Origin of the sequence: Brevibacillus sp. Leaf182 (assembly GCF_001423865.2) — a bacterium.
Lineage (GTDB): Bacteria > Bacillota > Bacilli > Brevibacillales > Brevibacillaceae > Brevibacillus > Brevibacillus brevis_C.
The window spans coordinates 1-113,302 of the sequence record NZ_LMPN02000023.1; the positions used below are offsets into that span (position 1 = coordinate 1).

Here is a 113,302-nt window from a genome sequence, read left to right on the forward strand (position 1 = left end):
AAGCAGAGGGTCGGCGGTTCGATCCCGTCAGCCTCCACCATTTATATTAATGGACAAGGAAGGTCAGCTAAAAACGCCACGTTCTGTGGCAACACTGACACTCAGTCGTCCTGACTATCGCGGGATGGAGCAGCTCGGTAGCTCGTCGGGCTCATAACCCGAAGGTCGCAGGTTCAAATCCTGCTCCCGCAACCAAATTTTCTACTTGCTCTACGTCAAATTATCTTCTTGATCAAGTAGGATCGAAGTACCCAGTGGGTGCAACCAAATAATGGAGCTGTGGTGAAGTTGGAGTTCACGCCGGTCTGTCACACCGGAGGTCGCGGGTTCGAGTCCCGTCAGCTCCGCCATTTCTAATCAAATGAAATTGGCGCGTAAAGCATGGATATAAGGCTCGGTAGCTCAGTCGGTAGAGCAGAGGACTGAAAATCCTCGTGTCGGCGGTTCGATTCCGTCCCGAGCCACCTTTTATAGGGGCATAGTTTAACGGTAGAACGAAGGTCTCCAAAACCTTTGGTGTGGGTTCGATTCCTACTGCCCCTGCCATTTTTTAAGACAATAGTAGTAATCATGGCGGTCGTGGCGAAGGGGTTAACGCACCGGATTGTGGCTCCGGCACTCGTGGGTTCAAGTCCCATCGATCGCCCCATAAATTTATAGTTGGGGATTACTTATTGGGGTATAGCCAAGCGGTAAGGCAACGGACTTTGACTCCGTCATTCCTAGGTTCAAATCCTAGTACCCCAGCCATTAATATGCGGACGTAGCTCAATTGGTAGAGCGTCGCCTTGCCAAGGCGAAGGTCGAGGGTTCGAGACCCTTCGTCCGCTCCATTTCTCAAATAGTTTCACCTTTTATATCATGGAGGCATAGCCAAGGGGTAAGGCACGGGTCTGCAAAACCCTTATCCCCGGTTCAAATCCGGGTGCCTCCTCCATAGTACTTGCCGGTGTGGCGGAATGGCAGACGCGCGCGACTCAAAATCGTGAGGGAAACCGTGGGGGTTCAAGTCCCTTCACCGGCACCATACTTTTACAAGCTAACCCTGAATGTCAAGAAATCTTGATGATTAGGGTTTTTTTCTGCTTTAATAAGCACATAGTGTAGACAGGGAAATAGACAACTTGTGTACGCAAAAGGACGAGGTGGTTGAGGTGTTTTACAAACTGCAAGACAAGCCGCCAATGGGGATCACGACGCTGTCCGTATTGCAATGGATGATTGTAACTGTTTCCAGCAGTGTGGCGGTACCACTAATGATTGGAGATATGTATGGCTTGCAGGCAGATGAAATTGGAAAGCTGATGCAGCAGACCATGTTTTACATTGGACTCGCGTCACTACTGCAAGTATGGATTGGACACCGCTATCCGATGATAGAAGGACCGGCTGGATTATGGTGGGGGATCTTTATCATTTTGGCTCAACTCGGAACGAGCATGGGTCTTCATCCACAAGAAATTGGTCAATCCTTTCAAGTGGGGATGATATTAGCAGGTCTACTCTTTTTCATTTTTGGTTTATTAGGCTGGATTGGCAAATTACAGAAGTGGTTTACGCCGCTGGTTTCAGGGACGTATATGATTTTGCTTGCTGTTTCTTTGTGTAGTAACATTCTCACCGGTATGCTCGGTATTGGTTTTCAGCATTCAAAAGAGGTACAACCGGGTGTAGCACTTGTGTCCATAGGGATCGTAGCCCTTGTTGTGTTTATTATGCGGACGAAGCGATTCTCCAGTTTTGCCGTTTTGTTTGGCATGGTTGGTGGCTGGATCGTGTACGCGCTTCTTGGATGGACAGAACCTGTCCGACCTACTGAGCAATTATTTTCATGGCCTTCTATTTTCTTTTGGGGACCCCCACGCTGGGATTGGGGCGTTGTATTAACAAGTATGCTGACAGGATTCGTTCTGTTGACAAACCTCATGACGAGTTTGGCGGTCATGGGAAAAGCGACAGACACTGTGCCTACTGAAAAGCAGTACAACCGCGGTGGTATTTTTACAGGAGTATCCCATTTTCTGTCGGGCTTGAGCGGTGTGGTTGGTATGATTCCCCTTTCCTTGGCAGCAGCGGTTATTCAAACGACGAAAATGGCTTCACGCCTGCCATTTGTGATAGCGATGCTGGGGATGATGCTGATTGGGCTGATTCCCACTGTTGCTCATTTTTTGGCGGCTTTGCCTACTCCAGTGGCATATGCGGCAATGTTCATTTCCTATACGCAACTTCTTGGCTTCGGGTTGAAGGATTACGTGAATGTGAAGATGGATGAACGTACGATTATTGTTGGGGGCAGCTCGCTGCTGGTCGGGATCGGAGTCATGTTCGTACCTGCTGTAGCTTGGCAGCAACTTCCGGCATTAGCCAGCTTTTTGTTCGGCAATGGCTTATTGCTTGGAGTTATTGTGTGCCTGGTTCTGGAACATATTGTTTTTAGAAAAAAGGAAGACAGCGTAGAAAAAGACGGCCAGGCTGCATGACGGGCCGTCTTTTTCTTAGGCGGTAACAATAGAGGAGTGAGTCAGCTCGCCACCGTTGATTTCTGTAAACATGCGACCAACTGAACCTACGATTTCTTCTTTTTTAGATGGTTCCATTTTTTCGTGGAAAAAGATGACTTGGAGCAGTGTGCGGCTTTGCTCCGTTACACATGAGCGCTTGGAATCGACGATGGGACTCCCAAATGCGCCGTTACTATCAGCGAGTAGCAGTTTCCCTTCCATGTTGACTTCGCGTCCATTTAATCCTTCATAGACATCATCGGCATGGCCGAGGCGACAAGTGATATCACCCGCTAAGTGATCGACGTCATAAATCCCAAAAGGAAGAGCGTGCAAAACCGAGAAAAAATTATTAACATCAACAGCGCTGTTGATCCAGAAAAAAGGATTTCCCTGTAGCAGTCGGCGCAGTAATGCTTCAGAGGAAGGGCGGTATCTGGACGGATCAATGCCAACTTGCTTAAAGCAGGCCCTCCACTCGCGGACGCCTTCGATTTCTGTCAGGTTTGCAGTATCGTGCTCCAGCCGCAAGCTCTCCACATAATAATTAATGCGTCCTTGCAGCATTTTAGGGGAGTCACTGACGGAAGTATTGCTGTATTGTAAAATGCCGAGAGAAAATTGCGGCAGACGCTCGGATACGGAAGAATCTAGCTGAACCTGCATCTATAGACACTCCTTACTAAACCTATTTTTGGTAGTATAACAAAAAATTTTTGTGGAAGCGACTAAGCTTCGATACAATAGAAGAGAACAGAGGAGGGAACCCCTGACGATGACGATGCGTGAGGTTGATATTTATACAGACGGAGCTTGTTCCGGCAATCCAGGACCAGGTGGTTGGGGAGCTGTACTGATGTACGGCCAACACATCAAGGAAATGTCCGGTGCCGAACCACATACAACGAATAACAGAATGGAGCTGTTGGCAGCCATCAAGGCGCTCTCTACATTGAAGGAGCCTTGTAAGGTGACATTGTACAGCGATAGTGCATACTTGGTTAACTGCTTCAAACAAGGCTGGTATAAAGGTTGGCTGAAAAACGGTTGGAAAAACAGCAAAGGACAGCAGGTGGAGAATCAGGACTTATGGAAAGAACTGCTGCAATTGATGGACACCCACAAGGTAGAGTACGTAAAAGTCAAAGGACACGCCGACAACAAATGGAACAACCGCTGCGACGAATTGGCGACAGGAGCGATTAAACAGCTGTGAACGATTTGCAGTACTGGGAGCAGACAAAGCAGTCCATCATTGACTATGCCAAGGAAATCGGAATCGATAAGATCGGGTTTGCTAGTGCCGATCCATTCATGACCTTAAAAGAACGGCTTCTTGTACACCGGGAAAAGGGTTATGAATCTGGATTTGAAGAGCCTGATTTAGAAAAGAGGACGAACCCGGAAATGTTGTTGGACGGGGCACGTTCGCTGATTTCTATAGCACTGGCCTATCCATCCAAGCTCAAAAATCCACCAAAATCAGAGCCGGGTGCGTATCGGGGAATCTTGTGCCGTGCAGCATGGGGAACCGATTACCATCACGTTCTGCGGGACAAGCTGGACAAGCTGACTCGTTTCATTATGGAGCTGGAGCCAGGGGCTCGGATCGAATCCATGGTAGACACGGGAGCATTGTCTGATCGCGCTGTTGCCGAACGGGCTGGGATTGGGTTTGTAGGAAAAAACTGTGCCATCATAACGTCGGAGTTCGGATCATGGGTGTACTTGGGGGAGCTTGTGACGAATCTTCCGTTGCCAAGCGACCTACCGATCGAAGAAGGCTGTGGCGACTGTAATATATGTGTAGACGCTTGTCCGACCGGAGCCTTGATTCAGGGTGGGCAGCTTGATGCACAGCGATGTGTTGCGTATTTGACTCAGGTAAAAGACTTTATTCCAGATGAATTTCGCGCGAAAATCGGAAATCGGTTGTATGGTTGCGACACTTGTCAGACGGTATGCCCTAAGAATCGTCGCATCGACAACAACCATCATGCTGAATTTCAGCCTGATCCGGAGATTGCCAAGCCTTTGCTGATTCCGCTGCTTCAGATGAGCAATAAGGAGTTCAAGGAAAAGTTCGGCCAATCCTCTTCATCTTGGCGGGGCAAAAAGCCCATTCAGCGCAATGCGATACTAGCGCTTGCACATTTCAAGGATCGGACGGCTGTTCCTGACTTGGAGCGTCTTTTGTTCGAAGACCCTCGTCCAGTTATTCGTGGAACTGCTGCATGGGCACTTGGGAAAATCGGAGGAGAGCAGGCACACGAAGCGCTCATTTCCGCAAAAGCAAAAGAGGCGTCACCAGAAGTGGTGGAAGAGATAGAAAAAGGCATGAGCATGATTCGTGCGCAGGCTTAGCTTGAAAGAGAGAGGGAGGACGTAGAAAATGGCAAAGGAATTAGGCTATACCATGATGGATTCACCGATTGGACCATTGCTCTTGGCTTCTACAGAAGAAGGGCTGTGCTACATTCAGTTTGCCAATGAACAAGACGGATTGGTGCCACTTGTGCGCTGGTGCAAAAAAACGTTCTTAGGAATTACCCCGACGCGCAACGATTCGATCAATGAGTCTGCCAAAAAACAATTAGATGAGTATTTTGCAGGCAAGCGAAAGACGTTTGATGTTCCAACCGTATTGTACGGTACTCCCTTTCAAAAGTCTGTATGGAATGAGCTATCGAACATCCCCTATGGAGAAACTCGTTCTTACAAAGATATTGCCTTGGCTATTGGAGCGGCGAAAGCTGTTCGGGCCATTGGCGGTGCAAACAATCGCAATCCGATTCCTGTTATTATACCGTGCCATCGTGTCATTGGCTCGAATGGTGCCTTGGTCGGATACGGCGGTGGGTTATCCATTAAAGAATATTTGCTGTCCTTAGAAGAAGGTCCACTATTTGCTCACGCTTCTTCCTAATAAGCTGTCTGCTTGCTCGGGCAGCTTTTCTTTTTCTTCTGAATGCCCCACTAGCGACATATTCTTCAGTGAGACGAACGGTTCGTGAGTCTATGTTGCAGTCTAGAGGCGGAAAGGAGGAGAGGAAAGTGGAGTGGCGTGAATTTGTTCAGCAATACTTTCAAGCAGTTCACCAGTCATCTATGGACGGAAAGTATGAGCGGCTGCTGCCTTTTTATTGCACAGGAGAGTCTGGCGTACAGGAAGAATGGGATCGACTGAACCGGGAGAAGCGGAAAATCGAGGAGCGGGGAGTCAAGTTATTGGCTGTCCAGGGACAAGTAACGCCCATGTGCTGGGTAAATACCGATGCCACCATGGAAATAACAGTTCAATGGCAAGAAAATAAAACACTGGGGATCAAGCATACCAAGTATAAAGAGACAAACAAACGATTGTTCCAGCTCCAATTGCTAAAAACGAATGAGAAATGGTCGATAATCGGGGCAAGGGAGTCGAATGGGGATCAAAAATTGGTGATCGAAGAAGAGGAGGAGCCTATCATCGTTGTGTCAGGCGTCGAGGATGCCATTGACCAACCTATGCTGATAGTGCATGGAGTGGGAGGGTACAACGCTGCAAATGCAGTCGCGTATGCGGAACGCTACTGGAATACCGCCAATCCCGTGTACCCTCGTTTTACGGATGACTGTACGAATTTTATTTCGCAATGTTTACACGCTGGCGGAATCCCTATGTTGATGTCGAAAGAGATGGGCAAGGGCTGGTGGATTCGCACGGGAAAAAGTGCCTCTTGGAGCTATAGCTGGACGGTGGCGCATAGCTTGTATTTGCTTTTAAAATCGGGTGGACCACCTATGCGGGCGGTTACGAAAAGCTCTGCGGCCGAATTGGTCCCAGGTGATATCATTTGTTATGACTTTAACGGGGATGGGCGTTTTCAGCACAATACGATCGTGGTCGCAAAAGACGCGAATCAGATGCCGTTAGTGAATGCCCATACGACAGATAGCAGCATGCGTTATTGGGCATATGAGGATTCCACAGCCTATACGCCCAAAATGCGCTATGCCTTCTTTCATATAAGAGGGGTATAATTACCGCTAGCGAAAAAAAGCTCTTCGTATAAAAGAGATGCCGCGAATCATCCAAATCATTGCTGCGAAAACGAGCATGTCTGAAAAGGTATGCGGTTCTCCTTTAATGGATTGAATGTAAATCAAGCCATGGATCAAGACGATGATAAAAAGCCATGGATTGGCGAGATGAAGCCTTTTCCAACTGGAGCCACCCAGCCATTTCTCTGCCTGTGCAGAAGAAGTCAGCCACAGGGCTAGTAGAACGAAAAAAGCAAGCAGCCCAAGGTAGTTCGCAACGCCTGTAAGGGTCCAGTTGGGAGATGGCCACATGGTTGGATCAGAGGAAGCGAAAAAGAACAGACCCAGCCAGCCATCAGCCTTTTCAGAACGATTTTCATGTATGATCATCAAGCGGGGCTCACCTTCAAAAAGGACGAGTACAAGAATGACATGCAACAGTCCAGTTAGCCCAGCCCATATGCCGATATCTCGACGGATGGACAAGCTGACGGCCATCCAGCCAGCAGGGAGCCAGGACTGGAGTGGACCAATCAGCAAGGTGCAGCCAATCAAAATAAATGAGAGATAGCCGAGAAGCATGCTCCATGCTTCCAGTGCTGGGAACGAAGAAAACTTAGCCCACATCCAACTGGCACTTAACAGGATCAAACTCACGATGCTCACATGTGCGACAAGGCGTCGCCCAAATGAAATAGGTGTCCCCATCTAATCGTCACTCCTTCGATAGCCAAAGTTTTCTGATTAGATGCAGCAGGCACTCCATTTGTTACAGAAGCTGGGCACGGTGGTATAATAGGACGAGTACAGGTATCAAGTTCGCAATTTACAAGGAGATTTTCAGATATGCCGTTACATATTGTTTTGCATGAGCCGCTTATTCCGGCCAACACAGGAAACATCGCCCGTTCATGTGCAGCGACAGGAGCGCATCTGCATTTGATTCATCCGCTCGGATTTTCGACGGACGATCGTTACCTGAAGCGGGCTGGTCTCGATTATTGGCATGCGGTTAACGTTCACCATCATGAGAGCTTTGAGCACTTTGCTGCGGCACAAGGGGAAGGGGCTGGTACCTTTTACTTTGTGGAGACCTGGGGAGAAAAGTTGTATACGGACGTTTCTTTCCGGGATGGCGACTACATTATCTTGGGCAAGGAGACGACGGGCTTGCCGGAAGAGCTCACAGAAAAATATCGGGAACAAACTATTCGTATTCCGATGAGCGGTGCGACCCGTTCTGTGAACCTGTCCAATTGTGCAGCGATTGTCTTGTTTGAAGGACTTCGTCAGTTAGGTTTTCCATCGCTATCGTAAGGCATTTGGGAGGGAGAAATCCATTATGACTGTGAACACTATCCTGTTTGATTTGGACGGTACGTTATTAGAGATGCAGACAGAACCCTTTGTCAAAAGTTACTTGGTTGAAGTAGGCCGTCATGTCGGAGATAAGTACGATACCGAAAAGCTGTTGGCGCTGATTTGGGATGCGACCAAGGCAATGATCATGAACCAAGAGCCTGACAAGACGAACGAGCAAGTTTTTATCGAACATTTTACGGAACACAGTGAGTGGGATCGGGAGGAAATATGGCCTCTGTTCGATTCGTTTTATCGCGATGTATTTCCGACACTTTCTCACCTGACGTATCCTTCGCCATGGGCAAAGCAGATTATTGCTGCCGCCAAAGAGCAAGGATTCCGGGTTGCAGTAGCGACGAATCCTGTTTTCCCGCGTGATGCGATTCACCATCGCCTCGCTTGGATTGGGATGTCCCCGGATGATTTCGAGCTGGTCACCGTCTACGAGGAGTCGCATTTCACGAAGCCTAATCCTGGTTATTACAAGGAGATTTGTCAAAAGCTCGGGGTGGAACCGACAGACTGTGTCATGGTCGGGAATCACATGCAGGAGGACATGGTCGCATCCAAGCTGGGAATGAAAACGTTTTTGGTAACCAATTGGATGGAAGACCGCGGTGAGCCTCAGTATCTGGTAGATCAGCGGGGATCATTAGAAGAGCTGTTTACAGCGATTTCTGAAAAAAGCGGTGTGTTTGCAGGTTAAGGAATGACCATGAAAGAATAGGCGAGAAGCAGGCTGTCCGTTTGAAAAAATGGTCAAGCCTGCTTTTTCACATACTTTTCCCAAAATCATCAGGTAGGCTAGGTGTTGTACGGCCACGTTTTACATAATAAAAGGAGGAAATCTGTATGAAAAAAATTATTTCATCTCTGGTAATGGCTACTTTGCTGTTTAGCGGTATCTCTGTTGTGAGTGCGGCAGATACAGGAGCGGATGCTACAGTAACTCACTCGAAAGCGGAGAAAAAGGAAGAAAACAGAGCAAAACTGAACGCGAAGGCTACCAAGTGGGGCGTAGAAACCACAGATAAAACAAATAAGGAAGTAAAAGCAGCCATTCAAGAAGCAAAAGCGGTAAAGAAAGCAGAAATCGCTGAGAAAAAAGCGGCAAAAGAAGCGAAGAAGCAAGAACAACTCGTCAAGCTAAATGATAAAGCTGTGAAGCTGGGCGTTGACACGGCAGGTAAGACGGCGAAAGAAGTAAAAGCGGCTATTAAAGAAGCAAAAGTAGCAAAAAAAGTAGCAAACGCTGAGAAAAAGGCAGCAAAAGAAGCGAAGAAGCAAGAACAGCTCGAGAACCTGAAAGAAAAGGCTGCCAAGTGGGGCGTTGACACAGCAGGAAAGAGCGCAAAAGAAATCAAAGCTGAAATCGAAGCGAAGAAAGCAGAAAAGAAAGAGAATAAGAAATAACAAGAAAACAAAAAAAGCAGGTTGCCATAGGCGGCAGCCTGCTTTTTTCCCTGGATGATCCTTACATGTTCCAGGTTTTGTCCTCGTTGTAGCCAGCTGTCAGAATGAAAAACAGAAAAGCTCCGAAGACCAATGCTACGATAAATGTACCCACGGTTGACAGCTCCTTTCGTAAACAAACTACTCCCATTATAGCGTAGCCTGCCCACTTTGCAAACGAATTAAAGCTGTTGTGCCCTTACGTAAGTGATAATTTTCGATGGTCATTCACGAGTTTCAAGAAGGCACAAAGCGAAATGGGCACACTCAGTATTTCTCCTGTATCCAGTTCCATTCCTGTCACTGCTTGGTAAATAAATATCGAAAGAATCACCAAAGTTGCGATGCCGGTCAAATAAAGTCCTTTTTTCACTTGAATGCGTTCTGCTTGGATGTCCATGTTCGTTCCTCCCGTTATTTTACGCCAATCCGTATTGGCTGCCCGTGTATGCTGCTTATGATTGTATTTTACAAGGGAGAAGGGATTACAAACCATCGAATCAGCTTACAGCTACGCTCGTTAAACCTTACAATTCCGTAATCCTCCAAGCCGTCAAAAAGCAATGTGCCGTATTTTTATGGGAAGATTGCTGAAACTTGTGCAGATGTCGCGCATACACATATGTAAAGGCTGTAAGAGCCTGTTGGCAACCGGAGAAAACGGCTTGCACGTGAATGCGTGACCGCAGGCGGACATATACATGAGAGTACATTGTCGTTGGGAAGAGAGAGGGGCTTAAGAGGGAGGAGTGTCGAACATGGACATTTTAAAACGGATCGCTGAGCACCGGGCCCGCGAAGAAAACCTGATGTGGAGAGGAACATTCGCCGAATATTTGCAACTGGTACGTAAAAATCCGCAAATTGCCCAGACGGCGCACTCACGCGTCTACAACATGATTAAAAGCGCAGGGGTTGAAGAGAACGAGGACGGCTCACGTTCGTATCAATTTTTTAGTCGAGAAATCTTCGGATTGGATCGTTCTGTTGAGCGCCTAGTGGAGGAATATTTCCACTCGGCTGCACGTCGTCTGGATGTCCGCAAGCGCATCTTGCTCTTGATGGGACCTGTCAGTGGCGGTAAGTCTACGCTCGTAACGATGCTAAAGCGAGGACTAGAAGAGTATTCTCGGACGGAAGCCGGAGCGATCTTTGCACTTGATGGTTGCCCCATGCACGAGGAACCTCTTCATCTCATCCCGCACGAGCTGCGTCGAGAGGTAGAAGAAGAGCTGGGAATCAAGATTGAAGGAGAATTGACGCCCTATAACCGGATGAGGTTGGAGACCGAATACGGAGGGTGCATCGAGGATTTCCCTGTTCGCCGGATCTTGTTTTCCGAAGCCAATCGTGTCGGGATCGGTACATTTAGCCCTTCCGATCCGAAGTCTCAGGATATTGCCGATTTGACGGGGAGCATCGACTTTTCGACGATTACGAAGTACGGCTCTGAGTCCGACCCACGTGCGTATCGTTTTGATGGGGAGCTGAACAAAGCCAATCGCGGATTAATGGAATTCCAGGAAATGCTGAAATGCGATGAGAAATTTTTGTGGCATCTCCTGTCGCTGACACAGGAAGGAAACTTCAAGGCAGGTCGTTTTGCCCTCATTTCTGCGGATGAGCTGATTGTTGCGCATACGAACGAATCGGAGTACAAGGCTTTTATTGCGAATAAGAAAAATGAGGCACTGCAATCTCGGATTATCGTCATGCCGATGCCGTATAATCTGCGTGTCAGTGACGAAGAAAAAATATACGCGAAATTAATCAAGCAATCCGACTTGGGGCATGTGCATATTGCACCGCATGCGCTCCGGTCAGCAGCAGTCTTTTCCATTATGACCCGCCTGAAAGAATCGAAAAAACAGGGGGCCGATCTGCTGAAAAAGATGCGGCTGTATGACGGTGAATCGGTGGAAGGCTTCAAGGGAGCCGATCTGGAAGAACTGCGTAACGAGCATGCGGATGAAGGAATGTCCGGTATTGATCCGCGTTATGTCATCAACCGTATCTCCAGTGCACTGATCCGCCGCGACACGGAGTGCATCAATGCGCTAGATATTCTTCGGGCGCTAAAAGAAGGTTTTGACCAGCATCCATCTATCACCAAGGAGCAGCGGGAGAGGTATATGAACTTCATCTCTATCGCGCGCAAGGAATACGACGAGCTGGCGAAAAAAGAAGTGCAGAAGGCGTTTGTCTACAGCTACGAGGAGTCGGCAAAAACGCTCATGGATAACTATTTAGACAATGTGGAAGCTTATTGCAACATGAACAAAATCCGTGACCCCGTTACAGGTGAGGAGATGGATCCAGATGAGCGCCTGATGCGTTCCATCGAGGAGCAAATTGGCATCTCGGAAAATGCCAAGCGGGCCTTCCGTGAAGAAATTCTCATCCGTATCTCGGCCTATGCGCGTAAAGGGAAGCGGTTTGACTACAGCACGCATGATCGTCTGCGGGAAGCTATCGAGAAGAAGCTGTTTGCCGATCTGAAGGATGTCGTCAAGATTACGACCTCGAACAAAACACCGGATGAGCATCAGCTCAAGAAGATCAATGAGGTCACCAAGCGACTTATCGAAGAGCATCAATATTGCCCAGTTTGCGCAAATGAGCTGCTGCGCTATGTGGGTAGCCTGTTGAACAGATGACAGAACGTTGGCGACATGAGGAGCACGTCATATTCGGCGCAGATTGCGCCAGTTGCTAGGAGGAGACGGCATGAAAGATGAATCATCGTTCATTGTCTCCCGGGAAGACTGGTCGCTGCACCGCAAAGGGTACCAGGACCAAAATCGACACCAGGAAAAAGTGAAAGAAGCGATCAAAAAAAATCTGCCCGATCTCGTCAGCGAAGAAAACATCATCATGTCGAATGGTCGGGAAGTCATTAAGATCCCTATTCGCTCCCTGGATGAATACCGATTGCGTTTTAACTTCCAAAAGGGAAAACATGGCGGTCAAGGTAAAGGAAACAGTAAAGTAGGCGATGTCATAGCCCGTGACGGCGATCCGGCGCAAGGGCCAGGAAAGGGTCAGGGAGCAGGTGATCAGCCGGGTGTAGACTATTACGAGGCTGAAATCAGCGTAGAAGAATTGCAGGAGATGCTTTTCGCCGAGCTGGAGCTGCCGAACCTTCAACAAAAAGACGAGGAACAAATCGTCGTGGAAGAGACTCGGTTCAATGATGTCAGGAAAAAAGGCTTGATGGGCAACATTGATAAAAAACGTACGCTGATCGCGGCCATTCGCCGAAATGCGCTGGCAGGCTACAGTGATATGGAGCTGGGGATCACCGATGATGACCTGCGCTTCAAGACGTGGGAAGAGATCATCAAGCCTCATTCTAATGCTGTCATTATTGCGATGATGGATACGTCGGGTAGTATGGGCGTGTTTGAAAAGTATATCGCCCGCAGCTTTTTCTTCTGGATGGTACGTTTTCTGCGCACCAAGTACGAAAAGGTCGAGATCGTCTTCATTGCCCATCATACGGATGCGAAGGAAGTAACGGAGGACACCTTTTTCTCGAAAGGGGAAAGCGGGGGGACGATCTGCTCCTCTGCTTACAAAAAAGCGTTGGAGATCATCGATAGCCGCTACCCGACATCGCAGTACAACATTTACCCGTTCCATTTTTCCGATGGCGACAACCTCACGTCTGACAATGAGCGTTGCGTAAAGCTGGTGAAAGAGCTCATGGAGAGATGCAACATGTTCGGCTATGGCGAAGTGAATCAGTATAACAGGCACAGTACCCTCATGTCAGCATATCGCCACATCAAAGAGCCGAAATTCATGCATTGTGTCATTCGGGAAAAGGGCGAGGTATACAAGGCGTTGCGTACTTTCTTTGGCAAGAAAGAAGCTGTGAAGTAATCCATAGAGGCAACCGGGCGAGAAATCGTCCGGTTGACTTCTATTTATTTGCATGAGCCACATGAACAAAATGTGAGGGGTGTTACTATGTATCCACAAAAGCATCGGATGCGCAACACGGGAGCCTTCACTTTCTTGGCATACTTTACATTGGGCGCAGGTGTCCTGCTATTTTCCATCGGTTTATACAATGCAACAGGTCTTCAACTGCACGAAAAGGGGTATTATATCGCATGTATGCTTCTGGTAGCAGTTGGATCGATTTTGACACAAAAAGTAGTGAGAGATAACGCAGAGGATCGAGCGATTATTGAGGAGCAGGAAAGAGAATTTAACTTGAAGGTATCGAAAGCGGAGAAAGAAACGCCGAAATAGCCTGGTTACATATGGACGAATGGTAGATAAAGCAAACCCATGATTGATTCTTTGTCAAATGAATTCACAACGGTTCATTGAGCAAGGGATCAATCATGGGTTATTTGTAAGGAAGTGGTAGAACCTCGGGAATTGTAACGGTCAGACTACTACAACATAGGATGGAGTAAATTAATCATCATCGTCGTCACCATCATCGTCTCGATGTTTTTCCGCTTCTTCGCGAATAATCCGGGCCGCATTCAAACCGATCATCTGTGCCGCCGTGGAAGTGTTGCCGTCAGGTAAAATAGGGGAGATGGATAGATCAGCGACTTTGAGATTTTTCGTGCCAAATACATTCAGGTACCTATCCACAACACCTTCGGAAATGCTTTTCCCCATTTTACATTGCCCACCATAGTGAGCGAAAATGCTGCAAGATGCTCTCACATAAGCAGCGAGCAAGCTTCGTTTTTCTGCTTCATCCGGTACTTGGAATAGGGGCTCGGGAGGGTATACTATTTTGTAAATGCCCTCTGGATCGAGTTCACGAGCCTTCGTAATCACCTTGAACATTTCGATATATTGGTCTACCAAAAAGTTTAGGTCATCAGGATTTTCAAAGACATTGAATCTAATCGATGGATAGGCTTCCGGATCACTATGTGCAACCGTAATCGAACCTTTACTTTTGGGGTTCAAGTCTGCTAGGCCAATACTCATGATATTGCTTTCCTTTGTGGGAACAAATTGCCAACCATTGATAAGGACGTCTTGAACAGGGATAAAGAACGGTACGGGAAGACCTAATATTTGCAGGCGGCGACTCGGTCCGTTTTCTTTTTTAAATGCACCAAGTGCCACAGGCTGATCAGGGTCAGCAGCAAATACTGGAAGGAGTCGGTCTGTTTTTACCTCGATGCCCATGCCAATACTGTATTGCGACTGAAGATTGTGACCGACATTTGGACTCTCTACCAATGTTGCTATCCCTGCTTGAGCTAAATCCGTCGTTCTGCCAATCCCTGATCGTTGTAGGATAACCGAGGAGTAGGTACCGGCAGAGACAATAATTCCTTTTTTCGCATAAGCGATTTGTGTCACGCCGTTTCGAACGAATTCGACCCCAACGGCAGTCTGCACGTTCTTTTTTGATGCAAAGAGAATTTTATTTACGGTTGTTTTTCCGAAAATGACTAACTTTCTGCCTCCAATCCCGAACTCATCTGGCTGGAATTCATTGCCCTGTGTCACGATTTGGTTATTTAAATACCCGGCTCTCGTGGAGGAACGAATAAACTTCCCATCTACTTCTTGTTGAATATACTGTGATTGATAGAAGGTACAGTCTCGGATACCTGTATTGTAATCTTCCACGATGGGGATACCCAAAACCTGAGAGGTTGCTTCAGCCAAAGTTTGGATAAGCCCACTATTCGGAATCAGTTGCTGCCTGACAAAAATAGGGCCTTTTTTACCGCGTTCTTTTGGGCTTTGTGTATCTCCCGTATAGGTTTCGTTTTTTTTGAATAGGGAGCGGAGATGATCGTAGCCCCACTGATCTCCGACGAGTTTTGCCCACTGATCATATAGCTGGCGGCTTCCGCGGACAGCATACATAAAATTATGTTCGGAGCTTCCACCAATTACTCTCCCACTCCATAGCGGAAGCTGGCGTCCAATTGCTTGTTCGATTTTCGAGACAGCAATGAAGGATAGTTTGTTATCATCTGCCATATTCACTGCTGCCTCTAGAGAAGCGCTTGGGTTCGGCATATTTGTACCTGCTTCCAGAACAAGTACAGAAGTCTTCTTGTCATCTGTCAATTCCTTGGCGATTACTCCTCCGGCAGTTCCGGCGCCAATCACGATATAATCGTACTTTTCACTTGCTGGGCTTGAACTTTGTCCCAATTGTTGCACTTCCTTTTTTCATAATTTCCTAGCACTTTCAATCTATTCATGCCGGAATGCGGGGGTTCCAGCAGCAAATCAGGCAAAATCATTATTTGCAATCTTTTGTGTGAATGGCATAGGAAGATAGGAAGTAGAATGGGGTTAGCCGATTTGCATAATATTCACGTTTGCGGCGACAAACTTGATCTCTTTCAAAATTCTCCCGTTCACTCTGCTAAAATTTCGCCCCAGATGCGCCTAAAGGAGGCAAGGCTGGGGGAACCAATGTATCATAAAATAAAACCGTCACGGTCATGCCCTGACGGTTTTTCGAATGAGCTCGATAAACTCCTCTGCTTTCTCGATGTGTGGAGCGTGCCCCACATTTTCCATGACAATCTCCTGATAAGAACCACCAGCGCGCTGATATTGTTCGAGCACGTCACGAATTTGGGAGACCATCGGCTGCGGGGGATACTCGTCTTCCCCTGGCCATCCGGGGACATAGCCAAGCTTGCCCAGCGTACCGAAATCAGCAAGCGACTGATCCGAGATAATGGCATCATCCGCACCGCGAATCCATAAAATCGGGCACTTGGGCTCAATCTGGACAATACCGGACAAATTTACGTATTTGGGAGAAATCGCATTCGTAATCCCTGTCGTTCCAGGAGCAACACCGGGCCAATGATTTACGTATTCAAAAGCACCGGGGTAAAAGCTATCTCCTGTTCTCGTAGAGAGTATTGCGCTCACATAACGGTCTTCCTGCTCTGGACTAACTTGGAACGGTGGCTTGAAATAAAGCTGATTCATGACATTGCGAGGACTGGAGGGGGAGTCACTACTCATATCTTTAGCGGCTATCCTTTTGACCAGCTCCGAGTTGGCGGCTCCTCCACCCGAGCCCGAGAAACTGCTGTAGCACGGGGTGCCAGCTATATCCTTGGTTCCACCAAAGCCGTAAGGGGACATGGGGGCGATGAGAATCAGGGAGCGGACTTCCTGTGGGTGATCGATGGCAAACTGCATCACGATCCCTCCACCCAACGACCAGCCAGCAAGATGGACAGGCGTTGGCAAATCCAATGCCCGAATAAACGAATGAAGGTCATCCGACCAGTCTCGCAAACCTCGTGTCGCATCGATAGGCAATGCTTCACTTGCTCCATAGCCACGCATATCAGGTGCATACACACGGTACTGGTCACACAGAGCCGCAATGGTATCATCCCAGAACAAGTTGGCTGATGCATTGCCGTGAATGAGGAGAAGCGGTTCTCCTTCCGGTAGGCCTGCTGTCAGGTAGGAAACGAGCAATCGATCGGTCTGAATCGTTTTTGTTTCGATTTGTGCATCCATCAATGATGTGCCTCCTTTCATTGGATAAGATTATAACTATCAGAATATTTACATTATATATCTGTTCGGTTACAAAATGAGAAAAGAAAACAACCGCCCGTGAAAGGCGGTTGCAGGAAGGTTACATATGGAGACCACGCATCTGTTGTTCGATTTTCTCAAAGCCGCCAGAAACCTTAACGACTTCGTCTTTTTGCTCAGAAACGAGAACAAGCACTTCTTCCAGGCTCTCTTTGTTCTTGTCGGTAATATCTGCGTTGACTTCTACTTTTGCGCCGACTTCCTGAATCATGCTGTGAACATGGACGATGAACTCTTGCAGGTTTTTCGTTTTATCCGCAAAGTTTTGCATGTAGTTGTCTACATTCGTGAACATTTCTTGTACTTCGAGGATGCCCTCGCTATTTTTCTCAAAAGAAGTCTGTGACTCCGAAATCATATCCGATACGAGCTTCATTTTTTCGCGAATAGTCATCAGCAGGCTCGAGATCGACTCTGAGGATAGCTTGGAGGATTCAGCCAGCTTGCGTACTTCATCTGCTACGACAGCAAATCCTCGGCCGTGTTCGCCTGCGCGAGACGCTTCAATCGTGGCATTGAGTGCCAACAGATTGGTTTGTGCAGAAATCTCGGAAATGGTTTGAATAATTTTCCCAATCGATTCGGTTTCTTTATTGAGCTCTTGAATCAGCTGGTTCGTACCTTGGATGTCCGTGATGAATCGTTCAAAGTCATTGCCGATGTTGCCAATGCGTTTGCCGCTCTCGCTAGTGGCTTCTTTGGTCGATTCTACGTACTCATGCATCTCTGTAACAGAGCGGGTCATGTCCTCAACTTGCAGATTCGTCGAGCTCATTTCCCGACGCAGCTCGTCCGTATTGCTGGTTTGAATCGTAAAGGACTCCATAATGTCTTGTAGGGAAGCGACGGTTTCGACAGCGCGAACATTTACACCGTCCGTCACCTTGTTCAAATTCTCTTGATAGTCTTGCATAGAGGTGAGTGATTCGTTGATCTGATCCAGAACACGTTGCAACGATTCCTTCGAGGCAATCGCTTCTTGCTTTTGTTGCTCACTTTCCTCTTGCAGCTTGTTATTGAATACAGCATGCATCATGCTTGTGACAGAGACGAAGCAGAAGGTAAGCAGGAAGTACATCAGATCAAGATTGCTTGTCGAATGGAAAATCGTTTCTCTCTGTGTCAGGAAGTAGTAAGAGACAATACCCAATGTCGATACAATCGTCAAAATATTAATGAGTCGGTCTTGATAAATCCCCATGACTGCTACAAAGAACATAATGGTCATGATATTGATCATATGCGGGTCCAGTCCAACTACGATGAACATGAAGATCCCGATTACGGCGAAGTTGAAAAACTTCATGAAGGGCGCTGCTTTTTCACGGAAGCTCGGGCGATTGGAGATGTAAGTAAAAGGTGCCAGCACACCATACAAAATACCCAGCACCGTGAAAACGAATGTGTACGGTACGCCTAGAAAGAGGTTTAAGACTTGAACAACCGTAATAATACTGGCGAATACGATTACGACCCAATTATTTCTTCTTCTCAATAGATCAATGTTATCCATGTTTTACCCACCTACTTCGACTTTTACTTGGTTGGATGACGACGAATTGTACCAGGAATATTTCGGATCATGCTTATTGTCATAGACATCTTTTAGATGGAAAAGGGTCGGAATGGCATCGGCCCCTTTGTAAAAGACGATTTCTTTGGTCTGAGTCGCCTTTACTTGATACTTCTTGTTGATGAACGTAAAAAAAGTCGGATCTGCTACACCGATTGCGTGGGTATATCCATGCTTTTCAGCGTAATCTATCATCAAGCAAATTCCTTTTTGCCCTAGTTGTCCACGGTATTTCGGCAAAACAGCGAGACTGTCTACCTCCATTACTTTCATGTCTTCTGTAACAACATCCTGAAAAAGTGATTTCATATAAGCACTTGATTTGGAAAAGGGCGTCATTTCAAACGTTCCACCTGCTTCACCATCTTCGGCAATTAAGAGGAACAGAGCCGAGCCTTCTTTCGCGTACTCCATCTCGAAGCCCATGCTTGTCCATACTGTTTCTTTGATTTCATGAAATTTTGCTAACTCTTGTACGGTTTCTACTTGTTTGTACATAACTTGTCCACTCCATCATTTTCTCTGATTGAACCATGTTGTGTATGTTTGACGTCTCAAAAGTTATGTTTTTCCATCTGTTGCGAAAATGAAAGTGCTTTCATCCTCCTTTCAAAAATATAAACACCAAAAAAGGCCGTTCCATCGAAATGGAACAACCGAAGCTACCAACATCGAAAAAATGGTCTCAAGATGATGGCAACCCGGCTATCATGGTCAAAGACTGTAGACCCGTGGTTTTGCGTCGCCACCTTTCGATGACTTTGCCTTTTGCATTTATTAGCAAAATTTGTGAAAACGTGTCGAATTTTGCTAGACGTAATCATGCAAAATATAAGCCAAAAGATATATCTTTGTCAAGTTTTGGTAGGGAAAAGATACTAATTGTTCATAAAGCATAGACGTACAAAAAACCAGTTGTGGGATCAACTGGTTCTTCATTATAGGCGTTAGGTTAGGGTTCGCAGAATGTCGAAAACTTCAGTAGGCTCCATTCTCTTTTTGTAATCTGGATCTAAGCATGCTGACCGGATTACGCCCTGGTTGTCGAGGATATAAGTAGCAGGAATGGGGAGCGTCCAGGAATCGTCACTGTTAAAATGCTTGAGATCAATATCCAATGATCGGTAAGTATTCTGTAAATAATCAGGCAGTCTGAATCTGAGTTTATATTTTTCTGCCACCTGGTTATTGGTATCGCATAACAAGGGAAAGCTCAGTCCGTTTTTCTCTTGCATAGTAAGAGAGTGTGAAGGAGATTGTGGACTAATGGCAAGCAATTGAGCACCCAGAGAGGTTATCGTATCGATCTGTTTTTGGTATGCTTGCAGCTCCAAATTGCAGTAGGGGCACCATGATCCACGGAAAAATGTGAGGACGACGGGGCCTTTTACGACTTCTTCCGACAGGGTAAAGGTCTTGCCAGTGTGGTCGTTCAACGTAAAATCAGGCGCAATCGAACCAATCGGCAAGCCCTTTGCCTGTCCAGAGGTCCGCAACTCCTCGAGTGATCTTGTAAATGCATCCGTTACTTCACGAGTGAGGAAGTCTGCTATTTGAATGGTTGTATTATCTAGCTCTTCGCGCAGGCTCTGAAAATGTGGTTTATTCATATGTCGTTCCCCTCTTTTTCGAAAGAATAGTAGAAGCCATAGCTTTACGATATCTTTCTTTTGGAGGGAAAGATGTAATCTGAATTACATTTTCTTCAAAATTTTGTCCCGATGAATGGAAATGGATTTAAAGCCTGTTTGAATCAGTTCTTCTCTTGCTAAAGCACGTAATGCTACCGTCACAGCTTCCCTGGATGCCCCGACAAAGTGGGCGAGTTCTTGATGGGAAAGAGGTAAATCAATTTTTTGAAACGCCGAACTGTTGGGATTGCCAAATTGATCGGCAAGCTTTACTAACGTGGAAAGAATGCGATCTTGTAAAGGGAGAAGGGCAAGATTTTCGGCTGCCTGGCTGATCGAAGCCATTCTATCGCTAATGAGCTTCATGATCTTCATCATCAGTTGAGGATGTTCGATTATGTAGCTCTCAAATTTTGCTTTGCTCATTTTACAAATGAGGCAGTCTTCGATGGTTTCTATATACATCTCCCTCGTACCTAATGAGAGCAAATCCATTTCTCCAAACACATTGCCTTCCCCGAGGATATCAAATGTGAACTGCCGCCCATCCCGATTTACTTTATATAAACGTACTTTCCCCTGTTTGATGAAATGGAAGCCCTCTGAAAAAGTTTCCGGTGTTTGAATACACGTATTTTGGGGGAAAGGGGTTAAGGAGGTTAATTGATCGATTAAGCGCAAACTTTCCTCGGATAATGAATTCAACAAATAAAATTGGGATAAATATGTGATTCGGTTCATCATTTCTGTTCGGTTTGGGTCTTCAGGATCGTTCTTTTCGCTTTAGTGACAATTCTTTTCGTTTCCTTTGTATCAGAGATTCTTAGCCACTCGTCACAAAGCTGCGTCACCCAGTCTGGTTGTGATTTACTCGAATCGTTCAACCAATTCCCTACAGAATCTTGAACATATTTAGATGCATCTGACTTCACTGGAGTGAGTAAAGGCAGGCAGCGAGCAGGCTCACTTTTCAATGCGTCAATATGCTTACACCAGACCCCTCGTGGGCGTGTGGCTTCTACCGCAAAGCGGCGAATATTTTCGTCGGTATCAAGTACCCATTCGCTCAGGAGTTGAATGGAATGGTTGAGATCATGCACGAGAGAATCTCGAATCGCCATCCATGCGATCTCTTTTACTCCAAAATGATGATCAGCTGCTAGTTTTCTTATTTGCTTTAGCTTTTCTTCGAGCGATAAGGTGTTGTCCAGGCCGATGATATAGGCACTCCAGCAACGTACACTGTCTGACTTGTGGGTGGCCAACGATAGGAAAACGGGAGACGTAGCTGTGGGTTTACCAGATTCGTGTAAGATCGCAAGTAGTTCTTGTCCAATCAGACGGATAGCTTTCATTCCGCTTGTAGATCCCGTTTCTTCTAATTGATCAATAAGTTGAGAGACATGCGCACCTAATTGAACATGAGGCAGAACGCTTCGTAACAGATGAATATGATCAACAGCCTGCCACTCAGTCAAATTGACGCTTTCTAATTCTCCAGCATGAAGGAGTGCTAATACATTTTCAGGGATGAGCGAGGCTTTACTTGCTCCTTTTCTCGTGCGCACCGAATCAGGCATTTTGAATGAACTCCTTTTCGCAGTAATGGTAAAAGTATACATAAAAATCACCGGTAACAAAAATTTTCCAACTATCCGATAACTAGAAGGAATAGGAGGGGATTTTGATGAAGGAAGTAAAAGTGATTCAATTTTACTTTTCCGGAGGCGGTGAAATGATTAGCATCGAAACGACGGAACCGGAAGAGATCATTCAAATGGTCGCGAATCAAAACGACGGATGGCTCCAGTATGATGATGTTGTCATTAACGTGAGAAATGTTTTGTATATCAGAGTACGCAATCAGGCGTAAGAATAGGAAAAGAGTGTCAAGCTCTAACACGAAAAAGCTCTCCTTTGAATGTGGAGGGCTTTTTCGTGTTGGAGGTACCGCTACTGGTTATCCTATTTATATAGAAGAAAAAGGAGGGTGGCAAGATGACGCTGGAAGAAGTCATGCAGCAGCTCGAAGCGATGGGGACAGAGCAGACGAAAAAAACGTTATTGCGGCATGGTGCAAAAGAGCCTTTGTTTGGCGTGCGAGTCGGCGATATGAAAAAGCTGGTCAAAGAGGTAAAACGTGATCAGCAGCTCGTTCAGGCGCTGTACGATACGGGAAACTACGACGCCATGTACTTGGCCGGATTGACGGTTGACCCGAAGAGCATGACAAAAGAGCGGCTACAGGCTTGGGTCAAGAAAGCGTCATGGTATGCGCCCGCCGAATATACGGTTGCGAGTGTAGCTGCTGAGAGTCATTTTGCTATGGAGTTGGCACGGGAATGGATCGAGTCAACGGAAGAGATGGTAGCTACATGTGGGTGGAATACATATTCGAACTATTTATCGATTACTCCAGATAAACAGCTAGATAAAGAAGAAATTAAACGGCTCCTCGTGAGAGTGAAGGAGACGATTCATCAGGAACAAAATCGCGTCCGGTACACCATGAATCAATTCGTTATTTCAGTAGGTGCGTATGTCCCGGAACTTCATCAGGAAGCGTTGGAAGTGGCCGAAGCGATTGGCAAAGTACATGTAGACGTCGGACAGACAGCGTGCAAGGTTCCGTTGGCTACGGAGTATATCAAAAAGATAGAGGAACGGGGGAGTGTCGGAAAAAAGAAAAAGACATGCATCTGCTAGTCGGGCATTTTTCTCATTCATTTGGCGTATATTTCTAGGGTGCTTTTGTTTACTAAAGTATCGACTATTCCTTGCTAATGTGCTATCATGATACCTTGTTAACGTATTACCACTTTATCAGAGTAAAATGTAGAGTAGGGAAACGAGGGGGATCATCACGATGAAGAAAATAGCATGGATGTCATTGCTGTTGAGTGCAATAGTTTCATTGGTAGTGGGCTGTTCCAGCGCAAAAACTGGCGCTGACGCGAACAAGCTGATTATCGGAATTGACGATAAGTTTGCACCAATGGGATTCCGGGATGAAAAAAATGAGCTAGTCGGTTTTGATATTGATTATGCGCGTGCAGCCAGTGAAAAGATGGGAAAACAAGTCGAGTTTCAACCAATCGATTGGAGTGCAAAAGAGTCTGAACTAAACAGCGGTCGTATCGACTTGATCTGGAATGGATATACGATTACAGATGAGAGAAAAGAAAAGGTTCTCTTTACCAAGCCTTATCTGAAAAACGCGCAAGTAGTTGTTACGATGGCAAATAGCAACTTGACCAAGCTGTCAGACTTGGCCGGTAAAGGAATTGGATTGCAAAAGCTGTCTTCCGCAGCTGACGCTGTCAATGCAAGTGACATGAAAAATCAGGTCAAATCAATTACCGAGTACCCTGATAATGTACTGGCATTGAGCGATATGAAGATTGGCCGCGTGGAAGCAGTTGTCATCGACCAGATTGTAGCCGATTACTACATGGCAAAAGAACCTGGAACCTTTAAGCTGTTGGAAGAATCGCTTGCACCCGAGGAGTATGGAGTGGGCGTCAAAAAAGGGAACGAGGCGTTATTGAACGAACTGCAAAAAGCATTGGATACCATGAATCAGGATGGAACAGCAGCTAAAATATCGGAAAAATGGTTTGGCGAAAATCGCGTGTTGAAATAAACGGAAGATACGATGGCTTCGCCGAATGATTGGCGAAGCCACGCTTTATTATAAGGATTAGGAGCATACCAGATGAGCTTAGACTATATTATCTCCATTACCGTGCCCATGCTAGAAGGGGCGCAGATGACGGTGTTGCTGTTCTTCATCGCTATCCTGGCATCAATTCCATTGGGATTTCTCATTACCTTAATGGCGAATAGCAGCAACAGAGGTCTGTCTTGGTTCGCGCACACCTATGTGTATGTCATGCGTGGAACGCCTCTATTATTACAGCTATTGTTTTTTGTCTTTGGCCTCCCCCTCTTGCCAGTGATCGGAGAATACTTGGTTATGGATCGTTTCGTAGCGGCATGCCTCGGCTTTGTGCTGAACTACGCAGCGTATTTCGCGGAGATTTTCCGTGGAGGACTGCTGTCGATCGACAAAGGACAGTACGAGGCGGCGCAGGTCCTCGGCTTTAGCAAATGGCAGACGACCAACAAGATTATTTTGCCGCAAATGTTTCGCGTGGCTTTACCTGCCGTCGCAAATGAATCCATTACGCTCGTAAAAGACACCGCGTTGCTCTATGCGGTTGCCGTCCCAGAATTGCTTCACTTTGCACAAACGGCTGTGAATCGCGATTTTACCATCGTTCCGTTTTTTATTGCGGGAATCATTTATTTGTTGATGACGCTATTGTTAACGTTGTTCTTTAAGTGGCTGGAGAAAAGGTTCAAATTCGAATAAAGGGCTGGCGCAATATGGAAATCATTCAAGTATCAAATCTAAAGAAATCGTTTGGCAATCAGGAAGTTTTGCGAGATGTCTCGTTTTCGGTGAAAAAGAACGAAGTCGTGGCGGTCATTGGACCATCTGGCTCCGGCAAAAGCACAATGCTGCGCAGCTTGGTCAATCTGGAGCAGGTGAATGGTGGCAGCATTCGTGTACAGGATGATTATTTGGTGAAGGACGGCGTTTACACGAGTAACCAGGAAATCAAGCAGATCACATCGAGAATGGGCATGGTCTTTCAGCATTTTAATCTGTTTCCTCATCTCACAGTAAAAGAAAATCTGGAGATCGCACCACGCGTAGTCAAAGGTGAGGCGTCTCAGGACATCCGCAGAAAGAGTGCAGATCTCTTGGAAAAGGTCGGCCTGTCTGATAAGGCAGACGCGTATCCGGCGAGGCTCTCAGGCGGACAGAAGCAGCGTGTGGCGATCGCCAGAGCACTGATGATGAATCCGCAAATCTTGTTGTTTGACGAGCCTACGTCTGCGCTCGATCCCGAACTGACGGGTGAGGTCCTACAAGTCATCAAGCAGCTTGCCCAGGAGCATATGACGATGATGGTTGTGACGCATGAGATGGGATTCGCGCGCGAGGTAGCGAACCAAATTATGTTTATGGACAACGGGGAATTCGTAGAATCGGGGACACCTGAGCAATTGTTTACAAACGCTAAATTTGAGCGGACCAAATCTTTTTTGCATCGTGCATTAAAATAGAAAAGATCAACAACAAATGCCCTCAGAGTCGAGAAGACAGACTGAGGGCATTTTTGTATAGACAGGCTACATCACCTGATAGTTCAAGTAGCGTTGGCTGATGAACGAATGAAAATGATCGCTAAACGAGTCAGCATTTAAAAACGCATTGTAAGCGTAAGGAGTGACCCGACAGTAAACGACCTCGCGTCCATCGTGAAAACGGATATAGAGGTGGCTTGCAGACAGATCGTAGCGAGCAGCTTTGATCAATTTCGAATCCAGTTCCTTGTAGGTAATTTCTTGGGGTTGATTCTGTCGTGGCAGAAATTGGCGGAAAAATGATCTCAATGTACGTGCAAACTCCTTTATCTAAAAATCGGTTTATCTATTTCTACGAGTCTTCATTTTACGCAAAAATTTGGATTCGGAATACAAAAATAGCACACCGATTGCAAAATAGGCTAAGAGAACCGTATTCAGAACGATCATCGGAAAGTCGGCAAGCATGTAAGTGCCTCCTGTTAGAGAGAATGAAGTCACGAATGAAAAGCAACCTGCTCCAAAAAAGTGGAAATCTTCCTTTTTCTTCGTTCTATGGACCTATCATCTGGTTGTGTGTAGAAAGAAATGATCATCCAAAAGTATGTAGACTCATGAAAAACGTTGTCGAATATAGTCTATATTACCTATTTTATTATTGTCAATAATTGCATAGAACCAAAAAGCTGTCCGCGAAAATGAAGCGGCAGCCTTTTTTGCTAAAGAGTGGGTGGGTATTTCTTGCTTTTCAAATCGTATTGGAGCCGATTGATAAAGTTCATCGAAATCCGGGAATAATGCCGTTCCTCCGAACGCACCCAGCCGTAATAGATGGGTTGTTGATACGGAATATCCAAATCAAGCGTGATTGAATCGGAGTCTTGCAAATGAGGTTCATGAACAAAAGAGTAGTCCAGTCCGATGGTTACCGCGAGATTTTGCCGGATTGCATTGCGGAGTGCTTCTGTGTTGTTCGATGTAAACAAAATGTCGACAGGACCATAAGTAGCGGCAAAATCCTCTACGAACCATTTGACGTAGTCGTCGTTGTACAGGACGAAGGATTGCTTGCGAAGCTCTTCAGGTGTGACGGAATCCTGGTAGGCAAGCGGCGAGTTTTTGCCCACACCAACGACCATTTTTCCCTCTAGTAGCTGTTCGAACACCAAGCCGAGGCCCTCGCTCTTTTTAAGCAGGTTCTCGTGAATAATGACCAGACCAATGTCCAGCTTGTCCTGAAGAATATCCTCTAATATTTCCTGTGTGCCTTTTTCTGCAATTTCGGTACGGATGTAAGGATAATCTTTTTTAAAGCTCGCGACGGCATCGACCAGAAGATTCATGGGACCGGGAATCGTGGCGAGCCTCAACTCACCGCTCAACGTGTTCGTGTAGTTTTGTGCTTCCTCCAAGATCTCCTGGATCTTTCCCAAGGCTTCAAATGCTTTTTTGATGATAATGCGCCCTTCTGGGGTCGGTACCGCTCCAAGACGCGAACGTGTAAAAAGAGTAACGCCCAGCTCTGCTTCCAGACTGGAGAGCGATTGGCTGATGGCGGAGAGGGTCACATGCTTGTTCTGAGCGGCTTTGGTCAAGGAGCCTGCCTTCGCTATTTCTACGATATATTCCAGTTGTTCCAGATGCATTTGGTAACATCACATCCTTTAGTCGTACTTAAGGAAGGGTAAGTATGTTTACATATTTTTAAATATAAAAGAGTCCTATAATGAAAGCAAGGCAAGAGATCAGGTACAAAAGACATCATAAATGGAGGCGTTTACAATGGCGAGACTCGAAGGGAAAGTAGCGATCATTTCGGGTGGCGGAACAGGAATCGGAAAAACAACGGCGATTCGTTTTGCCAAGGAAGGTGCGAAAGTAGTCGTTACCGATATCAATCTGGAAAGTGCCTCTCAGACGGTAGCCGAAATCAAGGATGCGGGTGGAGAAGCCATCGCAATTGCACATGATGTAAGCCGTGAAGAGCAATGGCAGCAAGTAGTGGCAACCACTGTAGAACAATACGAGAAAGTAGATATCCTGTTCAACAATGCAGGCATTTATATCATTAAACCGTTGGCGGAGATTACCGTAGAGGAATGGAATCGTCTCATGGCGATTAACGTAACGGGCGTCTTTTTGGGAATGAAGCATGTGATGCCACTCATGGCAAAACAACAAGGTGGTTCTGTCATCAATGCCTCTTCCATTGCTGGGCTTTTTGGTGCACCGGGTCACGTCTTGTACGGAGCGAGCAAGGGAGCGGTTCGCATCATGACTAAAGATGCAGCGATGGAGTATGCGGCACAAGGTGTGCGCGTGAACTCGATTCATCCTGGCTATATCGATACAAACATGGTGTCCTATGCTTCGGAAACGACAAAGCATTCCAAAGCAGAGCTGGCACAAGCTACTCCAACAGGCCGACTTGGAACTGTCGAGGATGTAGCCAATATGGTGCTGTTCCTTGCTTCTGACGAGTCTTCCCATGTCACAGGAGCGGAATTCGTCATCGATGGTGGTGCAACAGCGAGATAAAACGGTACGAATACCCTTTTCGAAAATAGGAGGAATTATCCATGAGACTGGAAAATAAAGTAGCGATCGTAACAGGTGGAGCAAGTGGAATCGGTGAAACGACCGTCCGTCTCTTCGCAAAAGAAGGGGCGAAAGTAGTGATTGCTGACTTCTCCCCACGTGGAAATGAATTGGCAGAAGAGCTGAATCAAGCGGGCTTCGATGCGTTGTTCGTGAAAACGGACGTAACGAAAGAAGACGAAGTAAAAAACATGGTAAGTGCCACTGTAGAAAAGTACGGAAAGGTAGATATTCTGTTTGCCAATGCGGGTATCGCGAAAGACGCACCTGGTCATCTGTTGAGCATGGATGACTGGCAAAGAACGATTGATATTAATCTGACTGGTGTGTTCTTGTGTGATAAATACGTCATCGAGCAAATGCTGGCGCAAGGAACTGGTGGGGCGATTGTCAACTGCGGCTCGATCCATAGCCATGCCGGAAAAGCAGGTGTGACAGCATACTCTTCCGCCAAAGGTGGCGTGAAGCTCCTGACCCAGACACTGGGACTTACGTATGCGAAGGAAGGGATTCGCGTAAATGCGGTCTGCCCAGGCTACATTGATACACCACTGATTGCTGGGCGCAATGAAGCCTTGAATGAGCACCTGATCGGATTGCATCCGATGGGACGTTTGGGGAAACCAGAAGAAGTCGCCAAGGCTGTTCTGTTCCTTGCCAGCGACGATGCTTCCTTTGTCACCGGGACAAGCCTGCTGGTCGATGGCGGTTATACCGCGCAATAAATAGTTCTTTCTCCTCGCGTAGATTTGTCTGCTCGGGGAGATTTTTTTTTGGCAAGACCATATCGGACAAATGCCCTCAACCATCGTCCAAGCGGGCGCAAAACCGTTCGAATATGATGGCAATAAGCGATTACGCAACGGGGAGGGAGGAGTTTTGCCGACTTTTGTGGGGAAGGTGACTATTACCAATAATGTCGGGAATATCAACTTTGGCGATACGGCAAACAACTCTCCGAAAAGCGTAACCAAAGCGTTTTCCGGTTCGGGTGGAAACAATAGTGGCAACGTAGTAAAGGTCATTAATGAAAACAGCCAAACCAATACATGGGTAGGTTCAGGAGCGGCTGGAATGAAGACAGTGAAGAGAAAGAAACGGGTCCGTCGAGCAGCCAAGAAAGGCAAAAAGAAAAAGTAGCCTTGAAAAAGGCACGTGTGAAAGTGGACAAGCTCGATAATAGAATTCAGAGTAAGACTATTGCGAATTTATGTGAATTGAGATAAAAAAGATGAAAGACGATCGCAGAAAGGAAGCAAACCAGATGACGAAAACAAATGAGGAATCACTCTTATTTACCCGTGTGAACAAAGACACGCAGGCACTGCCGATTTCGATTGAGGATTGGGAGAAAAAGGCACGAGAGGTTTTACCGGATGGGCCATTTGATTATGTTGCCGGGGGATCAGGGGCAGAGGAAACGCTGGTAGAAAACCGGACAGCTTTTTCACGTTGGGCAATCATTCCGCGGATGATGCGGGATGTCACGAATCGCACCCTCAGTATCTCGATGTACAATCAAGCGTTGCGCACCCCGATCTTTTTGGCACCTGTAGGCATGCAGACGATTTCACATCCCGATGGAGAGCTGGCGTCTGCCAGGGCGGCTGCATCAGCCGGAGTGCCGTTCGTAGCCAGTACGGTTTCCGCTCACTCACTCGAGCATATTGCCGAAGTGATGGGCGACGCCTATCGTTGGTTCCAGCTCTATTGGTCGAATGATCGAGAGGTTTCTGCGAGCATGGTCAGACGAGCAGAAAAGTCTGGCTATTCTGCCATTGTCCTCACGGTAGATACCGTTATGCTTGGGTGGAAGCGCAGAGACTTCCGCAACGGGTATTCGCCACTGCGGGAAGGAAAAGGACTGGCGAATTACTTGACAGACCCTGTTTTTTGCTCGCGACTCCCTGAGGTTACGCCAGAAAATGCAGTAGAAGAAGTATTGAAAAACATTTATCATCCAGCACTCAATTGGAACGATATCGCCTTTTTGCGTGAGCATACTCGTCTACCGATTTTGGTAAAAGGCATTTTGCATCCGGATGATGCACGACTTGCTTTAGAGCATGGTGTCGATGGAATCATCGTTTCCAATCACGGCGGGCGGCAGATGGACGGCGCCATTTCTACGCTGGATGCGTTGCCAGCGATTGCCGAGGTGGTAGCTGGCAAAATACCTGTCTTGCTCGACAGTGGCGTGCGTACAGGAGCAGATGTCGTTAAAGCGATTGCTTTAGGTGCCAATGCCATCCTGATTGGTCGTCCATTCCTGTATGGACTGGCTGTTGCCGGAGAACAAGGCGTAGTGAGTGTCTTAGATACACTCATCCATGAATTTGACGTGGCGATGGCACTGTCTGGCAGCAATTCTGTCGCAGACCTCAATCGCAGCATTCTTGCCCGCTTGTAAGGGAAGCAGCTCAATCATACTCATTGTTGAAAAAAGTGAGCCAGTCTACATGCACTGGTTCATTTTTTTCGCAAAAATGTTATTTCTACCGAAGCTGTTCTCGTTGATCTTTCGGAAAAACATGGTAAAATGGAACGAACTTGTATTCAGAACGTTACGATCCTTCTGTAAGGATCATTTTTTTTGACTGTAACCAAAGCAGGTGATGGAAATGAAAAACCAAATGATGTCTTCACTGACACCCCAAGATTGGGTAGGGCTACTACGTGAAAAAGATGGTGAGCTGAACATGGTTGTGAATGAGCTGGCAGATGTCAAATACGCTTTGGACCAATCCACGATCTTGGCAATTACGGACCATAAGGGGATAATTTTGCGGGCAAATGAGCAATTTTGCCGCATATCGAAATACGAACGAAGCGAATTGATTGGAAATGACCATCGTATTCTTAATTCGGGTTTTCATCCGAAAGGCTTTTTTAAAGATATGTGGTCTTGTATTCGATCTGGCCAGGTCTGGCGGGGGGAAATTCGCAATCGCGCAAAAGATGGCAGCTATTATTGGGTCGATACCACCATTGTGCCATTTAAGGATCAAGCGGGAGAAATCTATCAATACCTTTCCATTCGCAGTGATATCACGGCTCGCAAGCAGATGGAAGACGAGCTCAAGCGGAGTGAAGAAAAGTATCGCATCATCGCGGAAAACACGTCAGATATCATCAGCATCATCAACCTGGATGGGGAGTTTCTCTATTTGTCCCCATCTCACAAGCGTGTATGGGAGCATACCGTTCCTGATGAGGAAATTCATAACCTGTTCGAGTGGATTGTAGAGGATGACCGGGATATTTTTGCTTATGCGATTCAGCATGCCTTCTCTACTCGAAAAGAGTACATGGTAGAATGCCGAATCAATACCCAAAGAAACGATGTTATCTGGACAGAAAGCAAAATCAATCCGATTATGGATGAAGAAGGAAATGTGACCAAGCTGCTCCTCGTTACTCGTGACGTCACAGACCGAAAACAGTCCGAAGAGACGATTCACCACTTGGCTTATCACGATGCGTTGACAGATCTGCCGAATCGACGAATGTATGTCCAACAGCTCAGCAAGGAAATGATGCAGGCCAAGCGTTTCCAATCGAATCTGGCTGTGCTGTTTTTGGATTTGGATCGGTTCAAGGATGTGAACGATTCGTTCGGTCATGACGTAGGGGATATGTTGCTGATCGAAGCATCAAAGCGTCTACAGGCATGCCTCAAGCCAGGAGATGTCGTGGCCAGGTTGGGTGGAGACGAATTTACGATTATGCAGAACCAGCTACAAGATCGAAACGAAGCGACTGCATTGGCAGAGCAGATCATGAATCAGTTGCAGCGGCCGTTTGAATTGGATGGTCATGTGTTCAACGTGTCGTGCAGCATCGGCATCGCCTTGTACCCGCAGGATGGGGACAACCCTGAAGATTTGTTGAAAAGGGCCGATACGGCGTTATATACAGTGAAATCGCGCGGGAAGAATGGATATGACTTTTTCGATCCGACGATGGAGGCGAAGTCGCTGGAGCGTATCTTGATGGAAAATGAGATGCGGAAAGCCATTGAACAAGAGCAGTTCCAAATTTACTACCAGCCCAAAATCGATATCGCGACAAGCGCGATGACAGGCATGGAGGCGCTCGTCAGATGGGTGCATCCAGAGCTTGGTATCATTCCGCCGAATCGTTTTATTCCTATCGCTGAGGAGACAGGGATGATTCTGGCACTCGGGGAATGGATATTGAAGCAGGCGTGCAAACAAAATAAAATTTGGCACGATCAAGGATATACGCTGAAGGTCTCTGTGAATTTGTCAGCGAGACAGATCTATCAAAAGGATCTGGTCGAGATGATCAAGGATATTCTTCGGGAAACAAATCTGTCTCCTGATTGGCTTGAGCTCGAGATTACGGAGAGCATTTTTGTCAAAATGGAAGAGGCGACGGCAGTCCTGCAACAGATTCGAGACGTCGGCATCCAAATTTCGATTGATGACTTTGGGACAGGCTATAGCTCGTTTAGTTATATTAAAAGCTTGCCAGTCGATACGATCAAAATTGACGCCTCGTTTATTCGCGACATTCATCACAACCAAGAGAGTCAAGCGATTGTAAAAGCGATTGTTACGATCGCGCAAAGTCTCAATATGAATGTCATCGCAGAGGGAATTGAGCTCGATGATCAAGTAGCGGCTTTGAAGGAAAATGGCTGCGACCACGGTCAAGGCTATTTGTTCAGCAAACCGCTTCCGACAGATGATTTTGACCAGTTCCTTCGTCAAGAGCAGCAATAATATGGCAGGAAGCAAAGCCGGGTGAGAACATCCGGCTTCTTCTTTTGTGTGGTACTATAAGAGGCGGACAAAAACATAAGAGCAAGTTTGCAGCTAGAAAGGGAGGCCCCTCGTGGGAAAGTTTTCAGGTAAGACTGTTGTCGCTATTGCAAGTTTGGTATTGATGTGGGGATTAAGCTGGTCGATCTACAAAATGTCACTTGCTTATACGCCACCGATTTTATTCGCAGGAATGCGTTCGCTGATTGGTGGACTTCTACTCGCTTTATTCATTTTACCGAAATGGAAAAAGATCAACTGGCGTGAAAACTGGTTGCGCTATTGTATATCTGCCTTTCTGAATACATTGTGCTTTTACGGCATTCAGACGGTTGGACTCGTGTATTTGCCAGGTGGATTATTCTCTGTGCTGGTGTACTTCCAGCCAATCTTGATTGGACTTTTTGCCTGGTTGTGGCTGGGTGAGAGCATGACGGTGCTCAAGATCATTGGGCTGATCATGGGATTCCTCGGGATACTTGCGGTCAGTGCAGATGGATTGACTGGACAGGTTTCCATCGTGGGTGTCATTTTAGGTTTATTGACGGCTCTGTCGTGGGCGCTGGGCGTGATCTATGTGAAAAAGGTCAGTGCCAAGGTAGATTCGCTGTGGATGGTTGCCATGCAATGCATCATTGGTGGCGCGGCCTTAACGCTTTTGGGGACAGGCGTAGAGAGCTGGTCCGACATTGTTTGGAATGTACCTTATTTGATCGGTCTTAGCTATGGCGCTACATTTGGTGTACCGATTGCCATTGTCATTTACTTTGGGCTCGTGAATGCAGGAGAAGCGAGCAAGGTAGCAGCCTTTACGTTTCTCGTGCCGCTCATCGCAGTCGTCACGGGCACCATTTTCATGGATGAGCCGGTTACGTATTCACTCATCGCTGGTCTGGTATTGATCGTGTGCAGTATTTGCTTGGTGAACTATCAGAAAAAGATACGACAGCCTGCAATTGCCAATACTCTCAATCGTTAATGGAGACGACACAAAAACAGCCGACACTTCACAGGTTCGGCTGTTTTTGTTATGGGAACTATACGTAAGGCTCTTTGTAGATTCCTTTTTCATAAATGTACTGTAAGCAGGTATCCGGCAACAGAAAGCTGGGGTCGCCGCCCTTGCGAATTTCGTCTCGGATGTAGGTAGAGCTGATTCCCATGTTGATGCCCTTGCTCATGATGAGAAAATGCTCGTCGTGATTGCGCAACAGCGCGTCCTCTGCGATCAGGTCAGCGGTCGGATAGCCTTCACGCGACATCACGATGAAATTGAAGCCTGCGACCAGCTTTTCAGCGTTGCCCCAGTTCGACAGTCCCTCTAACAAATCCGATCCCATGATGAAAAAGAGCTCGTCGTTAGGGTACTTCTTTTTCATGTGCATCATCGTATCATACGTATAGGTTTCACCTGGCAAGCCATCCATCTCTACTGTAGATATTTCGAAAAGTGGCTCTCCATACTTGTTTGTTTTGTGTGTACTGCTCGCCAAAGCCAGTTTGAGCATGTGCAAGCGATGGACGTCCTCTGTCTGCAATTTTTTATCATGACGCTTTGAAGAGCATGGTACGAAAATGACTTTGTCCAGTCGTCTCCGGTGAGCGACGGTCGCTGCCGTGAACAAATGGCTGTACGTGATGGGGTCAAAGCTGCTGCCATAAATGCCGATTCGCATGAAAATTGCCTCCTATCGTCATGAGCCTGTTATTTTTTGCGGACAGTCATGCCAAGCTGGTTCTGAAAGTGACCGAGAGCCCATTTGTGACCTTCAGGAAGAAAGCTCGCTACTGCATCCTCGTGGATGACGATAGAAAAGCCGTTATAGAAGCCTTCAATCGCTGTATGCAATACACAAATGTCCGTGCAGACACCTACCAGATGAACCTCAGTGATACCTCTCGTCCGCAACAATAACGCAAGGTCGGTACCTTGGAAAGCACTGTAGCGGGTCTTATCCATCCAGTGAATCGTATCTTCGAATTCCTCGTAAATCTCCTGAATGCTGCCATACAAATTCCGGCCAGCCGTACCGATAATGTTGTGCGGAGGGTAGAGTCCTGTCTCAGGGTGGTACGGGTCCTGCTCTCGATGAGCGTCGACTGCCATGACGACAAAATCTCCTTCTGCGAGGAAGTCGCGGATCAATTCTCCAATGCGTCCTTCAATAGCCTGACCAGGCTCTCCACAAGTCAATGCACCATCTGTCGCGACAAAATCATTCGTGTAGTCGATCACGATCAAAGCTTTCATGGAAAAAACCTCCTGAATGTGGATTTTTTCAGTAAATCATGGCAGTTGGCGTAAAGCCGGTAAAGCGATAGAGCTTGGCTGGCGAATTCGAAAACTCGGTCGAGTAGACAGGCTGTCCGTCAGCCGATAGAACTGGCTCGAGCAGTCCTTGCCGTCTGGTTGTGGCAAGCAGGCGCCGCTCAAAATTGCCGCGATCTTTTGCCGAAAAGGATGGAACGACGGACTCGATCACTTGTAGCAGTTCGCTCAAGGTAAACTCATCTGGCAAAAACGCTTTGGCGATAGTCGTTTGCAGCATCTGCTCACGAACGCGCTGTAAGGCGTCAGTCAAAATTTCCCGATGATCAAAAGCGAGGTTGAGGGCAAAAGCTTCCTCAATCGGAAAAAGCTGCGCGTCCGATGCATCGTCGTTTGCCTGTGCGTGCTTCAATAAATCTTCATGGACGAGGGAGACATAGGCAACACTCGGGATCCAACCACGAGGGTCTCTTCCGGGCCTGTAGTACGTTTTCAACTGCTCGATGTGTACATCGCGGTCGATATTCGTCTCTTCTTTCAACTCGCGATAGGCGCATTCGTCCAGGGTCTCCGATTCATGGGAAAAACCGCCAGGCAAGGCCCATTGCTCTCCAAATGTATCGCTTTTCCGCTTGATCAGAAGAACGGCCAATTGTTTGAGTGGCAGCGATTTGGTTTTTGTTTGGCGCGGGATGGAAAGGATCGTAAAGAGGCAAATATCTGTTGGAAGTCCATCCGGCGAGCGGTACTTTTTGGTCCGAAAGTGGATGCGTTTGGCTCGAAGGGGAGACGTACTCACAAGATCATCCTTTCCGTTTACTCGAATCTGTTATCATACTTTCATATTATGATATCGTTTTAACAATGTCAATATTACAATGTAAAAAACTGTGAAAAAAGACGTCTGTGAATGTCAGACGTCTCTCGAAGTAATACCTGCGAAAAGCGATTGATTAAACAGCATCCAACGCGAGTCGCAATGTAATGTTAATGTTTTCTTCCGTTTTGGCCACGATCGTATGAGGGCTGGTCAATCCGAAGTCACCAAACGTTACGACGGACGTTCCTTCCAACTGTAGTTTGCCTTGGGAATAAATCGCATCAGCATTCATTTTCACGTCTTTGGCAATTCCTCTTACAGTCAGGACGCCATTGATGGTGAACGAAGCCTTTTGTCCTTCGATCCATGTGGTTGGCCAGTTCTCAAAAGATTTCGCTTCAAAGGTAGCAGCAGGGTGCACGGAGGTATCAAAGTAATCAGGAGATTTGATATGGGTGTCGCGCTTTTCATTACCGGAGTTCAGCTTATTCAAGTCGGCAGAAGCTGTTGCTTTCATTTGATCTGGTGCAGAGAGGTTCACATCCCAGCTACCAGTAATGCCGTCCATTTCAAAGTTTACCGTTTCTTTCGACGTAGTGACGGAGAAATAGACTTTGGACTGGTCATTGATTGTCCATTTTTTATTCAGTTGATCTGCTGTCAGAGGTGTTGATGAAGCGGTAGATGAGGCTGTGGTTACCGCAGCTACAGGCTGAATCTCCACATGGTTTCCCACGAAATAGTCATAGAGCATGTAGCCCCCGATACCGACCACGAGCGTGGCAACTGATGCTGTCAGGATAACCGAATTCTTTTTCATTATTGGATAACCTCCATATTTTTGAAGTGTTCAGACTTGAGTCGTATGTATTTGACTACGCAGGGATCATTATGAGAGAGGAAGCTGAGTGGGTCATGAAAGCTGGCTGAAAGTTTGTTGAAAGGGCAAGGGTAAGAGAATTATCAACGTTTTATATATTGGATTTACATTTTTTGGTTTATTATTTTGCAAAAAGCTTTCAGCTCGTACTCAGGGCATATTCAGCAAACATTCAGCTACTCTCGGCCTGATCAGGTAAAATGAAGATGAGGTGAAAGAAATGAGCCTAAGCAAAGGCATTAAAATATTGCTTGTCGATGATGAACCGACCATTCTGCAATTTTTGGAGATGGGTCTTGAAAATGAAGGCTTCCAGGTATTGACGGCACAAGACGGGATGACTGCGGTGACCATGGTGAAGGAGCATCAGCCCCATGTCGTCATTCTCGATGTGATGATGCCAGGCATGGACGGCTTCGAGGTATGCCGGATGTTGAAAAAGATACAGAATGTAGCAACGATCATGTTGACAGCCAGAGAAGACGTAGAGGATCGGGTAAAAGGGCTGACGCTTGGTGCCGATGATTATATGATTAAGCCGTTTAGCTTTGAGGAGCTGCTTGCTCGTATCCATGCGCGCATTCGTAATCATTACCCACATTTGCTCTCCAAGGTACACCTCGGCCCCTTCCAAATCGATGACAGGCGAAAGGAAATTACCTACGAGGAAACGCTTCTGGAGCTATCGCCAACGGAATACTCTTTGCTGAAATATTTAGTAACCAATCACGGGTTGGTGCTGAGTAAACCAATGATTCTGGATAACGTGTGGGGCTATGATTTCGGTGGGGAGGAGAACATTGTCGAGGTGTATATTCGCTCTCTGCGTGACAAACTGAACGATCGTCAGCATCGGATCATTCGCACATTGCGCGGTGCGGGCTATCGGGTTGATTTTGTATGACGATGAATCGAAACAATCAATGGGCCGCCTTCCTAGAACCGAACTCTTTGCGTTATCAGTTGTTGTCTCGTTCGTTATTTATCTTATCCGGGTTGCTGCTTCTAATCGGTATGATTCAATACTTATTGATGGAGCAGTTCTTGTATCGGAGCAAAGCGGAAAGCTTGTTAAATCTGGCAGTCACTGTTCCGTATCAGGTCTTGGAAGATACGGAAACGCTCCCGAAATACGATCAGTATGTCAGCGCGTTGCTTTCCTTGCGTACTCCCGATATCAAGTATGCCTTTATTGACAACGACGCCAACGTGACGGAGCTGTTTGCGAATCCGAGCGAAGGGTATTCCCCACGCTTTCCAGATAGTTTGTACCGCGAGATCTTAGCTAGTGGCGTATGCACTTTTAAATACAAAATTTTGGAGGGTAGCACCGGGAAGGATTATTTGGTCGTGCTGGCACCTATCAAATCTCCTGAACAGCTTCAAGGAATCGTACAACTGAGTACACCTGTCGGCTCGATGCGGGAAGTGCTGTTTCCACAGTTGATCATTTTCTTCTCTGCATCTGCACTCGCCTTGCTTATCGGTTTGTTAACCTACGTGCCTGTGCTCCGCCGTACGCTGAACCCACTTTCGCGGATTGAAGTTACAGTTGAGCGGATTAATGCGGGTAATTTGGATGAACGACTGCCGATGGATCAAGGCCAGATGGAGATTGATCAATTATCGGCGGTCTTTAATGGAATGCTGGAGCGGCTGGAAACCTCCTTTAAAATCGAGCAAGAAGCAGGAGAGCGGATGCGACGCTTTGTGGCGGATGCCTCGCACGAATTGCGAACACCGTTGACTTCCATTCATGGTTTTTTGGAGGTGCTGTTGCGTGGAGCTGCGGCAAATCCCGAACATTTGCAAAAAGCATTGAAAAGCATGCACGGCGAGACAGAGAGACTGAATAAACTCGTCAACGATTTACTGTACCTGGCTCGGATGGATCGGGAACCAGCTTTCCTTTTGCAAGAAGGGCAGTTGGATGCCGTCGTGCACAGTATGGAATCGCAGCTCATGGTCCTGGCCGGTGACCGAAACGTTGATTTCCGCGTAGAACCGAATGTTACGGCTACTTTCGACTGTGACGGAATGAAGCAAGTTATTCTCAATCTGTTTCAAAATGCGGTGCAGCATACTGACCCTGTGAACGGTGAGATCGAGCTTACGTTGAGCAAGATTGCCAATGGGATTGAACTGACGTTTACAGATAATGGAACCGGGATCGCATCGGAGCATGTCCCGCATGTATTCGACCGTTTCTACCGGATTGAATCCTCACGCGCACGCAAAAGCGGAGGGGCTGGTTTGGGGCTGTCGATCACCCAATCGATCGTAGAAAATCATCGAGGAAAAATTGACGTACAAAGCAGCTTGGGAATAGGGACTGTGTTTCGGGTCTGGTTGCCAAACGGTTTGAAAGAGGTCCAAAAGACAGAAGTTGTTGGTTGACAATGAGAGAAAACGTCATTTATAATCTGAGACATTCAATAAAACAACCAACACAGCCGTGAAAAGGAAAGTAAAAAAGGGATTTTGACGTCCAGAGAGTTGCCTGTTAGCTGAGAGGGCAGCCGCGAACTCTTTTTGAAAGCCACCTTGGAGCTCTGCTTTTGAAAATGCCAAGTAGAAAGCAGCGGATGGCCCACGTTATGGGGCGCATGTCTTTGTAGACAGCACGAGTTTGCCTTTTGTGAGAGAGGCAAAAAAGCTGAGTGGTACCGCGATACCTTCGCCTCAGCAATCAGATTCATGGAAATCATGAGTCTGGTTGCTGGGGCTTTTTTGCATGATGCCGTTGTTCAAAAAGTCGACTACTTGAACACGCACTTATGTACAAAAATAAAGAGAAAACTGGAGTGGTGGGGCATGGATCGCTTGAAGCAAAGAGAGCTGTTGCACCTGTTGGAAGAAGACAGTCGCATGAGCGCTGAGCAAATCGGAAAAATGATCGGGGAACCGACGGAGGTCGTTGAACAGACGATTGCAGCATTAGAAGCCGAGAAGGTCATTGTCAAATATCCGGCGCTGGTGAACTGGGAGCGTGTGGACGATCATCCGTACGTGAACGCGATGATTGATGTGAAAGTGACGCCGAAGCGCGATGTCGGCTTTGATGAAGTGGCGGAGCGAATTTGCCGTTTCCCAGAAGTGAAGGCTGTGTACTTGATGTCTGGTGCAAGCTATGACTTGTCAATTATTTTGGAAGGCAAAACGATGAAAGAAGTAGCCACTTTTGTTTCGCAAAAGCTGTCCACTCTCGATTCGGTGGTCTCAACAGCTACACACTTTATTTTGAAACGTTACAAGCACGATGGCATTGAGCTGGAAGATCGTGACGAAGATCACAGGATGGTGGTTACGCCGTGAGTACACAAGTCAAAGTCAAAAACCGTTTATCCAGTACAGTTCAATCGTTGAAGCCATCAGGCATTCGCCGCTTTTTCGATTTGGCAGCATCGATGGAGGGAGTCATTTCTTTAGGTGTAGGGGAGCCTGATTTTGTCACTCCCTGGCGCATGAGAGAAGCTTCGATTTCTTCGCTGGAGCGTGGACATACAGCTTATACATCCAATGCCGGTATGCTGCCATTGCGCGTGGAAATTCAGAAATACCTGGAAGAACGTTTTTCTGTCAGCTATCATCCCGAGACAGAAATTCTCGTGACGGTCGGTGCCAGCGAAGCAATTGATATCGCACTGCGTGCCATTCTCGATCCGGGTGATGAAGTATTGGTAGTGGAGCCTTGCTATGTCTCCTATGAACCAGTCATTCGCTTGGCTGGCGGGGTGCCAGTTTTCCTGAAAACAACGATGGAAAACCAGTTCAAGCTGACACCACAAGAGCTGGAGTCGCACATCACCGCGCGTACAAAAGCAATCATTTTCTGCTATCCAAATAACCCGACCGGGGGGACTATGACGGCTGAAGAGTGGAAAACACTTTTGCCGATCATTGAAAAGCATGACCTCATGGTGATCTCCGATGAAATTTATGCGGAGCTTACCTACGGACGAATGCACGATAGTATCGCGGCTTTGCCAGGGATGAAAGATCGGACGATCCTCATCTCCGGTTTTTCCAAAGCGTTCGCGATGACCGGATGGCGTCTGGGATATGTCTGCGCATCGCCTGATTTACTTGCGGGCATGCTGAAAATCCATCAGTACACCATGCTGTGTGCACCGACGATGGCTCAGATGGCTGCATTGGAAGCCCTGCGTCATGGACGTTCTGATATGGAACGAATGATCGAGAGTTACCGTCAGCGCCGCAATTATGTGGTAGACGGATTCCGTCAAATCGGATTGACTTGCCACGAGCCAGACGGAGCATTCTACGCATTCCCGTCTGTAGCTTCTACAGGTCTCAGTTCTTCTGAGTTTGCGGAAAAGCTGCTTATGGAAGAAAAGGTAGCTGTTGTACCTGGAGATGTGTTCGGCGAAAGCGGACAGGGGCATATCCGTTGTTCTTATGCAACATCGATCGAGCAGTTGAAGAAGGCGCTGGAACGTATGGAGCGCTTGATGGGACGAATGTCATAACATTTTCCGGGAAATAAAGGGGGGCGGCTTTCAAGCTGCTCCTTTTTTTACGAGTGGTTGTGGTGGGGAAGAAGCGCATTTCCAGTCTGCACTTCGGCCTACGCCCCGCAAGGGGATTGACTGTCCGCTCAGGAAAAAATGGCGGGAGAGCTTCAAACCAGAAAACGCGAAAGCGTTTTTGTATGTAATAAAAGCTGAAAACCCCCGCCATTTTTTCCTGAGCTGAGTTGGGCTCCAGAGGCGCTTGACTGGAAATGCGCTTCTTCTTACGCGGCTGTGGGAAGGGAACAGCTTGAAAGCTAATGCAAGAGGATGTTTTGCAAGTAGTTCGAGGAGGGTTTTCCTAATGGTTTCACTGCCAACCCAATTTACCCAAACAATTATGGGCGTACATAAAGAAGACGGGCGTCTCTGGCTGGATTCCTTTCATGAGTTGATTGCCGATTGCGAAGCACGATGGTCATTAAAGGTGCTTGAGCATTTTCCACTCTCTTATAATTTTGTCGCACCTGTTGTGTTAGAGGATGGGAGAAACGCCGTGTTAAAGCTGGGCGTGCCTGGACTGGACTGGCAGAAAGAGCTGACGGCAATTCGGGCTTTTGCGGGGCGGGGAATGGTGCAGCTACTCGATGCTGACGAGGAAAAAGGCATCATGCTTTTGGAGCGAATCATGCCAGGAGAGACACTGGACAAGCTGAGTAGTGAAGACGAGCGAATTCAATGCTTGACGGACGTGATCAAAAGAATGCATACACCCGTTTCCAGAGTGGGTAAGCTTGCTTCTACGTTTCCGACAATAGCGGACTGGGCTGTGGGACTGGAAGGGATTCGCTCTCATTTCCGAGGAGGGACAGGACCGATTCCCGAGCAAATGGTGGAGCAGGCCATGCAATGGTACAAAAAGCTTCTCTCCACACAAAAAGAACAGTGCCTGCTGCATGGTGATCTTCATCATGAAAATATTTTGCGGGCACAAAGAGAGCCGTGGCTGGCAATTGATCCAAAAGGGCTGATCGGGGAGACAGAATACGAGGTGATTCCGTTTTTGCTGAACCATTTGCCAGAGGATGGGGTAGAAGAAGTAATGAAACAGCGGGTCGATGGACTGACGAAGGCGCTGTCTTTGCAAAAAGAGAGAGTGCTGGCGTGGGCGTATTGCCACAGTGTGCTATCGGCTTGGTGGTTCATAGAGGATTTTGGTGTAGACGGTGGTCGTCTGGTGATGCCAGGAGTTTTTGAGAGGCTAATAAATGAGTAAAGGCTTCACCCTATGGGATGAAGCCTTCTTTATTTTAAATGAATAAATGAGATCCTTCGTAATACGAAATATTAATAACCAGTCAACTGGTTCAAGGTGATAACAGCGAGATTGTATTGATAAACCGATTCGATTGTTTTTGTTTCGGAGTCAAACAGGTTTGCTTCGTCTTTCATCAGTTCTTTCATCGATGCTTTTCCTAATCTATATTGATCGATTGTTGCCTGATAGCGCTCCAATGCGGTTTCTTTCTTTGTTGTACTTTCCTCTAATGCCTTTTTCACTGCGAGTACCTTCGTATAGTTGTCACTTACTTCTTGACCGATTTTCTTTTGTGTTTTTTGTTTTTGCAGTTCCGCCTTTTTGTGCTCGTTTTTTGCAATTGTACCTTTATATGTGCTGAGTGCGGAATACTCGGCTGTGTAATCAATTCTTACTTGGGCAAAGTCTATTTCTGCTTGTGCCTTGATCATTTCAGGACGTTTTTCATAAGCTTTTGCTTGCAATTGCTCCAAGGAAAGCAGCTCGTGCTGGGTCAGATCAGTAGCGATCATCTTCCATTGTTTGTCCGCTTTTTCATTCAATAAATCGTTGAGCTTAGCCAATGCTTGTTTGTAGCTGGCTTCAAGGGCAGCAAGATTTTTGTGAGCTTCTGTTTCTTGGGAGTCCAACCAGTACTGTCTTTGCAAGCTTGTCTTTTGTGCTTTGATTTTGGCGTCTAATGATTGGACTTCGAAGAATGCTTTTTGCACTTGCAATTGTATGGTGTTTTTTTGCGTATTCAGGGCGACTTCATCGACAACTACTTCTTTGATCGCTTTGGCAGCGTCTTCGAATTTCTTTTTTGCATCAGCCAGCGTCATGATATCGGCTTTTTTTATTTCTGCTTTTTCTCTCAGTGTGATGGATGTTTCGTACTTCGTAATATCTAGGTCAAGCCGAAGCACCTCCAGATCAACGCTGTTCTTAATTGCCTGTTCGACTGCGAAATCTAGCGACAAAGGGGAAACATCCGTCTGTTCAGCAGTGGCCACGAGTGGTGCGGCCAGAGCTATATGGGCGCCACCTGTGAGGAGAGAAGTGACTAATGTTGTGCTGTAAATGTGTTTGAAGAGCCTGGATTTCATGGGGCAACCTCCTGATTATATATGCAAAGATTTGATAACGATTCTCATTATCAAGTCCATGAAAAGTATATATTTCCAATGGAATTTCGTCAATAAGAAAATGTTTTTCACCAAGTTCTTGGTTAGAAATCCAAAACAAATCCCCTTCAGGAAAAAAGGCAAGGAGCATCTGCCTGTTTCCCCAAAGGGGGATTTGTTCTTCGTAATGGGGGAAAAACTATTCTTTCTCCCTGTTTTCTTTTTTTGCCGCAGCCGTCTTGGCAGCTTGATCCAATGTCCCTTCCTTTGGTGTAAGGGAATAACCATGCATATTACTTCCGTTATAACCCATGTCCGGTTTTTCCTTTGAGATGTGATCAGTCATTTGCGTCCCCCTTATTTTGTCCAGTGGGTTTAGAGTCTTGCTGCACATACGGATTGTCGACGTCATTTGGTTTCTTGTCCAGATTGGTACGGATTGCGATTATTGGGCTAGTCGGAGGTTGAGCGATCAGTCTGTCATCCAGTTGTTTGAAATCAGGCAGGTCGTTTTCGCGATTGTCATCCATGTTCGTATCCTCCTTTACGGGTTAGTATGTCCACCACCTGCCTGTCCATTTTCCTTAACTGGAATAGGAAAGAGACTGGTACTTCACAAGAAAAAACAGCCCCAGTCCCAGGAAAGTTCGGGCGGAGGCTGTGACGATCATCTTTGTGAAGTTATCTCTAACTCGTTTTCTTGGCCAGGATCTTCATAAAAGAGGCAAGATTCGTTTGTAGCAATGGTGTGAAGGCAGAAACGGAAGCATTTTCAGCAAGCGTATTCATTTGACGAACAAATTCAGTGGCGTCCTTTGTATTTACATTCTCAAAACGGTTAGCGATTTTTGTATTTTTTAAATCAGAGAGAAGTGTAGCTTGTTCGTTCCGGTATTGTGCGATCCAGTCTGGACGATGTTGCAGCTTTTTGACGAATTGAATCAGCATGCTTACTTTCTCTGTTTGATTGGTTGTGGCCGCTTGCATTTTTTTGTAGGCTTCTGGGTCATAACGCTCCATCAGCTTGGACGGATTCACATAGTCGTTCGGCGCCCCCTGCGGTTTTTGCGGAAGCTCTACGTAGCTGACACTGCCAGTTGCAGGGTCAACCTTTCGGGTTTTGGCCACGCCAGCAAGCAGATGGAGGGTATCCAAAAATTCAGCGGCATTTTTTTCATCAGCCATGTATTGGTCTGCCAAATATTTGCCTTGTGTTAAACCCACTTCTATCAAAGCAGCTCTTTCTTCATCGGTGTAGGTGGATTGGGAGTTGAAAAAATTTCGCTCCAGGATGTGGTCAAAGGCCTTGCGAGCCTCGGGTGGTTTATCTGCGAAAATTTTATTCAAACGCTCATTAATCTCTGTGCTAAAGAAAAATTGGACGCTGTGATGTTCGATGGCATCAGCAGGTAGCTCGCGTGCCTTGTGTGAACGAAGGTCTACAGTATCGGGCTTGGGCAATGCCAAACTAGTTCCTGTCACCATTTTAGGTGCAGTTTGGTTAGTTGGAAGCTGGGGGGATAGGTAGCGGGAATACGATTGGATTTGCATGTTCTACTCTCCTCACATGGATTCATGTTCAGTCGTGATGGTAGGAGATCTGGTTTACCTTTTATCAGATGACTGGTATGAGTTGTGAGAACGGAAGGAAACGGATCTCAATTGCTTCTTTTCTATACTATCGGCTATTTTAGGGCAGTTTTTAATATGCTGGCAAACACGAAAAAGGACTCCCGTTTAGATAACGGAAGTCCGTAATTTTTCTTCGATTATTTCGTGTATTCATCCATGCTGAAGTCTACTTGTTCTAGAGGGACGAGCTTGGTCTTTTGGGTGATTTTATAAGCGAGCCAAATGATTAAGAAGAGTGGCAGGCCAATGTAAGAGACCAGGACGCCATACCAGTCGATCGTTCCACCCATGAATGCGGAATAGTTTTGCCCCAAAATAACGATACAGCAAATGATGAAGGCAAAAATCGGACCAAACGGGAACCACTTTGCCCGATAAGGCAATTCGCTTAAGTCACGGCCCTGGGCGATAAACGCTTTGCGGAAACGGTAGTGACTAATGGCAATTCCCAGCCAGGCGATGAAGCCTGACATACCAGAAGCATTCAAAAGCCAAACATACACTTCGCCTTCTCCAAACAGAGAGGACAGAAAAGCAAGGGCGCCGATGAGCGCAGTCAAGATCAGGGCATTGATTGGTACGCCGTTACTTGTTACTTTTGCGAACCATTTTGGTGCTTTTCCTTCTTTCGCCAGGTTCCACAGCATGCGTGTAGAGGCGTACATGCCAGAGTTACCAGCAGACAATACTGACGTGAGAATAACCGCATTCATGACGGATGCTGCAAAAGCAAAACCGGCATTTTCAAATACAATCGTAAACGGGCTGATCGCAATATCCGTAAGGTCGCCACTGATCAGATTTGGATTATCGTATGGAACCAGCAACCCGATGATCAAAATAGCGAGAATGTAGAAGAGCAGGATGCGCCAAAAAATTTGACGGATGGCCTTCGGAATGTTGCGAGCAGGGTCTTCGCTCTCTCCAGCTGCGACACCAACCAGCTCTGTCCCTTGAAAAGAGAATCCGGCAATCATAAAGACACCGAGCAGGGCCATGAAGCCGCCGTTGAATGGCGCGTCTCCTTTGGTGAAGTTTTGGAAGCCGACTGCTTGACCGCCCATAATGCCAAAAATCATCAACACACCCACAATAATAAAGATGATAACCGTTATTACTTTAATCAAGGCGAACCAATATTCAGATTCTCCATAGGCTTTCACAGACAGGAGATTCAAGGCAAACAGCAATCCGAGGAACAAAGCACTCCACAATATCGCTGGGGTATCCGGGAACCAATATTTCATAATGAGTGCGGAAGCTGACAGCTCGACGGCAATGGTAATGGCCCAGTTGTACCAGTAGTTCCAGCCGAGAGCAAAACCGAGAGATGGATCGACGAACCGTGTGGCATACGTCGAAAACGAACCGGAAACAGGCATGAAGGCCGCCATTTCCCCCAAGCTGGTCATTAAAAAGTAAACCATGATACTAATGGCAAGATAGGCGACTAAAGCTCCACCAGGTCCGGCGGAGTGGATCGAGCCTCCACTCGCAAGAAACAATCCCGTCCCAATCGAGCCGCCGATGGCAATCATCGTCAGGTGTCGGGCTTTTAAACCACGTTGCAATTGATTTTGTGACATAAGCTGCTTGCACGACCTTTCTTGATTTTTGAGAAGGAAGGTCGGAAACGAAAAAACCGCCATAGCCAAAAAAATGGCATAGGGCGGTATCATCCAATCCCCACCAAGCCTTCACTGAAGATAGCTCACCACGTTTGCTTGGCATGCAAACGTGACAGTTCTGCCCCTTTCGAGTACAGCCCCAACCCAATCGCACAGAGACGCGATATGAGCTTCGGCGGATTTTCCTTACCTGGAGTCATTGATTTTCTCTGAATCTCGTACAGGATGATATAAAAGCCGCGACCTCTATCCTCACCGTGAAAGATGAGGATAACATGTATGAAATTATGTGATTCATCAACTATAAAGGATTGTTTGTGATTAATCAATGTGAAATTTTGTTATTCAAATGATCGTCTGGCAGGCCAGGAGCCTTGCAGCTTGCGAATTTGGACGATTTGTCCCGTATGAAACGCATCATGCAGGACCAAACTCATCACATTTTGGTAAATGGGCGTATAGGTAGCCATCTGATTTAACTCTTCATCTGTCAGCAAGGAAAGCTTTTCGTGAATGTGGCGGTGGACGCTTTCCATGCGAGCGAGAGTAGCTTGCCAAGCGTCTTCGTCATCGGGACCGCCGGACGGGATGAAGGTATCATCGTTCGTCTCAGCCGATCCAGGAAATTCAGTGCCCATTAGACGATGCAACAGGCGTTCTTTGTAATAAAGAAGGTGGCTGACGTTTTCCCAGATCGTGTTGGCTGCTTCTCCCACAGGGCGCCAGCTCGCCTCGGCTGCTGATACGCCGGAAAGCGCTTCTTTTAAGGGTGGATACCAGTCTTCCTTGTCATACGTACATTCCCATCCGTGCAAAAGCAATTCCTTCCGATTCATAGGCTTCCTCCTCGTCTGTGAAACAGATTGATGAAACGCTATAATAGCAATAAGAAATGAGGTTGTAACCAGTTAAGTTTATTACGGTGGTTACAAATAGAGATTACCATATCCTGTATGATCATACAAGAGAGAAAATGAAGGGTTTCGTCAGGAGAGATGATGATATGGACTGGCTTTGTATCGATTTTTTAAATAGTGATTGGCGGGATTGGCGTGGTTCTGGTCGTGGGGAAAATCGCCTGGAGAACCAGGAATGGCTGTCATCCTTTTTGCAAACATACAAGCTAACCGCACCGCTGCCGATGAATGAGGAGTGTGCCGCTTCACTTTTGCAGTTGCGCGAGCGTTTGCGACGTATGCTGGAAGCAGTTGTCCGTGGAGAGCGATTCCAAGAGGAGGACCTTGCGGAATTGAACAGAGCTTTGGCTCTCGCTCCTTTTCATGTGCAGGTGTTGTATGTAGAAGAGGAGGGTAGCTACAGGCAAGAGCAATCTAGCTCAACAGAGGGCTGGCCCCTCGTCATGGCACAAATTGCAGCCTCTTTCGCGGAGTTGCTTGCCCCGCAGCATCTGGAGCGAGTCAAAATATGTGACAACGAGGATTGCCGCTGGGTGTTTTATGATGAAAGCCGCAACCGGGTGCGCCGCTGGTGCGATGACAAAATGTGCGGAAACCTGATGAAGGTGCGCCGTTTTCGCGAACGGAAAAAGGAGAAAGGGTGATGCTAATAGGCTCACCCTTTTTATCTGTTCTTCATGAAGCGGGGGTCAATTGGATCAGCTTAGGGTAGATGGTCGAGCTTGCTGCTACGATGCCTGTGTTTTTCCAGCAAAAATCATTCCCTTGCGTATCCGTAATTTTGCCTCCGGCTTCCTCTACCAAAAGAGCACCAGCCAGCCAATCATACACCCCTTCACCGTATTCCCAGTAACCGTCGAGTCGTCCGCACGCCACATAGGCAAGATGGAGTGAAACCGCGCCTTGCATGCGGATGGCAAAAGCTTCTGGCATCACTCTCGTCAAGGAATTCGCTGTATACTTTCCGACCAAGAGGTTCATCGGCTCGGAGGAAGCAAAGAGCGTCCCTAGAATGCACTCACTTAGCTGCGATTTGGATAAGGTACTGATTTTTTGTCCGTTTAAAAAAGCTCCACGCCCGTTAATTCCGGTAAACAGTTCATCACGGCATGGATCATAGACAAAAGAAACAACCGTGCGTCCTCCGTCAATCAGGCAGAGGGAAGTAGCCCACATCGGCATATTTTGCAGAAAGTGAACCGCTCCATCGATTGCATCCATCACCCAATAAGGACTTGTGAATTCAGGCTTTTCCTGTGCAGCCAGATTGAATTCCGCGTCAGAGAATTCATAGGTGGGGAACCGCTCGGATAATGAGCGCTTCAATCGAGCTTCAACTACGGGATTCACCTCTTCAAAGCGTTTAGCCATTGCTTCCTTGCTGTGGCAGGGCACGCCTTTTTCAAATTCCACTAGCAACTCATTTCCCGCACTTCTTACCAGTTCCTCGCAAAATTGCACATCCTGTAGATTCATAACAATTCCCATCCCTTCTCTTTTTGGTAAAAATCGAGTAGTTTTTCGTAATGGTCTCCGTACTTTTGTTTTGAACGCCACTTTACTGATCAGCCAAAACATATAAGTAGTATGTTTGAATACTACTATTAAAAAATCAGTTCGTCAACACTGGTAAGATGTCGAGATTCACAATTTATGCACATGAGCAGCGCGTTTGAGACATAATAAGTAGCATCATACATGGGGGCGGAAACGAGGTGGGTAGGATGAGTCAAGCACGCAAAAAATGGTTTCAGGCACTCGTATTGGTGACACTCGGAGCGATTTGTCTGGCTATATGGTATTTGCAGCCATATCAACCTGATCAGGCAGCGTTAACGGCCATGCAGGGCGGTGAAGGGATTACGGTCATGGATACAAATGACTGGATTATTTTCCAAGGCGGGGAGTCACGCGAACCGGGACTCATCTTGTATCCGGGAGCACTGGTCAAACCGGAGAGCTATGCACCGATTGCCCGTGCCTTGGCAGGCTCTGGCTATCATGTTTTTCTCGCACGAATGCCGCTGAATTTGGCTGTAAGTGATATGACGCGAGCTACACAAGTATTAAAGGCGTACCCGAATAAAACGTTTGTCATCGGAGGACATTCGCTTGGAGGAACGATGGCAGCTCAATTCGCAGCAAACCACTCGGACCGAATCAGTGGTGTATTTTTACTGGGAGCGTATCCGAACAGTCAGGGGAACTTGAAGAAGGTGAATTTGCCTGTGCTGTCTTTGCTCGGTTCTCGCGATGGAGTGATCACTATGCAAAAGTTTATGGAGGGCAAGCAATATTTACCGGATCGTACTGTTTACATGTCCATAGAAGGGGGGAACCACGCCCAGTTCGGCAGCTATGGATCGCAGGAGGGTGACCAGCCCGCTGCCATTACCCCGCAGGAGCAGTGGCAGCAAACGGTAGCAGCAATCAAGGATTGGCTGCTTAATGAGGTTACGATGATGAACGTGGAATAATACCGGATACAACACCTGTAATGCGAATGTTTTCCGAGGGGAGTAACATGGGGGTGTCTTGCTCGCGTGTGGTTGTAAACAGACACTCCAATGGATTGACGTCTGCTGCGATGCGCACAAGGAACTGCCCCTCCTGGCGGATCAATACAGGTCTGTCTTTTACAGGTTCCATCGAAAAGTCTGAGATCAGGAGAGCGTCTCCGGGAAAAATACCGAGTCCACGAAGGCCGTCATCTCGCATGATGAGAGCAAAGCGGGCCACGTGATAGCTGGCTACCTGCAAAGAGGGTAACAGGGACAGCTCCTCGTCTTGGTCTAAGGCGAGATCAAAAAAATGAGTCGTGTATGCATCTCCGGCAATAAAGACTCGTTTCATCAGGTATCGCCTCCTAGATAATAGCGTTGTCAATTACCCATAGACGGGAAAGCCTTTGGCATACAGACGGCTCAGTATGCGCTCAAAACGGGCACGAGCAAGAGGCATCGGCACCTGAAAGCGCTGAGCTATGATAGCCGGAGCGTTGTATCGCGAGCAATCGGCAAGTAGGGGACTCATCATGTAGATGGGAAGCAGCAAATGCTCGGCAAAATGATTCGCTTGCGATTCTTGCCAGTCAATCATCCATTCGCTGCTCTGGGGCTGAATGCCTTCATGAAGGAGTAAATGTCCGAGTTCATGCGCGATTTTAACCCGCTGGGTAGCGAGATCGAGTCGTTCGTCCACCGCAATGACATAACGTCCCGGCAAAAAGGGATGCGCGTGTGCACGACTTCTGCCGCAAATACGATGGATCTCGATGCCGTACGTCTCGCACAGCAAATACAGATCGATTTGTTCGGGCTGGTCGATGCCGTGATGCTGAAGCAACAAGTACACGCGACTCTCGAGCCATGTTTGCGGTTCGCAGATTTCTTTCAAAAGGGAGTGAAGCATCAAGGACCTCCTAAATGAATGGTAAGGAACGTACGTTCTGTTTCTCGCTGAAAAGAAAACCCCGCTCTGGGGTTATTTTTTTTTGATGTCTTCCGTGATATCAAACAAAGACGGAGGTCGTTCCTCGCGTACTTTACGGACTTTCCACTGTTTCTTCAAGTCGTACCAGTAGCGGCGAATTTCTTTTTTCTCCTCTTCTGAAGCGTCCAGATATCCGTCTAGGAAATAGTAGTCGTCTGGGTCATCGATCTTTTCCTGCAAGAGCTCGTCCAACGAACGTTGATTTGTCTGCTCAGTTGCGGGGAGAATATAGGCCGTGACTTCATCTGTGCGGCCCAACAACCAATCGGTCGTGACGTCCAGCACATCAGCCAATTGCCGCAGCATGTCATTCGGTGGTGTGCTGTGGTTGTTCTCGTAGTTACTGATCGTCCCCTTGGTCGTGCAGACATGCTCTGCCAACTCTTCCTGGGTCAGACCTTTTGTCTTACGAGCTGTGCGTAAGCGCTGAGATAGCATGAGCGTGCCAGTCCTTCCTGTGAGGATGTACAAAATTATTGTACTAAATGAAAGAGAAAAAGAAAAGTATGGATATTAATTTTGATTTCAACGAATTATGTACAAGCCTTTTGTACAAAATACAGATAAGGACGATGTAGGAACGCACGTTCTGTACAGTGACAAAAGGGGAGATCAAACATGGAAGATCAAGTAACAACCGTATTACTTCAGCAAGGGCCATTTGCTGCTTTGTTTGTCTGGTTGTTGTTTTATATTATGAAGGCAAATCGAGAACGCGAGGGGCGTTTACAGGACTTGCTGGACAAATACAGCGACAAATACGATCTGATCCTCGAGGAATTGCGCGAGATCAAGGGAAAAGTGAGGAAATAACTCTTCTTTTTGACATCAAAACTTTTGATGAGTGTGACGAATACAAATCCATTACTTATGTTGCCCGATTCCTTGAAGAGCTTATTCAGCAAGGGGGACAAATCGTTGCAGCCTGTACCAGACCTTGATCGGCCTTTAGCCCTTCAAGGTTTCTTTTTTCTTGCTGTGTCCTTTTCCCCATTCACACGTCATCCATAATAACTTACCAATACTTAGCAAAAAGGAGCAGCAAGACTATGCATTTACCCGTCGTCTACTCAACCATCTGTGAAAAAGCATTACAGAAAGTGCTTCAGGAAGCATATCCAACCGAACACATACAATCGGTTTCCTACATGCTTCGAGGCATGAACGATACGTACTTCGTGAAGACGATCGATCAAAAACGAATTTTCAGGCTGTATCGCAGTGATTGGCGAACAGAGGAAGCAGCAGTCGCTTTCGAGATGGAACTGTTGCTCCATTTGAGCAGACAAGGCGTATCTGTATCTGTGCCAATTGCAGACGGCTCAGGAAAGCATGTCTTGAGACTGCAAGCAGCAGAGGGCAATCGCTTTGGGGTGCTGTTCACTTTTGCGGAGGGCAAGGAGCAGGAGATTGATACCGAGGAACTGAGCGAACGATTCGGCAGAGCCGTTGCCGAACTGCATGTAAAATCAGAAGGCTTTTCCACACAGCAAGCTCGCGAAGTGTGGGACTCCGAGACGCTGATTCATCACCCGTTAGCCAACATTGAGCCACGTCTACAGCATCGGAAGGAAGATTTTCAATTTCTCCAAAAGCTGGCGATTGAGCTGGAAGCCAAGCTGAACGAGCATATCCGTGCCGGACTCGACTGGGGGATTTGTCACGGAGACCTTCAAGGGAATTTTAATACGAACTTTTGTGAGGACAACACCTATACCCACTTTGATTTCGACCTGAGTGGATATGGTTGGCGGGCGTATGATCTGGCTGCTTTCAAGCTGAGCCGAATATTGATCGAAGAAGATGACGAACTGGTGGAGTCGCTATGGAATGCTTTCCTAAAAGGATATACCGAGGTTCGTCCCTTATCTGAAAACGATCAGGCTGCGGTGTCGCTTATGACAGGTATTCGCCAATTGTGGCTAATGGGGCTGTGCATGCATGATCCTCATATCATGGGTAGCAGCGAATCAGATGAAGCTTTCGTGAATGAGAAGATGGAGTTTTTTAAAAAATATTTCGCGTGATCGAGAAGTGTTTTGCAAAACGTTGTCAGAAAAGCATGCGACCCGAAGTCAATGATAGGTAAGCCATACATTGACGAGAAAGAGGGAGAAAAGCATGTTACCGTACATCGGAAGTGGCCACTACTGCTACGCAAATTCATCATCAATGCTTTTGGAGACAATTGGGGAGAAGGTAGCTCCTGCCGTACTCGAAGTGCTCTCCGGGGTAGGAGTCGGAGCTACCTGGTATGAGGAGCAGAAAGTGATTTATTTCGGACAAGTGATCCCTGACCGTGGTGTCAGTCATGCACTAGAGCTGCTGGGTTTTCGTTGGACGGAAAGATCAGGAGATGCGGAGGGCGAGCCACCGTTGGCGGAATTACGGCGCGATTTGGAAAAGGGGCCCGTGTTGCTCGGACCGCTTGATATGGGCTACCTGACGTATAACCCAAATGCTCAGTATTTGGGTGGCGCTGATCACTTTGTTCTTGCGTACGAGATGGACGATCAAGCGATCTATGTGCATGATCCAGCAGGTTTTCCTTTTGTCAGCCTGCCGTTGTCTCAGTTTGTCTTGGCGTGGAAGGCTGAGAAAATTTTTGATGGCCTCTTTTCCTATCATTATTGGACTGCACCAAAGCGTGTAGGCAGTCCGACAGAGGAGGAGCTGGTTGCAAATGCCCTTCGTTTATACAAAGGAATCTATCAGGAAAGCGCAGCGGCGGAACAAAACTCTTCGATCCTATACGGACAGGAAGCGATCTTGCGTGTAGTGAAGCGGATGGAAGAGGAAGGTGGACTTACGCCAGAGGAAATGGGCCACTTAGCCTATTTTGCTTTCCAGCTAGGGGCGAGGCGAGCGATGGATTTCGCAGGATTTTTCCTGAAGCATGAGCCAGAACTGGCGGCGATCAAAGAGAAGCAGGCAAAGCAATTCGGACGGTGTCACACATTGACCGTAGAAAAGAATGAGAAAGAGCTCGCGGATGCCATGCGCGTGCTGGCAGATATCGAAGAAGAATTTCGCCAAGTGGTTTGCGCCAAATAATATCGTTCCCCCAAGTGAGTAAGCAACGCTCATTGGGGGTTTTTCTTTAATTTAAAATATTATTACTTTTTTATGATTCATGACAATCTCATCCCGGATGTGTTACCTTGTTATTCATTAGTCCATGTAAAAGAGACATAGTCCATTCCATGTGGACATAATTTACAACACGTAACGGGGGTTCAAGTCATGAAACAGCTAGGTTTACTACCCAAAATTCTGATCGCCATTATCCTTGGGATCGGGATCGGCTCCATCTCGCCGATTTGGGTTGTGCAAGGATTGGCTACATTTAGTGGCCTATTTGGAAATTTCCTCGGATTTGCGATTCCGTTGATTATCATTGGATTTATCGCGCCAGGCATTGGTGAGCTGGGCAAAGGGGCAGGGCGTTTACTTGGGGTAACCACAGGGGTTGCTTACTTGTCTACGATTCTTGCAGGAGCACTCGCTTATTTGGTCAGTACGAATATTTTTCCACACATTCTTGAGGTAGGTGGACTGGTGAATCAGTATGCCAATCCGGAGGAAGCACTGGTAAAGCCGTTCTTTACTGTGGACATGCCGCCGATTGTAGGTGTGATGACAGCATTGTTGCTCGCCTTCACCCTTGGTCTTGGAGCGACTGTCATCAAGGGGAACGCCCTGCAAAAGGTGATGGTAGACTTGAGAGATATCGTAGAGAAGCTAATCGCTTCCGTCATTATCCCGTTGCTTCCATTACATATCCTGTCTGTATTTTCCAACCTGACCTATGGTGGACAGGTCACGATGATTTTGTCCGTGTTTGTTAAAGTTTTCGTTATGATTATTGCCTTGCATCTATTCTATCTGTTCGTGCAGTACTTGATAGCGGGCCAGATGGGACGCAAAAACCCATTCACGCTGCTGAAAAATATGCTTCCCGCTTACTTCACAGCGATTGGAACACAATCATCGGCAGCCACCATTCCTGTGACACTGAGCCAGACCAAGAAAAACGGTGTGAGCGAAAAGATCGCGGATTTCGTCGTTCCACTCTGTGCGACGATTCATCTTTCCGGAAGCACGATTACGCTTGTCAGCTGTTCCATGGCAGTCATGATGCTAAATGACATGACGACATCCTTTGGCGTGATGTTTCCGTTCATCTTGATGCTGGGCGTAACGATGATCGCCGCACCAGGTGTGCCGGGCGGAGCAGTCATGGCGGCACTCGGATTGATGGAGTCCATGCTCGGATTTACTACCACGTTGACTTCGTTGATGATTGCGCTGTACATCGCTCAAGATAGCTTCGGTACCGCTTGTAATGTAACCGGTGATGGTGCGATTGCGGTGATTACGGATCGATTGAGTGAAGAGAAAGCAGCTTGATGATGTAATAGAAATACGTAGGGGAACGAGACCTGTCCATTTTTGGATGGGTCTTTTTTGTTGGATTCTGTTGGTTATGCTATACCTCGACAAATTTTTATGAGAGTCCACACGAAACAACAAATATAGGCAAAAAACATTATGTTTTGACAAAAATTGAATAAAATGGTACATTCCAATTATTCCATAATATAGGAGGCGCTCATTGTGAAAAAAATCTTACTCGCATTGACACTAGTATTTGCACTATCCTCATCTGCACTTGCTGCGAATACAGAAACAGAGCCTAACGATACCTTTGAAACGGCGGATACTTTGGAGATTAACTCTTCTATCTTAGGTCAAGGGGAGAGCGGTGATTGGGATACTTTTGTTTTTGTAGCAAATCAAACCGGAAAAATGAGAACGAGCCTTAAAAATAAGACCCAAGGAGTAGTTCCATACGTTGTGTGGGCTTCAGATAAAACTACCAGCCTTGCAGAGACTTCTGGTGAAGCAGAATTCGATGTAGTCGCTGGTGAAACATACTATATAAGACTTTGGTCTGTTGGAAAGTCTGATTACACTCTCTCATTGAACAATCTGTAATATCTTTGAAAAAATGCAAATAGCTTTTTACAAAAGCAGATTACGGCTTTGTAAAAAGCTATTTTTAGTTGCTAAATTGGGCACTTCAATTTCCCATTTCCAACTAGTGAGAATTATATTATCATTGGGTATAATTTCATCATTCTACTTTTTGCGAAAAGGGGAATACATAACGCAATGTTTAACGAACGGAAAGCGTTACAAATGACATTGCAGGCCATGCTAGAGCAGCGTATGGCACTGCGTCGACAGTATGTCGATCAGGACAAGCAGTTGGGAGCTGACATCAAGCAGCTTTTGAGCCGCATTCGCGAGTTGGATAACGAAGCCGGGATCGGAGACGATGAAAGCTCAGAAGATACAGCTATGTCGACAGAGGAATTTTCCGATGATCTGATGAAGCGTATGAAGGTGAGAAAGGCGCACATCCGTCACGATTATTTGGAAGTTGCAAAGCACATCGAAAACCTGTTGAGGGAAGCGATGTCTCCGATGTCATTGGCTGATCTCTGTTCCGTGTTGAAAGCACGGCACCAGGTAGAGTTTGCGAGTCCCTACATAGGTGTACAGAAGTCATTAAAGTATCTACCCCAAGTAAAAGTAGAAAAGGACGGGCGGAAACTGATTTTTTCACTCTAGGCAACCAGGGTGAGATAGGCAGTTTCACGGGAGACAAGACCCCAAAAAGGCGATGTGTCTATGCACAATCGCCTTTTGGTGTCTATTGATTTACTTGCTTATTGCAAGAAGGATTTGAGCATCCAAATGTGTTTTTCCAGGCTACTGCGGATTCCCAACAGCATATCGGCTGTCGCTTCATCGTCGGCTTGGTCCGCCGTTTCCATAGCCAGCTTCAGCTCGTCTACGAGAATGGCGAAGTCTCTCGCGATCGTTTCTACCATTTGCTCGGCTGTTTCGCTTCCTTCTGCTTCGGTGATGCTCGCTGTGTTCAGACATGCAGCCAAAGTCGCTACAGGCTTTCCACCGATGGAGAGGACACGTTCAGCAAGGGAATCAAGATTCGCTGCTGCTTCGTTGTACAATTCCTCAAATTTTGCGTGGAGCGTAAAGAAATGAGGTCCTTTTACATTCCAGTGAAAATTGTGTAGTTTCGTATAGAGGACTGTCCAGTTCGCCACTTGTTTATTTAATGCGCTATAGAGTGTGTTTTCCATCGAGAATCTCTCCTTATTTATAATAATTCTTTTGTTAAATTTATTATAAACTAATAAGAAGTATTGTCAACACCCAGGAGGAAATTTATGCAGCAGTTGCGTATCGGTGCGGTTATTTTAGCGGGCGGAAAAAGCAGTAGAATGGGCTCGCCAAAGCAAAACTTACCGTGGAGGGACGGAACCTTTTTAACAGAGCTGGTAAAAGAAATACAGGCGGCTGCCTTGTCTTGTTTCATTGTAGCGAACGATTTTTCGGACACTCAAGTGACACAAAAGGAACAAATTGATGAACAGCCCGTCACAATTACACCTGACCTGGTACCATCCTGCGGTCCTGTAAGTGGACTGGTTACTGCCTTTCGCGTAAGTTCCGAGGATGCTTTGCTGGTGCTATCCTGTGACCTTCCTTTTATGGATCGTGAGCAAATCGCCAGACTCATTGAATTTGCGAGAGAGAGAAACGATTGGGACGTGATTGTCGCCCAATCAGAGGGACGAATCCATCCATTATGTGCTGTGTACCATCGGAGAACGCAGACTAATTGGGAGCAGGCGTTGTTGCATGGACAGCGAAAACTGATGCGGACATTAGATGAACTGCGCGTGGTGCCCTTGCCTGATGAATGGTTGGACCCTTGGGCTGCTTTTAATGTCAACACGCCTGAAGAGTACGAACAGGCTAAACTTGAAGAAAAACGCAGAAAGACAGGACATGCTTAAGGTATGTCCTGTTTTTTTGTTTGGAAAAAAGGGGCTTTTCATAGAGGGCTATCATACAAGCGTTTCTCTGGACAAACCGTATGAATAGTAGTGATGGCTAACGAAAGGAGGGAGCGCAATGACAAGAAAGTGCAAAAAACAGGGCAAACACCACGGTCACCACTGTTGTTGCAAAAAAGTCGACAAAAACGACCACCACTGTTGCAGCAAAAAACACGACAAGTATTACGACCACCACTGCTGCGGCAAAAAACACGACAAGTATTACGACCACCACTGCTGTGGCAAAAAGCACGACACGTATTACGACCACTACTGCTGCTGCAAGAAACACGACGATTACTACGAGCCTCAATGCTGCTGCAAAAAACAGAGTCATTACGATGAGCCGCATTGCTGCTGCAAAAAGCATGAACATTGCCACGATCACTGCTGTTGTTGCAAGCAACATGATTGCAAATGCTTTAAAAAACATGACCACCACTGGTGCAAGAAACATGAGATAGATGATGAAGACGAAGAAGAGGACGACGACGAAGACAAAGACAAAGATGAAGAAGATGACGAGGACGAAGATGATGACGATCACTGCAAGCATCACAAAAAGAAACACTGCTGCTGCAAATAAAAAATTCCCACGCACAAAGAACAAAAACCCGAGAGGCTATCTCAGGCTTTACCAGATGAGACAAACAATCAAAAGCGGGAAGGCTCTGAGCTTGTCCCGCTTTTGACTGAATCCGAATCCTCCTTTAAGGTAGGAGGATTCTCTTTGCTTGTGTATACACGTTCATTTTGTCATTGCGGATAAATCCGACTGCGGTGAGCTTCAGTTCATCTGCCAATTGCAGGGCGAGATCAGTTGGAGCGGACTTGGACAAAATGATGCCAGCGCCAATTTTGGCAGCCTTGAGTAGCACCTCAGATGAGATGCGTCCACTGAAGACAAGAATTTTGTCCGTGGTGGAAATGTTATCTCGCAAGCATTTCCCATAGATCTTGTCGAGAGCATTGTGACGTCCGATGTCGGAGTACTGAAGCAAAATTTCATCCGGTGTACAGAGGGCTGCATTGTGGACGCCACCTGTTTGGCGGTGGATCTCAGACGATGCTTGCAATTCTTTCATCAGGCGCATGCATTGAGCGGGAGTGACAATTGTTGTGCTTTCAACGGGCTTTGCTGTGCGCGCATCGCTAAAAAAGTAAAAGGATTGTCTGCTTTTTCCGCAACAGGAAGTAATTCTGCGTTTGGAGTAAAAGCTCTGCGACAAAATCGTTTCTTTATGTAAATCAACGTAAGCAAACCCTTGGGCCTCATTTAGCGTAAGCTGTTTGATTTCCGAGTAGCTCTTGATGACACCCTCGGCTGCGAGAAAACCAATGACCATTTCTTCCAGGTCGGCTGGGGTACATACGATTGTAGCGAATTCCTCATCATTAAGGAAAATCGTGAGGGGGTACTCGGTAACGATTTCGTCGTCTTCCCAGCCATGCTGGTCAGCCGAAATTTTCAACACGGGCAATCGGGTGGTGATGGTTAGTTCGGACATACGGGCCTCCTTTTTGTCGAATTTATGAAGGTTTCATGGCTATTTTGTGAGGAAAATATTGTCGAGTGAACGCTTACATGGTAGTATACTATGTGAGATGAAAAGTGTCATAAAATTTTCGTCTTTTCATGTATTCATAGCGTAAGGACAGATTGACACGGAGCAGCGACCCTGCCACCGATTATTTTGTAGCCTTGCAGCGAATTACATAGTGAACACAATGCTTGTTGATGCTGATGTAGCGTTCCTGCTGATGATTAACTGCTGTGTTTCATCGTAGCCCTCGTTTCCATTTGTGGAGACCTGGGTGAGTCGGTGAAATCAGCAGTTTTTCTTTTTTTCGAGAAGGCTGCTGATGGATCCACAGCATGCTAAAGACCATTGCGAAGGAGATGAATGATTTGGAACAAAAAGTGAAAAACCGCTGGCTCATTGCGTTGGCTGCGGTAGGCATCCACATCTCGATTGGATCGGTATACGCATGGAGTGTATTCACCAAGCCAATTACCGAGCAGTTCGGCTGGGACTTGCCAGACGTTCAATTTACGTTTAGTATTGCGATCTTGTTCTTGGGGCTGTCTGCTGCCTTCCTCGGTCATTATGTTGAAAAGCATGGCCCACGCAAAGCTGGCATTCTCGCATCTATCTTTTTTGGAGTAGGAACTGTCGGGGCTGGCTTGGCGATTCAATTGAGCAGTTTGCCTCTGTTGTACTTGTGTTATGGCGTACTTGGCGGTATTGGTCTTGGTGTAGGTTATATTACGCCAGTTTCGACGTTGGTCAAATGGTTTCCGGATCGCCGAGGTCTAGCAACAGGTCTTGCGATTATGGGCTTCGGCTTTGCTTCCATGATTGCCAGTCCAATTATGAACGCTTTGATTGCAAATGTAGGAATTGCGAACACCTTTTATATTTTAGGTATTATTTATTTCGTTGTGATGTTGGCTTCGGCTCAATATTTGGCTCCACCTCCAAAAGGTTGGGTACCGGCTGGATTTTCCGCTGAGGGAACAGCTGGCAGCAAGCAAATCAAAAAGGATTTGTGCCAATTAACTGCCAACGAAGCGATCAAGACACGCCGTTTTTACTGGCTGTGGCTGATGCTTTTTATCAACGTGACATGTGGAATCGCCGTTATTTCGGTAGCATCGCCGATGGCGCAAGAAATGGTGGGCATGTCTGTCGGAACAGCAGCTCTCATGGTAGGGCTAAACGGTTTGTTCAACGGTGGTGGACGAATCGGATGGGCGTCTCTGTCTGATTTCATTGGACGACCAAATACGTATACAGCTTTCTTTGCCATCCAAATGGTATTGTTCTTCCTGTTACCGAATATGTCCAATCCAATCCTGTTCATGGTCGCGATGTTTATCATTATGACCTGTTACGGTGGTGGCTTTGCATCCATTCCGGCTTACATTGGTGACTTGTTTGGAACGAAGCAATTGGGCGCGATTCACGGCTACATTTTGACGGCATGGGCTGCTGCCGGCTTGGCAGGACCGATCTTTGCAGCATGGGTTCGCAAGACGACAGATAGCTATACCGGAACCATGAGTGTTTTCGCAGGGATGTTCGTTGTCGCTCTCGTGATCTCGCTATTAGTTCGTCTGGATATCAAAAAACTAAAGGAAGAAGCCAAACAAAGAGAAAAGTCTGTTGAATTGGCTAGTTAATCAATGGTAAAGTTTAAGTAGAGAATGATTTGAAGTAAAGGTGATTTTCCTCGATGAATAAGTTCGAAGCAGAATTCAGTAATTTGGTCAGGGCTTTCCGAAAGCGCCATATGGGAAAGGGACCTAGCAAGATCAGCACCACGTTCTGCAAGAACTGGGCGATTTGCGAGATGGAAGGCAACCTTTCTCCGGTGGAAAAGTTCATCGCCACTTCGGAAGACGGAAAGCAGACATTACGAGCTGCCCGAACCGAAATGGTCAAAGAGATCTATCGGAAACACCAGCCAGTTGACATGGAAGCGTTTCTTGGAGCAAAACTCGTTGATCTATTCGTCGATATTGACATTGAACGGGATTTTGGAATGTCGATCTTTGTTTTTGATCAAGACATCGAAAAAAGAATGAAAAACGAACCGTAAGTCTAAACGAAGCAGCGTTCCTGTTCACCGGCTTAGACGTAACGGAATTCGCAAAAGCAAACACGAAGTTGAGACTAGGTAGCGAACCTGCCGTAGACAACCACCGTGAACACGCTCTTTTCCTATAGGACAAGGGACGGTTTCATGGTGGTTTTTTCGTCTCAATGGAGTTTATTAGAGGGGAGACAAAAGAAATGGGCAAGACCAAGCATGGCGGACCAATTAAGCTGGATACTTCGTGGAAGCCTTCCTTATGGGCTTCACTAATGCCGATGGGACTCGGAAAAATCAAACCGCATCACATTCGCGATACGATGAAGGTGGCCTATGACAATCGCGATAATTTGGGGTATGCCTATCGCATTTTGACGCAAGGGGTATGTGATGGCTGCGCTCTCGGCGTATCCGGTCTCTACGATCAGACGTTGACTGGTCCGCATTTGTGCACTACACGACTGAACGTACTGCGCCTCAATACCATGCCTGCCATGGATGCCAAATGGTTTGAAGACGTGAATGCGCTGCGCAAGCTGTCTAGCGAAGAATTACGCAAGCTGGGAAGAATTCCGTATCCGCTTTCAAGAAAGCCAGGCGAAAACAAGTTCACCCGCATTAGCTGGGATGAAGCGTTAAACCGCATCGCGAGAAAAATCAAAAACATCAGCCCGAAACAGTTAGCCTTTTTCTTGACCGCTCGTGGGATTACCAACGAGGTATATTACACGGCAGCTAAAATGGCTCGTTTCCTCGGAACCAACAACATCGACAACGCATCGCGAATATGTCACTCGCCGAGTAAGACAGCATTGAAGCGTTCGGTTGGTATTGGTGCATCGAGCTGTAACTATCAGGATTGGATCGGTACCGACGTGCTCGTATTCTGGGGCTCTGTACCAGGTAACAACCAGCCTGTATCGACGAAATACATGTATGCTGCGAAAAAAGCAGGAACGAAAATCATCCTGATCAACCCGTACAAAGAGCCAGCGATGGAGAAGTACTGGATTCCATCTGTACCGGATAGTGCTTTGTTCGGAACGAAGATTGCGGACGATTTCTACCAAGTGAACATTGGCGGCGACATCGCATTCATGAACGGCGTGATGAAGATTTGGTTCGAGATGGAGGAAGCCAAGCCAGGCTCTGCGATCAACCATGAATTCATCAAGGAGCACGCGAACGGAATCGAAGAGCTGCGCAAGCATGTGATGAATGAATCGTGGGAGAAGATCGTAGAATCCTCCGGTCTCAGCCGCGAGCGTATCAAAGAATTCGCGCAACTGCTCGCCAACTCCAAAAATGGTGTATTCGTATGGAGTATGGGTCTGACCCAGCACAAATTCGGTACGGACAATATTTCTCAAGTAGCCAATCTGGCCATCCTTCGTGGGTTTTTGGGTCGCAAGCACACTGGTCTCATGCCGATTCGCGGACACTCCGGCGTACAGGGCTCTGGAGAAATGGGTGCCGATCCGTTCAGCTTGCCAGGTGGAGATTTTGAAGAAAAAACCTGGAACCGCATTGAAAAAATTTGGAATTTCCCAATACCGAAATGGCAAGGAGATATCGTCGGTATTTCTTTGGAGAATGCCGTGTTGCCAGATGGGCACGAGCGCAAGACCAGATTGTTCTATACGAGTGGCGGCAACTTCCTGGAGACGATGCCAGACCCGGACTTCATGCAAAAATGCTTGGAGAGCATAGAAGTGCGTGTACACCAGGACATCATTTTCAATACATCTACATTGGTGGACGCGAAGGAAGAAGTAATCGTACTGCCAGCAATGACTCGATACGAGCAGCCGGGTGGCGGTACTTCCACAAGTACAGAGCGTATGGTCTACTTCAGTGCCGAAGTGGAAGGGCCACGTATTGAAGAAGCGCGTTCGGAATGGGAGATTTACGTAGATCTGGCGGCACGGGTAAATCCAGAGAAAAAGCATCTGATGCACTTCTCAAGCGCATCTGAAATTCGTGCAGAGATTGCCCAGGCGAATCCGAACTACGATGGTATCCAGCATCTGAAAAACCGCGGAGATGTTTTCCAATGGGGCGGGGCATGGTTGTGTGAAGGCGGCGTATGCCCGACACAAGATGGCCGAGCGAATCTGATTCCGATTGAGATTCCAGATTTGAACAAGCCAGAGGGACACTTCTATGTAACGACTCGTCGCGGTAAGCAGTTCAATTCGATGATTTACAGCCAGAAAGACCCGTTCAACAATGCGGACCGTTATGATATCCTGATCAATGCAGAGGATGCAAAAGAACTGCGCATTGCAGAAGGCGAAAATATCGTCGTTTACAATAAATATGGAACGTTCCAAGGACGTGCCAAATTCGAGGACACCAGACGCGGCAACATTCAAGTACACTGGCCGGAAGGAAACGTACTCATTCCAAAGGGTGTATACGAGACATACGCAGGTATTCCCGAATACAATACAGCCGTGAAGGTTGAAAAAGCGGACACTTTCCACGCCAACAAAGATTTGAAATACGTGGAGAGAGAAGTAGAAGATTTGGAAGTAAACGTCGGCTGACGAGCTGCAGCAATGGGTGGTCAAGATTAGGAGGAACAAGCCATGCGTTTTTCGCGACAAACACTCTCGGTTGAAGAAGCGATGAGCAAGCTGTTGGCAAAATTGCTGACAGGGAGAACGGAACAAGTGCAGATCGGAGAGGCATACGGGCGGATACTGGCCTCTGATCTACGTGCAACATACGATTTGCCGCACTTTGACCGCTCGCCGCTGGATGGGTTTGCCGTGAGAGCTGCGGATACGGTTGGGGCCTCCGTTGACCACCCGATTACGCTAACAGTGCTAGAGACGGTTGCGGCCGGGCAAGTACCTGCTAGAGAATTGGAAAAAGGCTACGCTACGCGGATCATGACGGGTGCGATGATGCCTGCGGGTGCGGATGCGGTCATCATGTTTGAGCAAACGTACAACCCAGCCGAAGAGGCGGATACCGTACGGATCAAGCGGGAGATGAAGCCTGGGGAAAATGTATCGCGTCGCGGTGAAGAGATGGCCACAGGAACGATCATTGCAAAGGCGGGAGAGCGGATTAACGCAGGTACTCTCGCCAGTTTGGCTACGTTTGGCTATTCGCAGGTTGAGGTGTACTGCAAGCCGCGTGTCGGTCTGATTTCGACTGGAAGCGAGCTGTTGGAGATTGATCAGCCGCTTGCTCCAGGCAAAATTCGCAACAGTAATACAGTGATGCTGACTGCCTTGATTGCTGAGGCAGGGGGCATCCCTGTTTCGTTTTCAAGATTGCCGGATGATCTGTCGGTGGCAAAGGCGAAAATCAGTGAATCTTTACGGGGCGTGGATTTGGTCATTTCAAGCGGCGGTGTGTCCGTTGGGGATTTTGATGTGATCGCGGCTTTAGTGGATGAGCCTGAGGTGGAGCTTTTGTTCAACCGGATCGCAATACGTCCGGGAAGCCCGACGACAGCCATGATCATGGAAGGCAAGCCTTTAATTGCTCTATCAGGTAATCCTGGTGCCTGTTTTCTCGGGTTTGAGCTATTTGCGCGAGCAGCCATTCGTCGCATCTCGGGGGAAGCCCATGTGGTGCAACAGGTGATAAAGGCGAGACTTGGCGTCGATTATACGAAGCCTTGTCCATACCCGCGTTACCTACGAGGGAAGCTCCTCGAAAAAGATGGGGTTTTGCACGCGATCCCTGATTTCAATGAAAAGGCAGGGAATCTGGGGACGTTGAAGGACAGCGAATGCTTTATGATCATACCAGCCGGGGGAAGCGGGAAAAAAGCAGGAGAGTTGGTTGATGTTCTCGCGCATGCTGCCCCAACCTGGAGAAGAGAGGGATAGCAAATGGTCAAGCCACCTTGTGTTTTGCAGATTGTCGGTTATTCGAACAGTGGCAAGACGACGTTGCTCACCAAGCTCATTCCGATCCTCGAAAAAGCAGGGATAAGAGTCGGGGTCATCAAGCATGATGGCGGACACGATTTTGAGTGGGATCAGCCAGGGAAGGACACGTGGCGTTATCGTGAAGCCGGAGCCTCGCTAGTCGCGATCACATCCAAAACGAAGACAGCCATCGTGGAGCAAAAACCGCAGGAGCTGTCCGTCCTCGTCCAGCGCTTGGTAGATGCCGGGGCCCAGCTCGTTTTGGTAGAAGGCTTCAAGCGTGAAGGCTATCCCAAGCTCGCTTTGCTTCGCAGGCCAGAAGATGAGGAGCTTTTATCAATTGTTACAAATTTGGTAGGGATCGTAGGATGGTCAGACAATCGTCAGCCAGGGTTGCCATTTTTCGATATTAATGACATAGACAACATAGCTAATTTTGTAAGGGAAACATTGAGATCATTCCAGCTTGATTGGGGATGATCTTTTTTTTGTAGCATGGCAGATAATCCATGTAATGAAATATGTGGTAATGTAAATAAAAAATCGGCGAGAAATGATAAGGAGCAAAAAACATGAAATGCCCTCACTGTAACAATGAATTAAATGAACTTCCTTTCTGTTACGGAATAGAAGCGCCACATTATTTTTACATGGTACCAGAAGAGAAACGAACAGAATTAATCAGGGACTTTTGTGTAATTGATGAACAGCATTTCTTTATTAGAGGGCATATTGAAATACCAATCATTGATACAAATGAGAAATTGATATGGAGTGTTTGGGTTTCTCTTAGTGAAGAAAACTTTTTGAGATCGAATGAATTGCTGCACGTAGAAGGAAGAGAAAATGAAGAACCTTATTTTGGTTGGTTATCGACTGAACTTTCCATCTATCCAGAAACTACCCTATCCTTAAAGACATGGGTACATACACAAGAAGTTGGTGCGGTTCCCTTAATAGAATTAGAACATACGAATCATCCACTTGCAGTTGAACAAAGAGAAGGAATTACAATGGAGAGAGTGAAAGAAATTGCTCATTTAATCAATCATACCGACTAATAAGAAATGCCTGCTGCCGGGATGTTCCGGCAGCTTTTTCGTTTTTCATGCTTTAGACGATAAGTTATGGATTGCTCCAATCTTGTGGTTTTGGACGTATATCTTCACTCCAATGGTTGATAAACTTGCAGCATCTAAATAATAGGAGTGATAACGATGGATGGAGTACGTTACAAAATGAGAGAAGTATTGGAAAAGAACAAGATTGAGACATTTTTGCAGCAAGCTAGAATCGGACATCTTGGAATGGTCGATGGTCATTTGCCGTATGTAGTTCCGCTCAATTTTGTTTGGACAAATGGAAAGCTTTATTTCCATGGCGCCACCGGCGGGAGAAGAAATCAGGTTATGGATGCTAATCCAGAGGTCTGTTTTACGGTTTGTGAAGAATATGGAACGATTACTGATCCGGTGCCAGCTAAGACGGACACAGCGTATATGAGTGTAATGATTTTTGGCAGGGCCCAGCAGATAGACGATCTGGATGAAGCTACATACATGCTGCAAGAAATGATGAATAAGTATGTGCCTGGCTACTATAATCGGCCTTTACCCAAGCAGCACGTAGACAAATACCGTTCAGCAGTATTCGGTGGTCCGGTTCAGGTGTACCGAATAGATCCACATCATATCACTGCGAAGGAAAATCCAATGGAAGATGAAAAAATGTTCAAACCTGGTAAAACCGTGTAATCTCCGCAAGACGAAAAATGCCTTCTTCAATGGTTGATTCATCTACTTTAGCAAAGCCTAGTACCCATCCTTTTCGATCGCTTTTCAAACAATACTTGCTAAGTGGATAAACGCGGATTCCTTTTTCGATTGCTAGGTTCGTCGCGGCGTCTTCATCAAACGATTTATCAGCTTCAAGAAGGATATACAACCCCGTTTCTACGCCGCTTAGCGTGAAGTGTTCGTTCAGACCTGTCGTGATGATAGCCTTCGTCATGGCTTCATGTCTGCGCCGATATACATTTCGAACCCGTCTCATATGGCGCATGAAATGCCCATGCTCAATAAAATGAGTAAGCGTTAATTGCTCCATAATCGGAAGATGACGATAGGTTAATTCATGGACGTGGGCGAGCTGACGAATGGCCTCTTTGGGACCAACGATTGCCGATATTCGAATACCAGGAGCAATCATTTTGGAAAAACTCATCATATACAACGTGTTCTGAGGTCGCTGACTGAACAAGGTGGGAAGTGGGTCGCCACGATAGCGAAATTCGCTGTCGTAATCATCCTCAACAATCCAAAACCGCTGCTCGGCAGCCATGTGTAACAATTGTTGCCTGCGAGGTTCTGACATAATGACTCCAACCGCACACTGGTGCGATGGCGTAACATAGACAAGCTTGGACCCCGGATGAATCTGGTCTACGCATAACCCGTACTCGTCAACTGGAGCGGAGACAACTTGCATACGCCGATACTTCATGGCCATCCAGGCAGCAGGGAAGCCAGGATCTTCAACAGAAACGGTATCTCCTTCCTGTAAAAGGGCTTGGGCGATCAAATCGATGCTATGTTGTGCCCCTGAGGTTAATAGGATTTGATCGATATTCACATGAACGCCCCGTTCAAGTGACAAATAACGTTGAATCTGTTCTCGTAGCGGTTGGTATCCATAGGGATTGCCATAAGCCCAACTATCCAGGTTCGTTTCTGTGGAAGCCTGTAAAAACGAACGTCTCCAAATCTTTTGAAAATGTTCGTCCAAATATGGCTCATGGGGACTGAAATCGACCTCAACCTTTTGACTAGCTTTGTCCCCGAACCAACCGTGCAAATGACCGATTGTAGCGTTTAATAAAGGCAATTCGGGAGGAACAGGTCCTTCGGGCGCAGCATCTTCTGAAGGACGAGTTGCATAAGTCCATTCGCTAACTCTAGTCCCACCGCGACGAGAGGTTATCGTGTATCCGCGGCTGAATAACTCCTCATAAACAATCTGTATGGTTGAACGGGAAACGCCAATTAAGGAAGCGAGTTCGCGGGAGGGTAGTAGCAATTCACCTGGCTGCCATTTTCCAGAGGTAATATTATGGATCGCTTGGTCCAGCAGTTGCTGCCAGATTGGACGCTCGTCATCGCGGTTTACGGTTAGCATTCATTCACCTTCAGTGTATTTGTTGGAATTTAGTAACAATCCATTGGCTGATATGCTATCATGGCAATCATTTCTTTTGCAACAAGACAGTTGGCGGATGACTGTTTTGCAATTGTCACAAATTGTTTCTATTTCCTGTGACCAGAATCACATGTGTATCTGAGAACCTCCCGTACACTTGAAATATAGAAAGAACGAAGCACTTCAAGGAGGTTCTACGATGTTAAGCCCAAAAACCATTGAAATCATAAAATCAACCGTTCCTGTGCTAGAGGTTCACGGAACTGCCATTACAAAACGTTTTTATCAAATGATGTTTGCTAAGCACCCTGAGCTTCTTAATATTTTCAACCACGCCAATCAAAAGCAGGGAAGACAGCAAACAGCTCTGGCAAATGCGGTGTATGCTGCGGCTTTGTATATTGATAAGCTGGAAACGATTTTGCCTGTTGTGAAGCAGATTGGACACAAGCACCGCAGCTTGGGAGTGAAGGCCGAACATTACCCAATCGTCGGAGAAAACCTGTTAGCCGCGATCAAAGACGTACTTGGAGATGCCGCTACGGACGAGATTTTGCAGGCGTGGGCCGAAGCGTATGGTGTCATTGCGGATGCCTTCATCGGTGTAGAACACGAAATGTATGAAGAGGCGAGTGGGCAGCCTGGAGGATGGGTAGATTTCAGAGAGTTTATCGTCCAACGCAAGGTGAAGGAAAGTGACGTAATCACTTCTTTTTATCTGGTTCCGGCGGATGGTCAACCGATTTCCAGCTATGAACCAGGGCAGTATGTCAGCATCAAGGTAGAATTACCGGGCGAGCAATATACACACATTCGCCAGTACAGCCTCTCTGATGCGCCAGGGAATGCATACTACCGCATTTCTGTCAAACGCGAGGACGCGATGCAAGATAAGCCAGCAGGTAAAGTATCCGTTTATTTGTCAGAGGAAGTGAAGGAAGGAGATAGCCTGCATTTGTCTGCTCCGGCTGGAGATTTCACCTTACAGCAAGAGGACAGTCGTCCGGTTGTGCTGCTCAGTGGTGGTGTAGGATTGACCCCCATGATCAGCATGCTGAACACACTGATCAAATCGGGAACAGATCGTCCAATCACTTTCATTCACGCAGCCAAAAACGGACATGTGCATGCCATGAAGCAGGCAGTAGAAGAACTGGCCACAAAACATCCGCAGCTTTCTGTTCACTGGTGCTATACACAGCCGACCGAACAAGATCGAGTGAACGGTGCTTTCCAGAAAGAAGGGTATATCGACTTGCCGTGGCTGCAAAAGGTCATCGATACAAAAGAGGCGAGCTACTATTTCTGTGGTCCAATTCCATTCATGAAGACGATTAACGGTGCTTTGTTGGAATGGGGAGTACCAGCAGACGATATTCATTTTGAGTTTTTTGGTCCGGCAGCGACTTTGGCATAAAGAGGCTCTCACGAAAAAAGCTCAAGCTTACTCGCGATTCGCAGTTTGAGCGCGCAGCAATCGATTTACCGTCTCTCGGCGAAGCCCGATGAGTTGACCGATTTCATCCTGAGTCAGCAACTCCGAAAGCGAGGCGACAGGAATGAAAGTCTGAAACCAAAGCTGGAGCTTGCGAAGCTTTTCAGCAGGAGAGACTTCGGTCAGTTGGTCGATACGCTGCTGCATCATCCGCAGCTTCCCTTGTAGCTGTAGCGCGATATCACGACACTTTTCCGGATTGTCATCCAGATGGCGATACCAATCCGGGGCAGACAGCACTTCGACCTCACAGGTCACAAGAGCGATTGCTGTCCCGTAGTAGGGATTCGGGCTCATCAACGAATGATGCGGAATGATCTCATCCGGAACGATGATATTGACCAGCGTCACTGCTCCGTCTGCATGTACCCGAACGATTTTTAACAGACCGCTCTTCAGATGATAGAGCGGTCCAGATTCTCCTTGTCGAAACAGGATTTCTCCCTTGTGCAGGATCATGGGTTTCTCCTCGATTCTCTACGTTTTTCTCTAGCAATTATAGCAAGCCCGGCATGAGGAAGTAAGCAAGCGTAAAAAGCAGTTTGCCGCTTTTTTAGGCTTGCTACAGCAAGGCTGCCTTTTGCTATAATGGGGAAACCAAAGCTAGATAAAGGGAGTTGTCTGATGGTCAACTTTTTTACATGGGTAGGCTCTATAGTGGGGGTACTCACACTCGGATTGATTGGCTATGTGGCTTACCGCTACTGGTACCATATGGGGCAGCTTCCGAAGCCGGAGTTTCGTCATCTGGACACGAAAAAGCCAGTGCCTGCCGACTGGAGTCATGATGAGGTTACATTTACATGGATCGGTCACTCGACCATTCTGTTGAATATGTTTGGTACGAAAATACTGACGGACCCGGTTTTGGGCGAGAAGCTCGGGATTAAGCTTGCAGGTGTCCATTTTGGTCCCAAGCGCTTTACGCCTCCTGCCCTCGACTTTACTGAAATTGGCGAGGTCGATATCATCTTGCTATCGCATGCCCATTTGGATCATGTCGATCTGCCTACTTTGCAGAAAATAGCGAATCGCTCCACACATGTCATTACGGCGCACCAGACGAGCAAGCTGTTCAAGCATATGCCATTTGGTTCGTATGAGGAAATGCAGCCGGGAGAAGCCGTTACAACCAAAGAAGGAATTACAGTTACTGCGATTCCTGTTCGCCATTGGGGCAACCGCTTTCCATGGAACCACGAGTATGGCTACAATGGCTATATGATTGAGAAAAATGGCGTGCGCATACTCTATCCAGGCGATACTGCTTATATCTCCATGGAAAACTTGCCGAAGCAATTCGGGCCGATCGATCTGGTGTTCATGCCGATTGGCGCCTACAAGCCAGATTCGTATCAAGCAGCGCATTGTACGCCAGAGCAAGCATGGCAAATGTTCAAGGAGACTAAAGCCAAATGGCTAGTGCCCATTCATTGGAATACGTTTGTGCTCTCGCGTGAGCCAGTTGATGAGCCGTTCGAGCGTCTGTTGGCAGCAGCGGGGGACGAGAGGGACAGGATTGTGGTTGAAAAGCAAGGGGAGACGTTTTCGATCCCTGTTCAATAGGTATGAAAAGTTGGCGACTGCTTACATGGCAGTCGCTTTTCTAACGATATGAATAAATGGGAAGGGAATAGCTACCTTATTATAGAAATATTTTTATCGAAGAAGTTTTTTGAGGAGGGGTACCTATGACAAAAGCATTGCCACAACGCTGGGATATGGATGTGATTTTTCCTGGTGGTAGTGAATCGGAGGATTTTCGTGCGTTTTTAGGGACGTTGGAAGGGGATATTGCGAACCTGAAAGCTCGGTTGGAGCAATCGGGCGTTAGTTTGCATGAAACAGCGGCTTTCAAGGAAGTTGTCACTCATGTCCAAAGCATTGCTGTGCGTGTGAGACAAGCAGGTGCATTCATTTCCTGCCTGACTGCTCAAAATGTAAAGGATGAGCCAGCCAAGCTGATGGGTGGGCGTGTAAAGAGCATCTCGGCTGCGTTTGGTGCAGTGTTGACGCGTTGGGAAGAAAAGCTGCTGGCTATCGACGAGGCTGCATGGGAGAATTTGTTGGCAGACGCGGAATTGCAACCGCTTGCTTTCGTGCTGAATGAGCGCCGCCGCCGTGCACAGGAAAAGCTGTCGCCTGAACAAGAAGTGCTGGCAAACGATTTAGCTGTAGACGGCTATCACGCTTGGCAAGATTTGTACAATGCGGTCGTGGGACGTATGAGCATTGAGGTTGAGGTCAATGGAGAGACGAAGCAGATGTCTGTCGGGCAAGCTTCTAACCTGATGAGCAGTCCTGATCGTGCTGTTCGTGCCCATGTTTTTGAAAAGTGGACAGAAGCTTGGGGCAAGGAAACGGAGCTGTGCGCGCAGGCGCTGAATCACTTGGGTGGCTTCCGTCTCTCTCTGTACCGTCATCGCGGCTGGGACTCCGTCCTGCGTGAGCCGCTAGATATTGGACGGATGCAGGAAAAAACTCTCGACGCAATGTGGCAGGCCATCGATAATCGCAAGGATCGTCTGGTTGCCTACCTGGAGCGCAAGGCAAAGCTGCTCGGTGTAGACAAGCTGAGCTGGTACGATGTAGGGGCTCCGGTTGGTAAGGTACATAAAGAAGTGTCTTACGATGAAGCAGCTACCCTGATCGTTGAGCATTTCAACCGTTTCAATCCGAGCATGGCTGAGTTTGCGCAAAAGGCATTCGATGAGGGCTGGATCGAGGCAGAGGATCGTCCTGGCAAGCGCCCAGGCGGATTCTGCACGAGCTTCCCGGTCAGCAAGCAGTCCCGCGTGTTCATGACGTATGCAGGAAGCGCAAGCAATGTGTCCACACTGGCACATGAGCTGGGGCATGCGTATCATCAGCAAGTCATGTGGGATCTGCCAGCCCTTAACCAAAACTATGCGATGAACGTAGCGGAAACAGCATCGACCTTCGCAGAGATGATCCTCGCTGACGCTGCTGTGAAAAACGCAGCCAATGACGATGAAAAACTGGTGCTCTTGGAAGATAAGCTGCAATCCATTGTCGCGTTTTTCATGAACATCCACGCTCGCTTTCTTTTCGAGAAAAACTTCTACGAGAAGCGCAAAGAAGGTCTCGTTAGCGCGGCTGATCTCGACCGAATCATGGAAGAGGCGCAAAAGCAAGCGTACAATGGAGCTTTGGCAGATTACGAGCCGCACTTCTGGGCATCCAAGCTGCATTTCTACATCACCTCGTATCCGTTCTACAACTTCCCGTACACTTTCGGGTACTTGTTCAGCATGAGTGTTTATGCGCGTGCGCTTGAAGAAGGCGAGAGCTTCGCGCCGAAATACGATGCCCTGCTCAAGGATACGGGTCGCCTGATGGTTGAGGACTTGGCGAAGAAGCATCTCGGTGAGGATATGACGACAGTTGAGTTCTGGCAAAAAGCTGTTGATCTGGCTGTCGCAGACATCGACGAATTCCTGCGCCTGACAGAAGAAGCATAAATTCACGAATAAATAAGCTCGAAGCAGTCTGTCTCTTTTCCGACAGGCTGCTTTTTCGTTGAGAGATTGTTAATATCGCAGACGAAATCTTCGGAGAACCTTTACCTGTGGTTTATAGAATCCACGCTATTTTTTCGTACAGTAAAAGGGAAGGGAATACTTGCAAAGGGAGGCATCGTAATGGACACTGGCAGTCATCTTTTGTTGGGTGTCACACTGGCGGGCTTAGCCCATATCACGCCAGCAGTGGCACATGATCCGGCGCTTGCTCAGGCGCTGATGGTCGCAACGGTAGTGGGTTCTCATGCCCCGGATTTCGACACTGTGGCCAGACTTCGCGGTATTTCTTTTTACATTCGCTTTCATCGGGGAATTACTCATTCGATTCCCGCCTTGTTTCTGTGGCCCCTCATCATCAGTCTTCCTCTTGCCTGGGGGTTTGGTCTCATGGGGCAGTTCGGGATTTTGTACGGATGGACACTGTTGGCTGTTGTGCTGCATGTTTTTCTCGATATGCTAAACGCCTATGGAGTTCAATGTATTCGACCTATTACCAAGCGCTGGGTGCATTTGGATGTGCTCGCGATTTTTGAGCCACTGGTGTTCGGTGTTCACCTGGTAGCGGCGATATGGTGGATAGCTTTTAACGAAGATCCCACCGTGCTATTTCCGGTAGCATATGGGATGACGCTTGTGTATATTGGCGTGCGGGCTTGGCAGCATCACCGTAATGTCAAGCGGGTAACAAGGGCATTGGAAACAAGCGGTATATCCCATGTTTTCCCGAGCATACATCCTTTTCACTGGCGATTCGTCATAGAGACGGAGAAACTGTTTTACACAGGGAGAATCGAGTATGCACGTGTGATATTGGAGGATGTGTATCCGAAGCAGCAGCGTGATGCAATCATTCAGGCTACTGTCGGTGTGGACGGGGTTCGTGCTTTTCTCGGATTTGCTCAACGAATTCACGTCACGTGGAAGGAGATTGCTGATGGTTATGAAGTCACATGGAGCGATGTGCGCTTTTGGTACAACCGCAAGCTGCCATTTGGCGTAGATGTTGTCTTGGATCGTGATTTGAACGTCGTTAATCATCGGTTGGGCTGGCGAAAAAAAGCGTGGGACCCGCCGTTTGTATAAGGGAAGCTAGTATAGGTAAGCCTCGTCAGTTTGGTGAAGCTGGGGGCTTACTTTTTTTGCGTGAACAAGGCACCTCAGCGTCTGCTTCTTGCATGGTTTCAGTAAAGCTTTTGCCAAAGGTTTAAGTGGTATCGATAAACCAAAAGCTGGTAAGAAGAAAAAGCATAGGGCTCGTAGACCTTGACAACGCCTCCCCAGTTGGAAGTGGAGACGGACAGTGAATCACCCCTGCTGGCGTGTCAGAGTCGAAGAGCACTGTGCTTTTTCTTCTCCTCCCTATGTTGACCCCATTCATAAGGGCCTTTACAGGTTATTCTAACGAAATGCCGCTATGCAAAATCCATCAAGAATGATACACTGAAAAAAACTAAACGTTCGATGGTGATAGAATGAATGGGTTGTATTCGATCAAAGTAGAATGGTCTCCTGCGTATGAATGTATCATTAGCCTCTACACTTACATTTACGAAAAGGAGCGCAAGCATTATTTGCTTGGTACGGCTTGGAAAGAGGAGACAAAACAAATGCTGCCGGCGTCTTTTGCAGATGAACTCGCAGATGAACGCTGGGAAGTACTCCACCGTTTGGTGCTGCTTGTAGCGCAATCGCCGCAGACTCAATCTGTTGAAGAATTTCTTGGGTGGCTGGAAAGCATCCCGCCCGGTGAAATTTATGAGCGCCTCGCGCCATGGGTGGAGACAATCCCGCTGAACTTGGGGGAAATCCGTGATCGCAGCCTATCGTTGCTTACCCGATGGAATGAGCATTATTTTTCGAAAGTGGACCCACGCATTTTGGAGAATCTGCAACGAAGCGCCGATGAGCTGACAGTCCGCGCCAAAGAAACGCCTCCAATCGATTTGGTCGATCATGTCACGAACGGTATCTGGATTGAGCCGATGGCAGATTTGCGAGAGGTTGTACTCATCCCGCAATATCATTGTGCCCATTCTTCTGTTCTCGACTTTTATCGGGGGCTTGCCACTTGCATGTACCCTGTCAAAGATGCGGCAACGACCAAACCACAGCCGCTCCTGGAGCTGTTGCCTATCACACAGTGTCTAGCGGATGAGAAGCGCCTGCAAATCTTGCGCTGCCTGGCAAAAAAGACGTGCACCCTCGGTGAATTACAGAAGCAAGTATCCTTGGCCAAAAGCACCGTCCATCATCATGTGACGGCGTTGCGCAGAGCGGGGCTGATTCGTGCTCACTACACAGGAAGTACGACGATTTCCTACTACAGTCTGCGAGAAGCCTTCGTCGAGCGTCTCCCGGTCTTACTGCGTTCCTTCTTCCATGGACCAGAGTAATTTTGCTTATGGAAATGGCATGATTTTGTTGAGAGGGTAGGTTAATCAGTATGAGCAAAATGAAGCAAGTGTGGGAGGCGTATCACCCGATTGTTCATCTGTTGATGGCAGGGACGGTGGTCGTTCAGCTCACGCAATCGATGAGTATTCCTTTTCTGGCGATCTATCTCGGTGAAACGACGAAGCTCTCTCACGCCTATATTGGACTGATAATCGGTGCAGGTCCTTTGGCTGGAACAGTAGGGGGATTTGTCGGTGGGATTCTCTCGGATTTGTTTGGCAGACAAAAGCTGATGTTTTTTTCCTTGCTTGCTATGGCGTGCTCGATTATCGGATTCATTACGGTGGCTCATCCGATCGGATTGCTGTTAATCAGCATGGTTATGGGCTTGGCGGCTTCGATTTTTGCGACGGTTTCAAAAGCGCTGATGGGCGACTTGACTCCCGAGCACAAACGTTTTCGTGTGTTCTCGAATCGCTATCTTGCGAACAATCTAGGTTTCGCGATTGGTCCTATGCTCGGTGCTTTTTTTGGGATTTCCGGCAGCAATCTGGCGTTTTTTCTGACGGCGGTATCCTTGGTGAGCTTTGCCATCATTTTAGTAGTGGCATGTCGGAGATGTGGCGTCACTGATGAGGGTGGGGGGAACGGAGAGGTAGAGCGAGCCAGTTTGAGTGAGATCTGGCAAGTGCTCAGAAGGGATGTCGTTCTTCTTACCTTTGTCACAGGCGGAGTCTTGTTAGTGACGGTGTATGGTCAGATGTCTGTTACGCTCTCCCAATACTTGCGGGAAAACTTTTCGGAGGGAGTCGCCTTGTTTGGAACCTTGATGAGCGTCAACGGATTTACCGTCTTGCTTTTGCAAATTCCAGTGACGAGACTGGTTGAGCGTTATTCCTTGTTTGCACGGATAGCAGGTGGCGCTGTATTGATGGCCATAGGAGAAGTGGGCTTTGCTTTTTCGCCAGATTGGGCTTGGTTTATTACGGCGATGGTCGTATTTACGCTAGGGGAAATCTTGATTGTACCGGCGGAGTATGCGCAAATCGACGAGATCAGTCCCGCGAATATGAGAGGGACTTACTATGGAGCACAAAGCGCAACGATGCTAGGTAGCTTCCTCGGACCATGGGCAGGTGGTATGGTGCTCACTGCATATGGCGGCCCTGTGATGTTTATGGTCATGGCTGTATTGGCGCTGGTCAGCTTGATCTTTTATTGGCTGGGACGCAGGCTACATGAAAAGCGGGAGCAGCCTAGAAATGCAATTGTAGAAACTGCCATGTAGCTTCTTGCCGATTGATTGCGAGTACCGTATAATGGAAAGTAACTTTTTCAAAAGGGGACGTTTTGATGTCGGTGTGTGTTCTTAACTAAGCAACTGGATAGGGTACTCCCAGAATTACTTTAGCAAAAACCACATTTCATGTCGGCTTATTTGCTATGGAAAAAGGGAGGCCTTGATTAGTTAAGAACTTACGGTCATCCATCTACCCATTTGCTCGACTACGGGAACCGTGCTCTTACGCACGGTTTTTTTGCGTGACTATCCACGCGCACGTAGCGAACGTATGCCCTCAAGGCGGAGATGAACGAATGTTCATGCTCTGCCTTTTTGCATGGCATCGATGGGTCTATCCCTTTTGAAAAGAGGTATTCTACATGAAAAATTATATCGAAGACACCTATAAACAAGTGCGTTTACAAGAAGGACAACGAGTGATCGAACAATTTCTGCTCGCGTGTTATTTTCATCCGGGTTTGCCTACGAAAGAGCTGGCGAGAAAGGTACTCTTGCCTGTACCTGTGGCGACTGCGATCAAAAAAGAGCTGATCAAGGCAGGTGCCATACAGCAGGGGAGCGGGGTGAGATGTACCGCAGAAGGGGAGGCGTTCATTGAGCAAAAGCTAGGGTATAGTGGGCTGGATCGTGAGCTGTACGAGAAGCTGATGAGAGACGACGAAGCCTGGAAAACCGAGCTGGCTGACTTGCAAGCGGAGATGGAGACGATTTTTGCTGAGCGTCCACAAGTCGATGTACAGATCGATCAGTCCAAATGCACAGTCGAGACGAGCTTGCGCAGGGCAATCTTATGTTTACGGTATCAGAGCTTGGTGGGCAAAAAAATATTATGTGTCGGGGATGATGATTTGGTCAGCATCTCGCTCGGGCTTTTGCTCAAGCGCTTGTTTCCAGGGAAGCAACAACGTCCAGAGCAAATTGACGTAGTCGATATCGATGAACGCTTTCTCCAGTACATTACGGATGTGTCCAGGCAAAAAGCACTGTCCGTAGCCTGCCATCAGGCTGATTTGCGGCAGCCGCTGCCGAAGAAGTTGCAGGGTGGGTACGATTGCTTTTTCACCGATCCACCTTACACGCTGCAAGGAATGGCTCTGTTTTTATCCCGCGGAATCAGTGGGCTGCAAAAGCAAAAAGGACTGTCCATCTTCTTGTCCTTTGCGCATAAATCGCCTGATTTCACGCTGAATATGCAACGGGAGTTCGTGATGGCAGGCTTGACTGTACGAGAGGTGCTCAGTCATTTCAATGAATATGAAGCGGCGCAAATGATTGGAAACAAGGGACAGATGATCGTGCTCACCACCACAGAGCTAACAGCTCCGACGATCAAGCATCCATTTCTGGAGTCGCTGTACACAGGCGAAGAGACTCCTTCCAAGCGTGAGTATCAATGCAAGCGTTGCAAAAGATCGATCCAGGTAGGGGCGCAGGCAAAAATAGTGACGATTGAGCAATTGAAAAAGCGCGGATGCCCTCGTTGCAAGCACCAGAGCTTTGAGCTGGTGTCCCGCCGAAGAGCACAAGACTGATTGTCTGCAAGAGGGCATATGGTAGTGGTGGAGGGGAGGGAGAATAAGAGAAGATGGCTTACGAAAGAGCGTTTGCTTTATTACGGATCGGGACAGGAATCTTGTTTTTCATCCATGGCATAGCCAAGCTGCAAAAAGGGATGGCTAATGTTGTGATGACGTTTGGTGATCTCGGCTTGCCGGGGTGGCTGGCGTATCTGGTGATGATCGTAGAAGTGATCGGCGGTCTCGCGTTGGTCATTGGAATCGGGGCGAGATACGCTGCCTGGGGATTAGCTGCGATCATGGCCGGAGCGATTGTGACAGTGAAATGGGCGAAAGGGTTTGTGGGCGGTTATGAGCTGAATTTGATCCTGATGCTTGTCACGATTTGTGTGGGTCTAAAAAGGTAAAAAAGAGATCCGGCTGAAGCGGTAAGCGGTCAGCTGGATCTCTTTTTTTAAACAAACAGCTCGTAATACTCAGGAGAAACGTTATCTAAAAATGGGCTTTTTTCACCCGAATAGTAAAGGTGCAGCTCGTGCATGGCACGTGTACATGCCGTGTAAAAAAGCTTGCGTTCACTTTCTTCGCCATAGCATGTGGCAGAAGCATCATAAAGGATGACTGCATCGAACTCGACCCCTTTTGCCAAGTAAGAGGGAATGATCAAGATTCCTTTCTCAAAGGAAAGAGTTGCGGGCTTGATTAAGCGAATCGGCAATCTCTCTTGCAAAGCGTCATGAACGACGTGGGCTTCCTTTAGCGTTTTGGTGATAACAGCGATCGTCTGATGACCACGATCGGCGAGCTCACGTATGCGTGCTTCGATTTGATCGGCATGAGCTTGAGGTGATGCCACTTTGGTTAGAGTTGGCAAGCGACCGTCGCGCATAAAAGGCTCAATCATATCCCCGTTTCGCAAAAGTTGTCGTGTAAACAAGACGATGGGATAGGTGGAGCGGTAGCTTTTGGTCAGGACGAAGGTCTCCGTCTCTTCAGGCTCAAACAGGGATGTGACAGCCTCAAAGCTATTCTGGTGATACGCATGGGCGTAAATCGCCTGATTCCAATCTCCCAGCACCGTCATTTTGGCACGGGGAAACAAGCTCTTGATGAGAGCGAACTGAAAGGCGGAGTAGTCCTGGGCTTCATCGAGAAAGACATGACGGACGAGGTTGTTCGTCTGCTTGCCCTCCAAACGTTCCTGCAAATACAAATAAGGAGGGATGTCTTCACATGCCAAATGCTGTTGTTCTAAACGCTCTGCTGTCTGTTCGCACACTGCGGGCCAATTGTCGAATACTTCGTGTTGGAGAGTGGTTGGCGCAAGCGTCCCGAGCAAGTCAGGTGACAAGAAGAGCTGGCGGTAAATCGCGCGCGTATCAATAAATTGAAGTTCCCGGATAAAATCGCGCAGTGGCTGAAACTGCTTTTTGACGATCCAGTTGGCTAAGAGCTCCTGCTCGCGTTCGAAGTCATCGAAGGTATCCTCTCGAAACTGCTTTTTGCGGCGCAGTGATTGATAGGCAGCTACGTAAGCGTCTCGGTCAAGCAGCTCCATTTCATCTTCTACCCATGGTTTTGATCGTTCGCGCTTTTCCAGTTTTTTCAGATCTGTCAGCAGTGATTTCGCAACGAGTACCATTCGGTTGGGGATCGGCAGACTCGTATCGAGAGAATAAAACAGCTCATGGATGTGAGCCGCATTGATTAGCGTCTGATTTCTAAATGTAACGGGGAGAAACATGATACCAGATTGTTTCAGGTTATTCGCGTATTCATCCATGGCCTGCAAAAACAAGGCGCTTGATTTGAAACGGATTCCTTGCAGTCGCGCCTCGTATCCAGGCTGATCATTTGCTGTCAGTACATACTCCATCTGGTCAAGCGGGTTTTCCAGGCGGAAGTCGTCACCGAGACGATGCTCCGCGTATTCCTGAAAAGTCGTTTGCTGCATATTTTCCTCGCCGAGCTCAGGGAGAACGGTAGAGACGTAGCTGTTAAACAAAGAGTTTGGCGAGAACAAGACGATTTGCTCCGCGGTCAATGTCTTGCGATAACGGTATAACAAATAAGCGATTCGTTGCAGTGCCGCAGACGTTTTTCCGCTACCGGCAGCTCCGGAGACGATGACGAGTCGGCTTCGTTCATTGCGGATGATGCGGTTTTGATCGCGTTGGATCGTGGCCACGATGCTTTTCATCTGGGAGTCAGCCTGTTTGCCGAGTACCTCCTGAAGCAGCTCGTCGCCAATCGTTACGCCCGTGTCGAACAGGTGCAGCAATTTGCCGTCGCGAATGATGTATTGTCTTTTGCACGTAATCTCTCCATTTACGCTTCCACTTGGGGTATTGTACTCTGCTGGTCCCGGCGAGTAGTCGTAATATAGACTGGAGATCGGCGCGCGCCAGTCGTAGACGAGAAACTCCTCGTCGTTTTTATCCAGCAAGGAAGCAATGCCGAGATAGATGGCTTCTGGCCTCGATTCATGCTTTTCCTGAAAATCAATCCTGCCAAAATAGGGAGAGTGCAACAATCGCTGTAGTGTACGCAACTGATTTTGGGCATGGCGATGGATGCGTTCACGCTCGGACAGGACTTCCGCTTGCTGCTTGATACTGGCGTAAGTCTCTACAGCTTCGATGGCATCTTCGAAGTTGACTGTCACGTCGTCCCAAAAATGCTTGCGAATTCCGATGATATCCTCGCTCACGACATTCACATGCTCTTTGAGGTCATCTATTCGGTTCTTTATCTCTGAGATGACTAGTTCAACACGTTGTTGCTCGTTTTGCCGATCTTGATCAGTCACGCTCATGGTACCGCTCCTTTTTCGTTCCCCATTTTTGGCCTGAAGGTTTGACAATCGAAAGTGAATGTGATACTATTATATTGGAGATAAAATAGTTACATATTGATGATTAACCGACAGACCAATTCTCATTGTATCATGTGAAAATTGGCTTTTCAACATGGTGTAGGAAAAATACAAAGTGAAATGACAGGGAACTCCTTTGGGGGTTCCCTTTTTTGTTGCGGCTATACTTGTCCGTCAAGCATTCCAGTGAGAGCTACCCATAGACGGGTTGTTCCCACCAGTCTATTGAAAAGGAAAAGGATGTCTTCTCACCTGCGTTTGGAACGCGAACGACGAGCGCCATTCCTGGTCCGAGAATCCACTGTCCGCCAGGGGTCGCCTCAACGGTGGAGGACGCCGGAATGATTCGCGTGGCAGTGTGGATGTGATCAGAAAAGGTATCCGCCATACCAGTGCCATGCAAAAGTTGCCCGTGGGCGACGGGACAAGCGGGAAGTTGAACATAACCAGAAGTCACTTGTCGTGAGAGAGTTGTACCTGTGAGAGAGGCGGCTTTACCAAACAAGAAATGTGCTTCTATCGGGTGCGGGGATGGATTGGTGATCATCCAGTGATGGACAAATAAATGAACACCGGAGCGTAAGGGATTCGACAAGCTAGCAATCCCGATAGCCCCGTCACCTACAATCATTTTTTCCGATTGCCCCATGAAGTATTTACATTGATCCGCCATCGACATCGCATACGGAATGTGGACACTCCGACTCAACTGTTCCGTAGCAGAAGGAGTGGGAAACGGATAGTACCCCATCTGCATGTAGACATCAGGTATTCCTCCATAAAAGTAAGAGGGGCGTGTATAGGAGGGCTTCGTCATGATTTCCTCTCCTTGTGAGTGGGGTAACTGCTAACTCTACAGCATATGGCAATCGTCCATGGAGGGTGTCAGAAAGCCATCAGGACTTGTCAGCGAACACATCGATACCAGCATCAGCGAGGATAGTAACGGCTTCGCGGACTGGAAGTCGAGGCAATCCGAATTCGCGTGTGACAACAACTTCTAACTCGTCGATAGAGTGGAGACGCAGTTTTTGGTCTTCACCGTTTTCGTACAGGATGAACAGGGAATTGTTTTTCAGTGATAAACATCGTTTTTGCGAGAGTTGATACATATGGACACGCAGGCAGGTTAAGAAAGTAGCATCAGGCTGAAAGGAACGGGCGATGGCTGGTGCTAGATCGGAAAGCTCACGTTTTTGTGTCGGATCGAAGTGCCAGCTATCGTTTACCAACAGTTGATGTCGCATGCGACGAAAACGATAACGGTGTGGATCGGCAGGATCAGGCGCAATCAGGACTGATTCGTAGCCAAAGGAAGATTGGTAGAGAGGATCAGTTGTAAAAGGGACAGGATGAAATAAGGGGGCCACTGCCGCAATGTCCACATACAGTGGATAAGAAGATTCCAAAAGATCTGTAATTATTATTGCCACGTGTTCGTCAGCCAGCGAGACGAGATAGCCATTAAAACCAAGCAGGTGTAGCAAAGCCAAAAAGCTTGCATTATTGGCATAGCAGGTTCCGCCGAAATTGTGGCGCACAGCATTTTCTATGAAGGCAGAAGGAGTAGGAACGCAACTGTTTTTGTGAAAGTAGTAAGAGAGGAGTTTGCTCACGTTTTCGTAGGGAAACGTTTGTAAATGAGCACGGCACAATGCGGATAGGTAAGGAAGACTTGCTTCTTCTTGTTTTAATCCGAGCCTGTGCAAATATGTCTTTGCCCAATACGGAAGAATTTTCATATCTTTTAGCTCCCTAACATTAGTAGTATTTATAGAAAAATTTAGACACCTCATTTTAGCAGGAAAGTGAACGATGTAGAGAAAGGTTGGCGAGTAAAGTAAAAAGGCTGGGAATGAATTCCCAACCTTTTGCTAGCTTTTATCTACGATACGGTTTTCCAAGCATGAATCGCAAGCAGCGCCCATCCAGCGAGGAACAAAACTCCGCCAATTGGCGTAATCGCTCCGAGAACCTTAATCCCAGTCATCGCCAGCGTATAGAGACTGCCAGAGAAGATCAAGGTTCCGGCTGCAAAGCACCAGCCTGCCCAGACGAGGCCAGATGAATCCGGGTACCATTTGAGCAACAGGGCAACCAGCACGAGAGCCAGCGCATGTGTTGTCTGATAGGTCACGCCCGTATGGAAAATGCCCAGCGAATAGGCGTCCAGTTTTTCCTTCAGTGCATGTGCTCCGAATGCTCCTAACGCAACCGAAAGAAATCCACTGATACTGCCAAGCATCAAAAATAGCTTCATGAGTGCGTCACTCCTTTTTTCGCATAACCTGTACAATTTGTCTGTTCTCTATTTTAACGTAAAAATCCAAGTTCAAAAAGTCGACTTTTCAGCATCGAGAAAGTGGCGAGAACCTGAAGAAGGAGGAGCGGAGTGTAGGCATCCTACATGAGCACCGGACTTTGAAGGTGAACGTCACTTTCGATGTCGAATATGCATGCAGAATTACTTCGTGATCAAAAGTCGATTTTTTGAACAACCGCCAAAGCCCAATTGTAATTTGGTGAACGCGCCTTGGACTACCATACAAGCCGCTTGTCAACCTCCGACATAAAGTAAAGTATCGCAGTGGCAACGCTTACAGGCTGCTGCGAGGGGAGGTGACGTAATATGAACAAATGGATTTCCAACGTTGGAGGTCTCCTCGGTGGTTACGCATTGCTGAAAGCGCCGTTGGAAGGTTCCTTCCTAAGTGGATTGGACCCGCTGGTAGATGGAGTTGGTCTGATCGCTGTGGTCGTATTCGCAGGAGCTCTTATTTATTCTGGTGTACGAGACTGGTTCAAGGGTTAAGTAGCACGATGAAAAACAAATCAAGGGTGTCTCCAGCCGGGGATGCCTTTTTTCTTCGGAACGATGGCGTCTTTTAGCGCGGTCCCCCATATACATAAAGTAGACCGACGGCAAAAGGGGGAGGCGAAACGATTTGACCAACGACGAGCGAAAAGAACTGGAGCGATCCATTGACGAAATTACCGAGATCGCCAAAGGGTTCAATCTCGATTTTTACCCGATGCGATACGAGATATGCCCGTCTGACATCATTTATACATTTGGCGCGTATGGAATGCCGACACGATTTTCTCATTGGAGTTTTGGAAAGTCCTTCTACCGAATGAAACTGCAATATGACCTGAATCTGAGCAAAATCTACGAGCTCGTCATCAATTCCAATCCTTGTTACGCTTTTCTTTTGGACGGCAATTCCTTGATCCAAAACAAACTCATTGTGGCTCACGTCCTTGCTCACTGCGACTTTTTCAAAAACAACGTGCGCTTCTCCAACACGAATCGGGATATGGTCGAGAGCATGGCGGCCAGCGGAGAGCGAATTCGCCAGTATGAGATCGAGTACGGCAAGGATGCTGTCGAGAATTTACTCGATGCGAGCTTGGCAATTCAAGAGCATATCGATCCGAGCTTGCTGCGTCCAAAGCTGCGTTGGAAACGAGAGCCAGAGGATGCTAACAAAAAGACGAAGAACGAACGACAATCCCCATATGACGATCTCTGGGGATTGGACCGCAAAGCTAAAGAGGAAGCCGAGCCGGTAAAAGCACCGCGCAAATTCCCGCCGGAGCCGGAAAAAGACCTGTTGCTCTTCATTATGGAATACAGCAATATCTTGGACGATTGGCAACGGGATGTGCTGACGATCATTCGGGATGAGATGCTGTATTTCTGGCCGCAGATGGAAACGAAGATCATGAACGAAGGGTGGGCCACCTACTGGCACATGCGCATCCTGCGGGAAATGGAGCTGACAGAATCGGAGACAATCGAGTTTGCCAAGCTGCATTCCTCTGTCATCCAGCCTTCGACGACGAGCATTAATCCGTATCATTTGGGTCTGAAAATTTTGGAGGACATTGAAAAACGTTGGGATAATCCGACCAAGGAAGAGCAGGAGCGCTTCGGACGCAAGCCAGGAGAGGGACGCGCGAAAATTTTCGAGGTGCGCGAGCTGGAGTCCGACATCAGCTTCATACGCAACTTCCTGACCAAGGACCTCGTCAGTGATCTGGATTTGTATATGTTCGGCAAGCAGGGCAACGACTGGGTTGTTGCGGAAAAGCAGTGGGAACAGGTACGCGATGGTCTTGCGGGCACACGGGTTAACGGGGGATTCCCTTATGTACTCGTGCACGATGGGGATTACTTACGCTCCGGCGAGATGTACTTGAAGCATCATTTTGAAGGGCTGGAGCTGGACGTCAAATACGTAGAAAAAACATTGCCTTACATCTATACCTTGTGGGGGAAATCCGTTCACCTGGAATCGATGGTGGAGGATCGACAAGTGTTGTTTACGTACGACGGTAAGAAAGTGCACCGCCGCTTTTTATAGGGGAAAAAAGGCCGCATGCCCGGTGGAAGCTGACCGAGCGTGCGGCTTTTTCTACGTGACCGAACTAGGACAACTGATCCGTAATCCCGATGTGGCTGCTGATCCCGCCATCCATGGTGATGCTCGCTCCGTTGATGTACCCGCTATGTGGTCCGACGAGATGATAAATCATCTGGGCGATTTCTATCGGCTGAGCAACGCGTTTCACCGGGCTTTTGGCGATGACCCGATTCATGTAATCCGAAATATCCTCCGGCCGTACGCCCATCGCCGTATCCACATATCCCGGACAGATTGCATTGCAAGTAATCCCGTGCTCTCCCCATTCGGCAGCGATTGTTTTCGTATAGCCGATCATGCCGTGTTTGGAAGCGACGTAGGTGGATGAATGTGCAGAGCCTAGCAAGCCCTGAATGGAAGCGATGTTTACGATCCGCCCGTAGTTCCTTTCTTTCATCTTGGGCAACAGGTTTCTGCAAAATAGGAACACACTCTTCAAGTTGGTATTCATGATCCAATCCCATTCCTCATCGGAGACTTCGTCGACTCGGTGGAATGGACCGCCCACTCCTGCATTATTCACCAAGATGGTGACATCCCCAAAATGAGATTCCACAAGCTGGATGGCTTCTTCAACTTGCCCTCGTTGGCCGACATCACAGCGAATGGGCAAGGCTTGACCGCCTGTCTGTTTGATTTCTTTGGCGACTAACTGTGCCTTTTCTTCTTGTACATCAAGAACGGCGACATGGACCCCATGCTGAGCCAAAAGCTTTGCTGCTGCGGCCCCGATCCCATTGCCTGCTCCTGTGATCATTGCTACTTGCTGCATTTGTAAACGCTCCTTATTCATCTGTTATTTAGAGAATGCCTGTAGGAGGAAGGATTTTGACTTCATCGATTCGAACGTGGAGGGGACGGGAGGCGATATCTAACACGGTATCTGCCACATCTTTTGGTACGAGCATCGCACTCGGATCAAAAAAATGCCGGTCCTCCGTCATGTTTGTATGAACGGCGCCGGGAAAAATGGTAGAGACCCTCACATTGTCGTTTTTCCACTCTTCATTGCAAATTTGGGAAAAGCCTTGGACGGCAAATTTCGAAGCACCATAAACGCCGTTTTCCGCAATCGGAATATATCCTGAGACACTAGAGATATTGATGATTCGACCTCCGTGAGCTTTCATTACCTTGTATCCTTCACGGCTGCAAAGAAAGAGTCCGGTTACATTGGTCCGGAAAACATTCTCCCATTCTTCCAAGCTAGTTTGTTCAACAGGCTTAAACACGCCGACTCCTGCATTGTTGACGAGGACATCTAGACGCCCGTATAACCTTTGTACATGGGCAAACAGGGCAAGGACACTTTGCTCGTCTGTCACGTCTAGCTGTATTTTCGTCACACTTCCCGGTTCAGCGTGTGCGATTTCGTTGGGAGGAGGCGCGGATCGAGAGGTTGCCCAAACAATTGCTCCTTCTTTTGCCAAAACATTTGCCATTTCAAGACCTAATCCCCGACTGGCTCCTGTGATGACTACGACTTTATTCAGTAGTTTCATGTGTACCTCCAGATGTGAAACGTGCATTCCAAGAATTGGGTTCATGCATGAGATTTTCATGGTACAAAAATTTGTTTTCCCCAACAAGCGCCATAGGAATGAATTTCAGTAAAAGTAGTAGGAATTTGCTGGGCAGGAACTAGGTATTTGATCGTGGAAAGCTTTGTTAGTAAACCTATTTCACCCCTGGGAGGCTCATTCTATGGAAAAGCATGCGGCTGTTATCGGATCAGGTGTTATGGGACATGGAATCGCGCAGCTATACGCATTGGCTGGATTTCGTGTTTCTCTTTACGATTTGCAGGAAGCGTTTTTGATGAAAGCGAGAGCTAGCATCGAGCACAGCCTTTCCCTTCTGGTTGCAGAGGGAGTGATTGCAGAACAATCTAGAGTAGCAGCGCTAGAGCATATCGTCCTGACCACGGATTTGCGAGCGGCAGTATCTGATGCAGAAGTCATCACAGAAGCGGTACCAGAAGTCATCGAGCTAAAGTGGGAGCTGTTTGAAAAGCTGGAGCAATACGCGAGGCCAGATGCGATTATTGCTTCCAATACATCTACGTTTTCGATTGCGCGACTGATCGAAAAAGCTACTACGCCACAACGCTTTATCATTACACATTTTTTCAATCCAGCCCAATTGGTTCCGTTGGTCGAGGTAGTCAGGCACGAGAAGACCGCACAGGAAGTGGTTCACAAGACGATGCAGTTGATGGAAGAGATCGGGAAGTCCCCCGTTTTGCTGAAAAAGGATGTACCGGGCTTTATCGCCAATCGTCTGCAAACGGCCTTGATGAGAGAAGCTTTTCATTTGCTCGCAGAAGGTGTGGCAGATGCAGCTCAGATCGATACGGTGATGAAGGATGGCATTGGCTATCGTTGGGCTTTTGTCGGACCTATTGAGACGGCGGATTTTGGTGGACTCGATACGTGGAAGCGTGTGATGGATAACCTGGCGCCAGAGCTGGATTCCTCGACAAAAGCCCCCGCCATCATTGAGGAACGAGTAGCAGAAGGCAAGCTTGGCACCAAAACCGGAGCAGGTATTTACTCGTATAAGGATACGTCTGTCTCAGAAAAGCTTCGTGTACGTGACGAACAGTTCATTCGCTTGGGGAAAATGAATGCATTGATCAATAAATTTCGCTACTAAATAGTCAGCTAATACCGACCGTCCTGTCTATCATACATAAGCAGGGCGGTTTTTCTATGGCCGCAGGGTCCGCTTTTTCTATACCTATGACAGTTCTGTATATTTTTTTACTTAATGAACCTTCCTTCGTTACCGATATAAAAAATTAGGACTTCATCAACATGAAACGTTTATCCAAATACAACTTAGAAAGAAGATGAAATGAAGTGAAAGTTAACTTGCGAAATTGGTTTCGAAGCTATCGAACCAAACTCATCATCACATTTCTCTTGATTCTGTTAGTCCCTTCCCTTGTCGTTGGAAGCCTGGCTTACAATCAAGCGAAACAAGAAATTGACAAACAGATCATGGACAGTGCCAACGAAAACGTCGATTTGGTCAACTCTATCGTCAGCAGTACGTTTGAGGGCAAAAAGAAGGATGCAGACTATTTGGCAAAAGATATCACACCTGGTGTGAAAACTGCTGAGATTCAAGAAGAAATCATGCATCATCTGGATATGTATATGGGTATGCATGCGGAAGCGTCCAGTATCAGTGTGGGAACGGTTGACGGACAGTACTTCCGCGCACCTAGGCAAGAAGTACAGGCAGGGTTTGATCCGCGGACGAGAGACTGGTACAAAAGAGCAATGGAAAACAAGGGGACTGTCGTCGTTACGGAGCCATATATTTCGGCGGTATCCGGAGAGGTTTTAGTAGCGGTAGCGAGAACGACGGAGGATGGCGCGGGGGTTATCTGCATTACCGTCGGGATTGAACAGATCAAACAACTGGCAAACTCAGTCAGCATCGGTTCCGATGGAGATGTCATCGTAGTGGACAGCAATAAGAAGTATGTCGTCCATCCGGAAAATCAGGCAGGAACGCTGGCACAAGAGAGTTTTTACGACAATATGTACCAAGGGGAAACAGGTCAATTCAATTACGAGGAGCAAAGCATCCCGAAACAGATTTACTATGTGACGAATCCGGCTACAGGCTGGAAAATTGCCGGGTCGATGTACCTGTCAGAGATTGAGGATGCTGCACAGCCGATTTTCGCACAAACGTTTTGGACGATCACGATCTGCTTGCTGCTGGGAGGACTCATTGTAGCGGCTGTACTGCGTTCCCTTCTCCAGTCCATTCAGGAAGTGAAGGTACATGCGGTCAGAGTGAGCCAAGGTATTTTGACTGACCCGATTAAAGTGCGGTCAACTGATGAAATCGGTGAGCTTGGTCATGCGTTTAACACGATGCAGGATAACCTGCGCGCGCTCATTTCCGATGTCGAGACCAGGGCAGAGCAAGTAGCGGCGTCTTCGGAGCAGTTGACTGCGAGTGCGCAGCAGACGAGCATTGCAACTGAGCATGTAACGACTTCTGTTCAGGACGTAGCTGGCAGCGCGGAACAACAAACGAGCGGAATCGACCAAAATGTTCGTTCATTGCAGGACATTTCGGAAGGGGTCACACGGATTGTAGAGAGCGTCAATGTGTTGTCAGATACTGCTCAGCAAACAACGGTTCAGGCAGAAGAAGGAGGCAAATTTGTCGCTCAAGTCATGGGTCAAATGAAGTCGATTCATGAATCGGTAGAACAGTCGGACCGCATGACCAAATCGCTCTATGATCGTTCGAAAGAAATTGGCACGATCTCGGATGTCATCAGTGGAATTGCCCAGCAGACGAATTTGTTGGCATTGAATGCAGCGATTGAGGCGGCGCGGGCTGGTGAGCATGGTAAAGGCTTTGCAGTTGTTGCTACAGAGGTGCGCCTGTTGGCTGAGCAATCACAATTGTCTGCCAAGCAAATTTCTGAATTGATCACAGAGATTCAACGGGAAACCAAGCAATCCGTCGACAATATGGAAAAAGTCAGACTGGATGTTGCAGCAGGTTTGAACGTTTCCGAGGAGACGATTCACAAGTTTGAAGGCATCATGGAAAGCACCAGACTGACCAATCCACATATCGCAGAGGTTTCCATGATCGCACAGCAAATCTTGGCTGCTGTTCAGGAAGTAACCGCGACAGCCAATGTGCTCGTCACCATTGCGAAAAGCAATGCAGAAACAGCCGAGGAAGTAGCAGCCTCTACCGAAGAGCAGCTCGCCTCCATGCAAGAGATCTCAACCTCCGCTCAATCCTTGTCGTCATTGGCGGAAGAGCTGAAAGTTTTGATCAATAAGTTTACTTATTAATATCTGATCCTATACGAAGCGCCCTGCTCTATTTGTCGAGCAGGGCGCTTTGCAGCAAGAAAAGCCATCTTCACTTGGTTGCCATTTAACTTGAAGTTCGAATCGATTTCATGACTTGCTCCACTAACATGTCCACAAATGTATGGTCCAGTTCCTTTTTGTGAATGAGGACACGGAAATACACAGGTCCGTAAAACATGTCCAAGAGTACATCCAAATCTACCTGAGGATTGATTTCTCCTCGATCGATTCCACGCATCAGAAGCTTTTTGGCCAATTCACGATTAGGCTTGAGGTAAGTAGAGGAAAATGCTTTTGCTTCTTCTGATTCTCCACCACTGTCGGCTACCATCGCGATTGTCGTTCGACCGATAGCGCTGTTGAAGACTTTGGCTAGGTTCTGCAATTGATTGCGAAAATTTTCTTCAACCGATACCTCTTCGTTCAAGCGTATGTTGGGTTCGGTTGTCATGAGAAAGGCATCCAATAAAAGGGCGGACTTGTTGGGCCACCAGCGATAGATAGTGGCCTTGCCGACACCTGCTTGGGCAGCAATGGCTTCAATGGTTAAAGCAGCAAATCCCGATTCCTCCAGCAGCGTGATTAAAGCCTCAATGATCGCGTTTTTCGATAATTCACTGCGGGGTCTCCCTACTGGTCGGCGCTTGGTGCTATCGTTATCAGACATTTTCGTTCCTCGCTTACCTTCCTGTTTCTTCATGGAACTATCATACCAATATTTTGGTTACGATGCAGCCAGCGTGTTTTCTTCTTTTTTAGGAGGGCGCCAGCTATGTTCTAGCAATAGGGAGAGTAGCATTCCCACCATGAGACCATTACCCAATACGTATTGTAAGACCGTAGGCAATGCAGAGAAGATCGCTTGAGGCAAAAACATGACACCGATTCCAAATGACAAGGATACCCCCAGGATCGTCAGTCGACGCTCGTCAAGCGGAACCTTGAGTACAGCGCTTAAACCGATACCCACCATCTGGGTAAAAGAAGCTAGCATAGCCGCATAAGCCACGGGTCCGGGAAGCAGAGAGAGAAAAGAGTATATGCTCGGTACTAACGCAACAGCGGTCAGGGCCAAGCAGGCAATGAAAAAGGGGAGCAGACGACTCTGACCTGTCATCCGTACAAAACCCGCAGCAATCGACAAGGGCACAACACCTACGGAGGAGAATACCGAAGACAGCACATTGGCTACTCCCCCCATAAGACCACCGCGGTTCAAAGCTTGCTTTTCCGGTTTTCCCCCAAGCACCTGCTGCATTGCTGCCATACTTGCAATGATATTGGTGACGAGGACAAAAGCAACGATGACAGCGGAAACCGCCATGCCCCCATCCAATCGAGGAAGCCCCCAGGCGAATATCTCAGGTAGTAGCACAATGGACGAAGCCGTTGGAACACTTCCTGACCCATTTACCAGAGCAAAAGCCAGCCACCCCATGATGATTCCGATTAAAACAGCATAGCTTTTTAGCCAGCCCTTTCCCCAGATCGACAGGGAGAGCACCAAAGCAAAAACAGCAAAAGCAATGACGACATTCACGGGGTTAATCTCAGAAGACGTCGTGCTGACTCCAATCATGCCTTTCAAAAATACTCCGCTTAACTGAAAAGCTAGTAGCATCAGATACGCTCCGGTAACAAGCGGTGTGAATAGTGTAAGCATCCGATCCATCAAACCTGTTGCCCCAATGATGATCAATATGGTACCCGTTACGAGCATTCCTCCCTCGAGTAATTGCAAGGTCACAGATTGATCGGTTCCCTGAGATGCTGCCAATTCTCCCATGAGTACAAAAACCCCGAGCCATATCCCTGCTGGACCATCAGGAATAGGTAATCGATGTCCAAGCCATGCGGTCAAAAAAGAACTCAAACCAACCACCATAAACGTTCGTTGCATGAGGCCCGCTATCTCATCCGCAGGAAGTTGATAGGCCTGCCCAATCACAATAGGCAGTGTCAAGGAATTGGCAAGTAAAAAGACAAACCATTGCAGAGAACCGATTCCTGTTTCCAATTGTAGACTTCTCATCAGATACTCCTTTCAAAAAGTAAGCAAGATAATTACAATACTATACGTATCGTATTATAAAATCAATAGGCTTTTGATGATGAAACGCCCTGCTCGTATGTATAGAGCAGGGCGTTTGTTGTCCTCGGGCGTTGTTGAATACTCCAGTGCTTTTTTTGAATAAGGGAATGGGCGATGGATAAAGCAGTTGTTTTTCATTTGTCCATACAGGTTCCTAATTATGGTAATATGAGTTGTACCAATTTGAGTAAGAACGGAATCGTATGTCGGAGGGGAAAAGGAAGAAATGGAACTCAAGCGAAACGAATCGATCGTGCAAGAGAATATAGCGGCAAACCTATTCAGAGGAATGGAAGGAGTAGGTGGGAAGTTAACGATTACGAGTGAAAGACTCTATTTTCAACCACACAATTTCAATATTCAAACACAACCTCTCGAATTAAGCTTGAATGATATTGCGGCAGTTGAAAAGCGGAATACGCTATTCGTGATCCCAAACGGAATGAAAATCAAGCTGCATAATGGGCAAGAGCATAAATTTGTTGTATGGAAACGAGCGGAGATCATCGGAATGATTCAGGATACAAAGATGAAGCAAAAAATGACGGTGATTATTAAGACGAGGTAAGCGATCCGCTCCATGAAAAACGCCCTGTCACACGCTATTCTGAGCAGGGCGATTCCCACATCTTACAAGTCCTTTGCAATGTGTGGTTTGCTATAATGACTGGTACCCCCACCGCCAACCAATACTCTTCCACCTTGTCTGAAGATGAGCAATTTCCTAGATCCATTTGAAAGCAGTACAGTGATTTTTGCTCGATTTGCAGTTGCAATATAAATAACGTAACCACTTCTGGAGATTACTGTACGCCAGTTGCGATCGAATTCAGAGCGCAGTACCCGATTGGAATACACTTGGTTTTCCACGCGTCTCGCCGTGATTCTTTTCTTTTGCATCGAGTCTCAACACCTCCTGTCAAACTATCCTATTCAGGGGGTAGAAAAAGGAATGGACAAGAGTTGTAGGCGATTTTACTATTTTCGTTGCAACCAGGCAGGAAGCGTTCTATGATAACACCAAGGACGGTATTCATCGTAGTAAGCCGTCAAAGAGGAGTGAGTGACTTATGGCAAAAAGCGCGGCACGCAAGCAACGTGAAAAACTGGCCCGTGAAGGCAAAAGAAACCCAGAGCTCAACAGAAGCATTTTCGCTTTTGCTGACATGAGACAACGGACGACGAAGACTCGAGCAGAAAAACTGAATCAACAGAAACACAAAAGGTCGTTATCCTACCAAAGTGATGATGGCCTTTTTTATTTGCGTGCGAAGCTTGCTGTGATCATTTAACATGGGGGAAGAGAGTGTATCTTGTGCTTGGTGGTGAGCGATTGATGAATCGAAAATGGTTGTTTGTCATCTTTATCTTGAGTGTTCTTGGTATTGGCAGTGCCGGCATGGGCATCTCGCAAATCGAAGACTCGATCAAAGCGCAACAAGTAACTTCTATTCTTACCACTATGGAGAATACAGCATTAGATTCGAAAGATGCGAGTTGGCTCGAAAAATCGGAAGACAGATTTTTTGAATACCTCGTTCATGATGGATATTATTACGTTCCGATTGCAGAGGAGCTAAATGAAACCAATCTAGATAGCAGGCTTGGGGTAGTCAACAGAATAGGCGAATGGGAGGAGTTCAAAGAGGGCGATACTTCCTTCTACGTCCCGGGCAGTACATACTACTTAATAAAAGGCGTACCGGATAAGAATAAAATCGCAATTGAAATCGTTAGGAAAGAAATAAAAAAATATCAGGTGCTGGAAAAAGGTCACCCAATACCAAAGTGAGGCATGACATCATGAATAATACCATTCATCCCGAATGTGCGAGAGCCATTCAACATCTCATCCAACTGAAGGACCCAAAACGCGAAGACTTTTTGGCGCTGAAAACGTACGGAAATGATCGCTATTCGGCAATGGGCTGGGAGGAGCTACAGACATACATCAATGAAAAGACCGTCATCATTGTCGAGCAGTTTGAAAATGAACAAAACATTATGTCTGCCCTGCGCTGGGTAGCGAGAGGATTGCCGGTTTGGCTAGCGATTCGAAAAGTACGGGCGGATTTTTCTGTATATGGATACAAGAAGTAGCCGGTCTTTCAAAAAAAATATATGCAAATAATAGAAATAATACTGCGCTAACGAAAAGATAGGTCTATTATTGTCAATATCAGCAATATTGGAGGGAGACATCATGACAGATTACTTACTTAGCTTACTACAAATCATTATGATCAACCTGGTCCTGAGCGGAGACAATGCAGTCGTTATTGCTCTTGCCTGTCGGAACCTGAGTCCAGAGCTACAGAAAAAAGCCACTTTTTGGGGGAGCTTCGGTGCAATCGGACTGCGGATCATCCTTACCTTCATTGCCATCTGGCTGTTGAAAATCCCGTTTGTCCAAGTCGTTGGAGGACTTTTGCTCATCTGGATTGCGGTCAAGCTGTTAAAAGGGGAAGATGAGGACAGTCACATTGGTGGGGGAGCGAGTTTTGTTGAGGCACTCAAAACCATTATTTTTGCCGATCTGATTATGAGTCTGGACAATGTCATTGCCGTAGCTGGAGCAGCAAACGGGAACCTGGTTTTGGTCATCATCGGTCTTGCCATCAGCATTCCGCTCATCATTTGGGGAAGTCAGTTGCTGATGAAGCTAATGAACCGTTTTCCCATCATCGTATTGTTGGGGGCGGCTTTACTCGGATATACAGCAGGAGAAATGATTGTAGGAGACAAAGCAGTTGGCAGCTTCCTGGAGGGGGTAATGCCTTCGTTGCATATGATTTTGCCGGTAGCATTGGCACTTCTGGTGATTGTGATTGGAAACTATTTGAAAAGGAAGGAGAAAAATGTGATAAATAAAGAAGTGACAAATAATCATGCGGAGACACTATAGCTATGGAATATCGCGATTGGTACATTCTCCAAACCTTGTACCAGGAACAAAACATCACGAAAACAGCCGAAAGCTTGTATTTGTCCCAGCCTGCTCTGACCAAACGGCTGCGGCAGATTGAAAAAGAGTTTGGCGTACAGATCGTGCAACGGGGGAGTAGAGGCGTTCATTTCACTCCTCAAGGCGAGTATTTGGCCAAATGCGCGGATGAAATGCTCCTCAGACTGCGCAATATCAAGGAGCATGTCTTGAACATGGGAGAAGAGGTCAATGGTACGCTCAGATTGGGGGTTTCCAACTATTTTGCACGGTACAAGCTCCCGATGATCTTGAAAAAGTTCAAGGAAGCCTATCCAAACGTCGAGTACAAGGTGATGACCGGATGGAGCAAAGACGTCTACAAGTCCGTGTATAATCAGGATGTGCACGTAGGCTTCGTCCGGGGAAGCTACAACTGGTCCGACCAAAAGCACTTGCTGTTCGAGGAATCTGTCTATGTCGTTTCCACGGAACCTATTCATATCGACGACCTGCCCACCCTGCCCCGAATCGACTACGAGACCGATCCGATGCTGCAGGCGTTAGTGGACAACTGGTGGACCGAACGATTTTCCCAACCCCCGCTGATTGGCATGGAGGTCGACAAGGCGGATACATGCAGTGAAATGGTAGCAAACGGTTTGGGGTACGCCATCCTCCCACGAGGCGTGCTGAATGGCAAAGACGATCTGCACATGATTGAGCTGACCACAGCAGAAGGGGAGCCGATCAGGCGAAGCACCTGGATGTTTTATCATGCCGACTCAATGGACCTGCAAATGGTCAAGGCATTTGTACGCTTCATGGAGCAGGGTGAGATAACATTTCTCGATTAAGCAAGGAAAAAGGAACTGCTGGGAACTCTCTGATCTTGGAGCCAGCAGTTTTTTTATTATTCATTCCAGGAATCGCTAACGATAACCATTTTGTATTTTTGCTGCGAGGACAATTGTTTTACACTAGGTGTACCCCCACCCTAGAAGCTTCATACAACGTCGGAGAGTAGGAGAGGGAACGCTTATGCTGTTACGCATTCTGTTTACATTGCTGCTCGGATCACTGGGAGGCTGGCTGTTTGCTACCATCCACAGTCCACTTCCTTGGCTGCTCGGAGCACTAGTCACCACGGTTATTTGTAATATGCTTGGGGTCAAAAATCTTTGGATTCCCCGATGGTTTCGTCAAGCAGGCTTGACAGTGATTGGGATCACCCTTGGTCTGCGAATGACACCAGAAATCGTCGATACGATGACAGGGCACATTGGTTTGATGCTCATCACCACGATTTTGACCATCTTAATCAGTTTGGTAAACGCTTGGATATTTTATAAGGTCTGCCGAGTAGACGGAATAACGGCGATCTTCAGTAACATTCCCGGCGGATTATCGGAAATGGTGTCGGTGGGGCAAACGGCTGGAGGAAATCAACAAGTCATCACAATTTTTCACTCGATTCGTGCGATCAGCGTCGTGCTTTGCACTCCTTATCTTGTGACATTTCTACCTACCCATGCTGCCATACAGACATCTACTACAGAACACATGCTTGGGATTGGGCAGACAGTCATGATTCTTGTGGCTGGTGTCATTGGAGCTTTGATTGCGTCACGCTGTTATATACCCGCTCCGTTCTTGCTAGGTGCCTTGCTCGTGACCGCTTTGATTTCGATGAATACATCGCTTGTGGGAGAGAGTCCTGCGTTGCCAAGCATCTTGGTCCAAGGGGCGCAAATATTCATCGGGGTCAGCATCGGTCTTGGCTTCAAACGAGAGGACATCGTCAAAAACCGTCGATTCTTTCTGTTCGGTCTCATGCATTCCTTGTTCTTGTTCGTCATGGTGATTGCGCTTGCCATCGGCATTTCTTACGTGACGGCTACCGATATCGTGACCGCGATTCTGGCTACGGTGCCAGGTGGACTCGCCGAGATGAGCTTGACTGCCTTGGCGACAGGTGCCGATCCGCTCTTAGTGACAGCGTTTCATCTGTTTCGTTTGGTTCTTGTCCTGACGTTGTTTTCCTTCGGCGCTCGTGTATGGACGAACCGCCACAGCAGGATCAAACAGCCAAAGGAGACCAGCGCCTGACGAAGTTTTACAGTCGAATCAATGGCAAGGCCTGTACGTTCCCTGATCGGAACGGCAGGTCTTTTTGGCGTGAAAAAAATGAAAATAATCGTAAATATGGTGTTTATCCAAATTATCTGAACAAACTAGGAAGCGTTTTCATCGGATGCTATGATCTCCTTAACTTATTTGAAAACGCTATCAATCGAGGGGGTTATAAAAATGAAAAAATCAAACAAATGGACAAAGTGGACCGGAGTACTCCTCACTACGGCAATGGCACTTAGCCTCGCAGCCTGTGGAGGCGGCGGTGGGCAGACAGCATCCTCTGGAGGAGCTTCTACCTATCCGGAAAAACCGATCTCGGTTATCGCTCCGTCTGGGGCAGGCGGCGGTTTGGATAAAACTGCGCGTTCCCTCGCAAAGGTGATGTCAGCAACGAAGCTGGTAGATAAGACGATCTCCGTCGAAAACAAACCAGGTGGCGGACAGGCAGTAGGTTTGGCTGATTTCGTGACGCAGGACAAGAAAAACAACTATAAGCTCCTGCTTCCCTCTACACCAATCGTCATCAACAATGTGAAAAAAGAGGGAAACAGCCCGCATTCCTACAATGATATGACTCCGTTGGCACAATTGACGAAAGATTACGGCGCGATCGTAGTAGCAGCCGATTCTCCATACAAGGATCTGAAATCGTTAATGGATGCAATCAAAGCTGATCCAACCAAAGTAACGGTTGCAGGCGGTTCTGCTCCTGGCTCGCTTGATCACTTGACCTTTTTGATGCCAGCTGTAAAAGCGGGAATTGATCCGAAATCAGTGAAATACATCTCTTACGATGGCGGTGGAGAAGCGATCGCCTCTCTCTTGGGTGGCAATGCTGACGTACTGGCTACAGATGTATCCGGTTCGGGTGAATACTTGAAATCCGGAAAAGTAAGAATCTTGGGTGTTTCTTCCCCGGAGCGCTTGAAAGGAATGTTCAAGGACATCCCGACATACAAAGAATCCGGTTATGACACGGAGCTGATCAACTGGCGCGGTGTATTTGGACCAAAAGACATGACACCAGATGCTGTTGCTTACTGGGAGCAAAAATTGAAAGCCATGACAGAGACCCCTGAGTGGAAAGCAGAGCTGGAAGCAAACGGCTGGGACGATGGCTACAAAAACGGTGCAGACTTCAAGAGCTACCTGGGTGAGCAAGAAAAAATGTTTAAGGAAATCCTGAGCTTGCTCGGAATGGCAAAATAAAAAGGTTTGATGGGGGATGGAGAAGGAGCGATTCTTCTCCTCCTTCATTCTGGATTCTTGTACGAACAGGAGGGAACATATGTGAGCAAAACATTTGACCGCTTCGCCAGTCTGATTTTTCTCGTGTTGGGCGTAGCATTTGTGGTCGGGAGCCAAAACATCTCGGCGAGCGCTTACGGCAGCAATGTCGGACCAAACATTTTTCCAATGGGACTCGGCAGCTTGCTGATCCTGCTCAGCCTGCGATTATTTTATGAGACGTTCAAATACAAGCAAGAGGGCAAGAAAGAGAAGGAAAAGCTCGATTACAAACGCTTCCTCATCATTCTTGTCGCGGCCTTATTCTACGTATTGCTTTTAGAGGAAATCGGCTATGTGATCAGTACCTTCCTTTTCCTTTTGGTTGGATTTCAGACGATGCAGAAAGGGAAATGGCTCAACAGCGTACTCATTTCCGGTGCATTTTCATTCGGTGTCTACTTGTTGTACGTGGAAGTTCTCGATGGCACTTTGCCCGGTTTACCAACATGGTTAGGCTTGTAGGAGGTGGATGAAATGAGTGCATTTGATTATTTGCTGAACGGATTTGCCACTGCCCTGCAATGGCAAAATATTATCTTTGCATTTGTGGGTGTCTTGATCGGGACAGTAGTCGGGGTATTGCCAGGGATTGGCCCAATCAGTGGCGTGGCCTTGTTGATTCCGGTGACCGCTTCGTTGACGAGTGGACTGCCTCCAGAAGCAGCCGCGACCAGCGCCATTATTTTGCTGGCAGGGGTTTACTACGGAGCGATGTACGGCGGCTCTACTACTTCGATTTTGTTGAATACACCTGGTGAGTCATCTTCTGTCGTTACCGTACTGGACGGATACCCGATGGCGAAGCAGGGAAGAGCGGGAGTCGCTCTCTCCATCGCTGCAATTGGTTCGTTTTTTGCAGGACTCGTCTCGCTGATCGGTCTGGTATTTTTAGCAGAGCCACTCTCGGAAGTAGCGCTCAAGCTCAGTCCGGCAGATGAGTTTTCGCTGATGATCCTGGGGTTATGTGCACTGAGCGGGCTGGCAGGCAAGTCCGTGACCAAAGCATTGATGATGACGGTTTTTGGCTTATTGATCGCGACGATCGGGCTGGACAATGTATCGGGTGTGGCGCGTTTTACCTTTGATATGCCCGAGCTTTATTCCGGTTTGGAATTTTTGACGATCGCTGTAGGGGTATTTGCGCTTGGAGAAGTGTTCAAGACAATCCTCGAACGGGATGTGAATGAGGGAGAGATCGCCAAAATCTCCCGAATTATACCGACCAAGCAAGACTTGAAAGAAAGTGCTGGACCGATTCTCCGCGGATCACTGGTTGGATTCTTTAAAGGAATTGTTCCTGGTTCTGGTGCTACATTGGCATCCTTCCTCGCTTATTTGCTGGAAAAGAAAATCAGTAAAACCCCTGAAAAATTCGGCAAAGGGGCAATCGCTGGGGTAGCCGCTCCAGAGTCGGCAAACAACGCAGCATCTGGCGGGGCGATGATCCCACTCCTGACCTTGGGTATTCCGGGTACAGGGACGACAGCGGTATTGATGGGCGCACTGATTATGTACAACGTGCAGCCAGGTCCGCTTTTGTTTGAAGATCATCCGAACATCGCTTGGGGCTTGATCGCCAGTATGTTCATCGGAAACGTGATGCTCTTGATCCTCAATATGCCGCTCGTAAAGGTGTTTGCGAAGCTGATTGAGACTCCGCCTAAATATTTGATCCCGATGATCGTTGCCATTTCCGTGTTTGGTGTATACGCAGTCCGTGTCTCCGTTTTTGATCTGGTCTTGCTGCTCCTCTGTGGACTCGTGGGTTACTTTTTGGCGAAAAACGATTTCCCAATGGCTCCACTCGTTCTGGGCTTGGTTTTGGGTCCGATGATTGAAAATAATTTGAGACGCGCGCTGACGACGTCCAATGGTGATTTTTCTATCTTTATTGAAAAGCCAGTATCGCTGGTGTTTCTGATTATTGCGGTTCTCTGGATCACCGTTCCCTTGATCATGAAAATGAGAGGGAAGAAAGTAATCGTGAACGAAGAATAGAGGAGGGCGATTCTCATGCGCGATGACAAAAAGATTAAAGAGGAAGTCAAACAGCAGTTCGGTGCGAATGCTGAAAAGTATGTGAATAGCCAGACGCATGCTACAGGAGAGGATCTCGCTCTCCTCACGCCTTGGCTGAATCCTTCGCCTGATTGGGTGTTTCTCGATGTGGCAACGGGTGGCGGTCATCTTACCAAGGCAATCGCTCCACATGTCGGTCAAGTCTTTGCGACTGATTTGACACAGCCGATGCTTACAGCGGCGAGAAATCATCTGAAATCTCACGTGAGCAATGTCTTTTATGTGGTTGCGGATGCGGAGGCACTTCCGTTTTTGAGTGAATCCTTTGATGCAGTCGGATGCAGAATCGCGGCTCATCACTTTCCGAACCCAGAGGCATTTGTAAAAGAAGTCGCCCGTGTCCTAAAGCCAGGTGGAAAATTTGTGCTGATCGACAATATCGCAGCAGAGGATGAAAAGCTTGATCGATACGTGAATACGCTGGAAAAACTTCGAGATCACAGCCATGTACGAAGTTACTCACGCTCCGAATGGTTAGCATGGATAGAGCAAGAGGGACTGGTCGAGAGTCATTCCCGCATCCGTAAAAAGACATTCCCGTATGCGACTTGGGTCAGACGTACGACAGAGACTGAGGAGCAGGTTGAGCAAGTAACCGCGCATATCACAAGTGCCGATGAGGAAATCCAAGCCTACTTTGCTGTAGGAAAAGAAGGAGAGCAAGTCGTTTCCATCCAAGTTGATGAGTGGATGGCGTTGTTTGAGAAACCAGAATGATAAGGACGATGCTTCTAAGCTGGTCCCCGCTTACAATCAAGCGGGGGCTTGTTCTTTTTTGTATGGGTACCTAAGTAACGATTCGTAATGAGAAGAGGGCTTTCACGACGGTTTTTGGCATTATTTTTTGGGGATATCTTGCTCTGTATTTACTATTCGTTCGAATTCGGTCAATATAAAGTACGAATGGTCTATATGAAGGAAAATATGCTACTATAACCACAGGAGGTATGTGATGGATGAGGTTGACCTGAGAATTGTTCAATTGCTCGAGGAAAACGGAAGGATATCTCATGAGGAAATCAGCAAGCTGCTGCACATCTCGCGACCGGCTGTCCACCAACGGGTTGCCAAGCTGGAAAAGAACGGGGTTATCAAGGGGTACCGAGGCATCATTGACTGGAGAAAATTGGACCAAAGGCTGAAGGTATTGATCTTCGTCAAAGCAAGATGTCAGGACTTCAAAGAAATCACAGCAAAGATTGTGAACGTTCAGGTACCGAACGTGACCATCATCGAATGCCAGCGGCTCGCGGGAGAGTGGTGTATGATGCTAAAAGTACGTGCGACGGCACCGGAAGATATCACCAATCTAATCGATGAAATGGTCCAGTATGACGAAATACTGGAAACATCTACGACTTTCATCTTGTCGACGATCTACGAGGATGGCTGGAAAGAAATTTGAAAACCAAGGTGGAACCACAATGACAGGAAAAAAAGATTCGAAATTATTTGGCGTTACGATTGCGTTGCTAGCGGTCTACTTGTTTTGGGGGGGCACTTATCTCGGGATGAAGATCGCCATTGAATCGATGCCACCCTTTATTATGGCGGGTGCGCGGTTCTTCTTGGCGGGATTGGTCCTATTCCTGATCGGGCGTTGGAAAGGGGCAGAGCTGCCCAGTGCAGCAGAATGGAGAGGGGCTGGAATAGTTGGGGCGTTGCTGCTTCTCGGTGGTAACGGTGTAGTTGCATGGGCACAGCTCAAGGTACCGTCAGCAATCGCGTCCTTGCTAATCGCTACCGTGCCGTTGTGGATTCTCGTCTTCAACTGGATCGGTGGCAGCAAGAAGAAGCCTACGGTTGGAGTCATGGGAGGAATCCTGTTTGGCTTGGCGGGGATCGCTGTGCTGGTTGTCCATCCCGAGGGCACAGGCAATCAAGGAATAGATTTGATCGGAATCCTGGCGCTCCTGTTTGCCTCGATCTGTTGGTCAGTGGGATCGTTGTATTCGCGCCAGGCAAAGCTCCCAGCATCACCTGTGATGGCAACGGCCTTGCAAATGCTCATTGGAGGAATTTTGCTGGGGATCGCGTCGCTGTTTCTCGATGATTGGACGAAGCTGCATCTATCGGAGATTACCCTGCGTTCCTGGATTGCCTTTGGCTATTTAGTTGGATTTGGTTCCATTGTCGCCTACACGGCGTATATTTGGCTTTTGAAAAATGCAGAGCCCTCTCTGGTCTCCACGTACGCCTATGTGAACCCGATTGTCGCAGTATTTCTAGGCTGGCTGATCGCTGATGAACAATTGACAAGCCAAACCTTGATTGCTGCTGTCATGATCATCGCATCCGTTGCCATCATCACGATGTTTCGGGAAAAGAGTCCAGGTGCGACACAACCGGTAGCACGAAAAGAAAAAGGGAAGCTTCAGGTTCATAAATGAAGCTTCCCTTTTTTGCGATCAGGCATTATTTTGCCGATTTTTGCGGCACCCAGCGGTATTTTCGTTCCGGACGCCCGACAGTGCCATAGAACGTCTCTACTGTCACTTCATTAATAGAGACAAGAAATTCGAGGTATCTGCGCACCGTCGAATGGCTCATGCCAGCCAGTGCAGCCAGATCATCGGCATTCATACTTTGGGTGGTCTCCCGCATCTTGTCCCGGATCAGCTTTAATGTCAGCTTGTCGATACCCTTCGGAAGTGTAGTGACAGTTTCAACAGTTTTGGTAGCAGGAGTGTGTGTGGCTTTTGTAAACAGCTTGTCCACTGCTGTTTGATCAATGGTTGTATGCTGCTGTAGCTGGCGTCTCGTATTTGCATATTGCTCCAAGGTAGACATGAATTTATCGATCATAATCGGCTTGATAATGTAGCTGTATGCCCCGCCACGTATCGCTTCTCTCACGGTTTCCACATCGTTTGCGGCTGTGATCATAACCACATCGATCCCGCGAAAATGATTCCGTACTTCACGCAACAGGTCAATCCCGTTCATATCTGGCAAATAAATATCCAAGAGCAGAACATCCGGCGTAACGACGTGAAGCATCTCCAATGCCTGTTTTCCAGTCGTGGCCGTGGCAATAATCTGGAATCCTTCCAGTTTACTTGTGAATTGTTCATAGATTCTAGCTGCAATTTCGTCATCTTCCACGATCATGACGGTAATGGGTTTCTCAGACATCGTGGATTGCCTCCTCTCTAGATGCTTTGTCCCACTTTTTGGGGACGACGACGGTGAAACGCGCTCCGCCAAGATCACTTTTTCCGAGTGAGATTTGCCCCTCTAATAGCTCGATGGCGTTTTTCACAATCGCCAAACCGAGTCCTCGATTTTCACCTGATTTCGTAGTGACACCGCTTTCAAAGATGCGAGGCTCCAATTCCTTTGATACCCCATGTCCATTGTCTTCAATGTCAAATATGATATCGCCACCTAAATCAGTAAAGGAGACGTGAACCATTGCTTCCGAGCCTTTGTATTCGAGGGCAGCTTCCATCGCGTTGTCGATCAAATTGCCGAGAATCGTGACCAATACCTTTGTATCCAAGCTGTCAGGTACATCTCCCAAATAGCTGTCCTGATCAATTTCGAGTAATACTTTCAGTTCTTTGGAGCGATTGATTTTCCCTAGTAGACAAGCAGCGATGAAGGGCTCTTTGACTGAACTCATAATGAAGGCGAGAATATCCTGCCGTTCTTTTACTTCATCGGTGATGAGTTCGATTGCTTTGTCGTACTCCTTTAGCTTGAGGAGACCGTAAATGGTGTTCAAACGATTTAAATATTCGTGATTTTGTGCACGCATATTGTCCGAAAAGGAACTGATCTTCGTAATTTCTTCGGTAAGCTGCTCGATTTCTGACTCTGGACGAAATGTGAAGACCACGCCTCTGATTTCATTATTGCTCAAAATAGGGGAGTAGTCGGTTATAAAAATTTCGTGCCCCAGCAAAATTTTGTAGTTCATTTCTTGCGTATTTCGATTGACGGAATGAATGATGTCACGCAATTGCGGGCTAGCGATCGATTTCCCTACGGTCAAATCCTCTTGGAGAAGGGAACGTGCGCGTTTATTCATTGAGACGACACGCCCTTGCATATCGACTGCTACCGTAGCATCGCGAATCGATTCAAGAATAGCTGCTTTTTCCGTAAACAAAAATGAGATTTCTTCTGGTTCCAGACCAAAGATCAATCGCTTGACTCGTCTGGCAATGATAATAGCGCCAATAATTCCGATAACAAGCAGCACCAGGGATAATGAGACGACTCTTTCCTTGTATTCCGCGACCTTTTTCTCTACATCACTCATGACATAGCCGACAGAGGAGACACCGATTGTTTCGCCTTTCTTATTGACGATCGGTGTTTTCGCTTTGATGGCTGGACCTGAAATGCCTGTCCCCCGATAAATGACCGAGCGGTTTTCTAAAAAGACGGGGTCATTGCTGGTTCCCATCGGTAATCCAATCTGCTTTGGGTCGTAGTGAGAGTACCGAATACCGTCCTTGTTTCCAATCACGACATAGCTTGCGCCTGTTTCCATCCGAATGGTTTCGGCTATCGGTTGTATCACCTTGGAAGGTAGATCGGTCTCGAAGGCTGCAATGATGCGTTCGTCCATGGCAGATAGCTTGGCGACCGTCATGGCTTGCTGTCCAATATAACGATCCAAAATGTCATCTAATATGAAGGAAAATAAGGCAGTTCCTATCCCCATGCTGATCAGGACAACGATGGATATGAGCAGAACCATTTGGGTCAAGAGGCTGATGCGTGCTTTTTTGGGTGTATGAACCATGGGCAAACCACCTTCGATGACAGATCATGATGCTATGAATGTATGAAACCGTTTACTCCATTCATTATAACAATAACGCTTTCACATTTGTGACACAAAGTAAAAATGTAACAACACTATAGCCAATAGGTTTATGAAAAAAGTTTTGACAAATTTTTTATAAAAAATTGAACAAAATATGAACAACAAGTGAATATTATGTTACAATAAGAGCATAAAACAAAAACGGTCACGCAAAAAATCTATAATGATAGGGGTTTTGTGTTATGAATAACGATCGAAAAGCAGCAGATGTATTAAGATGGATGGCTTGGACAGTATTATTTGTCGGTGCTATTATTATGGCTTTCACTGCAAGCGATTTCAGATCGCAAAACTTGCCATTGATGGTGTCGATCGGATTTTTGATCGCTGGTATGAATATCTTCATTATGAGCACGGTATTTCGCTTGATGACATTAAAAAGAACGGACGCCTAACAAGATAAAAATAGACCCATAGAGAACCTCTCATTTTCTTCATTATAATGAGAGGTTTTTTTATTTATACGGAACTTTGCCGTCAGCCAAATGCGCTGGCGTTTTTTTGATTTTTTTATTAAAAGTGAAAAGAAATCTTGACAATCTGGATTGGGTGAGATGACCAGAAATGGGTGCCGGACTTCATTAGAGGAGAATCCTAACAAGAATATGATCAACTCGTGAATGCTATGTGAACACTTTGTAACAGAAAAGCTACGAAATATTGAACGTCGTTAAAAACGAGTACAAAAGCTCGCAGACTCTGATAGTATGTATATGCGGCAAATGGTGAAGTTCACTTGTGTTAAAAAAACTCTATTGTGAGGTACTCTCGAAAAGTGTGAATGCACGTTAAAGATAAAGAGGGTTTTCCAAAACCTCGTTCGAGACCTCCATAGAGAGTGACTGCACTATCTGCACTATCGACATATGTGAGGCGAAGTTCACCTGAAAGGAACTGCGCTCTCAAAGTACTACATGCTCGTTGTTTGTGACTAGGAGGGATTAGGAGAATGAGCGGAGGAAAAATGCTGAGGCATATCCAATTTTGGATCTTGGCAGTGTTGGGCACCGTTCTGCTGACAGGCTGTGGTAGCGAATACCTCGTCTTGAATCCAAAAGGACCTGTAGCAGAAACGCAGTACAATCTCATTATTATTTCCACGATATTGGTCGCTGTCATTATCGTTCCGGTTATTGCGCTTACCGCTTTCATTGTATACCGCTATCGGGATACACCGGGCAATAAAGCAAGTTATAAGCCGGAGTGGGCACACAGTACAACCCTTGAGGTAATTTGGTGGATTATTCCTATCGTTATCGTTGCATTGCTGGGTTACTTTACTGTGCGTGATATTTATGTGTTAAAAGAGAACCCGAATAAAGAAGTTGCTCCTATGACCATTCAGGTTACGGCTTTGGACTGGAAATGGATGTTCACGTATCCCGAACAAAATATCGCTACTGTTAACCATCTGGAGATTCCAGCAGGTGTACCGATTCGCTTCCAGGTATCTGCTGATGCGCCGATGAACTCTTTCTGGGTTCCAGAATTGGGTGGACAGATTTATGCGATGGCGGGAATGGCTACCGAGCTGTATCTGCAAGCAGATGAACCAGGTACTTTCGCTGGATTTAGCTCCAACTTCTCTGGTGAAGGCTTCGCCAAAATGCAGTTCAATGTTGTTGCCAAACCGAAAGACGAGTTCGATAAGTGGGTAAAAGAAGTAAAAGGTACGACTCCAGCTATGACGAAGGCAGATTATGAAGAACTTCGCAAGCCTGGCGTGACAGATAAGTTTACGTACTCTGCATTCCCAGAAGGAATGTTTGAAGAGATCGTTGCCAAATATGGCCATGGTCACGATATGGACTATGTGATGGAGAAAAACCCTGCGCCTGCAGGTGATAAGTCTTCTAATGAGACTTCGCTAAATACGCATCAAAAGACTGAATCGCACAACATGCCTGGAATGAATCATTCCAGTATGAACCACTAGGCGAGAGGGAGGAGGAATACCACGTGTGGGAGAACATTAAGGATTTTGCATCCACGTTCTTTGTAACAGGTGACCCACTGATTTACGGCGCGGACGTATCGATTGTACTGAGCATCATTGCGATCGTATTCGTTCTGACTAAGTATAAAAAATGGGGTTGGCTATGGCGTGAATGGTTGACTACAGTTGACCATAAGCGTATTGGTATCATGTATTTGATTGCATCGCTTCTGATGCTGTTCCGCGGTGGGGTTGACGCCCTGCTGATGCGTTTGCAACTGGCATTCCCGAACGTAGAGTTCCTGAACTCGGAACACTATAATGCCATCTTTACGACTCACGGTACGATCATGATTTTGTTCATGGCGATGCCGATGATGTTTGCCTTGTTTAACATGGTAGTACCGCTTCAACTCGGTGCTCGAGATGTAGCGTATCCGTTCTTGAACGCACTCAGCTTCTGGCTGTTTATGCTCGGTGCGATGCTGTTCAACATTTCGTTCGTAATCGGGGGCTCCCCGGACGCTGGTTGGTTGTCTTATCCGCCATTGTCACAAAATGAATTCAGCCCTGGACCAGGTCAGAACTTCTATATTTGGGGGATACAAATCTCCGGTATCGGTAGTTTGGCGACAGGGATTAACTTTATCGTAACGATTCTCAAAATGCGTGCACCTGGCATGAAGCTTTCCAAAATGCCATTGTTTAGCTGGTCCGTATTGTCCAGCTGCATTATGATTATCTTCGCTTTCCCAATTTTGACTGTAACATTGGCTCTGTTGTTCCTTGACCGTTTCGCAGGTGCCCACTTCTTCACAATGGACGGCGGCGGTAATCCGATGATGTACCTCAACCTCATCTGGATGTGGGGTCACCCTGAGGTATATATCGTAGTAGTACCAGCTTTCGGTATTTTCTCCGAAATCGTGGCTACGTTCTCACGTAAAAAGATTTTCGGCTACAAATCAATGGTTTGGGCGATGATGATCATTGCCGTTGTATCGTTCTTTACATGGGCTCACCACTTCTTCACAATGGGTACGAGCGCAAGTGTTATCGCCTTCTTTGCGATATCAACGATGATTGTTGGGATACCGACCGGTGTTAAGGTCTTTAACTGGCTGTTTACAATGTACCGTGGTCGGATATCCTTTAAACAACCAATGCTGTGGACCATTGCCTTTATCCCGTGCTTCGTAATTGGTGGAGCGACAGGGGTAATGCTGGCAGTAGCTCCGGCAGACTATCAGTATCACAACAGTTACTTCTTGGTTGCCCACTTCCACCAAGTATTGATCGGTGGGGTAGTATTCGGTTACCTGGCTGGTATTTACTACTGGTGGCCAAAACTGTTCGGTTTCAAGCTCGACGAGAAACTGGGCAAATGGGGCTTCTGGTTCTGGAATATTGGTTTCTACGTGTGCTTTATGCCGCAATACGCGCTCGGTTTCATGGGTATGACTCGCCGTTACTATACGTACGGTTGGGATCGCGGTTGGGCAGACCTGAACCTGGTATCCACTGTTGGGGCATTCTTGATGGGTATCGGTTTCATCTTCCAAGTATGGCAAATCGCTTATAGCATCAAGAATGGTGAGCGCGACACGACAGGCGATCCATGGAATGGTCGTACGCTGGAGTGGTCGATTCCGTCACCTGCACCGTTCTACAACTTTGCTGTTGTACCACAAGTGAAAGAAATGGATGACTGGTGGGCAACAAAAGAAGCAAAAGCAAATGGCACCTATAAAGAAGAACCGGCGAAACTGGAGCCGATTCATATGCCGAAGAACTCTGGAATTCCGTTTATCATGGCGAACTTCTGGTTCTTGGTAGGTTTTGGTTTCACATTTGGATGGGTTTGGATGGCCGTCATTGGATTCATTGGAGTATTCGCATGCATGTGGGCACGCTCCTTCCAATACGACACGGATTATTACGTACCGGTGGAGGAAGTGCGTCGCACTGAGGCTTCACTGGGGAGGGTGGTGTAACGATGGCGCAGCATCATGACCATGGTCACGGCCACGACCACGACCATCATGAAGAGCATGAACAATTAAAGGTTCTTGGTTTTTGGATTTTCGTTGTAACAGACTGCGTGCTGTTCGGTACATTGTTCGCAACATATGCGGTAATGATGAATAGCTTTGCTGGCGGACCAACTGGACAGGAATTGTTCCAGTTGCCAGGTGTAATTGCTTCAACCTTTATCTTGTTGACAAGTAGCTTTACCAGCGGTCTCGCTGTTCTGGCAATGAACAAAGGCAATGTCAAGCAACTGATTGCTTGGCTGGCTGTAACTGGTCTTTTGGGACTGTCTTTCGTAGTGCTGGAAGTCACTGAGTTTATGCACTTGATCAGTGAAGGTGCAACTATGGGTACTAGCGGCTACTGGTCCGCTTTCTACACACTGGTTGGTACGCACGGATTGCACGTAACGCTTGGTCTGTTCTGGATGACTGCTTTGATCTTCCAGTTGAAGCGTCGTGGAATCACCGCGGTTACTCGCCGCAAAATTACCAACCTGAGCTTGTACTGGCACTTCCTTGACGTTGTGTGGATCTTCCTCTTCACAGTCGTTTACTTGATGGGGGTGATGTAAGGTGGCACAACATCAAAACCATGGCGGACATCATAGTCACGGATCGATGAAAGAGTACGTGATCGGTTTTATCCTGTCGATCGTGCTCACCATTATCCCACTCGTGCTGGTCATGAACTCAATTTTGAGTAAAACGGCGACCATGATCGCGATCTTGGTAATGGCGGTCTTGCAGTTCGTAGTTCAGTTGGTCTTCTTCATGCACATCCGCGAAGGAGAAAAACCACGCTACAACGTACAGACATTGATTCTTGGACTTGTGATTGTATTTACAATCGTTGCAGGTTCCCTCTGGATCATGTTGTTTAACAAATATTAATCAGTTAAGAGCGTGGCACAGGCGATTCGTTGCTTGTGCCACGCTTTTTTTGTTTTTGATGTAGGTGTAGTGGAGGGAAGAAGCGCATTTAGTCAACCAGTGGAAGTGATTCAAGAAGTAAAAGATTGTTTGGCTAGTAAACCTCTCTTCTTGCAGATATAATAGAAAGAATTTTACGCCAAAATGTGCAAAGGGAGTGAGATGATGGCTGGGCAACTGTATGTAACGAAGCCTTGTGCAGAACTTCAAGCAGAGTATATTTCCTTTTACGAAGAGTGGAAAGAAAGTGGAGAGCCTATCGTACCGTGGGTAGTGGATCGGGAGCCCTATGATTTTCCTGCGTATCTGGAATTTCTGGAGAGTGAAAGCAACGAGGAAAATCTTTCGGATGGCTATGTTCCTCATTCGACGTATTGGCTCGTGAATGAGGAGCGACGCATAGTGGGGGCGGTGAATATTCGACATCGTCTCAACGAGCGTCTACGAAAAAACAGCGGGCACATCGGATATGGAATCCGGCCATCGGAGAGACGCAAAGGATATGCGACGGAAATTTTAGCGCAAGCCCTAAACATCACGAGCGAGTTGGGTATCAATGAAGTATTGGTGATTTGCGATTATGATAATGTTGCATCGGAGAAAACGATACGGAAGAACGGGGGCGTTTTTGAGTCAGAATGTACAGATGACGATGGATTGGTCATTCGCCGTTTCTGGATTACACGATCTTCGTAAAAGAATAGGGCTATCTCATTGTCCGTTTACAAGGCGTTTGAGATAGCCCGTTCCCTATTTATTCATCTATCTTGTATGCAATCAACTTGCGTATCCATTGTTCCATCTCGTCAAGAATATAGTCTGGGGGTGGGGTTTTTCCGTCTTTTTTTGGGAGGACGAGCCATTGTAATGGTTTTGGGACATGGAGGATTTTCTCAAGAAGTTGTATCCCTTGATCGTCACTAATGATGTCTTGTAAAAAGATGAACATTCGCTTGTCTAATGTATGGATGAGCTTACCTTCATATTTTGTACCAGAGATAGTGACAGAAGGGTGCCCGTGCCTCTCAATTCCCCCTAATACTTCAACCCATACAAAATCGTACAATTGGGAAAGTTCAGCTTCAAGTAGATCGGGATCTTTAATGGGTACCTGTTCTGTGGAAGAGAAAGGGCGATTTAAAAAAATCTCTGGGTCCATCTCCATAAAGTCTAATACTACCTTGCAAGATGGAGCTTGTTTGTTTTCATGGGTGTATAAAATCTCGTCGATTCTTTTCAAATCCAATTTTTTACCAATCAAAAAACCTATTCGCAGTTCGATAGGATTCACTCCTTTCCTCTGAAAAAGAGAAGGGTTACCACGATTTCCAATCCATTAATTCTCTTGCCAATGTTCTGGAAACTGATTTTCCTAAAAACATTGGGGAGTTCTGAATTACGTGTGAGTTTTATGAAAGCAGAGAGCTATCCCACCGTCAGTTTTATGACGTTTGAGATAGCCCGTTCCCTATTTATTCATCTATCTTGTATGCAATCAACTTGCGTACCCATTGTTCCATCTCGTCAAGAATATAGTCTGGGGGTGGGGTTTTTCCGTCTTTTTTAGGTAGAGTGAGCCATTGTAATGGTTTTGGGACATGGCAGATTTTCCTAAGCAGTTCTCTTCCGTGATTGTCAATAAGGATATCTCGTAAAAAGATTAGCACTCTATTGTCTAAAGTATGGATGAGCTTACCTTCATATTCTATATCAGAGATAGTAACGGAAGGGTGCCCATGTCTCTCAATACCGCCTAGTACCTCAACCCATACAAAATCATATGACTGGGAAAGTTCAGCTTCAAGGAGA

Annotated in this window: 119 protein-coding genes, 9 tRNA genes, 2 riboswitches and 1 other annotated feature (1 of these 131 cut by a window edge); of the genes, 83 read left to right on the plus strand and 45 right to left on the minus strand. The window is 47.1% G+C overall.

What is annotated here, in order from left to right:
• The first annotated feature begins 118 nt into the window (after positions 1–118).
• The 10 genes from ASG16_RS13325 to ASG16_RS13370 all read left to right on the plus strand — a co-directional run bounded on the left by ASG16_RS13325 (position 119) and on the right by ASG16_RS13370 (position 2,483).
• Positions 119–195 (plus strand) — tRNA-Met (locus ASG16_RS13325).
• Between the two features lie 78 nt (positions 196–273).
• Positions 274–350 (plus strand) — tRNA-Asp (locus ASG16_RS13330).
• 41 nt (positions 351–391) lie between these two features.
• A tRNA-Phe gene (locus ASG16_RS13335) sits at positions 392–464 on the plus strand.
• Between the two features lie 8 nt (positions 465–472).
• A tRNA-Trp gene (locus tag ASG16_RS13340) sits at positions 473–546 on the plus strand.
• A 27-nt stretch (positions 547–573) separates the two neighbouring features.
• Positions 574–649: transfer RNA gene (locus ASG16_RS13345), tRNA-His, on the plus strand.
• Positions 650–675: 26 nt separating this feature from the next.
• Positions 676–750, plus strand: a tRNA-Gln gene (locus tag ASG16_RS13350).
• 7 nt (positions 751–757) lie between these two features.
• Positions 758–833: transfer RNA gene (locus ASG16_RS13355), tRNA-Gly, on the plus strand.
• Positions 834–863: 30 nt separating this feature from the next.
• Positions 864–937, plus strand: a tRNA-Cys gene (locus ASG16_RS13360).
• Between the two features lie 8 nt (positions 938–945).
• A tRNA-Leu gene (locus ASG16_RS13365) sits at positions 946–1,027 on the plus strand.
• A 127-nt stretch (positions 1,028–1,154) separates the two neighbouring features.
• The gene (locus tag ASG16_RS13370) at positions 1,155–2,483 is read left to right on the plus strand and encodes a purine/pyrimidine permease (RefSeq protein WP_056497356.1); all 1,329 of its coding nucleotides are present in this window, start codon (positions 1,155–1,157) and stop codon (positions 2,481–2,483) included.
• A gap of 15 nt (positions 2,484–2,498) precedes the next feature.
• Here ASG16_RS13370 and ASG16_RS13375 read toward each other — a convergent pair whose 3' ends face one another.
• A complete protein-coding gene (locus tag ASG16_RS13375; protein WP_056497353.1) occupies positions 2,499–3,170 on the minus strand; it encodes a B3/B4 domain-containing protein in 672 nt (223 codons plus the stop codon).
• A 115-nt stretch (positions 3,171–3,285) separates the two neighbouring features.
• Here ASG16_RS13375 and rnhA point away from each other — a divergent pair, with 115 nt between their 5' ends.
• The 4 genes from rnhA (at position 3,286) to ASG16_RS13395 (ending at position 6,527) form a co-directional block, all read left to right on the plus strand.
• Entirely contained in the window at positions 3,286–3,720 is a 435-nt protein-coding gene (rnhA, locus tag ASG16_RS13380) for a ribonuclease HI (protein WP_173630755.1), read from the plus strand.
• Positions 3,717–4,868: a tRNA epoxyqueuosine(34) reductase QueG gene (gene queG, locus ASG16_RS13385; protein ID WP_056497351.1), complete on the plus strand. Its 1,152-nt coding sequence runs from the start codon at positions 3,717–3,719 to the stop codon at positions 4,866–4,868. The genes rnhA and queG overlap by 4 nt, the downstream gene beginning before the upstream one ends.
• 28 nt (positions 4,869–4,896) lie before the next feature.
• Positions 4,897–5,430 (plus strand): methylated-DNA--[protein]-cysteine S-methyltransferase, encoded by a 534-nt coding sequence (locus ASG16_RS13390; RefSeq protein WP_056497347.1) that lies wholly within the window; start codon positions 4,897–4,899, stop codon positions 5,428–5,430.
• A gap of 128 nt (positions 5,431–5,558) precedes the next feature.
• Positions 5,559–6,527, plus strand: a complete 969-nt coding sequence (locus ASG16_RS13395) for an amidase domain-containing protein (RefSeq protein ID WP_056497343.1) — start codon at positions 5,559–5,561, stop codon at positions 6,525–6,527.
• Positions 6,528–6,533: 6 nt separating this feature from the next.
• On the opposite strand, the gene ASG16_RS13400 is transcribed toward ASG16_RS13395, so the two are convergent.
• Positions 6,534–7,235, minus strand: a complete 702-nt coding sequence (locus ASG16_RS13400) for a ferric reductase-like transmembrane domain-containing protein (RefSeq protein ID WP_056497340.1) — start codon at positions 7,233–7,235, stop codon at positions 6,534–6,536.
• A gap of 138 nt (positions 7,236–7,373) precedes the next feature.
• Here ASG16_RS13400 and trmL point away from each other — a divergent pair, with 138 nt between their 5' ends.
• The 3 genes from trmL (at position 7,374) to ASG16_RS13415 (ending at position 9,302) form a co-directional block, all read left to right on the plus strand.
• Complete coding sequence (gene trmL, locus ASG16_RS13405) at positions 7,374–7,844, plus strand: tRNA (uridine(34)/cytosine(34)/5-carboxymethylaminomethyluridine(34)-2'-O)-methyltransferase TrmL (RefSeq protein ID WP_048031461.1); 471 nt, start codon at positions 7,374–7,376, stop codon at positions 7,842–7,844.
• Positions 7,845–7,869: 25 nt separating this feature from the next.
• Entirely contained in the window at positions 7,870–8,595 is a 726-nt protein-coding gene (locus ASG16_RS13410) for an HAD family hydrolase (protein WP_048031462.1), read from the plus strand.
• Between the two features lie 146 nt (positions 8,596–8,741).
• On the plus strand, positions 8,742–9,302 hold the full coding sequence (locus ASG16_RS13415; RefSeq protein ID WP_056497336.1) for a hypothetical protein: 561 nt from the start codon (positions 8,742–8,744) through the stop codon (positions 9,300–9,302).
• 238 nt (positions 9,303–9,540) lie between these two features.
• Here ASG16_RS13415 and ASG16_RS13420 read toward each other — a convergent pair whose 3' ends face one another.
• Positions 9,541–9,741 (minus strand): hypothetical protein, encoded by a 201-nt coding sequence (locus ASG16_RS13420; RefSeq protein ID WP_056497333.1) that lies wholly within the window; start codon positions 9,739–9,741, stop codon positions 9,541–9,543.
• Positions 9,742–10,099: 358 nt separating this feature from the next.
• Here ASG16_RS13420 and prkA point away from each other — a divergent pair, with 358 nt between their 5' ends.
• The 3 genes from prkA to ASG16_RS13435 all read left to right on the plus strand — a co-directional run bounded on the left by prkA (position 10,100) and on the right by ASG16_RS13435 (position 13,601).
• Positions 10,100–11,998 carry an ATP-dependent protease PrkA gene (gene prkA, locus ASG16_RS13425; protein WP_056497328.1) on the plus strand — a complete coding sequence of 633 codons (1,899 nt, stop codon included), beginning with the start codon at positions 10,100–10,102 and terminating at the stop codon, positions 11,996–11,998.
• Positions 11,999–12,068: 70 nt separating this feature from the next.
• Entirely contained in the window at positions 12,069–13,226 is a 1,158-nt protein-coding gene (gene yhbH / locus ASG16_RS13430) for a sporulation protein YhbH (protein ID WP_056497325.1), read from the plus strand.
• Between the two features lie 87 nt (positions 13,227–13,313).
• Positions 13,314–13,601, plus strand: coding sequence for a YiaA/YiaB family inner membrane protein (locus ASG16_RS13435; protein ID WP_047070376.1), 288 nt, complete (start codon positions 13,314–13,316; stop codon positions 13,599–13,601).
• Between the two features lie 171 nt (positions 13,602–13,772).
• Here the strand turns inward: ASG16_RS13435 and ASG16_RS13440 are convergent, their stop codons facing one another.
• The 7 genes from ASG16_RS13440 to ASG16_RS13470 all read right to left on the minus strand — a co-directional run bounded on the left by ASG16_RS13440 (position 13,773) and on the right by ASG16_RS13470 (position 21,706).
• Positions 13,773–15,497 carry a GMC family oxidoreductase gene (locus ASG16_RS13440; RefSeq protein ID WP_056497323.1) on the minus strand — a complete coding sequence of 575 codons (1,725 nt, stop codon included), beginning with the start codon at positions 15,495–15,497 and terminating at the stop codon, positions 13,773–13,775.
• A gap of 294 nt (positions 15,498–15,791) precedes the next feature.
• Positions 15,792–16,841 (minus strand): alpha/beta hydrolase, encoded by a 1,050-nt coding sequence (locus tag ASG16_RS13445; RefSeq protein WP_056497320.1) that lies wholly within the window; start codon positions 16,839–16,841, stop codon positions 15,792–15,794.
• A gap of 121 nt (positions 16,842–16,962) precedes the next feature.
• Positions 16,963–18,435: a methyl-accepting chemotaxis protein gene (locus tag ASG16_RS13450; protein WP_056497318.1), complete on the minus strand. Its 1,473-nt coding sequence runs from the start codon at positions 18,433–18,435 to the stop codon at positions 16,963–16,965.
• Positions 18,436–18,438: 3 nt separating this feature from the next.
• A complete protein-coding gene (locus ASG16_RS13455) occupies positions 18,439–18,993 on the minus strand; it encodes a GNAT family N-acetyltransferase (RefSeq protein ID WP_056497315.1) in 555 nt (184 codons plus the stop codon).
• A 194-nt stretch (positions 18,994–19,187) separates the two neighbouring features.
• Positions 19,188–19,271: riboswitch (cyclic di-GMP riboswitch) on the minus strand.
• A gap of 171 nt (positions 19,272–19,442) precedes the next feature.
• On the minus strand, positions 19,443–20,105 hold the full coding sequence (locus tag ASG16_RS13460; protein ID WP_056497312.1) for a peroxiredoxin-like family protein: 663 nt from the start codon (positions 20,103–20,105) through the stop codon (positions 19,443–19,445).
• Positions 20,106–20,189: 84 nt separating this feature from the next.
• Positions 20,190–20,867 (minus strand): Crp/Fnr family transcriptional regulator, encoded by a 678-nt coding sequence (locus ASG16_RS13465; RefSeq protein ID WP_056497423.1) that lies wholly within the window; start codon positions 20,865–20,867, stop codon positions 20,190–20,192.
• Positions 20,867–21,706, minus strand: a complete 840-nt coding sequence (locus tag ASG16_RS13470; protein ID WP_056497309.1) for a DNA alkylation repair protein — start codon at positions 21,704–21,706, stop codon at positions 20,867–20,869. Before ASG16_RS13470 ends, ASG16_RS13465 begins: the two co-directional genes overlap by 1 nt.
• Before the next feature lie 107 nt (positions 21,707–21,813).
• On the opposite strand from ASG16_RS13470, the gene ASG16_RS13475 reads away from it, so the two are divergent.
• The 5 genes from ASG16_RS13475 (at position 21,814) to ASG16_RS13495 (ending at position 25,262) form a co-directional block, all read left to right on the plus strand.
• Positions 21,814–21,999, plus strand: coding sequence for a hypothetical protein (locus ASG16_RS13475; protein WP_047070381.1), 186 nt, complete (start codon positions 21,814–21,816; stop codon positions 21,997–21,999).
• Positions 22,000–22,124: 125 nt separating this feature from the next.
• Positions 22,125–22,832, plus strand: a complete 708-nt coding sequence (locus ASG16_RS13480; RefSeq protein WP_056497306.1) for a DNA alkylation repair protein — start codon at positions 22,125–22,127, stop codon at positions 22,830–22,832.
• 160 nt (positions 22,833–22,992) lie between these two features.
• Positions 22,993–23,769: an amino acid ABC transporter substrate-binding protein gene (locus ASG16_RS13485; RefSeq protein ID WP_048031474.1), complete on the plus strand. Its 777-nt coding sequence runs from the start codon at positions 22,993–22,995 to the stop codon at positions 23,767–23,769.
• Positions 23,770–23,841: 72 nt separating this feature from the next.
• Positions 23,842–24,501: an amino acid ABC transporter permease gene (locus ASG16_RS13490; RefSeq protein WP_017251947.1), complete on the plus strand. Its 660-nt coding sequence runs from the start codon at positions 23,842–23,844 to the stop codon at positions 24,499–24,501.
• 14 nt (positions 24,502–24,515) lie between these two features.
• Positions 24,516–25,262, plus strand: a complete 747-nt coding sequence (locus tag ASG16_RS13495) for an amino acid ABC transporter ATP-binding protein (protein ID WP_056497303.1) — start codon at positions 24,516–24,518, stop codon at positions 25,260–25,262.
• Positions 25,263–25,328: 66 nt separating this feature from the next.
• On the opposite strand, the gene ASG16_RS13500 is transcribed toward ASG16_RS13495, so the two are convergent.
• From ASG16_RS13500 to ASG16_RS13505, 3 genes are all read right to left on the minus strand, one after another.
• Positions 25,329–25,592 (minus strand): KTSC domain-containing protein, encoded by a 264-nt coding sequence (locus ASG16_RS13500; RefSeq protein ID WP_048031476.1) that lies wholly within the window; start codon positions 25,590–25,592, stop codon positions 25,329–25,331.
• Between the two features lie 33 nt (positions 25,593–25,625).
• Positions 25,626–25,751: a hypothetical protein gene (locus ASG16_RS31530; protein WP_007726770.1), complete on the minus strand. Its 126-nt coding sequence runs from the start codon at positions 25,749–25,751 to the stop codon at positions 25,626–25,628.
• Between the two features lie 251 nt (positions 25,752–26,002).
• Complete coding sequence (locus ASG16_RS13505) at positions 26,003–26,929, minus strand: LysR family transcriptional regulator (protein WP_056497300.1); 927 nt, start codon at positions 26,927–26,929, stop codon at positions 26,003–26,005.
• Positions 26,930–27,065: 136 nt separating this feature from the next.
• Between ASG16_RS13505 and ASG16_RS13510 the strand changes: the two genes are divergently transcribed.
• The 6 genes from ASG16_RS13510 to ASG16_RS13535 all read left to right on the plus strand — a co-directional run bounded on the left by ASG16_RS13510 (position 27,066) and on the right by ASG16_RS13535 (position 33,647).
• Positions 27,066–27,821 carry an SDR family NAD(P)-dependent oxidoreductase gene (locus ASG16_RS13510; protein ID WP_056497297.1) on the plus strand — a complete coding sequence of 252 codons (756 nt, stop codon included), beginning with the start codon at positions 27,066–27,068 and terminating at the stop codon, positions 27,819–27,821.
• Positions 27,822–27,862: 41 nt separating this feature from the next.
• Positions 27,863–28,606, plus strand: a complete 744-nt coding sequence (locus tag ASG16_RS13515) for an SDR family NAD(P)-dependent oxidoreductase (RefSeq protein WP_056497295.1) — start codon at positions 27,863–27,865, stop codon at positions 28,604–28,606.
• A 154-nt stretch (positions 28,607–28,760) separates the two neighbouring features.
• Complete coding sequence (locus ASG16_RS13520; protein ID WP_056497422.1) at positions 28,761–29,021, plus strand: spore germination protein; 261 nt, start codon at positions 28,761–28,763, stop codon at positions 29,019–29,021.
• A gap of 124 nt (positions 29,022–29,145) precedes the next feature.
• Positions 29,146–30,291 carry an alpha-hydroxy-acid oxidizing protein gene (locus ASG16_RS13525; RefSeq protein ID WP_056497419.1) on the plus strand — a complete coding sequence of 382 codons (1,146 nt, stop codon included), beginning with the start codon at positions 29,146–29,148 and terminating at the stop codon, positions 30,289–30,291.
• 211 nt (positions 30,292–30,502) lie between these two features.
• Positions 30,503–32,629, plus strand: a complete 2,127-nt coding sequence (locus ASG16_RS13530) for a bifunctional diguanylate cyclase/phosphodiesterase (RefSeq protein WP_056497292.1) — start codon at positions 30,503–30,505, stop codon at positions 32,627–32,629.
• Positions 32,630–32,741: 112 nt separating this feature from the next.
• A complete protein-coding gene (locus tag ASG16_RS13535; RefSeq protein ID WP_056497289.1) occupies positions 32,742–33,647 on the plus strand; it encodes a DMT family transporter in 906 nt (301 codons plus the stop codon).
• Between the two features lie 58 nt (positions 33,648–33,705).
• Here the strand turns inward: ASG16_RS13535 and nadD are convergent, their stop codons facing one another.
• The 4 genes from nadD to ASG16_RS13555 all read right to left on the minus strand — a co-directional run bounded on the left by nadD (position 33,706) and on the right by ASG16_RS13555 (position 36,577).
• Positions 33,706–34,344, minus strand: a complete 639-nt coding sequence (nadD, locus tag ASG16_RS13540) for a nicotinate-nucleotide adenylyltransferase (RefSeq protein WP_056497287.1) — start codon at positions 34,342–34,344, stop codon at positions 33,706–33,708.
• Positions 34,345–34,373: 29 nt separating this feature from the next.
• Positions 34,374–34,919 (minus strand): cysteine hydrolase family protein, encoded by a 546-nt coding sequence (locus ASG16_RS13545; RefSeq protein ID WP_056497285.1) that lies wholly within the window; start codon positions 34,917–34,919, stop codon positions 34,374–34,376.
• 28 nt (positions 34,920–34,947) lie between these two features.
• The gene (locus ASG16_RS13550) at positions 34,948–35,736 is read right to left on the minus strand and encodes an NUDIX hydrolase (RefSeq protein ID WP_056497282.1); all 789 of its coding nucleotides are present in this window, start codon (positions 35,734–35,736) and stop codon (positions 34,948–34,950) included.
• 154 nt (positions 35,737–35,890) lie between these two features.
• Positions 35,891–36,577, minus strand: coding sequence for a YceI family protein (locus ASG16_RS13555; protein ID WP_056497279.1), 687 nt, complete (start codon positions 36,575–36,577; stop codon positions 35,891–35,893).
• A 280-nt stretch (positions 36,578–36,857) separates the two neighbouring features.
• On the opposite strand from ASG16_RS13555, the gene ASG16_RS13560 reads away from it, so the two are divergent.
• The 5 genes from ASG16_RS13560 (at position 36,858) to ASG16_RS13580 (ending at position 42,385) form a co-directional block, all read left to right on the plus strand.
• Positions 36,858–37,541: a response regulator transcription factor gene (locus ASG16_RS13560; RefSeq protein WP_048031486.1), complete on the plus strand. Its 684-nt coding sequence runs from the start codon at positions 36,858–36,860 to the stop codon at positions 37,539–37,541.
• Positions 37,538–39,034, plus strand: coding sequence for a sensor histidine kinase (locus ASG16_RS13565; RefSeq protein ID WP_056497275.1), 1,497 nt, complete (start codon positions 37,538–37,540; stop codon positions 39,032–39,034). The genes ASG16_RS13560 and ASG16_RS13565 overlap by 4 nt, the downstream gene beginning before the upstream one ends.
• Before the next feature lie 49 nt (positions 39,035–39,083).
• Positions 39,084–39,325: a binding site (T-box leader), on the plus strand.
• A 126-nt stretch (positions 39,326–39,451) separates the two neighbouring features.
• Positions 39,452–39,952 (plus strand): Lrp/AsnC family transcriptional regulator, encoded by a 501-nt coding sequence (locus ASG16_RS13570; RefSeq protein ID WP_007722565.1) that lies wholly within the window; start codon positions 39,452–39,454, stop codon positions 39,950–39,952.
• The gene (locus ASG16_RS13575; protein ID WP_048031488.1) at positions 39,949–41,127 is read left to right on the plus strand and encodes an aminotransferase; all 1,179 of its coding nucleotides are present in this window, start codon (positions 39,949–39,951) and stop codon (positions 41,125–41,127) included. Before ASG16_RS13570 ends, ASG16_RS13575 begins: the two co-directional genes overlap by 4 nt.
• Positions 41,128–41,473: 346 nt before the next feature.
• Positions 41,474–42,385 (plus strand): aminoglycoside phosphotransferase family protein, encoded by a 912-nt coding sequence (locus ASG16_RS13580; protein WP_056497272.1) that lies wholly within the window; start codon positions 41,474–41,476, stop codon positions 42,383–42,385.
• Positions 42,386–42,456: 71 nt separating this feature from the next.
• Here the strand turns inward: ASG16_RS13580 and ASG16_RS13585 are convergent, their stop codons facing one another.
• The 6 genes from ASG16_RS13585 to ASG16_RS13605 form a co-directional block, all read right to left on the minus strand.
• Positions 42,457–43,512 (minus strand): TolC family protein, encoded by a 1,056-nt coding sequence (locus ASG16_RS13585; protein ID WP_056497269.1) that lies wholly within the window; start codon positions 43,510–43,512, stop codon positions 42,457–42,459.
• A gap of 217 nt (positions 43,513–43,729) precedes the next feature.
• Positions 43,730–43,876, minus strand: a complete 147-nt coding sequence (locus ASG16_RS30900; RefSeq protein WP_198674222.1) for a hypothetical protein — start codon at positions 43,874–43,876, stop codon at positions 43,730–43,732.
• The gene (locus ASG16_RS13590) at positions 43,869–44,060 is read right to left on the minus strand and encodes a hypothetical protein (RefSeq protein ID WP_056497267.1); all 192 of its coding nucleotides are present in this window, start codon (positions 44,058–44,060) and stop codon (positions 43,869–43,871) included. Before ASG16_RS13590 ends, ASG16_RS30900 begins: the two co-directional genes overlap by 8 nt.
• A gap of 157 nt (positions 44,061–44,217) precedes the next feature.
• Positions 44,218–45,081, minus strand: coding sequence for a hypothetical protein (locus ASG16_RS13595; protein WP_056497264.1), 864 nt, complete (start codon positions 45,079–45,081; stop codon positions 44,218–44,220).
• Positions 45,082–45,299: 218 nt separating this feature from the next.
• Positions 45,300–46,748, minus strand: a complete 1,449-nt coding sequence (locus ASG16_RS13600; RefSeq protein WP_056497416.1) for an amino acid permease — start codon at positions 46,746–46,748, stop codon at positions 45,300–45,302.
• A 113-nt stretch (positions 46,749–46,861) separates the two neighbouring features.
• Positions 46,862–47,047: riboswitch (Lysine riboswitch) on the minus strand.
• Between the two features lie 84 nt (positions 47,048–47,131).
• On the minus strand, positions 47,132–47,626 hold the full coding sequence (locus ASG16_RS13605) for a DinB family protein (RefSeq protein WP_048031493.1): 495 nt from the start codon (positions 47,624–47,626) through the stop codon (positions 47,132–47,134).
• Between the two features lie 167 nt (positions 47,627–47,793).
• On the opposite strand from ASG16_RS13605, the gene ASG16_RS13610 reads away from it, so the two are divergent.
• Entirely contained in the window at positions 47,794–48,351 is a 558-nt protein-coding gene (locus tag ASG16_RS13610; protein WP_056497261.1) for a CGNR zinc finger domain-containing protein, read from the plus strand.
• A gap of 31 nt (positions 48,352–48,382) precedes the next feature.
• On the opposite strand, the gene ASG16_RS13615 is transcribed toward ASG16_RS13610, so the two are convergent.
• On the minus strand, positions 48,383–49,183 hold the full coding sequence (locus ASG16_RS13615) for an inositol monophosphatase family protein (protein WP_157966771.1): 801 nt from the start codon (positions 49,181–49,183) through the stop codon (positions 48,383–48,385).
• 248 nt (positions 49,184–49,431) lie between these two features.
• On the opposite strand from ASG16_RS13615, the gene ASG16_RS13620 reads away from it, so the two are divergent.
• On the plus strand, positions 49,432–50,184 hold the full coding sequence (locus tag ASG16_RS13620; protein ID WP_056497253.1) for an alpha/beta fold hydrolase: 753 nt from the start codon (positions 49,432–49,434) through the stop codon (positions 50,182–50,184).
• Here the strand turns inward: ASG16_RS13620 and ASG16_RS13625 are convergent.
• The 3 genes from ASG16_RS13625 to ASG16_RS13635 form a co-directional block, all read right to left on the minus strand.
• The gene (locus ASG16_RS13625; RefSeq protein ID WP_017251977.1) at positions 50,162–50,560 is read right to left on the minus strand and encodes a hypothetical protein; all 399 of its coding nucleotides are present in this window, start codon (positions 50,558–50,560) and stop codon (positions 50,162–50,164) included. The two genes, ASG16_RS13620 and ASG16_RS13625, sit on opposite strands and share 23 nt — an antisense overlap.
• Before the next feature lie 33 nt (positions 50,561–50,593).
• Positions 50,594–51,118: an ImmA/IrrE family metallo-endopeptidase gene (locus ASG16_RS13630; RefSeq protein WP_056497251.1), complete on the minus strand. Its 525-nt coding sequence runs from the start codon at positions 51,116–51,118 to the stop codon at positions 50,594–50,596.
• A gap of 72 nt (positions 51,119–51,190) precedes the next feature.
• Positions 51,191–51,637: a helix-turn-helix domain-containing protein gene (locus ASG16_RS13635; RefSeq protein ID WP_048031497.1), complete on the minus strand. Its 447-nt coding sequence runs from the start codon at positions 51,635–51,637 to the stop codon at positions 51,191–51,193.
• Between the two features lie 180 nt (positions 51,638–51,817).
• Here ASG16_RS13635 and ASG16_RS13640 point away from each other — a divergent pair, with 180 nt between their 5' ends.
• The 6 genes from ASG16_RS13640 to ASG16_RS13665 all read left to right on the plus strand — a co-directional run bounded on the left by ASG16_RS13640 (position 51,818) and on the right by ASG16_RS13665 (position 56,836).
• The gene (locus ASG16_RS13640) at positions 51,818–52,012 is read left to right on the plus strand and encodes a BhlA/UviB family holin-like peptide (protein ID WP_012684855.1); all 195 of its coding nucleotides are present in this window, start codon (positions 51,818–51,820) and stop codon (positions 52,010–52,012) included.
• Between the two features lie 236 nt (positions 52,013–52,248).
• On the plus strand, positions 52,249–53,226 hold the full coding sequence (locus tag ASG16_RS13645) for a homoserine kinase (RefSeq protein WP_056497248.1): 978 nt from the start codon (positions 52,249–52,251) through the stop codon (positions 53,224–53,226).
• A gap of 94 nt (positions 53,227–53,320) precedes the next feature.
• The gene (locus ASG16_RS13650) at positions 53,321–54,253 is read left to right on the plus strand and encodes a YobF C-terminal domain-containing protein (protein ID WP_056497245.1); all 933 of its coding nucleotides are present in this window, start codon (positions 53,321–53,323) and stop codon (positions 54,251–54,253) included.
• 189 nt (positions 54,254–54,442) lie between these two features.
• Positions 54,443–55,609, plus strand: coding sequence for a dicarboxylate/amino acid:cation symporter (locus ASG16_RS13655; protein WP_056497242.1), 1,167 nt, complete (start codon positions 54,443–54,445; stop codon positions 55,607–55,609).
• Between the two features lie 207 nt (positions 55,610–55,816).
• Positions 55,817–56,197, plus strand: coding sequence for a hypothetical protein (locus tag ASG16_RS13660; RefSeq protein WP_056497240.1), 381 nt, complete (start codon positions 55,817–55,819; stop codon positions 56,195–56,197).
• Between the two features lie 177 nt (positions 56,198–56,374).
• A complete protein-coding gene (locus ASG16_RS13665; RefSeq protein ID WP_048031503.1) occupies positions 56,375–56,836 on the plus strand; it encodes a hypothetical protein in 462 nt (153 codons plus the stop codon).
• Between the two features lie 98 nt (positions 56,837–56,934).
• Here ASG16_RS13665 and ASG16_RS13670 read toward each other — a convergent pair whose 3' ends face one another.
• A complete protein-coding gene (locus ASG16_RS13670; protein ID WP_056497237.1) occupies positions 56,935–57,372 on the minus strand; it encodes a Dps family protein in 438 nt (145 codons plus the stop codon).
• An 87-nt stretch (positions 57,373–57,459) separates the two neighbouring features.
• Between ASG16_RS13670 and mobA the strand changes: the two genes are divergently transcribed.
• Positions 57,460–58,092 carry a molybdenum cofactor guanylyltransferase gene (gene mobA / locus ASG16_RS13675; protein WP_056497234.1) on the plus strand — a complete coding sequence of 211 codons (633 nt, stop codon included), beginning with the start codon at positions 57,460–57,462 and terminating at the stop codon, positions 58,090–58,092.
• A gap of 97 nt (positions 58,093–58,189) precedes the next feature.
• Here the strand turns inward: mobA and ASG16_RS30590 are convergent, their stop codons facing one another.
• The gene (locus tag ASG16_RS30590) at positions 58,190–58,735 is read right to left on the minus strand and encodes a hypothetical protein (RefSeq protein ID WP_056497231.1); all 546 of its coding nucleotides are present in this window, start codon (positions 58,733–58,735) and stop codon (positions 58,190–58,192) included.
• Positions 58,736–58,844: 109 nt separating this feature from the next.
• The gene (gene fdhD, locus ASG16_RS13690; RefSeq protein ID WP_056497227.1) at positions 58,845–59,642 is read right to left on the minus strand and encodes a formate dehydrogenase accessory sulfurtransferase FdhD; all 798 of its coding nucleotides are present in this window, start codon (positions 59,640–59,642) and stop codon (positions 58,845–58,847) included.
• Positions 59,643–60,043: 401 nt separating this feature from the next.
• On the opposite strand from fdhD, the gene ASG16_RS13695 reads away from it, so the two are divergent.
• The 7 genes from ASG16_RS13695 (at position 60,044) to ASG16_RS13725 (ending at position 67,378) form a co-directional block, all read left to right on the plus strand.
• Positions 60,044–61,318 (plus strand): L-lactate MFS transporter, encoded by a 1,275-nt coding sequence (locus tag ASG16_RS13695; protein WP_304412535.1) that lies wholly within the window; start codon positions 60,044–60,046, stop codon positions 61,316–61,318.
• 53 nt (positions 61,319–61,371) lie between these two features.
• Positions 61,372–61,737: a Na-translocating system protein MpsC family protein gene (locus tag ASG16_RS13700; protein ID WP_007722503.1), complete on the plus strand. Its 366-nt coding sequence runs from the start codon at positions 61,372–61,374 to the stop codon at positions 61,735–61,737.
• A gap of 194 nt (positions 61,738–61,931) precedes the next feature.
• A complete protein-coding gene (locus ASG16_RS13705; protein WP_056497221.1) occupies positions 61,932–64,280 on the plus strand; it encodes an FdhF/YdeP family oxidoreductase in 2,349 nt (782 codons plus the stop codon).
• Between the two features lie 42 nt (positions 64,281–64,322).
• Positions 64,323–65,582: a molybdopterin molybdotransferase MoeA gene (locus ASG16_RS13710; protein WP_056497218.1), complete on the plus strand. Its 1,260-nt coding sequence runs from the start codon at positions 64,323–64,325 to the stop codon at positions 65,580–65,582.
• A 3-nt stretch (positions 65,583–65,585) separates the two neighbouring features.
• Positions 65,586–66,104: a molybdopterin-guanine dinucleotide biosynthesis protein B gene (gene mobB / locus ASG16_RS13715; protein WP_056497215.1), complete on the plus strand. Its 519-nt coding sequence runs from the start codon at positions 65,586–65,588 to the stop codon at positions 66,102–66,104.
• A 92-nt stretch (positions 66,105–66,196) separates the two neighbouring features.
• On the plus strand, positions 66,197–66,685 hold the full coding sequence (locus ASG16_RS13720) for a DUF2199 domain-containing protein (RefSeq protein WP_056497212.1): 489 nt from the start codon (positions 66,197–66,199) through the stop codon (positions 66,683–66,685).
• Positions 66,686–66,841: 156 nt separating this feature from the next.
• A complete protein-coding gene (locus tag ASG16_RS13725; RefSeq protein ID WP_056497209.1) occupies positions 66,842–67,378 on the plus strand; it encodes a pyridoxamine 5'-phosphate oxidase family protein in 537 nt (178 codons plus the stop codon).
• Here the strand turns inward: ASG16_RS13725 and pdxR are convergent.
• Complete coding sequence (pdxR, locus tag ASG16_RS13730; RefSeq protein WP_056497206.1) at positions 67,356–68,798, minus strand: MocR-like pyridoxine biosynthesis transcription factor PdxR; 1,443 nt, start codon at positions 68,796–68,798, stop codon at positions 67,356–67,358. The two genes, ASG16_RS13725 and pdxR, sit on opposite strands and share 23 nt — an antisense overlap.
• 220 nt (positions 68,799–69,018) lie before the next feature.
• Here pdxR and hmpA point away from each other — a divergent pair, with 220 nt between their 5' ends.
• Positions 69,019–70,236 (plus strand): NO-inducible flavohemoprotein, encoded by a 1,218-nt coding sequence (gene hmpA / locus ASG16_RS13735; RefSeq protein ID WP_056497204.1) that lies wholly within the window; start codon positions 69,019–69,021, stop codon positions 70,234–70,236.
• 27 nt (positions 70,237–70,263) lie between these two features.
• Here hmpA and ASG16_RS13740 read toward each other — a convergent pair whose 3' ends face one another.
• Positions 70,264–70,773: a Crp/Fnr family transcriptional regulator gene (locus ASG16_RS13740; RefSeq protein ID WP_056497202.1), complete on the minus strand. Its 510-nt coding sequence runs from the start codon at positions 70,771–70,773 to the stop codon at positions 70,264–70,266.
• A gap of 165 nt (positions 70,774–70,938) precedes the next feature.
• Between ASG16_RS13740 and ASG16_RS13745 the strand changes: the two genes are divergently transcribed.
• From ASG16_RS13745 to ASG16_RS13775, 7 genes are all read left to right on the plus strand, one after another.
• Positions 70,939–71,880 carry an MBL fold metallo-hydrolase gene (locus tag ASG16_RS13745; protein ID WP_056497199.1) on the plus strand — a complete coding sequence of 314 codons (942 nt, stop codon included), beginning with the start codon at positions 70,939–70,941 and terminating at the stop codon, positions 71,878–71,880.
• 125 nt (positions 71,881–72,005) lie between these two features.
• Entirely contained in the window at positions 72,006–73,796 is a 1,791-nt protein-coding gene (locus tag ASG16_RS13750; protein WP_056497197.1) for a M3 family oligoendopeptidase, read from the plus strand.
• 180 nt (positions 73,797–73,976) lie between these two features.
• Positions 73,977–74,939, plus strand: coding sequence for a metal-dependent hydrolase (locus ASG16_RS13755; RefSeq protein WP_056497194.1), 963 nt, complete (start codon positions 73,977–73,979; stop codon positions 74,937–74,939).
• A 389-nt stretch (positions 74,940–75,328) separates the two neighbouring features.
• Positions 75,329–76,249, plus strand: a complete 921-nt coding sequence (locus tag ASG16_RS13760; protein ID WP_056497191.1) for an ArsR/SmtB family transcription factor — start codon at positions 75,329–75,331, stop codon at positions 76,247–76,249.
• Between the two features lie 50 nt (positions 76,250–76,299).
• Entirely contained in the window at positions 76,300–77,538 is a 1,239-nt protein-coding gene (locus ASG16_RS13765; protein WP_056497186.1) for an MDR family MFS transporter, read from the plus strand.
• 374 nt (positions 77,539–77,912) lie between these two features.
• The gene (locus ASG16_RS13770) at positions 77,913–79,085 is read left to right on the plus strand and encodes a bis-aminopropyl spermidine synthase family protein (RefSeq protein WP_056497183.1); all 1,173 of its coding nucleotides are present in this window, start codon (positions 77,913–77,915) and stop codon (positions 79,083–79,085) included.
• Positions 79,086–79,138: 53 nt separating this feature from the next.
• Entirely contained in the window at positions 79,139–79,477 is a 339-nt protein-coding gene (locus tag ASG16_RS13775; RefSeq protein WP_056497181.1) for a DoxX family protein, read from the plus strand.
• A gap of 47 nt (positions 79,478–79,524) precedes the next feature.
• On the opposite strand, the gene helD is transcribed toward ASG16_RS13775, so the two are convergent.
• The 4 genes from helD to ASG16_RS13795 all read right to left on the minus strand — a co-directional run bounded on the left by helD (position 79,525) and on the right by ASG16_RS13795 (position 84,205).
• Positions 79,525–81,885 carry an RNA polymerase recycling motor HelD gene (gene helD / locus ASG16_RS13780; protein ID WP_056497178.1) on the minus strand — a complete coding sequence of 787 codons (2,361 nt, stop codon included), beginning with the start codon at positions 81,883–81,885 and terminating at the stop codon, positions 79,525–79,527.
• Between the two features lie 253 nt (positions 81,886–82,138).
• Positions 82,139–82,762 carry a DUF6143 family protein gene (locus tag ASG16_RS13785; RefSeq protein WP_056497175.1) on the minus strand — a complete coding sequence of 208 codons (624 nt, stop codon included), beginning with the start codon at positions 82,760–82,762 and terminating at the stop codon, positions 82,139–82,141.
• Between the two features lie 79 nt (positions 82,763–82,841).
• Complete coding sequence (locus ASG16_RS13790) at positions 82,842–83,687, minus strand: arylamine N-acetyltransferase (protein WP_056497173.1); 846 nt, start codon at positions 83,685–83,687, stop codon at positions 82,842–82,844.
• Positions 83,688–83,830: 143 nt separating this feature from the next.
• The gene (locus ASG16_RS13795; RefSeq protein WP_056497169.1) at positions 83,831–84,205 is read right to left on the minus strand and encodes a DUF423 domain-containing protein; all 375 of its coding nucleotides are present in this window, start codon (positions 84,203–84,205) and stop codon (positions 83,831–83,833) included.
• A gap of 369 nt (positions 84,206–84,574) precedes the next feature.
• Between ASG16_RS13795 and ASG16_RS13805 the strand changes: the two genes are divergently transcribed.
• Positions 84,575–84,757: a hypothetical protein gene (locus ASG16_RS13805; RefSeq protein WP_048031528.1), complete on the plus strand. Its 183-nt coding sequence runs from the start codon at positions 84,575–84,577 to the stop codon at positions 84,755–84,757.
• A gap of 133 nt (positions 84,758–84,890) precedes the next feature.
• On the plus strand, positions 84,891–86,312 hold the full coding sequence (locus tag ASG16_RS13810; protein ID WP_056497165.1) for a SpoVR family protein: 1,422 nt from the start codon (positions 84,891–84,893) through the stop codon (positions 86,310–86,312).
• 64 nt (positions 86,313–86,376) lie between these two features.
• Here ASG16_RS13810 and ASG16_RS13815 read toward each other — a convergent pair whose 3' ends face one another.
• A complete protein-coding gene (locus ASG16_RS13815) occupies positions 86,377–87,144 on the minus strand; it encodes an SDR family NAD(P)-dependent oxidoreductase (protein ID WP_056497163.1) in 768 nt (255 codons plus the stop codon).
• A 28-nt stretch (positions 87,145–87,172) separates the two neighbouring features.
• Positions 87,173–87,874 carry an SDR family oxidoreductase gene (locus tag ASG16_RS13820; protein ID WP_056497160.1) on the minus strand — a complete coding sequence of 234 codons (702 nt, stop codon included), beginning with the start codon at positions 87,872–87,874 and terminating at the stop codon, positions 87,173–87,175.
• A gap of 202 nt (positions 87,875–88,076) precedes the next feature.
• On the opposite strand from ASG16_RS13820, the gene ASG16_RS13825 reads away from it, so the two are divergent.
• Positions 88,077–89,027, plus strand: a complete 951-nt coding sequence (locus tag ASG16_RS13825; protein ID WP_056497157.1) for a 3-hydroxyacyl-CoA dehydrogenase family protein — start codon at positions 88,077–88,079, stop codon at positions 89,025–89,027.
• A gap of 206 nt (positions 89,028–89,233) precedes the next feature.
• Positions 89,234–91,213: a methyl-accepting chemotaxis protein gene (locus ASG16_RS13830; protein WP_056497154.1), complete on the plus strand. Its 1,980-nt coding sequence runs from the start codon at positions 89,234–89,236 to the stop codon at positions 91,211–91,213.
• 85 nt (positions 91,214–91,298) lie between these two features.
• Here ASG16_RS13830 and ASG16_RS13835 read toward each other — a convergent pair whose 3' ends face one another.
• Both ASG16_RS13835 and ASG16_RS13840 read right to left on the minus strand, forming a co-directional pair.
• A complete protein-coding gene (locus ASG16_RS13835) occupies positions 91,299–91,901 on the minus strand; it encodes a TetR/AcrR family transcriptional regulator (RefSeq protein ID WP_056497149.1) in 603 nt (200 codons plus the stop codon).
• 57 nt (positions 91,902–91,958) lie between these two features.
• Complete coding sequence (locus tag ASG16_RS13840) at positions 91,959–93,266, minus strand: purine/pyrimidine permease (RefSeq protein WP_056497146.1); 1,308 nt, start codon at positions 93,264–93,266, stop codon at positions 91,959–91,961.
• Between the two features lie 286 nt (positions 93,267–93,552).
• Between ASG16_RS13840 and ASG16_RS13845 the strand changes: the two genes are divergently transcribed.
• On the plus strand, positions 93,553–93,894 hold the full coding sequence (locus tag ASG16_RS13845) for a GRAM domain-containing protein (RefSeq protein WP_056497144.1): 342 nt from the start codon (positions 93,553–93,555) through the stop codon (positions 93,892–93,894).
• Between the two features lie 62 nt (positions 93,895–93,956).
• Here the strand turns inward: ASG16_RS13845 and ASG16_RS13850 are convergent, their stop codons facing one another.
• Positions 93,957–94,226 carry a hypothetical protein gene (locus ASG16_RS13850; RefSeq protein WP_048031534.1) on the minus strand — a complete coding sequence of 90 codons (270 nt, stop codon included), beginning with the start codon at positions 94,224–94,226 and terminating at the stop codon, positions 93,957–93,959.
• Positions 94,227–94,396: 170 nt separating this feature from the next.
• On the opposite strand from ASG16_RS13850, the gene brfA reads away from it, so the two are divergent.
• From brfA to ASG16_RS13910, 12 genes are all read left to right on the plus strand, one after another.
• Positions 94,397–94,618, plus strand: coding sequence for a ribosome rescue factor BrfA (gene brfA / locus ASG16_RS13855; protein WP_047070450.1), 222 nt, complete (start codon positions 94,397–94,399; stop codon positions 94,616–94,618).
• 44 nt (positions 94,619–94,662) lie between these two features.
• Positions 94,663–95,118 (plus strand): hypothetical protein, encoded by a 456-nt coding sequence (locus ASG16_RS13860; RefSeq protein WP_133257446.1) that lies wholly within the window; start codon positions 94,663–94,665, stop codon positions 95,116–95,118.
• An 11-nt stretch (positions 95,119–95,129) separates the two neighbouring features.
• The gene (locus ASG16_RS13865) at positions 95,130–95,426 is read left to right on the plus strand and encodes a hypothetical protein (RefSeq protein ID WP_241970754.1); all 297 of its coding nucleotides are present in this window, start codon (positions 95,130–95,132) and stop codon (positions 95,424–95,426) included.
• 103 nt (positions 95,427–95,529) lie between these two features.
• On the plus strand, positions 95,530–96,231 hold the full coding sequence (locus ASG16_RS13870) for a TerC family protein (RefSeq protein ID WP_056497137.1): 702 nt from the start codon (positions 95,530–95,532) through the stop codon (positions 96,229–96,231).
• A 2-nt stretch (positions 96,232–96,233) separates the two neighbouring features.
• Positions 96,234–97,106 (plus strand): LysR family transcriptional regulator, encoded by an 873-nt coding sequence (locus ASG16_RS13875; protein ID WP_048031537.1) that lies wholly within the window; start codon positions 96,234–96,236, stop codon positions 97,104–97,106.
• A gap of 184 nt (positions 97,107–97,290) precedes the next feature.
• Positions 97,291–98,358: an AbrB family protein gene (locus tag ASG16_RS13880; protein WP_056497134.1), complete on the plus strand. Its 1,068-nt coding sequence runs from the start codon at positions 97,291–97,293 to the stop codon at positions 98,356–98,358.
• Positions 98,359–98,559: 201 nt separating this feature from the next.
• Positions 98,560–99,594, plus strand: a complete 1,035-nt coding sequence (locus tag ASG16_RS13885) for a Bug family tripartite tricarboxylate transporter substrate binding protein (protein ID WP_056497131.1) — start codon at positions 98,560–98,562, stop codon at positions 99,592–99,594.
• 81 nt (positions 99,595–99,675) lie between these two features.
• On the plus strand, positions 99,676–100,137 hold the full coding sequence (locus tag ASG16_RS13890; protein WP_048031540.1) for a tripartite tricarboxylate transporter TctB family protein: 462 nt from the start codon (positions 99,676–99,678) through the stop codon (positions 100,135–100,137).
• Positions 100,138–100,149: 12 nt separating this feature from the next.
• On the plus strand, positions 100,150–101,673 hold the full coding sequence (locus tag ASG16_RS13895; RefSeq protein WP_048031541.1) for a tripartite tricarboxylate transporter permease: 1,524 nt from the start codon (positions 100,150–100,152) through the stop codon (positions 101,671–101,673).
• Positions 101,674–101,688: 15 nt separating this feature from the next.
• On the plus strand, positions 101,689–102,471 hold the full coding sequence (locus ASG16_RS13900) for a class I SAM-dependent methyltransferase (RefSeq protein WP_056497128.1): 783 nt from the start codon (positions 101,689–101,691) through the stop codon (positions 102,469–102,471).
• A 235-nt stretch (positions 102,472–102,706) separates the two neighbouring features.
• Entirely contained in the window at positions 102,707–103,159 is a 453-nt protein-coding gene (locus ASG16_RS13905) for an Lrp/AsnC family transcriptional regulator (RefSeq protein WP_048031543.1), read from the plus strand.
• A 19-nt stretch (positions 103,160–103,178) separates the two neighbouring features.
• A complete protein-coding gene (locus ASG16_RS13910) occupies positions 103,179–104,144 on the plus strand; it encodes an EamA family transporter (RefSeq protein WP_056497125.1) in 966 nt (321 codons plus the stop codon).
• 25 nt (positions 104,145–104,169) lie between these two features.
• Here the strand turns inward: ASG16_RS13910 and ASG16_RS13915 are convergent, their stop codons facing one another.
• Together ASG16_RS13915 and ASG16_RS13920 are read right to left on the minus strand one after the other, a co-directional pair.
• Complete coding sequence (locus tag ASG16_RS13915; RefSeq protein WP_056497122.1) at positions 104,170–104,889, minus strand: response regulator; 720 nt, start codon at positions 104,887–104,889, stop codon at positions 104,170–104,172.
• Positions 104,882–106,510, minus strand: coding sequence for an ATP-binding protein (locus ASG16_RS13920; protein ID WP_056497119.1), 1,629 nt, complete (start codon positions 106,508–106,510; stop codon positions 104,882–104,884). Before ASG16_RS13920 ends, ASG16_RS13915 begins: the two co-directional genes overlap by 8 nt.
• Positions 106,511–106,776: 266 nt before the next feature.
• On the opposite strand from ASG16_RS13920, the gene ASG16_RS13925 reads away from it, so the two are divergent.
• The 6 genes from ASG16_RS13925 (at position 106,777) to ASG16_RS13950 (ending at position 112,189) form a co-directional block, all read left to right on the plus strand.
• The gene (locus ASG16_RS13925) at positions 106,777–106,989 is read left to right on the plus strand and encodes a hypothetical protein (RefSeq protein ID WP_056497116.1); all 213 of its coding nucleotides are present in this window, start codon (positions 106,777–106,779) and stop codon (positions 106,987–106,989) included.
• 554 nt (positions 106,990–107,543) lie between these two features.
• Positions 107,544–108,530, plus strand: a complete 987-nt coding sequence (gene qoxA, locus ASG16_RS13930; RefSeq protein ID WP_048031548.1) for a cytochrome aa3 quinol oxidase subunit II — start codon at positions 107,544–107,546, stop codon at positions 108,528–108,530.
• Positions 108,531–108,553: 23 nt separating this feature from the next.
• Positions 108,554–110,524: a cbb3-type cytochrome c oxidase subunit I gene (locus tag ASG16_RS13935; protein ID WP_048031549.1), complete on the plus strand. Its 1,971-nt coding sequence runs from the start codon at positions 108,554–108,556 to the stop codon at positions 110,522–110,524.
• Between the two features lie 2 nt (positions 110,525–110,526).
• Positions 110,527–111,135, plus strand: a complete 609-nt coding sequence (gene cyoC, locus ASG16_RS13940) for a cytochrome o ubiquinol oxidase subunit III (protein ID WP_048031550.1) — start codon at positions 110,527–110,529, stop codon at positions 111,133–111,135.
• Between the two features lies 1 nt (position 111,136).
• Positions 111,137–111,454 carry a cytochrome o ubiquinol oxidase subunit IV gene (gene cyoD / locus ASG16_RS13945; protein ID WP_056497113.1) on the plus strand — a complete coding sequence of 106 codons (318 nt, stop codon included), beginning with the start codon at positions 111,137–111,139 and terminating at the stop codon, positions 111,452–111,454.
• A gap of 204 nt (positions 111,455–111,658) precedes the next feature.
• Positions 111,659–112,189: a GNAT family N-acetyltransferase gene (locus ASG16_RS13950; protein WP_056497110.1), complete on the plus strand. Its 531-nt coding sequence runs from the start codon at positions 111,659–111,661 to the stop codon at positions 112,187–112,189.
• Between the two features lie 58 nt (positions 112,190–112,247).
• Here the strand turns inward: ASG16_RS13950 and ASG16_RS13955 are convergent, their stop codons facing one another.
• On the minus strand, positions 112,248–112,784 hold the full coding sequence (locus ASG16_RS13955; RefSeq protein ID WP_056497107.1) for a hypothetical protein: 537 nt from the start codon (positions 112,782–112,784) through the stop codon (positions 112,248–112,250).
• Positions 112,785–112,965: 181 nt separating this feature from the next.
• Positions 112,966–113,302 carry the 3' portion of a hypothetical protein gene (locus ASG16_RS13960; RefSeq protein WP_241970755.1) on the minus strand. Its footprint extends 74 nt past the window's final position, so the window shows 337 of its 411 coding nt (coding positions 75–411); its start codon lies beyond the right edge, outside the window; the stop codon is at positions 112,966–112,968.

Coding starts and splice junctions, on each gene's coding strand:
- ASG16_RS13375 (WP_056497353.1), bottom strand. CDS start 3,170: ATGCAGGTTCAGCTAGATTCTTCCGTATCCGAGCGTCTGCCGCAATTT.
- rnhA (WP_173630755.1), top strand. CDS start 3,286: ATGCGTGAGGTTGATATTTATACAGACGGAGCTTGTTCCGGCAATCCA.
- ASG16_RS13390 (WP_056497347.1), top strand. CDS start 4,897: ATGGCAAAGGAATTAGGCTATACCATGATGGATTCACCGATTGGACCA.
- ASG16_RS13400 (WP_056497340.1), bottom strand. CDS start 7,235: ATGGGGACACCTATTTCATTTGGGCGACGCCTTGTCGCACATGTGAGC.
- trmL (WP_048031461.1), top strand. CDS start 7,374: ATGCCGTTACATATTGTTTTGCATGAGCCGCTTATTCCGGCCAACACA.
- ASG16_RS13410 (WP_048031462.1), top strand. CDS start 7,870: ATGACTGTGAACACTATCCTGTTTGATTTGGACGGTACGTTATTAGAG.
- ASG16_RS13415 (WP_056497336.1), top strand. CDS start 8,742: ATGAAAAAAATTATTTCATCTCTGGTAATGGCTACTTTGCTGTTTAGC.
- ASG16_RS13420 (WP_056497333.1), bottom strand. CDS start 9,741: ATGGACATCCAAGCAGAACGCATTCAAGTGAAAAAAGGACTTTATTTG.
- prkA (WP_056497328.1), top strand. CDS start 10,100: ATGGACATTTTAAAACGGATCGCTGAGCACCGGGCCCGCGAAGAAAAC.
- yhbH (WP_056497325.1), top strand. CDS start 12,069: ATGAAAGATGAATCATCGTTCATTGTCTCCCGGGAAGACTGGTCGCTG.
- ASG16_RS13435 (WP_047070376.1), top strand. CDS start 13,314: ATGTATCCACAAAAGCATCGGATGCGCAACACGGGAGCCTTCACTTTC.
- ASG16_RS13445 (WP_056497320.1), bottom strand. CDS start 16,841: ATGGATGCACAAATCGAAACAAAAACGATTCAGACCGATCGATTGCTC.
- ASG16_RS13450 (WP_056497318.1), bottom strand. CDS start 18,435: ATGGATAACATTGATCTATTGAGAAGAAGAAATAATTGGGTCGTAATC.
- ASG16_RS13455 (WP_056497315.1), bottom strand. CDS start 18,993: ATGTACAAACAAGTAGAAACCGTACAAGAGTTAGCAAAATTTCATGAA.
- ASG16_RS13460 (WP_056497312.1), bottom strand. CDS start 20,105: ATGAATAAACCACATTTTCAGAGCCTGCGCGAAGAGCTAGATAATACA.
- ASG16_RS13465 (WP_056497423.1), bottom strand. CDS start 20,867: ATGAACCGAATCACATATTTATCCCAATTTTATTTGTTGAATTCATTA.
- ASG16_RS13470 (WP_056497309.1), bottom strand. CDS start 21,706: ATGCCTGATTCGGTGCGCACGAGAAAAGGAGCAAGTAAAGCCTCGCTC.
- ASG16_RS13475 (WP_047070381.1), top strand. CDS start 21,814: ATGAAGGAAGTAAAAGTGATTCAATTTTACTTTTCCGGAGGCGGTGAA.
- ASG16_RS13480 (WP_056497306.1), top strand. CDS start 22,125: ATGACGCTGGAAGAAGTCATGCAGCAGCTCGAAGCGATGGGGACAGAG.
- ASG16_RS13485 (WP_048031474.1), top strand. CDS start 22,993: ATGAAGAAAATAGCATGGATGTCATTGCTGTTGAGTGCAATAGTTTCA.
- ASG16_RS13490 (WP_017251947.1), top strand. CDS start 23,842: ATGAGCTTAGACTATATTATCTCCATTACCGTGCCCATGCTAGAAGGG.
- ASG16_RS13495 (WP_056497303.1), top strand. CDS start 24,516: ATGGAAATCATTCAAGTATCAAATCTAAAGAAATCGTTTGGCAATCAG.
- ASG16_RS31530 (WP_007726770.1), bottom strand. CDS start 25,751: ATGCTTGCCGACTTTCCGATGATCGTTCTGAATACGGTTCTCTTAGCC.
- ASG16_RS13505 (WP_056497300.1), bottom strand. CDS start 26,929: ATGCATCTGGAACAACTGGAATATATCGTAGAAATAGCGAAGGCAGGC.
- ASG16_RS13510 (WP_056497297.1), top strand. CDS start 27,066: ATGGCGAGACTCGAAGGGAAAGTAGCGATCATTTCGGGTGGCGGAACA.
- ASG16_RS13515 (WP_056497295.1), top strand. CDS start 27,863: ATGAGACTGGAAAATAAAGTAGCGATCGTAACAGGTGGAGCAAGTGGA.
- ASG16_RS13525 (WP_056497419.1), top strand. CDS start 29,146: ATGACGAAAACAAATGAGGAATCACTCTTATTTACCCGTGTGAACAAA.
- ASG16_RS13530 (WP_056497292.1), top strand. CDS start 30,503: ATGAAAAACCAAATGATGTCTTCACTGACACCCCAAGATTGGGTAGGG.
- nadD (WP_056497287.1), bottom strand. CDS start 34,344: ATGCGAATCGGCATTTATGGCAGCAGCTTTGACCCCATCACGTACAGC.
- ASG16_RS13545 (WP_056497285.1), bottom strand. CDS start 34,919: ATGAAAGCTTTGATCGTGATCGACTACACGAATGATTTTGTCGCGACA.
- ASG16_RS13555 (WP_056497279.1), bottom strand. CDS start 36,577: ATGAAAAAGAATTCGGTTATCCTGACAGCATCAGTTGCCACGCTCGTG.
- ASG16_RS13560 (WP_048031486.1), top strand. CDS start 36,858: ATGAGCCTAAGCAAAGGCATTAAAATATTGCTTGTCGATGATGAACCG.
- ASG16_RS13565 (WP_056497275.1), top strand. CDS start 37,538: ATGACGATGAATCGAAACAATCAATGGGCCGCCTTCCTAGAACCGAAC.
- ASG16_RS13570 (WP_007722565.1), top strand. CDS start 39,452: ATGGATCGCTTGAAGCAAAGAGAGCTGTTGCACCTGTTGGAAGAAGAC.
- ASG16_RS13580 (WP_056497272.1), top strand. CDS start 41,474: ATGGTTTCACTGCCAACCCAATTTACCCAAACAATTATGGGCGTACAT.
- ASG16_RS13585 (WP_056497269.1), bottom strand. CDS start 43,512: ATGAAATCCAGGCTCTTCAAACACATTTACAGCACAACATTAGTCACT.
- ASG16_RS30900 (WP_198674222.1), bottom strand. CDS start 43,876: ATGACTGATCACATCTCAAAGGAAAAACCGGACATGGGTTATAACGGA.
- ASG16_RS13590 (WP_056497267.1), bottom strand. CDS start 44,060: ATGGATGACAATCGCGAAAACGACCTGCCTGATTTCAAACAACTGGAT.
- ASG16_RS13595 (WP_056497264.1), bottom strand. CDS start 45,081: ATGCAAATCCAATCGTATTCCCGCTACCTATCCCCCCAGCTTCCAACT.
- ASG16_RS13600 (WP_056497416.1), bottom strand. CDS start 46,748: ATGTCACAAAATCAATTGCAACGTGGTTTAAAAGCCCGACACCTGACG.
- ASG16_RS13605 (WP_048031493.1), bottom strand. CDS start 47,626: ATGAATCGGAAGGAATTGCTTTTGCACGGATGGGAATGTACGTATGAC.
- ASG16_RS13610 (WP_056497261.1), top strand. CDS start 47,794: ATGGACTGGCTTTGTATCGATTTTTTAAATAGTGATTGGCGGGATTGG.
- ASG16_RS13615 (WP_157966771.1), bottom strand. CDS start 49,183: ATGAATCTACAGGATGTGCAATTTTGCGAGGAACTGGTAAGAAGTGCG.
- ASG16_RS13620 (WP_056497253.1), top strand. CDS start 49,432: ATGAGTCAAGCACGCAAAAAATGGTTTCAGGCACTCGTATTGGTGACA.
- ASG16_RS13625 (WP_017251977.1), bottom strand. CDS start 50,560: ATGAAACGAGTCTTTATTGCCGGAGATGCATACACGACTCATTTTTTT.
- ASG16_RS13630 (WP_056497251.1), bottom strand. CDS start 51,118: ATGCTTCACTCCCTTTTGAAAGAAATCTGCGAACCGCAAACATGGCTC.
- ASG16_RS13635 (WP_048031497.1), bottom strand. CDS start 51,637: ATGCTATCTCAGCGCTTACGCACAGCTCGTAAGACAAAAGGTCTGACC.
- ASG16_RS13640 (WP_012684855.1), top strand. CDS start 51,818: ATGGAAGATCAAGTAACAACCGTATTACTTCAGCAAGGGCCATTTGCT.
- ASG16_RS13645 (WP_056497248.1), top strand. CDS start 52,249: ATGCATTTACCCGTCGTCTACTCAACCATCTGTGAAAAAGCATTACAG.
- ASG16_RS13650 (WP_056497245.1), top strand. CDS start 53,321: ATGTTACCGTACATCGGAAGTGGCCACTACTGCTACGCAAATTCATCA.
- ASG16_RS13655 (WP_056497242.1), top strand. CDS start 54,443: ATGAAACAGCTAGGTTTACTACCCAAAATTCTGATCGCCATTATCCTT.
- ASG16_RS13665 (WP_048031503.1), top strand. CDS start 56,375: ATGTTTAACGAACGGAAAGCGTTACAAATGACATTGCAGGCCATGCTA.
- ASG16_RS13670 (WP_056497237.1), bottom strand. CDS start 57,372: ATGGAAAACACACTCTATAGCGCATTAAATAAACAAGTGGCGAACTGG.
- mobA (WP_056497234.1), top strand. CDS start 57,460: ATGCAGCAGTTGCGTATCGGTGCGGTTATTTTAGCGGGCGGAAAAAGC.
- fdhD (WP_056497227.1), bottom strand. CDS start 59,642: ATGTCCGAACTAACCATCACCACCCGATTGCCCGTGTTGAAAATTTCG.
- ASG16_RS13700 (WP_007722503.1), top strand. CDS start 61,372: ATGAATAAGTTCGAAGCAGAATTCAGTAATTTGGTCAGGGCTTTCCGA.
- ASG16_RS13705 (WP_056497221.1), top strand. CDS start 61,932: ATGGGCAAGACCAAGCATGGCGGACCAATTAAGCTGGATACTTCGTGG.
- ASG16_RS13710 (WP_056497218.1), top strand. CDS start 64,323: ATGCGTTTTTCGCGACAAACACTCTCGGTTGAAGAAGCGATGAGCAAG.
- mobB (WP_056497215.1), top strand. CDS start 65,586: ATGGTCAAGCCACCTTGTGTTTTGCAGATTGTCGGTTATTCGAACAGT.
- ASG16_RS13720 (WP_056497212.1), top strand. CDS start 66,197: ATGAAATGCCCTCACTGTAACAATGAATTAAATGAACTTCCTTTCTGT.
- ASG16_RS13725 (WP_056497209.1), top strand. CDS start 66,842: ATGGATGGAGTACGTTACAAAATGAGAGAAGTATTGGAAAAGAACAAG.
- pdxR (WP_056497206.1), bottom strand. CDS start 68,798: ATGCTAACCGTAAACCGCGATGACGAGCGTCCAATCTGGCAGCAACTG.
- hmpA (WP_056497204.1), top strand. CDS start 69,019: ATGTTAAGCCCAAAAACCATTGAAATCATAAAATCAACCGTTCCTGTG.
- ASG16_RS13740 (WP_056497202.1), bottom strand. CDS start 70,773: ATGATCCTGCACAAGGGAGAAATCCTGTTTCGACAAGGAGAATCTGGA.
- ASG16_RS13745 (WP_056497199.1), top strand. CDS start 70,939: ATGGTCAACTTTTTTACATGGGTAGGCTCTATAGTGGGGGTACTCACA.
- ASG16_RS13750 (WP_056497197.1), top strand. CDS start 72,006: ATGACAAAAGCATTGCCACAACGCTGGGATATGGATGTGATTTTTCCT.
- ASG16_RS13755 (WP_056497194.1), top strand. CDS start 73,977: ATGGACACTGGCAGTCATCTTTTGTTGGGTGTCACACTGGCGGGCTTA.
- ASG16_RS13760 (WP_056497191.1), top strand. CDS start 75,329: ATGAATGGGTTGTATTCGATCAAAGTAGAATGGTCTCCTGCGTATGAA.
- ASG16_RS13765 (WP_056497186.1), top strand. CDS start 76,300: ATGAGCAAAATGAAGCAAGTGTGGGAGGCGTATCACCCGATTGTTCAT.
- ASG16_RS13770 (WP_056497183.1), top strand. CDS start 77,913: ATGAAAAATTATATCGAAGACACCTATAAACAAGTGCGTTTACAAGAA.
- ASG16_RS13775 (WP_056497181.1), top strand. CDS start 79,139: ATGGCTTACGAAAGAGCGTTTGCTTTATTACGGATCGGGACAGGAATC.
- helD (WP_056497178.1), bottom strand. CDS start 81,885: ATGAGCGTGACTGATCAAGATCGGCAAAACGAGCAACAACGTGTTGAA.
- ASG16_RS13785 (WP_056497175.1), bottom strand. CDS start 82,762: ATGACGAAGCCCTCCTATACACGCCCCTCTTACTTTTATGGAGGAATA.
- ASG16_RS13790 (WP_056497173.1), bottom strand. CDS start 83,687: ATGAAAATTCTTCCGTATTGGGCAAAGACATATTTGCACAGGCTCGGA.
- ASG16_RS13795 (WP_056497169.1), bottom strand. CDS start 84,205: ATGAAGCTATTTTTGATGCTTGGCAGTATCAGTGGATTTCTTTCGGTT.
- ASG16_RS13805 (WP_048031528.1), top strand. CDS start 84,575: ATGAACAAATGGATTTCCAACGTTGGAGGTCTCCTCGGTGGTTACGCA.
- ASG16_RS13815 (WP_056497163.1), bottom strand. CDS start 87,144: ATGCAGCAAGTAGCAATGATCACAGGAGCAGGCAATGGGATCGGGGCC.
- ASG16_RS13820 (WP_056497160.1), bottom strand. CDS start 87,874: ATGAAACTACTGAATAAAGTCGTAGTCATCACAGGAGCCAGTCGGGGA.
- ASG16_RS13825 (WP_056497157.1), top strand. CDS start 88,077: ATGGAAAAGCATGCGGCTGTTATCGGATCAGGTGTTATGGGACATGGA.
- ASG16_RS13835 (WP_056497149.1), bottom strand. CDS start 91,901: ATGTCTGATAACGATAGCACCAAGCGCCGACCAGTAGGGAGACCCCGC.
- ASG16_RS13840 (WP_056497146.1), bottom strand. CDS start 93,266: ATGAGAAGTCTACAATTGGAAACAGGAATCGGTTCTCTGCAATGGTTT.
- ASG16_RS13845 (WP_056497144.1), top strand. CDS start 93,553: ATGGAACTCAAGCGAAACGAATCGATCGTGCAAGAGAATATAGCGGCA.
- ASG16_RS13850 (WP_048031534.1), bottom strand. CDS start 94,226: ATGCAAAAGAAAAGAATCACGGCGAGACGCGTGGAAAACCAAGTGTAT.
- brfA (WP_047070450.1), top strand. CDS start 94,397: ATGGCAAAAAGCGCGGCACGCAAGCAACGTGAAAAACTGGCCCGTGAA.
- ASG16_RS13860 (WP_133257446.1), top strand. CDS start 94,663: ATGAATCGAAAATGGTTGTTTGTCATCTTTATCTTGAGTGTTCTTGGT.
- ASG16_RS13865 (WP_241970754.1), top strand. CDS start 95,130: ATGAATAATACCATTCATCCCGAATGTGCGAGAGCCATTCAACATCTC.
- ASG16_RS13870 (WP_056497137.1), top strand. CDS start 95,530: ATGACAGATTACTTACTTAGCTTACTACAAATCATTATGATCAACCTG.
- ASG16_RS13875 (WP_048031537.1), top strand. CDS start 96,234: ATGGAATATCGCGATTGGTACATTCTCCAAACCTTGTACCAGGAACAA.
- ASG16_RS13880 (WP_056497134.1), top strand. CDS start 97,291: ATGCTGTTACGCATTCTGTTTACATTGCTGCTCGGATCACTGGGAGGC.
- ASG16_RS13885 (WP_056497131.1), top strand. CDS start 98,560: ATGAAAAAATCAAACAAATGGACAAAGTGGACCGGAGTACTCCTCACT.
- ASG16_RS13895 (WP_048031541.1), top strand. CDS start 100,150: ATGAGTGCATTTGATTATTTGCTGAACGGATTTGCCACTGCCCTGCAA.
- ASG16_RS13900 (WP_056497128.1), top strand. CDS start 101,689: ATGCGCGATGACAAAAAGATTAAAGAGGAAGTCAAACAGCAGTTCGGT.
- ASG16_RS13905 (WP_048031543.1), top strand. CDS start 102,707: ATGGATGAGGTTGACCTGAGAATTGTTCAATTGCTCGAGGAAAACGGA.
- ASG16_RS13910 (WP_056497125.1), top strand. CDS start 103,179: ATGACAGGAAAAAAAGATTCGAAATTATTTGGCGTTACGATTGCGTTG.
- ASG16_RS13915 (WP_056497122.1), bottom strand. CDS start 104,889: ATGTCTGAGAAACCCATTACCGTCATGATCGTGGAAGATGACGAAATT.
- ASG16_RS13920 (WP_056497119.1), bottom strand. CDS start 106,510: ATGGTTCATACACCCAAAAAAGCACGCATCAGCCTCTTGACCCAAATG.
- ASG16_RS13925 (WP_056497116.1), top strand. CDS start 106,777: ATGAATAACGATCGAAAAGCAGCAGATGTATTAAGATGGATGGCTTGG.
- qoxA (WP_048031548.1), top strand. CDS start 107,544: ATGAGCGGAGGAAAAATGCTGAGGCATATCCAATTTTGGATCTTGGCA.
- cyoC (WP_048031550.1), top strand. CDS start 110,527: ATGGCGCAGCATCATGACCATGGTCACGGCCACGACCACGACCATCAT.
- ASG16_RS13950 (WP_056497110.1), top strand. CDS start 111,659: ATGGCTGGGCAACTGTATGTAACGAAGCCTTGTGCAGAACTTCAAGCA.